Source organism: Halomonas qinghailakensis (assembly GCF_025820815.1).
Taxonomy (GTDB): Bacteria; Pseudomonadota; Gammaproteobacteria; order Pseudomonadales; family Halomonadaceae; genus Vreelandella; species Vreelandella qaidamensis.
In genome coordinates this window covers 3,280,114-3,395,456 of sequence record NZ_CP096973.1, presented here as the reverse complement: position 1 = coordinate 3,395,456, position 115,343 = coordinate 3,280,114, and the positions used below count along the sequence as shown (strand labels likewise).

Genomic DNA, 115,343 nt, shown 5'->3' with positions numbered 1-115,343 from the left:
TTGGCGATCTCAACAATCAACACGGTGAACTGGCGGAAGTAATGACGCAGGCACTCACCCAGGCAAATTTTGCCGCAACAGCGGTGAGTGATATACGCCAACGCTTGTGGCAAAAATTGGCGGTGAATGCAGCGATTAACCCACTGGTAGCGCTCAACGGGGTGCGTAATGGGGAACTGCGCAGCGACGCGTATGCGGTTCGTGTAGAAGCGGTGATAGCGGAGGCCGCGGCGATTTTAGAGCAGGAAAGCATTGCACCACCGGCTGGTGGCAAAGGCGAAGACGCGTGGTTGGCGTTGGTATGGCAGGTCGTAGAAAACACTGCTAACAATAAGGCGTCGATGCTGCAGGACGTTGAAGCTAAACGCCCCACCGAACGTGGGGCGATTTTAGGGCCGTTGATTGAAAGCGCCGAGCGGCATGGGTTGGCGTGTAGGGAGTTGACGAAGCTTAATAGTGAGTTAGCTAAATTGGAGGCGGCGTTTTAGGAAAACTTAGTGGCTGAAGCATCGCGCGCTAAAGCGCCCTCCCACACTATTCAGTTGCCCGCTGCGCTGCCAGGGGTGTGCCGTACCCACCAACCCCGGCAGCACTGCACGCTGCTTTGCGGGTGCGCTTCGCTTACCACGCCCTACAAAACCACAACTATTTCACACTCCTCACGCCAACTCCTTACTTCTCACGCCTTATCTTGATAGAACGTCAGCAGGCTGGAGAAGTCGAGTTTGCCGTTGCCACCTGCTTTATGCAGGGTGAATAGCGAACGTGCCGCCGAACCCATGGGCACCGGTGAGGCGCTTTGTTGGCTAACATCCATGGCGAGGCCCAGGTCTTTAATCATCAGATCTACCTGGAAGCCGCCTTGATAGCCTTTCGAGGCAGGGGCATTTTCCATCACGCCGGGATAAGGGTTGTAAACGTTAAGCGCCCAGTTCCCCCCAGAGCTTTGTTTCATAATTTCGGACAATACTGCAGGGTCCAGGCCGTTTTTAACGCCCATATTGATCGCTTCGCAGGTGCCCGCCATCAGGATGGAAAGCAGCATGTTGTTGCATACTTTCGCCACCTGCCCTGCGCCATGGTCGCCAGCGTGGAAGATATTCTTACCCATCACCTCAAGCACGGGCTTGGCCTGTTCAAATTGTGCGGTGCTACCGCCAACAATAAAGGTCAGCGTGCCCGCTTGTGCTCCGCCTACCCCGCCGGATACAGGCGCGTCGACAAAGCCAACGCCTTTTTCAGCGCCAGCGGCAGCAACGCTGCGGGCGGTATCTGCATCAATGGTCGAGCAGTCAATCACCAAAGCGCTCTTTTTAATGACATCAAACAGCGGTTGGTCACCGTCTACATACAGCCCACGTACGTGCTTGCCTGCGGGCAGCATGGAAATAATAAAATCTGCGTCGGTGGCCGCTGCCTGAGCAGAAGCCGCCACTTCACAGCCTTGAGATTTCGCTGTTTCCAGCGCTTGTTCAGAAAGGTCGAATGCGCGAACGTTAAAGCCCGCTTTCGCCAAGTTGGCCGCCATGGGGCCGCCCATATTGCCTAAACCGATAAACGCGACAGTGGTCATCTTTGTTGTCCTTATTCGAAAATTGACTAGGAAACGGATTAGTGAAGATCCGCCAGAGGACTCTTTTCCCACGGCGAAGCCAGCAGCTCTTCAATAAAGGTCTGTTCTACTGACGCGACATCTGGGTATTTCCAGGCAGGCTGGCCATCTTTATCGACTAACAGCGCACGCACGCCTTCGGGGAATTCCTGATGACGGCAACACTGCACTGAAAGCGCCAGCTCAAACTGAAACACCTCAGCCAACGACATGTGCTTGGCGCGCTTTAGCTGCTCATCAATTAGCTTCACTGATACGGGGCTACCGTGGGAAAGCGTTTTCTGCGCTTTACTGAACCATTTGTCGTCGCTGTTGACCGCCAGCACAGCATCTACAACTTGCTCAACCGTGTCATGATCCATTAGCTCACGAATCAAGGCTGCAGATTTGTGAACCGGCGACTCCAGCTCGGCAAATACCTCTTGAGACGCTTGTTCAAATTCGCGCAATACACTGTTTACCACACCATGAGCATCGGTTTGCTTTCCTTCTCCCCAGGCGGCATCCATCAATTTTTGAGCCAGATCTGCGCGGTAATGGCTAGCAATCGCGCGGTCCGCAAGGCCAAGATGGACGGCATCCGGTGCGTTAATTTGGCTACCGGTCATGGCTAGAAAGCGTCCGGTGCCATTCGGCAGGCGGTTTAAAAACCAGCTTGCGCCAACGTCTGGGTATAGGCCAATGGTCACTTCTGGCATCGCCAGTCGAGACGTTTCTGTCACAATTCGGTGGCTGCTACCGCTAAGCAGCCCCATTCCACCGCCCATCACAATGCCGCTGCCCCAGCAAATAACCGGCTTGGGATAGGTGTGAAGCAGATAATCCAGGCGGTACTCGTGTTCAAAAAAGCGCTCAGGGAAATCTGGCTCTCCGTCTCCTTTGATCGCTTTATACAAATTGACAACGTCGCCCCCTGCGCAAAACGCTTTTTCACCGGCGCTATCCAACAGAACAGCGACAACGCGCTCGTCGGTTTGCCACGCTTTCAAACGCGGCAGAATCTCTTCAATCATCTCTAACGTCAGGGCATTCAGCGAACGCTCGGCGTTAAGCGTGATCTCGCCAATAACATGGCCATCTTGGGTGGCGTGTTCAGCAAACAGTACGCTACTCATTCCATTGTCCTTGTGGTTGGCTACAGCTCAGAAGCGCCATCAGATAGCACGCGGCGAGAAATAATCAGTCGCATGATTTCGTTAGTGCCTTCCAGAATACGGTGTACACGGGTGTCACGCACATAGCGCTCCATCGGGTACTCCTTAATGTAGCCGTTGCCACCATAGAGCTGAAGCGCCTCATCACACACCTTGAAGCCGACATCAGTTGCAAAGCGCTTAGCCATGGCGCAATAGGTAGTCGCATCGGGATGGCCAGCATCCAGCTTTGTGGCTGCCATACGCACTAACTGACGAGCCGCCACAAGCTCAGTAACCATATCCGCCATACGGAACTGAAGCGCTTGGAAGTCTGCCAGGCGCTTACCAAACTGCTTGCGCTCCAGCATATAGTCACGGGCTTTATTGATCGCCTGCTGGGCGGTGCCGATTGAGCAGGTGGCGATGTTGATACGTCCGCCATCCAAACCCTTCATAGCAATCTTGAAGCCGTCGCCTTCGTTACCTAGCAGGTGGTTGGCAGGCACGCGTACATCTTCAAAAGTAATCATACGGGTTGGCTGGCTGTTCCAACCCATTTTGTCTTCTTTACGGCCGTAACTAATGCCGCTTGCTTTAGCATCAACCGCGAAGGCAGAAACACCGCTGGGGCCTTCGCCCCCAGTGCGCGCCATCACCACTAAAAAGTCGGTGCTACCAGCGCCAGAGATAAACATCTTGCTGCCGTTGAGTACGTAGTCATCGCCATCACGCTTGGCCGTGGTTTTAAGCGAGGCCGCATCCGAGCCTGAGTTAGGTTCAGTTAAGCAGTAAGAGCCCAGCAACTCGCCTGTGGCGAGCTTTTCGCCCCACTGCTCCACTGCTTCCGGCGTACCGAAGTCGGCCAGCATCCACGTCACCATGTTATGAATAGTGAGATAGGCAGTGGTTGAGGTACAACCCATGGAAAGCTGCTCAAAAATAATGCTGGCATCCAAACGGGAAAGACCAAGCCCGCCAACGCTCTCTGGTGCATACAGTGAACAAAAACCTAATTCACCGGCTTTGCGGATGACATCCACAGGAAAGAAGGATTCAGCGTCCCACTGCGCAGCGTGGGGCTCTAACTCATTCTGGGCGAATGCCCGGGCCATATCGGAAAAAGCAACCTGGTCTTCACTTAACTCAAAATTCATGGCGAATCTCCGCAGCATGCTTAGCTGGACAGCCTGCGATCAGGCTGAGTAGCTTAGCGTTTGCTATTATCTTTGTTAGTCATTGACGTTATTGGCGATTGTCTTTAATGGTGATGTTGACGTTTACGTTAACTTATATTCTTACCCTAACAGGTGCAACCGCTTACCCCACTACCTTTGGCGTAGAGCCGTGATTTGAGCAGAAAAAAGGGTGCCCTGAGGCACCCAAACAACGGACAGAACCGGTTATTTAAAGTTTTTGCGGTACATCTTAGCGAGTTCCCCCACAATGCCACTGCGAAAGCTAAGTACGCAGACAACAAAGATAATACCCAGAATGACGCTCACCCAGTTACCCAACGGCGACTGTGCCAAGATGTGTTGTAGACTAACAACTATACCTGCACCCATAAGGGGGCCAAGCAGTGTGCCTACCCCACCCAGCAGCGTCATTAAGATAACTTCACCTGACATATGCCAGTGCGCATCGGTTAACGACGCCAGCTGGAACACAACGGTTTTAGTAGAACCAGCCAACCCGGCCAACGCCGCAGAAAGCACAAACGCCAGCAGCTTGTAGGCATCTACGTTGTAGCCCAGTGAAATAGCGCGCGGTTCATTTTCACGAATCGCTTTGAGCACCTGCCCAAAGGGCGAATGCACGGTACGCTGAATCACTGCGAAGCCAAATATAAATATCGCAAACACAAAGTAATACATCGCCAAGTTACTGTTCAGGCTGATCATCCCAAACAGGTCACCGCGTGGCACACCGTGCAAGCCATCTTCACCACCAGTGAACGACGACTGGACAAAGACGAAGAACATTAGCTGAGCAAGGGCGAGCGTCACCATGGCAAAGTAAATGCCCTGACGTCGGATCGAAAGTACCCCAAACAGCCCTCCCAACAGGGTTGCCATTAAAGTACCTGCGATAATCCCCATTTCCGGCGTTAAGCCTGGATAGCTTGCCAATAAATAGCCGGTAACATAACCGCCGGTGGCTAAAAATGCTGCGTGACCGAACGAGAGCAACCCCGCGTAGCCCAACAACAGATTAAAGGCGCAGGCAAAGAGCGCGAAGCAAAGAATTTTCATCAGGAAGACGGGGTAAGCCAAAAAAGGAGCGACTAACCCAACGGCCAAGAGCGCAAGATAGAACATATTGCGACGCATTCTGGCCCGTTTCTGTCGTTCTTGTACGGCTGATGGTGCATTGAGTGCTTGAGAGTCTGCCATGGTTATGCCTCCTTACCGAACAGCCCAGCGGGGCGTAACATGAGCACCAATATCATCACCAGGAAGATCACGGTATTGGAGGCTTCGGGGTAATACACTTTGGTTAAGCCTTCGATGATGCCCATACCCAGACCGGTGAGTATCGCTCCCAGAATAGATCCCATACCACCGATGACGACCACCGCAAACACCACTATCAGCAGGCTTGACCCCATCGTAGGTGAAACAGGATACAGCGGTGCTGCCAACACGCCTGCAAAGGCGGCTAGCGCTACGCCAAACCCGTAGGTAAGGGTAATCAACAGCGGTACGTTTACCCCAAACGCCTGCATCAGCTGGGAGTTCTCAGTTCCCGCCCGCAGATAAGCGCCCAACCGTGTACGCTCGATCATAAACCACGTAAATAGACACATGGCCAATGCCGCTACCAACACCCAAGCGCGGTAGGTAGGCAGGAACATGAAGCCTAAGTTCAGGCCGCCTTGAAGTGCTTCTGGGGTCGAGTATCGCGCGCCAGAAACACCAAAGAAATTAACCAGCGTGCCTTCAAAAATTAGCGCCAACCCAAAGGTAAGCAGCAACCCATAGAGATGGTCTAAATGGGCAATGCGTCGTAGCAAAAAACGCTCCATTAGCATGCCGAAACCACCGACGACTAGCGGCACCAGAAATAGCGCCAGCCAATAGTTGATACCTAAATAGCGAAAGCCCAGCAGTGCGGCGAAGGCTCCCAGCATGTATTGCGCCCCATGGGCAAAGTTGACGATCTTCAGTAGGCCGAAGATGACCGCCAGGCCCAAACTAAGCAGTGCATAAAAGGCTCCATTCACAAGCCCAAGCGTTAGCTGGCCCATGAAAACGGCCAATGGCACGCCGAATATCATCGTCATTTTATGACTCTCCTCGCCGCCAAGCGGACAGTAACGCTCGCTACTATCCCTGCGTGTTGCTTATTTTTAGAAGCGCTTACAAAAACGCTTTTTCAATAATATCCAGCGGGTTACATGAATCGCCGAGTTATCCGACAGTGCCTGAACAACTCGACGATTTAACCGCCTGGTTTCTAAGATCGTATGTTTATAAACGCTTATGTTTATAAACTCTTAGCTTCATAAGCTCTTAGTTTTGAACCAGCTTGCACTGGCTATCAGAGAGCGGACGGTAGGCTTCATCGGCAGGAATGGTGCTAAGGATTTCATAAAGATCCCACTCACCGGTAGACTCTTCCGGCGTCTTCACTTGGGCAAGATACATGTCGTGAATCATGCGGCCATCTTCACGAATGGAGCCGTTACGCGCAAAGAAGTCTTCAATGGGCATATCAGCCATTTGGGCGCGTACAGCTTCAGGGTCATCTGTTCCCGCTGCTTCTACGGCTTTCAGGTAGTGCATGGTGCTTGAGTAGATACCCGCTTGAACCATAGTAGGCATACGGCCAACTTCTTCAAAGTAGCGCTCTGACCACTCACGAGAATCTTCATCCATGTCCCAATACCAGCCAGTGGTTAACAGCAGACCTTGGGTGGATTCCAAACCTAGCGCGTGCACGTCGTTCAGGAAAATCAACAGACCTGCTAACTGCTGGCCGCTCTGAGTGAGCCCAAATTGGCTAGCGGTGGTGATCGCATTGACGGTGTCAGCACCGGCGTTCGCTAAGCCTACAATCTTCGCACCAGACCCTTGAGCCTGAAGGATATAAGAGGAGAAATCGCTCGTTGGGAACGGATGACGCACACCACCAACAATCTCACCGCCATTGGCTTCAACCACATTGGTCACATCAGCTTCCAGTGCATGACCAAACGCATAGTCAGCGGTTAACAGGAACCAGCTGTCGCCGCCCTGCTCTACAACCGCTTTTGCAGTGCCGTTCGCTAGCGGGTAGGTGTCGTATACCCAGTGGATGTGGTTGGGCGTGCAGTGTTCGTTGGTAATGCTTGATGCTGCAGAACCCGACACAATGCCCAGGCCGTTGTTTTCTTCGAGTACTTTAGTCACTGCGATAGACACCGAGGACGCCACCAGGCCACCCACCATGTCAACGTTACGCTGGTCGATCCACTCACGTACCGTGTTAGCACCGACGTCAGCACTGTTACGATCGTCAGCGCTAAAAATCACGATAGGCGAACCATTAACGCTACCGCCAAAATCAGCAACCGCCATTTCCATGGCTGTTTGACCGCCTGGGCCAGCTAAGTCACGGTAAGTACCTGACATATCGGCCAAATAACCAATGCGAACTTCGCCATCGCTGATTTCAGCATGAGCGGTAGAGATTGCCATCGTAGAGGCGGCAGCAACAGCGATACTGGCGGTCAGCGTTTTTTTCATGAAGGTCATGTTCGTCTCCTGGCCCTCGGGGCCTTTGTTGTTGTGTTACGACGTACCAATGAAGTGCTTATAGAGCGTTTAGTGTTGTTAAAACTGAGTTGTCAAAACTGAGTTGTTAAAGCTGGATTATTAAAGCTCGTTTTATTGATTCAGGTTAGCGTTATACCCCTAGCATGGTATTGAGATGATCTCGACGTGATGGAAGCTGTGCTGCACTAATCTCTTCGACAATCTGACCGTGATCCATGACAAAATGACGATCTGCCAGCGGCGCTGCAAAACGGAAGTTCTGCTCCACCAGAACAATGGTCATACCGCGTTCTTTTAACTGGATAAGTACTTCGCCAAGTTTTTGCACAATAACGGGGGCTAAACCTTCGGTAATTTCATCAAGTAGCAAAAGCCTCGCACCAGTGCGCAGAATGCGTGCCATTGCTAGCATCTGCTGCTCACCACCAGAAAGCCGCGTCCCCTGGCTTTTGCGACGCTCGTAAAGGTTAGGAAACATGCCGTAGATTTCATCTAGGCTCATTCCGCCAGAGCGAACCGTGGGCGGAAGCAATAAATTTTCGTGTACATCCAGGCTTGCAAAAATACCGCGCTCTTCGGGGCAGTAACCAATGCCAAGCCTTGGAATATGGTGTGCCTTCATATTCAGCGTTTCGTTGCCATTAATCACAATCGAGCCAGTACGACGCCCTACCATATTCATAATGGATTTCAAGGTAGTACTGCGGCCCGCACCGTTGCGTCCCAGCAGCGTAACTAACTCTCCACGCTTAACATCAAAGTTCACGCCGTGAAGAATGTGTGATTCACCATAGAAAGCGTGTAGGTCTTGCACTCTCAGCATTTCTAGCGTTTGGGAATCAGCTAACTCGTTGGCTTCATAGGCTTCAGCGGTATTCATACGGCAGCCTCCTCTTCTGCAGCTTCACTGCCCATATAAGCCTCACGCACTAATGGATTGCGGGACACCTCTTCATAGTTACCTTCGGCCAACACCGCGCCGCGGGCTAGTACCGTAATACGGTCACAAAGGCGGCTAACCACACTCAAGTTGTGCTCCACCATTAAGACGGTGCGCCCTTTCGAGACACGCTTAATCAGCGCAACGATACGGTCAACATCCTCTGCTCCCATACCCTGAGTCGGCTCATCCAACAGCATCATCGTAGGGTCAAGCGCCAACGTAGTAGCAACTTCAAGTGCGCGCTTTCGCCCATAGGGCATCTCTACCGTTAACGTATCGGCGTATTCACGCAGGCCAACCTCGTCAAGCAGCTCTAACGCACGCTCATTGAGGTGATCCAGCGACTTCTCGGATTTCCAGAAGTGGAACGATGTGCCTAATTGGCGCTGTAGCGCTACCCGAACGTTTTCCAGCGCCGTCATATGGGCAAACACTGCCGAAATTTGAAACGAACGGACGAGACCTAGCTGTGCGATCTCATTAGATTTTTTGCTGGTAATTGGCTTACCGCGATAAAGGATCTCTCCACGAGTAGGCGGCAAGAACTTGGTGAGCAGGTTAAACACGGTGGTCTTTCCGGCACCATTGGGACCAATCAGGGCGTGAATATGCCCTTCCTGCACTTGAAGATTAACGTTATCCACGGCGGTAAAACCGCGGAACTCTTTGGTCAGCCCTCTTGTTTCGAGTACTGGCCCGCTAAGAACATCGTCTGCACGCATGGAGTGGTAAGCCTCTTTTTGTTCTTGTGTTCGGGTGTTCTTGCATCCGGGTGTTTGGTGCTGACGTTTCACCAACCGCTTCACCTTGTGAAACTCGTTAGCCGGCAACACACCCTTACCTGAACGTAAGGTGTAGGTGCAAACTAGCAATCACTTGAGGGGTATTACAATTACAACTTTGGTCTACGCTTCTTTAACGTTTCTTCATTTTTGCAATATAAATTATTATTTTTCAAATAGTTATTAAAAAATATTGGAAATCACAAATGCACAACTACTGCTTTACGTTAACGTAAACTTGTTTTAGCCTCATGGTCAGTGTTCCATAGGGACATCCCCTATCGACGAGAACAACGATCATGAGCAAAACCTACACGATTAGTGAACTGGCCAGTGAGTTCGACGTTACTACTCGAAGCATTCGGTTTTATGAAGACCAGGAGCTACTTCATCCTACCCGCCGTGGTCAAACGCGTGTTTACAGCAGCAAAGATCGCGTGCGCTTGAAATTAACGCTTCGTGGTAAGCGGCTGGGGTTTTCCTTAGCAGAAATTCGCGAGCTATTTGAGCTATGGGACGAAACCCGCAGCGGTAGTGAAAAACAGCTACATCTGATGCTAAGCAAAATTGGTGAGCGACGCGCCGCTTTAGAACAGCAAATGAAAGACATCACAATGGTTCAGCTCGAGCTTGAGAGCGCCGAAATTCGTTGCCGCCAAGCGCTTGAAGAACTCAATGAAAAACCTCCTTTAACAATGACAAGGTGATTGACCATGTTTTCACACTATTCAGAACTCAATTTCGGCCTCGACGACGAACTGAACATGCTGCGCGAGCAGGTCAACGCCTTTGCCGCTAGCGAAATTGCTCCCCGCGCCGCTGAAATCGACCGCACCAACGAATTTCCTAACGATCTATGGAAGAAGTTTGGCGACATGGGTCTGTTAGGAATTACCGTTTCTGAAGAAGATGGCGGTAGCGGCATGGGCTACTTAGCTCACTGTATTGCTATGGAAGAAATTTCCCGGGCAAGCGCCTCGGTCGCGCTCTCCTATGGCGCACACTCAAACCTGTGCGTTAACCAGTTAAAGATTAACGCCACCGCCGCACAAAAAGAGAAATATCTGCCCAAGCTGATTAGCGGCGACCACGTAGGTGCATTAGCAATGTCAGAGCCCGGCGCTGGCTCTGACGTTGTTTCCATGCAGCTGCGTGCCAAGCTAGATGGTGATCATTACATCCTTAACGGCAACAAGATGTGGATCACTAATGGCCCCGACGCCGATGTCCTGGTGGTGTACGCCAAAACCGACCCCGACGCCGGCTCTAAAGGCATCACCGCCTTTATTATCGAAAAAGGCATGCCTGGCTTCTCTACTGCCCAAAAGCTCGACAAGCTAGGCATGCGCGGCTCCAACACCTGCGAACTGGTCTTCCAGGACTGCAAAGTCCCTGCCGAAAACGTGCTTGGCGAGGTTGGTAAAGGGGTTCGCGTTCTTATGAGCGGGTTGGATTACGAGCGCGCCGTACTGGCGGCTGGTCCTATTGGCATTATGCAGGCCGCCATGGACGTTGTGCTGCCCTACATTCATGAGCGTAAGCAGTTCAACCAGTCGATTGGTGAGTTCCAGCTGGTGCAAGGCAAGGTGGCAGATATGTACACCACGCTGAACGCTTGTCGCGCTTACCTGTACGCCGTTGCCGGTGCCTGCGACCGCGGCCAGACCTCGCGTAAAGACGCGGCTGGCGTGATTCTTTACTGCGCAGAGAAAGCCACCCAAGTTGCGCTAGATGCCATTCAGCTACTGGGCGGCAACGGCTATATCAACGAGTACCCCACCGGTCGCCTTCTGCGCGATGCCAAACTGTATGAAATTGGCGCGGGCACCAGCGAAATTCGCCGGATGCTGATTGGCCGCGAACTCTTCACCGAAACAAAGTAAGGGCCGCGCCATGAGCACACTCTCTACACAGATCAATCCCCGCAGCGACGTCTTTCAAACCAACGCCGCCTCCATGCTGGGAGAAGTTTCCAAGCTCCGAGAATTAACCGCTGCCGTCGCTCAGGGCGGCGGTTCAAAGGCGCGTGAGCGTCACGAAAGCCGCGGCAAGCTATTTGTGCGTGACCGTATCGATCACTTAATTGACGAAGGCTCGCCGTTTTTAGAGTTTTCCGCCTTGGCAGCCCATCACGTTTACGATAGTGACGTACCTGCAGCAGGCGTGGTAACGGGCATTGGCCGAGTATCTGGCGTTGAGTGCGTGATTGTGGCAAACGATGCCACGGTAAAAGGCGGTACGTATTTTCCGCTCACGGTGAAAAAGCACCTGCGTGCCCAAGAAATCGCCCGCAAACACCGTTTACCGTGTATCTATTTAGTGGATTCTGGCGGCGCTTTCTTGCCCCGCCAGGATGAAGTATTCCCCGATCGCGACCACTTCGGGCGCATTTTCTATAACCAAGCCACCATGTCGGCAGAAGGCATCCCTCAAATAGCCGTGGTGATGGGTTCCTGCACGGCTGGCGGTGCTTATGTACCCGCCATGGCGGATGAATCCATCATCGTTAAAGAACAGGGCACGATTTTCCTGGGCGGCCCGCCGTTAGTAAAAGCGGCCACCGGCGAAAACATCAGTGCAGAAGACCTTGGCGGTGCGGATGTTCACGCTAAAGTGAGCGGCGTGGCCGACCACTACGCTGAAAACGACGCTCACGCCCTGCAGCTGGCACGCGCCTGTGTGTCGCGCCTGAACTGGCAAAAGCGCGGCAAATTAGCCATGCAAGCGCCCAAGCCACCCAAACTCGATCCTAGCGAATTGTACGGCATTGTCGGCACTGACCTTAAAAAGCCTTACGACGTTCGCGAAGTGATCGGGCGGATTGTCGATAGCTCTGATTTTGACGAGTTCAAACGCTACTACGGCGACACGCTAGTCACCGGTTTTGCGCATATCCACGGCTACCCAGTTGGCATCGTCGCGAACAATGGCGTGCTGTTCTCAGAGAGTGCGGTTAAAGGTGCGCACTTTATTGAGCTATGTGCCCAGCGCAAAATTCCGCTGGTATTCCTGCAAAACATTACTGGCTTCATGGTTGGCTCGAAGTACGAGCATGAAGGCATCGCTAAGCACGGCGCGAAGTTAGTCACCGCCGTGGCATGTGCCAAAGTGCCTAAGTTCACCGTTTTGATTGGCGGCAGCTTCGGCGCGGGCAACTACGGTATGTGTGGCCGCGCCTACGACCCTAATCTGCTGTTTATGTGGCCCAATGCGCGCATTTCGGTCATGGGTGGCGAGCAGGCAGCAGGCGTGCTTTCCCAGGTCAAACGTGAGCAGTACGAGCGCGATGGCCGCGAGTGGACTAAAGAGGAAGAAGAAGCCTTCAAACAGCCTACCCGCGATCAGTATGAGCACCAGGGCCACCCTTACTATGCCAGTGCCCGCTTATGGGACGATGGCGTGATTGACCCACTTCAGACCCGGGATGTACTAGGGCTTTCGCTAGCCGCCGCCATGAATGCTGAAGTAGAAGAGACACGCTTCGGCGTGTTCCGGATGTAAGGGCAAACACGATGGCTTACTCAACACTACTGATCGAAAAGGGCGTGGCACGCCTGACCTTAAACCGCCCAGAGGTGCATAACGCCTTTGACGACAGCTTAATCGCTGAATTAAATGCGCATCTAGACGAATTGCATGCGCTAGCCAACGCCGGTGACGTTCGGGTGGTGGTGCTTGGCTCTGAAGGTAAAAGCTTCTCTGCGGGCGCTGACCTTAACTGGATGAAGCGCATGGTCGATTATGACCTGGAAAACAATCTAGCGGACTCACGCAAACTCTCAGCGCTGATGCATGGGCTAGATACCCTGCCTTGCCCCACGGTTTGCCGTGTGCAGGGGGCAGCCTTTGGCGGTGCAGTGGGCCTCGCTGCCTGTTGCGATGTGGTGGTTGCCTCAGATAAAGCTAAGTTCTGCCTGTCGGAAGTAAAAATTGGCCTATCGCCTGCGGTGATTAGCCCCTATGTGCAGCGCGCCCTTGGCGAACGCCAAATGCGCCGCTACGCACTCACCGCTGAAGTGATGGATGCGCCCACGGCGCTGGCGCTAGGCTTGGCACACCACGTGGTTGAACACGATGCCTTGGATAGCGCCGTAGATGCCATGCTCGATACCCTTCTGGGCGGCTCTCCCCAAGCTCAGCGGGCGACCAAAGCGTTGTTGGCAAATGTGGCCCAAGCACCCGACAGCGATACCACTCGAGAGCACACCTGCCAAGTGATCGCCAAGCTGCGAGTGAGCCAAGAGGGTCAAGAGGGCTTAGCTAGCTTTTTTGAAAAGCGCCGCCCTTTCTGGACACAACCGTCAGGCCTTCAAGAAAACAATACTGCTGCGGAGCCACGCTCATGACGCTTGACCTTACTAAATTCGACACGTTGCTAGTGGCCAACCGCGGTGAAATTGCCTGCCGCGTGATGCGCACCGCCCGCCGCATGGGGCTAAAAACCGTTGCCGTTTATTCAGACGCCGATGCCACCGCCCGCCATGTTCGTGAAGCTGATGAAGCCGTTCGCTTAGGCCCCGCCGCCGCCCGCGAAAGCTACCTTAATGTTGATGCAGTTATCGACGCGGCCAAGCGCACCGGTACCGGCGCTATTCACCCCGGCTACGGCTTTCTTTCAGAAAATGGTGGGTTCGTTAAAGCGCTTGAGCAGGCAGGCATTATCTTTGTTGGCCCCCCTGCGTCGGCGATTGCCGCCATGGGCGACAAATCTGCTGCAAAAGCGCGTATGGCCAATGCAGGCGTGCCGCTGGTACCTGGCTACCATGGCGATGACCAAGATGATGCTCTGCTGCGCAGCGAAGCCGACAAAATCGGTTACCCAGTGATGCTGAAAGCCAGCGCTGGTGGCGGTGGTAAAGGCATGCGCGTGGTTGAAAGCGGTGAAGGCTTTCAAGCAGCGCTTGATGGCTGTCGGCGCGAATCCAAAGCCGCTTTCGGCGACGACCGCATGTTGATTGAGAAGTACCTTGTGCAGCCCCGCCACGTCGAAGTACAGGTATTCTGCGACCGCTATGGCAATGGCGTGTACTTATTCGAGCGGGATTGCAGCGTTCAGCGCCGCCATCAAAAAGTCATTGAAGAAGCGCCAGCCCCCGGCATGACGCCAGAACTGCGCAGTGCGATGGGCGACGCCGCCGTTCGCGCCGCAAAAGAAATTGGCTATGTGGGTGCAGGTACCGTGGAGTTCCTGCTCGACGCCGACGGCTCGTTCTACTTTATGGAGATGAACACTCGCCTGCAGGTTGAGCATCCTGTTACCGAGATGATTACCGGCCAAGATTTAGTCGAGTGGCAGCTGCGCGTTGCCATGGGCGAACCGCTCCCCTGCACCCAAGACGAGCTGACCATCACCGGCCATAGCTTTGAAGCACGCCTGTATGCCGAAGACCCAGAGCAAGACTTCCTGCCGGCTACCGGCTTATTAACTCGCTTCGCCCTAGATTTAGAAGGTGCTGACTTAGATAGCGATCGGGTGCGGTTAGATAGCGGTGTGGAAAGCGGTGATGTGGTTTCCATGCACTACGACCCCATGCTGGCCAAACTGATTGTTCACGGCGCTGACCGAGATGCGGCACTCGCTACCCTCAACCGCGCTTTGGCAGCACTGGATGTGCAGGGCGTGGTGACCAACCGTGCCTTCCTACAGCGCTTGGCAAATCACCCTGGCTTTAAAAACGTTGAGCTTGACACGCGTTTTATTGAACGCAATGAAGCCACGCTGTTTGCCCCGCGCAGCTACTCTACCGAAGCTTATGCCAGCGCCGCACTTATCGGCCTGAACCAACTAGCCCAAGAGTGCGAAAGCGACTCCCCCTGGGATCGTCACGACGGCTTCCGCCTAAATGCCCCCCATACCATTCGTATTGCACTGTGTGACCCGGCAAGTGCCCAGGCAGCCGACAGCGACGAAGCGGTGGTGGTTGTTGAAGGTAAGCGTGAAAGCGGCGAATCGCTTTGGAATCTGACCATCGGTGATCAAACGCTGACCGCTAGCCTACAATCGCTGACAGGCGATGCGGTAGCCGTCACGCTAAACGGCCACCGCCGCCGTCTACAGGCACGACGCGATGGCCATATTGTAGTGATGGCTGAACCCAGTGGCGAAACACGCCTCTTCTGGCGGCGTATTGATGCCATTGACCACGGTCATCATGAAGCCGAATCGACGCTCACCGCCCCCATGAATGGCACCGTTGTCGCGCTACTGGTAGAACCTGGCGCGGCGGTCGAGAAAGGCATGCCATTGATGGTGATGGAAGCGATGAAGATGGAGCACACGATGACTGCGCCTACCGATGGTAGCGTGGAGACGTTCCACTTCCAGTCGGGCGATACCGTGAGTCAAGGTGACGTGCTACTCGACTTTGCCCCCAGCGAATAGGAGCTAACCGATGGCACTGCCTACGTCTATTAAACTGTTTGAAATGGCCCCCCGCGATGGCCTACAAAACGAACCGGGCACCCTGGTGCCCACCGCCACTAAGATAGAACTGATCGAACGGCTGGCTAATGCTGGCCTCACCCATATTGAGGCCGCCAGCTTTGTCTCGCCTAAATGGGTACCGCAAATGGGCGATGCCAGTGAGGTAATACGCGGTATTGCTCGCAAACCCGGCGTAGTTTACTCAGCGTTAACCCCTAACCTGAAGGGGCTAGAAGGCGCATTGGCAGCTGGCGTTGAAGAAGTGGCGGTATTTGGCGCCGCCTCTGAAGCGTTCTCTCAGAAAAATATCAACTGCTCGATTGCGGAGTCGCTGACGCGCTTTGAACCAGTGCTTGCGCGAGCCAATGAAGCAGGCGTACGTGTGCGTGGCTATGTGTCCTGCGTGTTGGGCTGCCCCTATGAAGGTGAGATTTCGCCGCAAAAAGTCGCCGAGGTAGCCAACGCACTTTATGAAATGGGCTGCTATGAAATCTCCCTGGGTGACACCATCGGTGTAGGCACGCCGCTAGCCGCTAAGCGGATGATTGAAGCTACCCGCCAGCAGGTACCCATCGAGTATTTGGCCGCCCATTTCCACGATACTTACGGCATGGCGCTAGCTAACCTGTATGCCGTAATGGAAGAAGGCGTGGGCGTGATTGACGCAGCGACAGCAGGGCTTGGTGGCTGCCCCTATGCCAAAGGTGCCTCCGGCAATGTGGCCACTGAAGACGTACTTTATCTTCTTGAGGGGCTGGGCATTAACACCGGCATCGACCTCCAGGCAGTGATTGATACCGGCGTCTGGATCACTCAACAGCTTGGCCGCAAGCCCAGTTCTAAAGTCGCGTTGGCCAAAGGCACTGGCACACAATAATAATTAGACGCCACCTGCTTTCCCGTTTAGACAAAAAAAAGACTTCGGAGAGATACTCATGGCATCACCTGCACACACCCTACCCAGCTATACCAGCAGCACTGCAGACAAACCGCTGCTAGGCATGACCATTGGCGATAAATTTGACCAAATCGCCGCACAATATCCTGATAACGACGCGCTGATCGCTCTTCATCAGAACATCCATTGGAGCTACCGCCAGCTTCAGGAAGAGGTGAACCGCTGCGCCCGCGCGTTGCTGGCTATTGGCGTGCAAAAAGGCGACCGAGTTGCTATCTGGGCACCCAACTGCAGCGAGTGGACCCTGACCCAGTTTGCCACCGCCAAGATTGGCGCCATTTTGGTGAATATTAACCCTTCTTACCGCACCCATGAGCTGGACTACGCGCTCAATCAATCTGGGGCGCGTTTTCTGATTACTGCTAATCAATTCAAAAGCTCTGATTACACCGCCATGCTGTTTGAGCTTGCACCTGAGCTAAACAGTAGCGCAGAAGGTCAGCTAAAAGCACAAAAGCTGCCCAAGCTTGAGTGCATCATCAACCTGAGCAGTGACAAGCATCGTGGCATGTGGCGCTGGGAAGATTTTATTCAGGAAGCCAACAAGGTCAGCCAGACAGATGTTGATGACCTACAGGCCACGCTGCAGTTTGATGACCCGATCAATATTCAGTACACCTCGGGCACCACGGGCTTTCCAAAAGGCGCGACGCTCTCCCACCACAACATTCTTAACAATGGCTTCTTTGTTGCCGAAAGCATGGGCTTTACCAGCGAAGACCGCTTGGTCATCCCCGTGCCACTCTACCACTGCTTCGGCATGGTGATGGGTAACCTGGGCTGCATGACCCATGGCGCAGCGATGATTTACCCGGATGAAGGCTTTGACCCCGGTAAAGTGCTAAAAGCAGTACACGAGCAAAAAGCCACCGCGCTGTATGGCGTACCCACCATGTTTATCGCCGAACTAGAGCACCCCGACTTTGCCACTACTGATTTTTCCTCGCTGCGCACCGGCATTATGGCGGGCTCTATCTGCCCTGCAGAAATCATGAGGCAGGTCATCGAAAAGATGAACATGAAGGGCGTACAGATCGCCTATGGCATGACCGAAACTAGCCCAGTGTCTACCCAAACCGGCGCGAATGACACGATTGAAAAGCGCGTTTCGACCGTTGGCCGCACCCAGCCCCACCTGGAGAGCAAGATTGTCGACCCCGGTAATGGCGGCATTCTGCCCCGTGGTGAAATTGGCGAGCTGTGCACCCGTGGCTACAGCGTGATGCTCAAGTATTGGAACAATGAGAAAGCCACGGTTGAAGCCATTGACGAAGCTGGCTGGATGCACACGGGCGACCTTGCCACTATGGACGAGGAAGGCTATATCCAGATCGTTGGCCGCATTAAAGATATGGTGATCCGCGGCGGTGAGAATGTATACCCCAAAGAGATCGAGGAGTTTTTATACGCCCACCCAGCGATTTCAGAGGTACAGGTCACCGGCGTGCCAGACAAGAAGTATGGAGAAGAGTTAATTGCCTGGGTGAAGCTCAACAGCAGCGCAGGAGACGTTACAGGAGAAGACCTGCGCGAGTATTGCAAAGGCAAAATCACGCACTTCAAGATTCCCCGCTACTTTAAATTTGTTGATGAGTTCCCAATGACGGTGACGGGTAAAATTCAGAAATTTAAAATGCGCGAAATTTCTATCCAAGAGCTTGGGCTTGAAGATCAGAAATAACCCTTTAATTAACGCCGGCCCATGGTCGTAATGCCAGTCAGCTAAGGCTACTGGCATTACTCCCTAGCCCCATATAGCAAAGCGGCCTCCTCAAGCGTGCATCGCACGTTATTCCCGAGTCACCGCACTGTCATTCCCGAGTCACCGCATTGTCATTCCCAAATCACCGCACTGTCATTCCCGAGTCACCGCACTGTCATTCCCGAGTGGGGTTATCGGGAATCTACCTTGACCTTGACCTGCAGCAGCCCGCAACCCCAGGTCAACATGGATTCCCGCTAAGGGCCTGCGGGAATGACGAAGTGGCAGAGCCTGCGGGAATGACGAAGTGGCAGAGCCTGCGGGAATGACGAGGGCGGCTCGGAGGGCTGGTGTGGAGTCATCGTCAAGCACTTATTAAACAAAAAAACCAGCCCACCAGCTAATGGTCGGCGTTAATTTTTGTAAGGTATTGAGACACCAATATGTCCACTCAACAGCAGCTAGCCGAGCACTACCACCAAGGGTTACGCGATGACGATATTGTTAGCCAAATTCGCACCCACTACCCTGATGGTCCGACGCTTCACCAACTTGCCCCGCTAGACCAGCTACACATCGGTGGCATTGCCGCTTCTAAAAAGCTGCTTAACCTGCTTGATCCTTCGCAGCATACAAATGTGCTTGATATAGGGTCGGGATTGGGCGGATTAATGCGCCAAGGGGCAGCGCTAGGTTTTCAACTTACCGGTTTAGATATTACCCACCGCTTTAACGTCCTTAACCAGGCGCTGACTGACTTATCAGCCTCTCCTGCCAACGCACCACTTTGCTGGGTGACGGGGGATGCCTGCTCGCTACCCTTTCCAGAGAACACCTTTGATGCAGTGCTGTTTCAGCATAGCCTGATGAATATGCCTGACCCAGCCCGCGTTATTGCCGAAAGCCGACGTGTGATTCGCCCAGGCGGCCAGCTTGTCATGCATGAAGTGGTCAGCGGTGAAAACCTTGCCAATCTACGCTATCCCGTGCCTTGGGCAGCATCACCAGAGCACTCACACTTGCTTACGTTGACCGAACTAACGGGCTTATTGGAAGCAAACGGCTTTCAGCTTGAGCACAGTGAAGATTGGAGCAGCACAGCGCTTGAGTGGCGTCAGCGGCAACGCCAAAAAGAGCAGACCAATACTGACGCTGTGCTCTCTCCACAATGGGTATTTGGCGAGCGTTTTTTAAAAATGGGCAAAAATCTGCTAGATAATTTATCGAATAATGCAATTAACGTGGTAGAAATCAGCGCCTGTTGCTAGGCTGGTTAAGATAACTTCCTTAGCAAGGGACACGAGGAACGCCAATGAAACGCTTGGCAAGCACCCTATTTTGTAGCTTTGCTGGCTCCATGCTGCCATTTATGAGCTGTTTAGCCAACGGCGGAGATACCGATCTCGCCTATGCGTCTCCTAACAGCGAGTTTATGTCCCTGCGCAACGGTGTCGTTTTAGAAGGCAGTGACTTAAGCAGCCTTGATAGTTACACCACTGGCTTTCGCTTTACGGCAGGTTTTAGCCCATGGCAGCTACCACAGTTGGATATTGGCGCTGAAATTGCCTACCGCGAAAGTGAAGAAGTTCCCATCTCTTCCAGTGTTGACCCTCTTATCATGGATACTCTCAGCTTGGGCGGAGCGATCGTAGCTGGCGTGAGAATGGGCGCTTTTAGTATTTACGCTAAGTCTGGCCTCACCGAGTGGCGTGGCGAAACCGATCAACCACTAGCCGATGATGGCGGCACCGCCTTTCTTCAGGGCTTTGGTGCCACAATGACCATCAATCGCTTAGTCAGCCGGGTAGAGTACGAACGCATCGATGCCCCCACCCTCAGCCACCTCAATATGTTAAGCGCTTCCCTGCACCTGCCGTTTTGACAAACGCATATTTTAGCGTTTTTCTTCGGGTGCCTGTTCAGGTGGTGTCCATACGGGTTCTTCTGCCTGATCTGGCTCACTCCAGCCATGTTGCATGGATTGGCCTAGCGCCTCTTCCAGCTTCATAAACAGTTCGCCGTATCGCGGACTAAAGCTAATCCCCTCTTCAATTTCTTTCCAGGCTTCAAACAGCTCATCTTCATGAGCATTTTCATGTTGTTCAAACGTATCTGTCATCTGCTTGGCACGCATAGGGTGAATCCCCATTGCCGTTAACGTATGACCACCAAGCGTCAGTGCAGAGTGATAAACCTCTCTGGTCACATCGTCAGCCCCCGCTTCGCGAAGCTGATACCCATGGCCGCGATCAAATGCACGCGCTAATACCCAAACGTTGGGATAGTAATGCTTGACGTGCTTAACCATATCAACAGCACGCTCGCGATCATCAATCGCCACCACCATCACTCGCGCGTTGGCGATACCCGCAGTTTCAAGTAAATCTGAACGACTGGCATCGCCAAAATAGCTTTTAATTCGAATATGGCGGAGCAGTTCAATTTGCTCCATTTCAAGATCTAAGGCCACGATGGGAATGTTATTGGCGCGCAACAAGCGACATACAATCTGCCCAAAACGACCGACACCGGCGATGATCACCGGCGCTTGCTCTTCGATCCTATCGGCATCGCGAGTACTGTTTTCAGCTGTTTGATAGCGCGGCAGTACTAAGCGGTCATAGGCAATAAACAAAAGCGGCGTTGCAAACATGGAAAACGCGACAACTAATGACAGTAATTGCGACACATCCAGCGGAATAACATTGCTCTGCACGCTGTAAGTTAACAGCACAAACCCAAATTCCCCTGCCTGGGCAAGGCTTAACGTAAACAGCCAACCATTGCTGCTTCGAACCCGGAACAGTAATGCTAAACCAAATAAAACGATGCCCTTTACAAGGATAACGACAAGCACGAGCACTACTACCATTGCCCACTGCTCGGCAAATACTTGGAAATTTATACCCGCCCCGACGGTGATAAAAAACAGTCCTAGTAAAAGCCCTTTGAACGGCTCGATATTGGCCTCTATCTCGTGCTTGAATTCGCTGTTAGCGAGTACGATACCTGCTAGAAACGCACCAAGTGCTGGAGACAAATTGACAATTCCCATCAGCGCAGCAATGCCAATAACCAGCATTAAAGCGGCAGCCGTAAATACTTCTCTCAAGCCGGAAGAAACTACGTAGCGAAACAGTATTGGGCCAAGATAATGTCCACCCATAATAACAACGCCTATGGCTCCCACTACTACCAGGCCATGGAGCCATGCCGACATACCCTCTACAAGACTAAGGCTGCCGTGTTCAATATTATTTCCGCTTTCTCCCGTTAGCTCGGGTAGCGCCAATAACGGAATCAGCGCCAGCATCAAAATCACCGCGAGATCCTGAAACAACAGCACTGAAAAAGCGCTACGCCCACCTTCGGTTTTTGTGAGCCCTTTTTCATTTAAGGTTTGCAGCACAATCGCTGTTGAGGAAAGTGCGAAAATCAGCCCAATAGCAAGAGACGTTTGCCAAGCAAGTCCCAGCCACCAGGCAATGGCCGCGCCTGCAGCAGCAGTAATCACTACCTGCAAACCGCCTAGCCCTACTAGCCGTATCCGCATGACCCACAGACCTTTTGGGTCAAGCTCCATACCGACTAAAAACAGCATCATCACAACGCCGAACTCAGCAAAATGCTGAATAGTAGTGGTTTCTTGCCCTACTAGCCCCAACACAGGGCCAATCACTACCCCTGCTACCAAATAACCAAGCACCGAACCCAGCCCTAAACGCTTGGCCAGGGGAACAGCAATCACCGCTGCAATAAGATAGATAAACGCTTGAATAAAGTAACCAGTCATTGGGTTTCCTCAAATTGCCGCGAACGGCTTGACTTCGCTGAGCAATAAGTTACTGTACTAGTACGCTAGTACAGTAACTTATTACTTAATTGTTGTGGCTACACAGTGAGCTCGCTCTATGTCATTTGATGATGACCTTCAGGCGGATTTAATACGCTACCTGCTTGCCATTGATTCGCCGGAGGCGATGCACGAGGCACTGGCTAGTTTATTAACGCCCGCAGAGTACCAAGAAATCAGTAAGCGCCTACAGATTTTTAAGCTTCTACGTGACGGTGTCCCCCATCGCAAAATTGCTGAAACGCTGGGCGTTGGTATTGCCACGGTTTCCCGGGGTTCACGCGCTTTAACAGCGCAACCCTCTTCATCGTTACCCTCATTAATACCGTCACCCACTTCACGGACCGATTAATCATGACGACGACTACGCCTGCTTCATCAGGCCCGCAGCCTTTCACGTTGCCGCGCAAACCTCACTACGTTACCTTGGCAGCAGACTGTGATTTTTTTGCACTGTTTCAAAAAATTGAGCGTCAATTTGATACCTGTTACATGCTGGAATCACTCGGCGAAGATAGCCATATGGCGCGCCACTCTATTATTGGCTTTGACCCGGAATACACGCTCTACGCCAATGGCAGCACGCTGACGATTGAAGATCGTGACGGCCATGCAAACCACTATCCAAGCGATAACCCTTATGAACTGCTGCGCAGCCTGATTCCCCAGAATATTATTTCCCGTAAGTATGCAGGTGGGCTAAGCGGTTATCTCGGTTATGACGCCATGCAATACTTTGAGCCTTCGCTAACGTTGAAAGCTAGTGACGATTTCGACACGTTTCGGTTTGGCCTTTATAAAGATGGCTTGATCCTCGACAAAATGACCGGGGAAGTCACCTATTTTTATTACGACAATAGCCGCTATGAGTTTTTGCAAACCTTGATCGACGCTGATGATTTACCTGCTGGCGCGTTGCACATCACTGCGTTGGGCGACACCATGAGCCGCGAAGAGCATGCTGAAGCAGTGGCCAAAGTGAAACAGGATATTATCGACGGTAAGGTGTTTCAGTGCGAAGTCGGCTTTAAAAAACGCTTTAGCATTAAAGGCGACACATTAGCGCTCTACGATCAGTTGCGCACGATCAACCCATCGCCACAGATGTACTACGTAAAATTCGGCGAGCAGAAGCTAATTGGTGCAAGCCCGGAACTTCTGTTCAGGCTCCGCCAGGGCGAAATGGAGACCTTCCCGCTGGCAGGAACCACCACGCGTGGCAAAACCCCGCAAGAAGACACTCAGTTAGCTCGTGCACTACTCAACGACCCTAAAGAGATTGCCGAACACAATATGATTGTGGATCTACACCGCAATGATATTGGTCGAGTGGCGCAGTTTGGCACGGTAAAAGTGCGTAGCCTGATGGATATCAAACGCTTTAGCCACGTGCAGCATATCTCCAGTGAAATTGTCGGTATTATTGCTGAAGGCGAGGATATGTTTACCTCACTTGCCAGTAACTTCCCCGCGGGTACGCTGACAGGCGCGCCTAAAATTGAAGCAATGAAAATTATCGATGATTTGGAAATCGATGGGCGTGGCCCTTACGGCGGCGCAGTTGGCCAGTTCTCTTTCAACGGCGACTGCACCTTCGCGATTCCGATTCGTACGGTGTTTGTAAACGGTGAAAGCGCTTACGTACAAACCTGTGGCGGCAACGTGTTTGATAGCAACGCCGAAGACGAGTACGAGGAAATTCGCCGTAAATTTGCCGGCACACGCAAAGCCCTTGCCCCTTTTATGAGCGCAGGTACGGACATGGAGAGCCAAGCATGAAAGTGCTAATTATCGATAACTATGACTCCTTCACCTATAACCTGTATCAGTTTATTGGTGAGATTTTGACCACGGAGAAGAATCGCGGCGAGCTGCCCCATTTCGAGATACTTGTTAAACGCAACAACCAGATCGACTTCAAAGCCATTGAAGCCATGGCACCTGATCGCATTATCATCTCTCCTGGCCCAGGCTCGCCGGATGACCCGCGTTACTTTGGGGTCTGTGCTGAAGTCATCGAAAAACTAGGTAAAACTACGCCACTGTTGGGCGTTTGCTTAGGCATGCAAGGCATTGTGCATGTCTTTGGCGGCAAGGTAGTGAAAGCACCGCTGCCGATGCACGGCAAAATCAGCCCGATCAACCACAACAACCGCTCGGTGTTTAATGGCGTACCCGACCAGCTTGAGGTAATGCGCTATCACTCATTGATTGCCGATGCGTTCACTCTGCCCGACTGTTTGGAAGTAACCGCAGCGGTAGGCGCTTTAGGCGCTGATAAGTTTGAACAACGTAGCCACTGGCAAACGATAGACGAATTTGAATTAATGGGCGTAAAGCACCGCGACTACCCCATTCATGGCATTCAGTTTCACCCTGAATCGTTTGCTACTGAAGGAGGCAAAGAGTTAATTGCTAACTTCCTTTTTGCACCTAACCCAGCGGCATAACGGCTAACAGCCCCGATAACGCAGCCACATTGAGCACCACGGTGACCCAAAAGAGACGCCGAAAGCGGGTCTTTTGGGTCTTATGCCGTAGACGTTGTTGCGCCAGCCACGCTCCCGGCCAACCACCCGCAAGTGCCATCAGGTGGAGCGTTTTCTCGCTCACTCGGCGGCGGCGTTTAACTGCCGCCCTTTTATCCACGGCATAAACCCCATATGTGATCACGCTGACCAACACATAGGACGCTGCAACAAGACTTATCATTTGTTAGTCATCTTAATCTGCTCGGCGCACGCATTATTTGCGCCGCTGTAGCGGCTTGCTCGTAGCAAGCTTGCTACGCCCAGCGCGATTTTTATTGACCGGCTTTCCTTTGCCTTTAGCAGCCGGCTTTCCAGATGGTTTGCCCCTACCGCTGGGCTTACCGGAAGCAGCCGTTTTGGCTTTAGGGTCTTGGTGCTTTTTATTGGCTGCTTTAGCGTCAGGTGGTGCTCGTTTAGCTGCTGGTTTCTTTGCTTTTTTCGCACTGGAGCGTGCACTGTAGTTAGGCCTTTCGGTCGCATCGAATTTTTTGGGTTTGTTTTTTTCGGGCGCAGCCCCAGAGCGTTCGGTTAACGCAATGATAGTGTCGATCTCTTTGGGAGTTAAATCCCGCCAGTCGCCCAGAGCCAATCCTTGCAGAGAGACATTCATAATTCGCGTGCGAACCAGCTGGGTGACCTCGTAGCCAAAGTACTCGCACATACGGCGGATCTGGCGGTTCAGCCCTTGCACCAGCGTAATAGTGAACACAAACGTCGACTCTTTGGTCACTTTACACTTTTTAGTCACTTGCCCCAGGATAGGCACACCCTTTTGCATGCCTGCCACAAATTCATCGGTAATCGGCTTATTGACGGTTACCACATACTCTTTTTCGTGATTGTTATTGGCGCGCAGGATTTTATTAACCAAGTCGCCGTTATTGGTCAAAAAGATAAGCCCTTGTGAATCTTTATCCAGCCGCCCGATCGGGAAAATTCGTGTACCGTGCTTAACGAATTCAACAATATTGTCTTTTTCGCTGGACTCAGTGGTGCTGACAATTCCCACCGGCTTATTTAGCGCAATAAGCACTAAATCCTCTTCTTCCTGAGGCTCTATGTCCTGACCGTTGACCTTAACCCGATCACCCGGCACCACTTGGTCGCCTGTCGTTGCCCGACGCCCATTAATCCAAACGTTGCCTTGCTCAACATAGCGGTCAGCCTCTCGGCGGGAACATAAACCACTTTCGCTGATGTATTTATTGATACGGGTAGATTTTCGTAACGACATAAAGCGTCAACCAACGGTAGTCGATTAAAAAAGCGCTGCCGCCAAATGGCAGCAGCGCTGATTGAGCAAAACAGTGGGCTTAACCCGTATTGCGTAAACCTGCCGCAATACCGGCCATGGTCACCATAAGCGCACGAGAGAGATCTGCACTAATAGCACCATCGGCGTCCCGATTACGCTGTAGAAGTTCCGCTTGCAAGCCATGAAGCGGGTCGATGTAAGGGTTGCGCACATCAATTGCTTGGCGAATAAGCGGGGTGTTTTCAAGCAGCTTCTCTTGCTGGAGAATATCCAACACCACGTTTTCAAGCCGCTCAAAACGCTCCCGTAGTTTCTTACCCAGCGCTTTCAGCGAAGGCTCATCGACCAAACGATGCTCATAGTAAGCGGCAATCGCGACATCTGCTTTGGCCAATAGCATCTCTAACATATCAAGATAGGTGCCAAAAAAGGGCCACTGACTGCGCATTTCTTGCAACACTTCCCGACCACCTGGCTGCTCTATACGCCGCGAGAATGCTTCTCCGCTGCCCAACCAAGCGGGTAGCATCAGGCGAATCTGTGTCCAGGCAAAAATCCACGGAATGGCTCGTAACGTCTCCACGCCGCCATCTTGACGGCGTTTAGTCGGCCGAGAACCAAGCGGCAGTCTGCCCAGTGCGCCTTCCGGCGTAACCGCTCGGAAGTAGGGAACAAAGTCAGGATCTTCACGCACCACGCCCACGTAGGCGGCATGGGCCACTTTCGCCAGCTGGTCCATCTCTTCACGCCAGTGAGGTTCAGGTGCAGGCGGTGGCAATAATGTCGCCTCCATGACCGCACAGGCGTAAATTTCCATAGAGCGCAGCGCGATATCTGGCTGACCAAACTTAAAGCGGATCATTTCGCCTTGCTCTGTTACCCGTAGGCTGCCATTCACTGAGCCCGGCGGCTGGGAAAGGATCGCCGCATGCGCGGGGCCGCCGCCACGACCAACGGTGCCACCACGACCATGAAAGAGCGTCAAATCCACGCCATGTTTTTCACATACGTTCACTAACGATTCTTGGGCACGGTACTGTGCCCAGGCAGCAGCAAGCTGTCCGGCGTCTTTAGCAGAGTCTGAATAGCCAATCATGACCTCTTGGCGGTCTTTCGCCAGGGCCCGGTAACCGGGAAGCGCCAGCAATTGGTCAACCACATCGCCCGCATGATCAAGGTCGTTGAGGGTTTCAAACAGTGGTGCAATAGGCAGCGTGACTTGGCCGCCCACCTCCTTCATCAATAACGCAACGGTTAATACGTCAGAAGGCTCGGCAGCCATCGAGATAATATAGGTACCCAACGCTTCAGCATGCTCTTGGGCAATCACTTTGAAGGTATCGAGCACTTCACGGGATTCTGCCGAACACTCCCAACGGCGTGGGATCAGCGGCCGCCGTGATTCAAGCTCAGCGAGCAGAAACTCTTGGCGCTGAGCTTCGTTCCAGTCCTGGTAATGGCCCAAGCCCAATGCACTGGTGAGTTCTTCCATTACCTGGGCATGGCGACTGGCCTCTTGGCGCAAGTCAAGTTTGGTCAGCGTGACACCGAACACTGCTACCCGACGCAAGGTATCCAGCAGCGCACCGTTTGCGATGGTGTCCAGCCCGACATCACACAACGAGCGGTAGCATGCCAGCAGCGGCGCGTAGAGCTGGTCTCGGGTTTCAATAATTGGTCCACCGTCATAGTTACGGCCGTCCAACTCTGCTTTAGCCCAGTCGCGTGTGGCTTCCATTTTATTCAGCAGACGCTTAAGCAGCTCGCGGTAAGGCTCGGCAACTTCTCCCACCTCTGCCTTCAAGGCGCTGTTGGCTTTCCACATTGAAAGCTCGGTTTTCAGCTGTTCAAGATCACGTAAATAGAGATCAGCGGCCATCCATCGGCCCAACAACAGCACCTCTCGCGTTACCCGCGCGGTGACATTTGGATTGCCATCTCGGTCACCGCCCATCCAGGAGGCGTAGCGAATGGGCGCGGCATCCAACGGCAAACGTTCGCCGGCAGTATCGAGTAATAAATTATCCAAATCGCGATGGAAGTCTGGCACTGCCTGCCATAAGGAGTTTTCGATAACCGCAAAGCCCCATTTGGCCTCATCCACGGGGGTTGGCCGTTCATGACGAATCTCATCGGTATGCCACGCCTGACTGATCAACTCTTCCAAGCGGCCCTGGGCACGAGTGCCACGCTCTGGGTAGTCTTCAGAGCTTTCAATGGCGGTTAGGCATTCGTCGATAGCGTCGTATTTTTGAATCAACGTGCGGCGAATAACTTCTGTAGGGTGGGCAGTCAGCACTAGCTCAACGCGCATACTGGCCAGGGTTTCTACTAATTTACGGGGTGAATTACCCGCCTGCTGTGCACGGCTTAGCAGCTCACCAAGTACGGGCTGGGAGCCAGGCTTGTAGTCTTCCACCCGGCGAAAGCGCGCCCGGTAGTGCTGCTCAGCAATATTGGCAAGGTTCAAAAATTGGTTAAACGCACGCGTCACTGGCAGCAGATCGCGTTCAGGCAACTGACGTAGATACTCTATAAGCTCACGCTGCTGCAGTGAATCGCCCTGGCGTCCCCGCTTGGCATGGGCACGAATCGTTTCAATTTTATCAACAAATGACTGGCCTAAATCATCGGCAATCGTACGGCCCAGGCTATCACCGAGAATACGCACGTTATCACGTAGCGATTCGTGTAGGTCGTGACTCATTGGCATGGCCTCCTTACGGGGTCGCATTAGTTGTTAAAAGTCAGTTGTTAAGGGGTAAGCGTTTTTCTTGTGCTTTAGCGGCTTGCCAATGGGTTTCCATTTCATCAAGCGAGGCGTCGGCTAGCGGACGCGCAGCGGCGGCAAGCTCGCGCTCTACGTAGCGAAAGCGGCGCTCAAATTTTGTATTTGTGGTACGCAAGCATTGCTCAGGATCAGCGCCCAAGGTGCGAGCTAAATTGGTCACTGCAAACAACAGGTCGCCAACTTCTTCTTGAGCGTGCTGTTGGTTGCCCTCGGCTAGGGCTTCTTCAACTTCAGCCAGCTCTTCACGTATTTTGTCCAACACACCGCTGGCATCCGGCCAGTCGAACCCGACCCTAGCGGCGCGCTTTGAAAGCTTAGCGGCACGACTAAGCGCAGGCAGCGTCCGTGGAACATCGTCAAGTACAGAGGGTGCGCTCTGCGGTGCACGCTCGGCACGCTCATCGGCTTTAAGCGCTTCCCAGCGTGAATTGACCTGCTGGGTTTGTACGTACTCGGCACTCACTCCAGGTGGGCGCCGTGACGCTAGCGTGCCATCAGGAAATACATGCGGATGACGTCGCAACATCTTTGCGGTCAATGTATCGACGATGTCGTGAAAGTCGAAGCGCTGCTCTTCGGCACCAAACTGGGCGTAGTAAACCACTTGAAACAGCAGGTCACCCAGTTCGCCGGGCAATTCATCAAAAGCGCGCCGCTCGATAGCGTCAGCAACTTCGTAAGCCTCTTCAAGCGTATGGGGCACGATGCTGTCCCAATCTTGCTTAATATCCCAAGGACACCCCTGGTCCGCATTACGAAGTACCGACATCAATGTCAGCAGATCCTCTACGCTATAACGCATCAGGCGCCTCCTTTACGGACATTTTTCTCTGGGTCTGCATTGCGCAAACGACGCACTTCGGTGACATTGGGCAACTGCTGGATACGGGAAAACAAACGGCCTAACGCTTCTAGACCATCGACTTCCAGAGTGATGCGTAAACGAGCGATCCCCTCGTCGGTATCGGTCAGTGTGTTCACTGCTAATACATTAACCTTCTCGTTGCCTAGTAGCCCGGTCACGTCACGCAGCAGGCCAGAGCGATCCCAGGCTTGAATTTCAATAGTGACGGGGTAACGGGTCTGGGCGCGCTCGCCCCACTCAACTTCGATAATGCGTTGGGGCTCTTCCATACGCAATTGAAGGATGTTGCTGCAATCCTGGCGATGTACAGTGACGCCGCGACCTTGGGTAATAAAGCCAACGATCGGTTCGCCTGGCACTGGCCGACAGCAATTCGCCATGCTGGTTTTTAAGTTACCAACACCTAGCACAGTGATATCACTTTGGGTCGCTTTACTTGTCTGGCGGCGCGGCTTCGCCAGCAACCGATCTAATTGCTCTTGATCGTCCGTTTCACCAAACAACTGCTGGGCTTGATGAAGTACTTGGCCGATGCGCAGGTCGCCTGCCCCAAGCGCCGCATACATATCGTCGGCGTTTTGGTAGTTAACTGCACCGGCAAGCTTAGTAAGGTCAAGCCCTTCAACATCTAAACGGCGCATTTCACGCTCGAACAGCGACCGCCCTTCCTCTAAATTTTGGTCTCGCGCTTGGTACTTAAACCATGCCTGAATTTTGGCCCGCGCGCGCGAGGTGCGCACATAGCCCAAACTGGGGTTTAACCAGTCGCGGCTGGGGCCGCCTTTGGTGGCCGTTAAAATCTCGACTTGCTGGCCAGTTTTTAGCTTATATGTCAGCGGTACTATCCGGCCATTGATCTTTGCGCCACGGCAGCGGTGACCAATTTCAGTGTGCACGCGGTAAGCGAAATCAATAGGCGTGGCAATACGCGGCAGGTCTATGACATGACCATCAGGGGTGAAGACATAGATGCGGTCTGGCGCTACATCGCTAGAGAGCCCTTCTCGCAGATCGCCAAACCCACCCACTTCATCTTGCCACTCAAGCACTTGGCGTAACCAGGCAATTTTCTCTTCATAACTGCGGCTTTTAGCATTGGTATCGTGGCCTTTATATCGCCAGTGCGCGCATACGCCTAACTCTGCTTCGTCGTGCATAGCAAAGGTGCGAATCTGGATTTCCAGCACCTTATTTTCTGGTCCCATCACTGCAGTATGCAGCGACTGATAACCATTTTTCTTCGGGTTGGCGATATAGTCATCAAATTCATTGGGAACATGGTGCCAACGGGAGTGAACGATCCCTAACACCGTGTAGCAATCGGCCACATCAGGAACCAGAATGCGCACCGCACGCACGTCGTGCACCTGGGAAAAATCAATCCGTTTACGCTTCATTTTGCGCCAGATTGAGTAAATATGCTTGGCTCGCCCATCTACATCGTAATGATGAATATTTTGGGCTTCCATCAAGCTCTTGATGGTTTCTACCACGTCATGAATATAGCGATCACGGTCTAAGCGCTTTTCAGCCAGCAGCTTAGCAATCGCTTTGTACTCTTCTTCATGCAAATAGCGGAACGACAGGTCTTCAAGTTCCCACTTGATTTGGCCTATCCCTAGTCGATGAGCAAGCGGCGCATAAATATCGGCAACTTCACGTGCTACCTGCAGACACTTTTCACGGGGGGCGTCTTTCACTTGGCGCAAAGCACAGGTGCGTTCTGCAATTTTAATCAGCGCAACACGCACATCCCCCACCATATTAACCAGCATTTTGCGTAGATTTTCCTGCTGGTTATGCTGTCCCATACTATGGTTAGGCGCTAGCGGGTAGCTAATAGCTGCCATTTGCAAAACGCCGTCAATCAGCTTCGCAACTTCTTCACCAAAACGTTTGGTAACGGCATCTAGACTTAGCAGCCCCTCGCGAACAGCACGGTACAATACGGCAGCTTCAAGGGTTGTTTGATCAAGTTTAAGCTCGGCCAGTATGTCGGCCATTTCCAGTCCCATACGAAAACTTGATCCTGGTGAGAGCCACACGCGATGGGTCTGCGGTGCCTCTCGCTCTAACTGTTCGGCAAGTTCACACGCCTGCAATAATCGCTCAGGCTCGCGTAAGCGCACATCCTCTTGAAGGCGCGCTAACCACTGCTGTATGTCCACTTTTCCGCTTTCAGTAAGCGGCTGGTCTTCACGCACTTTCACCATGACAATGATTCATCCTTTCAGGGTGACGGCTATCCATGTTCCGTCACCGAGGCTTGATGCAATAGGCAGGCTAGCCCTCGTATTCGAATAGCATCAGCGTTTCCAGATGCGCAGTGTGGAGAAACATATCTGCCACTGCGACTTGCTTGACGCGATAACCTGCATGCACAAGATGTGCCGCATCACGAGCAAGCGTTGCCGGGTCACAAGAAATATAGGCCACCCGCGGTATGTTGTAACGGCCAATTACTTGGCAAACTGCTTCTGCACCACTGCGGGGAGGGTCAAGCACAATCGCATCAACGTGTTGATGCTCGCTTAACAGCATTTGCACTGTGCTAGCGTCACTTAAGTCTGCTTGCCGCGCATGCACTTCCAGTTGATTAGCGTCAGCATTGGCAGTTATCCGTTCCACCATCGCTGGGTTGCCTTCTATGGCCGCCACTTGTGCGCCAGCGGCTGCTAAAGGCAGGCTAAAATTTCCAACCCCAGCAAAAAGATCCACTAGCTGTTGTCCTGGCGCTGGTTTCAACCATGCTAACACCTGAGCGACCATTTTTTGGTTAACCTCTGCATTAACCTGTAAAAAATCACCAGGGAAAAAACGTAACGTTAATTGTTTTGATGCCTCATCATTTGAAGAAGGAGGATCGTTTATTAACGATTTAACGCGTTGAATACCGAGCTCTTCAAGGTTAAGCACATCTTGCAGAGCGGGCCCAGTGTTATTACGCGCACCATTCCAGTGCAAAACAGGCGTTTCCCGCCCTAACCAGGTGCCTAGCGAGATCTTTTGCTGCTCCGCAAAACGCTGCCAGCGAGCCATATCCTGGTCATGGGCTTTTAACTGACGCACCAGTACTACCGTCGCTTCATTGGTTGCCAGCAACTCAACATGGCCAACGAGACGAGGAGCCTCTAGTGTTGCCAATAGCTGCCGTAGAGGAAGCATTAATTCATTCAGTGCGGGTACCAGCACGTAGCATTGTTCAATATCAACCAATCGGTGGCTATTGGGTGCTCGAAACCCAAGGAGAACATTCCCCTGACCATCAACTCTAACCCCAAGACGGGCACGACGTCGGTAGTGCTCGCTACTACCATCTAACGCGGCAATAGAACCTAGCGTAAGGCCCTGGCGTGCCATTAACTCAGTCACCACATCGCGCTTATGCTGGCGTTGTGCAGCAAGGTTTAAATGCTGTAAGTCACAGCCTCCACAGTAGCCAAAGTAAACACAAGGAGGCTCGACCCGCTGCTCTGACGTCGTAAAGCGCGCTTTAATATGCGCTTCGTCATACCGCTTGCGGGTCACGTGTACCGCCACATCAACGTGCTCACCGGGTAACGCTTGATCAATAAAGACTGTTTTACCGGCAGTAGTATGCGCTACACCACGGCCATCATGGGCTAGACGCTCCACCACTAGCGTGGTCGAGTCGCCCTCTTTTTGCTCAGCTTTACTGCTTGGCTTGCGTACTAGCCCCGAGTGTCCTGACGCGGGCCGAGATGGCCGCCGCTTACCCAACATGGCCATTTATAACTCCGGGGCAAATAAGCCTGTAGAAAGGTAGCGATCACCTCGGTCACAAACAATAAAGACAATGACCGCATTTTCGGTTTGTTCCGCGATCCTCAGCGCTCCAGCTAAGCCACCACCTGAGGAGACACCTGCAAAAATACCTTCTTCACGAGCCAAGCGGCGCATGTGGGCTTCTGCTTCTTGCTGGCCAATATCAAGAGTAATATCAACCCTCGGTGCTTCAAAAATCGATGGTAGGTACTCTTTCGGCCAACGACGAATCCCAGGTATGCTTGCGCCGTCCGCAGGCTGTAGACCAACAATTTGGATCGCTGGGTTTTGCTCTTTCAGATACCGGGAAACACCCATAATCGTGCCGGTTGTGCCCATTGAGCTAACAAAATGCGTCACTTCACCGCCTGTTTGCTGCCATACTTCGGGGCCTGTTGTACGGTAGTGCGCTAGCGGGTTATCTGGGTTGGCAAATTGGTTTAGCGGCTTACCCTCGCCTCTTGCAATCATTGCTTCGGCAATATCTCGCGCCTCTTCCATTCCACCTTCTTTGCTAGCTGAAATCAGGGTAGCACCGTAAGCGGCCATCGCCTGTTTACGCTCTTCCGAAGCGTTTTCAGGCATGATTAACGTCATTTTATAGCCTTTAATAGCCGCAGCCATGGCTAACGCTATACCCGTATTACCTGAAGTTGCCTCCACCAGCGTATCGCCCGGAACGATATCCCCCCGTGCTTCTGCTTCACTTAACATAGACAGTGCCGGACGGTCTTTAACTGAACCCGCGGGATTATTACCCTCTAGCTTGGCAAGCAAGGTATTGTTGCGACCGGCAGTTATGCGCTTTAAGCGAACCAGCGGTGTATTGCCAACCACATCTTCGAGCGTGGGATAATTCATCGTACATTCCTTATCAGCACTATTATGCTGCATTATATCGGTGCTGCCGTAAGCTTGACAGGCAACCTCATTGAATCAACGAGCTTCTTTCATGTCTCTAAACACGCGTTTGCTATTTGCGTTACTCGGATTTCCGCTACTTGTTTATGCCATTATGGCGTTGTTATTAGTGGTGCAAAACGAGACCACCAGCCGCGATATGCTTAAAGAACGGTTAGTTAGCGCTGGCGAATTATTGGCACCAAGCCTTGGAAACGCGATGGCAGATGGCGATTTATCTCGTTTGGAAGTTATTGCTAGGCAGCTCCTAGAACACAAAGAGTTACGCGCAGTGACACTTTTTGATGAGCAGGGTAGCCGTTTATTAGTGCTTGGTCGTTCGATGCCTTTTCCTCCCCGCCTAAATGCTCCCAATACCACTACGCTGACTATCGATGACGCCATTTGGCGATTACAGGTCCCCTTGCGCACCTTCCCCGACCAGCAATTTGAACTCGCTAATACCGGCTGGCTTGAAGCTGAATTAGATATTCGCACCCTTACGCTAGAAAGATACAAGCTTATTGCCAGCCTTAGCTTAGGTGGCATGCTACTTGGCCTACTACTTTTTTTAGCTGCATTCGCCATTAGCCGATACGCCACACGTCCCATTGAAGAAGCAAATCAAGCACTTTATCGCCTATCGAGGGGAGATTATCGGCTTTTTATTGCTGCTGCACGGCCCGCAGAGTTTCGGCAACTCGCAGAACATATCAATAGCTTAGCAAAGCATTTCCAACAGGCTCAGCATGATTTGCAGAGCCAAATCGAGCAAGCAACATCTGAATTACAGGAGTCCATGGAGACAATCGAGGAGCAAAATATCAAACTCGACCTTGCTCACCGAAGTGCTCTTCGCGCGAACGCAGTAAAGTCCGAATTTCTGGCCAATATGAGTCATGAAATTCGCACCCCTTTAAACGGCATTATCGGATTTTGTCGCTTATTAGGTCGCTCCCCTCTCGACGCTCGACAAAAAGAGTGGTTGGAGCATGTGCATCGTGCCTGCAATAACCTACTAATGCTTGTTAATGATGTGCTGGACTTCTCTAAACTTGAAGCAGATAGGCTCACACTGGAAGAGGTCGACATCGATATTATATCGCTAGTGGACGAAGTGATCGGCCTTCATGCGCCAGAAGCACAACGCAAGCGGCTACATTTAGTAGCGATGGTATATGAGGATGTACCACCCATATTATGCGGGGACCCGCTACGCATTCACCAAGTCCTTAGCAATTTAATCAGCAATGCCTTGAAGTTTACCTCTAAGGGAGACGTCATCATTCGCGTCATGCTGGATAGCCAAGAAGGCCAGCATCTGGTGTTACGTATTAGCGTAAGCGATACAGGGATTGGTTTGAGTGAAGAGCAACAAAAGCAGCTATTTAGTGCCTTCACTCAGGCAGAACCTAGCCATTCTAGACATTTCGGTGGTAGCGGCCTGGGACTCACTATTTGTAGGCAACTTATTCAACGCATGGGTGGGGAAATTTCGGTTAACAGTGCGCTGAAAGAAGGCACGACTTTTTCATTCACTTTGCCATTACTGGCAAGTTTAGCAAGTGAACGGCCGCCAGAACTTTCCCTCGATGGCGCGATTATTCGCATGCATGAACCCCATCTACCTACTCGCAATGTAGTAGAACATCTATTGAAACGCTGGGACGCAACTGTCATTCCGCTTAATAAACCAGGTAATGAAAAGTTGCTTATTTTAGGCCTTGAGCAAGATGATTTTATTAGTGAAAAAAAAGCCTATTGGCAAAAAATAATTTCTCAAGCGCCCTGCCCTACTCTGATACTTGCAAATACTACTAGCTTCGAACTACCTCTCTGGGAGCTTCCCAATGGGGGTGATATGTTATGTAAACCATTTACTCGAGCACAGCTTGCTGCCACGTTTAAACAGCTAATAGAACCCATTAAAACTGCGTCTTCTTCCGTCAATACTCAACCGGAAAAAGCACTTCCTTCTCCAACATTCACGATTTTAATTGTTGACGATAACGCGCCTAACCGTGAACTATTAAAAGCCATGCTCGAAAATGAGCACATCAACATTGTGTTAGCCGCTAGCGGTCAGGAAGCACTGGACTATGCACGCCAGCATGAAGCCGACATGGTACTGATGGATATTCGTATGCCTGATATGGACGGTGTTCAAACCACTCAGGCATTACGGCGCATTAATAATAGCTGGGCACGCTGCCCCATTATTGCAGTGACTGCCCATGTACTCAGCGCTGAACGCCAACAGTGGCTCTCAGAGGGTTTAGACGATGTACTCGTAAAACCTATCAATGAAGCTCAATTACAGCAGCAATTACTGCGCTTTTTAGGGATTGCACTGCCTACTGACGCGCTTGATGAAACACCTAATGCAGTCTCCACTACTCCTTATTCACCGCTTTCATTACCTGCGATTGACCTTGAACTAGGCGCCAGACTAGCCGGTGGAAAAACTGAGTTTGCGAAAGAGCAGTTGAAGCGGCTAATCGATAGCTTAGATGAATACGAGCAAGCAATACGCGGCGCATTTGCAAAAAACAACCTTACAGCACTGCTTGACCATGTGCATTCGCTCAATGGCATCTGTCGTTACTGTGGCGCACCTGAACTAGCCTTAACGGTTGAGACACTGGAAACACGTTTGCGTACCGGGGGACTGGATCAAGCTGAGAATTTACTTGATGAGTTATATACCGCCATCAAGCGCCTACAGGAGCAGCGGAGCACGTTATATGAGCGCTAAACAAACGTTAGCGCTCAAGCACTACAAATGCCACCGCGTACTCGGCTTCATCACTGAGCGTTATATGGGCAGCAGAGGCACCGCTGGCTTGAAAAAGACGAAGCGCCTCGCCATTTAATTGTAGGCTTGGTTTACCCAGAGGATCATTGAGAATCTGAATATCACTCCATTGCATACCACTTCTTAAACCAAGCCCAAGCGCTTTAACATACGCTTCTTTTGCTGCAAATCGCTTTGCCAAATAGCTAATAGGCTGACCTTTCACCTGCCAAACAGCCTGCTCTTCAGGTCCTAAGATTCGCTGGGCAAAGCGTGGACCATGACGCTTTACTGCCTTAGTAAAGCGTTCGACACGGGCGATATCCGACCCAATTCCAACAATCATCTTAGTGGCTGCAACAGCCATTGTGGTTGTGCTCGTGCTCGTGCTCGTGAGCATCTAAGGCCGCCATTAACCCGGCTTCCTGACCAGCAATGATCAAACGCTTCATCTCTTGAACAGCTTCCTTCAACCCAACAAAAAGCGAACGAGCAATAATGGCGTGACCAATATTGAGCTCATTAACACCTGGTAGCGCTGCAATCGCTTCAACATTGTGGTAGTGCAAGCCATGACCGGCATTAACCACTAATCCTGCAGAAACAGCATGAATGGCTGCCGTACTCAAGCGTTCATATTCAGCAGTTGCTGCATCGCTACCAGGCTTTGCTTCTGCATAAGCTCCTGTATGCAGTTCAATCGTTGGTGCCCCAGCACGAATGGCCGCATCAATTTGCGCTTCTTCAGGATCGATAAATAGCGATACATCACAGCCGATTGCACTTAAACGTCGGCAAGCATCAGCAATAAGATCAAAACCACCGACAACGTCTAAGCCTCCTTCCGTAGTTAGCTCTTCACGCTTTTCTGGCACTAAACACACGTGCGCCGGGCGTACTTCCTCAGCCAACGCTAGCATATCTTCAGTAACGGCCATCTCTAAATTCATGCGCGTGTTGAGCACTTCTGCTAGCAGCCGAACGTCTCTGGGCTGAATATGACGGCGATCTTCACGCAGGTGAACAGTAATACCATCAGCGCCCGCTTCTTCTGCTAACAGTGCCGCTTGAACGGGATCGGGATAGCGAGTACCACGCGCTTGGCGTAGCGTCGCAATATGATCGATATTAACGCCTAATAAAATCCGAGGAGGATGCATCGCGTGTCTCCAATAAGTGATATTGAGATGCCCGCTTAACGCTGTCGGCGGCGGGCCAAGTCGAGCATTAATTCTCGAGAGCGTAAAACAGTCGTTCCTAAATGGGGTGCAAGCGCTGCCCGCATTACCGCTTTCAATGCACTTGCTAAACCAGCGGGCTGCCAATCACCTTGATCTATATAACGTAATGAGCGGCCTTCTATGCCCTGCTCTGAAGGCACAAAAGCACGGCTTGCTGCATCAAACCGATAACGCATCTGAGGATCAAGTGCACCGCCATCGCAGGTGCAGAAGCGTGGCGTTGCTTCTAGCGTTTCGAGCAGCGCCCACTCGAAACGTCGCAGTGCCAAGGCCCGGCTCGCTGGCGTGGGCAGCGCTTCTAGCAGCGCGCCATAAAATGCAAAAACCTCTGGCGCAGCTAGCTCCAAAGGCAGTAAACGTGTCGCTATTTCATTGGCATATAAGCCGCAGAGCAACCCTTCTCCAGCAAGCAAAGCAGTATGTCCACGCGATTCCATCAGCATTAATCGCTTCAGCTCACGCTCCCCCCGCCACGACACAAACAAAGGAGTGAACGGTTGCAGCCGCTGGCGGGATTTAGAGCCTGGCCGTTGCCCACCGTGGGCAACGGCGCGTACACGACCATGATTAAGGGTTAATAAATCCACCAGCGCACTGGTTTCACGGTATGGCCTGCGGTGCAGTAAAAACGCTGGCTCTGCCGACATCGAAGCACTCAATCGAGATCGTAACCCAAACTTTTCAAAGCCCGCTCGTCATCTGACCAGCCGCGTTTCACTTTCACCCATAAATTTAGCATGACTTTGGTACCCAAGGCGCGCTCCATGTCTAGGCGTGCTTCACGACCAATGCTTTTAATACGATCCCCATTCTCACCAATTAAGATAACCTTTTGGCCCTGGCGTTCAACAAGAATCAAGGCACTGATATGGGTTACACGCTCAGTTTCGCGAAACTCTTCGATTTCTACGGTCATTTGATACGGCAGCTCATCACCCAGCTGGCGCATGACTTTTTCTCGCACTAGCTCGGCCGCCATAAAGCGCAAACTCTTGTCAGTCACTTGATCTTCTGGAAAAAAGTGAACGCTCTCTGGCAAGTATTTGGCAACTTCCTGTTCTAACGTTTCTACCTGAGTGCCATGCTTTGCAGAAATGGGCACTACTGCAGCAAACTCACGACGCGCGCCTACTTCCGCTAGCCAAGGTAACAAATCACCTTTTTCGTTTAAGCGATCTACTTTATTGACTGCTAAAATTACTGGCGCTTTAACATGCTCAAGCCGTTTTAAAACGGCTTGGTCTTCATCCGTCCAGCGGGTACGGTCGATGATGAACACCACACAGTCAACATCACGCAGTGCCTGAGTTGCTGCTTGGTTCATAAAGCGATTAATTGCTTTATTACGATCTTTTGACATGATGTGCATGCCAGGCGTATCAACGTAGATGAACTGCGTTTCTTCGACCGTTTTAATACCCATCACCTGATGCCGCGTGGTTTGGGGCCGACGCGAAGTGATGGATATCTTTTGCCCCAGAATCCGATTCATGAGGGTTGATTTGCCTACGTTGGGCCGTCCAACGATGGCCACGAAGCCGCAGGTTTGACTCATGACTTGTCTCCAGGTGTTTTTTCAAGATGGGATAGCGCTTCTTCAGCCGCTTGCTGCTCAGCATGGCGGCGGCTGGGACCTTTACCCGTAGTATGCTCGGTTAGCAAATCAATGTAGCACTCCACGGTAAAGGTCTGGGCATGTGCTTCCCCCTTTACAGAGACTACTTCATAGCGTGGCAATGCCGCCTGGCGCGATTGCAAAAATTCTTGTAGGCGTGTTTTGGGATCTTTCTGAGTATCTTGTAGCGAAATATTCTCAAGTCGTTCGGCGTACCATGCCAACACGCGTTGACGAACAACATCCATCCCCGCGTCTAAATAGATAGCACCAATCACAGCCTCTACTGCGTCCGCTAGAATAGATTCACGGCGATGACCACCGCTCTTCATTTCTCCCGAGCCCAGCCGCAAGCATTCACCAAATTCCATTTCCCGCGCTAGCTCAGCCAGCGTTTGGCCTTTTACCAAACGCGCCCTCAGTCGCGACAACTGACCTTCTCTAGCTTGCGGAAAGCGTTGGAAAAGCGCCTCAGCAATTACAAAATTGACGATAGAGTCACCCAGAAATTCCAGGCGCTCATTGTTACGACCACCGTAGCTACGGTGGGTCATAGCCAGCTCCATCAGCATAGGATCACCGAAGGTGTGGCCGATTCGTCGGCAAAAAGCGGTTAGGGAATTACTCACAGTGCTCCTACGTCGTTGACGTTAACTAATATGACAGCATTAACAATTTGCAAACTATATTTCATTCAATACGCCGCACGCTTGTAAAACTGGGCAAACCACCGTCCCAATGCATCCAAACAGCAAACGCTCTTCCAACAATATTATCTTCAGGGACAAACCCCCAATAACGGCTATCGTTAGAGTGGTCACGGTTATCGCCCATAGTGAAATAGTGCCCATCTGGAACAACCACTTCACGCATCTGGGGGCCGGGATCTCGGGGGTTATTGTAGATATAGTGACTAACGCTACCTAGTTGCTCTTCTAATAATAACTGCTGCGGTGAAAGCTCGGGGCCTTCTTCTATCAATGTTTTTGTAATCGGCTCACCGTTAACATACAGCTGTTTCCCTTCATAACGAATACTGTCCCCAGGTAAGCCCACCACCCGCTTAATAAAGTTAACTGCTGGCTCTTCTGGAAAACGGAAGACCATTACATCGCCTCGTTCTGGATCATCTACTTCCAGGAAGCGATGATGCACCACAGGCAGACGCAACCCGTAGGCAAATTTATTCACTAGGATAAAATCGCCCACTTCAAGCGTTGGTTTCATTGATCCTGATGGAATCTGAAACGGTTCAACAATAAAGCTACGTACAACCAACACTACTAGCAAAACTGGGAAAAATGAGCGCGAATAATCAATTGGCCACGGCTCTTTTAACAGTTTCTCGCGGGTGGGTGCATCTAAGCCTTCCGTGGTCGCTGCTTCAGCAGTCGCTAATCGCTCACGGCGCTTAGGCCTCAGCCAAAGCACATCCAGTAAATAAATAGCCCCAGACAGCGCAACGGCAATTACCAGTAATAGTGAAAAATCCATGTGGGGTAAGTATCCCTAGTCGTTTACCTTGAGCACAGCAAGGAAGGCATCCTGGGGAATTTCAACACGCCCCACCTGTTTCATCCGTTTCTTACCGGCCTTCTGTTTTTCCAGTAGTTTCTTTTTACGGCTGACATCGCCGCCGTAACATTTTGCCGTCACGTTTTTACGCAGTGCTTTGACCGTTGAGCGCGCAACCACTTGGCCCCCAATAGCCGCTTGAATAGCCACGTCAAACATTTGCCGAGGAATCAGTTCTTTCATTTTTTCCACTAGCAAACGGCCGCGGTTATGCGCATGATCGCGGTGGATAATGACGGCCAACGCATCAACTTTATCGCCGTTAATCAACACGTCCAGACGAACCAACTTAGCGGCTTCAAAACGCTCGAAGTTATACTCCAGTGATGCATAACCACGCGAAATTGACTTCAAGCGATCAAAGAAATCCATGACAACTTCTGACATAGGCAATTCATAGGTTAACTGGATCTGATTACCCAGGAATTGCATATCTAGTTGGGTACCACGGCGCTGTTCACACTCAGCAATCACGTTACCAACATACTCTTGCGGGACCAGGATGCTGGCACGCACGATGGGTTCTCGCATCTCGTCAACATCGGCCATATCAGGCAGTTTTGATGGATTCGATACGTACTGAATATCGCCATTCTTCATGGCAAGTTCATACACAACCGTTGGCGCTGTGGTGAGTAGATCAAGATCATATTCACGCTCTAAGCGCTCTTGGATGATCTCCATGTGCAGCGTGCCTAGGAAACCAACGCGGAAACCAAATCCAAGCGCATCGGAGTTTTCCGGCTCATACTCAAGGGAAGCATCATTGAGCGCGAGCTTTTCAAGTGCATCACGGAAGTCTTCGTAATCATCGGCACTTACAGGGAACATGCCCGCATACACCTGAGGCTTCACCTTTTGGAAGCCAGGTAAGCGAGGCACATCGGGCGTTTTAGTGTGGGTGATGGTATCGCCCACCGGTGCACCGTGGATTTCTTTGATGCCAGCGACAATAAAACCTACTTCACCCGCACGCAGAATATTGGTCTCTTTACGCAGCGGGGTAAAAATCCCTACCTCGGTGGCTCCCCAATCACGCCCTGTGGACTTGATGCGGATTTTGTCGCCTTTGCGCAATGTTCCGTCAAACAATCGCACTAGCGAGACAACACCTAGATAATTATCAAACCAGGAATCGATAATCAACGCCTGAAGCGGTGCATCAGGATCACCCTTGGGAGGCGGAATATCCCGCACGAGTCTCTCTAATAAAGCGTCGATACCAATGCCGCTTTTTGCTGACACTTGGCAAGCATCGGTAGCGTCTAGCCCGATAATTTCCTCGACTTCTTGCGCAACCCGGTCAGGGTCAGCCTGGGGCAAATCAATTTTATTAAGAACTGGCAATACTTCCAGGCCCTGCTCAATCGCGGTATAGCAATTAGCAACCGACTGGGCCTCTACCCCTTGAGCCGCATCGACAACCAAAAGCGCCCCTTCACAAGCGTATAGAGAGCGTGACACCTCGTAAGAGAAATCCACGTGCCCAGGCGTATCGATGAAATTGAGCTGATAAACTTCACCGTCTGCCGCCGTGTAATCCAACGTAACGGACTGCGCTTTGATAGTGATACCACGCTCGCGCTCAATATCCATGGAATCGAGCACTTGCTCCTTAAGCTCTCGCTCGGTCAGACCGCCACAGGTCTGAATCAAACGATCTGATAGGGTCGATTTACCATGATCGATGTGGGCGATTATCGAGAAATTACGTATATGCTTGAGCTTTCCGCTGGAAACGTCTTGAGACATCGAGTGTGTTCTGCCTTATGGGTATGCAAGGTGCTGTTGGCGGTATTAAACCAGCATGTACGGGCAATAAAGGTTGCCGCACCACCACTTTGCCAATGTTCGTCAAAAAGATAAGCGCTATTGTAGCGATATGCGCGGGATAGGAACAGCAGTCCGGCGAGAACCGCCGGACTGGAGAGACAATCAGCGGGTTACTTTAGACGTAATGCCACAAATAGCGAGCGACCATCTCGGTACAAACGCAAGGGTATAGCGCGATCATCTGGCAAATCTTCAACAATTCTCACCAGCTCATCTGCTGAAGAAACGCTGCGGTGATCAATGCTGACCAATATATCGCCTACACGTAGACCCGCTTGTGCAGCAACACTGTCGGGGTCTACTTGGCGTACCTCGACACCACCACTAATGTTCAGGCGCTCGCGCAGTGCTTCGTCAATTTCTACCACGGCCACGCCTAGGCGAACCTGATTATTACTGCTCGAACTATCGCTATGATCAGCTTCTGAATCAGGCCAGCTGCCCAGTTCAACCGTTTCGGTTACCTCTTCGCCATCACGCATCAGCGTTAATTCCACATCACTGCCTGGAGCAACGCGACCAATCAAGCGCGGTAACGTACTGGAACGATCAACCTCTTCTCCGTTCACTTCGATAATCACATCACCTGCCTGAAGACCACCTTGCGCCGCGGGGCCCTCCGGGTCTAGATCAGCGATCAGCGCGCCAATCGCCTCCTCCATGCCAAACGACTCGGCTAGATCACGAGACACCGGCTGAATCATTACGCCCAACCATCCACGATTAACATGCCCGTCTTCACGTAGCTGGTCAGCTACATCCATTGCTACATTAATGGGAATAGCAAAAGAGAGCCCCATAAAGCCGCCGCTACGCGTCAGTATTTGTGAGTTAATGCCGACAACTTCCCCCTCTAGGTTAAATAAGGGACCACCAGAATTACCTGGATTAATGGCAACGTCGGTTTGAATAAATGGCACATAGACATCACGAGGCAATGTGCGGTTAATAGCACTCACAATTCCTGCTGATACAGAGTGATCGAAACCAAAAGGCGATCCTATGGCAGCCACCCACTCACCGACTTTTAATTCATCAGAGTCGCCGAGATTAAGCACTGGCAAATTATTGGCATCAACTTTCAGTAGCGCTACATCTGTCTGCGTATCGCTACCCACTAGTTCTGCAGTTAGTTCTCGGCGATCATTTAACCGCACAAGAATTTCATCAGCATCTTGAACCACATGAGCATTTGTTAGCACATAGCCATCGGCACTAATAACAAAGCCAGAGCCAAGTGACTGACGTTCTTCGCTACGCCCTGGTCCCCGGCTAGGGGGTGGAGAGGGAAAGCTGTCACCAAAAAAGTGCCGGAAAATTTCGGGGATATCTTGGCCACCAAAACCTTGGATAGATGGCCCAGAGCCACGTTGAATCGTCCTACTGGTAGAGATATTGACCACACCAGGGGCTGCATCTTCAACCAACTTGGTAAAGTCAGGAAGGGTTTGCGCGTGGGCATTTTGCCCCACAGCCAAAAGTGCCATAAAGCACAGCCAAAGTACGGAAGGAAGAACCAAGCGCTTCATGCAACAGCTCCTAATCAAGCAAGTACTGACCACGTACTAAACGTAAGGAAGTGCAACTCTCAGCGAGTTACAGGAGTATCAACTGACCAAGCGTGGACGGAAGCGTTCCACTCGCCCACGCAGAAGGTATTTTAGGATGACCATAGAAACGATTAACGTACTAAAAAATAGCAGCGCGCAAAACCAATCACTCACTCCCCTACCCGCCGCAGCCCCAGAGATGATAATAGAAAACAGAAGGGGCAACGCATAAACAAGCAGAGCCAGCACGCTGACGTCACTTTTCTCGACAGTGAACGAAACTAAGCTACCTAGTGGATAACGGTTTGCATAGTGTGAGGGCAAACCACCTGGATCAATAACAGTGTGCGGCTGACGACGAGCTAACAGCCCCACGCCACAACCACGTCCTTCAGCACATCTCTGACAAGCAACATTGCTCGACACATCAACCACGAGTCCTGTTGTCGAGTGAGCAATGACAGTGCCTGAACGTACAATAGCTTTGCAATTTGTAGTGTTCACAACGAGATACCCAATTACTCAAATTGCACTGACTGAACAATTCGTTGCAGCAACTCAGCAGGTAGCTCACCGATGCCGATTAATTGCCAGGTCTGGTCTCCAGCATCTATCAATGACACAGCAGCGGTAGACACACCTATGCGGTGAACACCCTCTTGCAACATTGATTGACTAACGGGCGATACAAACACACTCACGGCCGCTAAGCCATCGCTGTACACACGCTGATTACTTTGCAGCCCCGGCTCTACAGGTTGCTCAACAAACCCTTCTGGCAGCCAAGTTGCCTGCCAAGACTGGTCAAGCACGCGTGAATCTTTAACGCGAAGCACTTCACGACCAATATCACCCCTAACATCCCCTTTATACGCTGAGGGAGAGTGAAGCTGGGTGATCTGGAAAGTTTCGAGTACCCGACCTTGAGCATCACTAAGTACGTGCTTAAGCAATAACCCTGTCGCTTGATCGACCCACCAAGCGTGATGGTACCGCTGGCTATCACTTGGTGAAAAGCGAAGTTCTACGGCATCTCTCTCGGCTACCCGTGTTTGATCTTTAAGCTCAATGTCATAGTGCTCAGCAACATGATCTGCCCATGCTTCTGGAGAGAGCGGATCGGCATCGCTGGAGGGAAACCACGCCAAATGACCCGCGATAGATCGGCGTTCGACGCTCACCGAGGGACCATCCAGATGCTGAACAACTTGTTGACGAACGCCATCTCGGATGCGGTGGGAGAGTGCCAACGTTCTTACCCCGATAGCATCTATAGACACCGCCCGCGCTTGAAACTCAAAGCAGTGCCCTGCATATACGCTGGCTACAAGCCATTCATGGGCAGTGTTAGAAGGGAACTGGTCAAGTGCGTCTACACAAGAAAGCGATGGATAGCTATCAGCTTTCAGCTGGAGAGGCATTAAGCTGGCACCCAATACGCATAGGCTGACCACGAGCTTGCCTCTCCAGCATGGATATTTTCCAATCACGTTACCAGCCACGTAGGCCCTCGCTTAGTGAAAAAAAGGTAGGCCAATGTGCCTGTCAACGTTGCCCTAAAGGTTCTGTTACTGACGAAGAGCGCATTAATGGCATCCAGCTATCACCGCTCCCACCTGCCGCACCTTGCGCATGCTGTTCAAGATATGATTTGAGCAAACGGATCTGGTCAGCATCAATGGCCATTGTCTGTTGAGACATATCTCCTTGAGGCGCAGTCGGTGTAGAGAAGCCAGCATCGCTAACATTCATAAAACCGCTTTGGCCAGATTGACCACTAATCCGAAATGGCGTTTGTTCAAACATCGGCATTTCGGACGATGTCATTGAGGCCGGCTGAGGAGCTGATAAATTAACAGGCTGAACCTGCAAGCCACCACCTGACTGCGCTGCAATGCTATCGCCGGCACCCTGTGAACTACCTGGCGACGTATTGCCGTTGCTAAAAAACTGCACGCCGGTTATTACCATGAGCGAGACAGCCGCCGCTACCCCTGCACCACGAGCAAAAGAAAGCCCACCAGAACGAGCAGGAGTAACCACAGTGTCGTTTTCAAGGACCGGTGCCGGCTCATCACGCAATCGATCCATGATGCCAGCCGAAAGATCAATGCTTACATCTACGTTTCGTTCACGCTGCATCATGCTGCGCGCCAAATGATAGCGCCGCCACGTCTCTGCTGCATCAGAATCATCAGGCAGAGACTTCAACACTCGGCGCAATTCAAGCTCGTCACTTTCGCTATCCATCAACGCTGAAAGCGACTCCCGTGTGTTATGACTCATACTTCACACCCTCACACTGTGTTAAAAGAAGCGCTGCGATGACACTGCTAACGAGTGTTTATCAACCCAGCAACTCCACAGGCCAAGACCTTGTTTCAAATCGCCAATTTTTAAACGCTTAATAATCAGTAGCTTTAACTATTCGCTACCGAAACTTCCTCACTAAGCGTGGCACGTTCACTTGGCGCTTAATCGACCTAACTAAGATCGTCAGGTTCTATGACGCTTCGCTTTCCAGACAGTTCACAAAAAATGTAAAAACGTAATCAAATGTGAATGTGAAGCAATGTTTTGCCACTAGCACCCGTTGCTCATCCAGCAGCTCCTCATCTGGGAACTGCTTTCCATAGGGTTTAAAACAGCGCTTAAGGGTTCAAAACAGAGCTTAAAAACACGATTTAAAAGCAGCACTATCTATTAACAAGCTTGCCACCACACTTCAGACCCTTACTCTTCGCGGCTGTTCCGTGCCGTTGTTACTAATGGACGAATATGCTCATCAACTGCTTCACGGGCGCGGAAAATGCGCGAGCGCACTGTTCCCACAGGGCACTGCATTACCTGGGCAATATCTTCATAAGCCAAGCCGTCTAGTTCACGCAGCGTAATCGCGGTACGTAGGTCATCCGGCAGGTTCTCAATGGCTTCGTAAACGGCAGCTTCTAATTGATCACGGGCAATCGATGCTTCTGGCGACTCAGCGTCAGCCAGCCGCCCACTCTGGTCTACCAGTTCAGCATCAACGATATCAAGGTCGCTCCCTGGAGGCCGACGGCCCCGTGACACTAAATGGTTTTTAGCCGTATTGATCGCAATGCGGTACATCCAGGTATAAAAAGCGCTTTCAGCGCGAAATTTACCAAGCGCTCGGTACGCTTTAATAAACGCTTCTTGCGCTACATCTTGTACTTCAGAGTGGTCGTGAACATAACGGCCAATCAACCCAATAATTTTGTGCTGATATTTTTTTACCAGTAGATCGAAAGCACGTGTATCACCTTTTTGGGCACGTTCAACCAACTGCTGGTCTGTTTCACGGGTGCCCATTCACACCCCCCTCCCGCTCGTGCGACGCACGCCGAGCGCTATCTCTCTTCGCCCTTTCATGTGGGCCTTCACAGCAAGCAGCATAGTGTCCCTTGGGCATTGGTTAATCTTAATAATGACAGATGGTAGAAAATGATTCGTCTACCACATTGAGTGTTAAAAATGTCCAATGGTACTTAGTGTTACGCGTTCTTAGCGAGGCATCAAGCGCTTACACTCTCTGCTTCCCTTTTTTACTCTCAACTGGAACCTTAGATTGATCCAAAGGTCCTTAGAATCTTGACCATGACACTTTTCGATTAGAACAAGTTCCGCAACAATTGATTTTTACCCGCCTGACACGCCATAGTAGAGCCACTTTTAGTCCATAGCGCACGCACAGGTAGCATGATGTCAGATCAGCAGGTTAGTAACCTTAACGTCCTTGCACAGGATGTTCTTACCACCCCCGCAGCCCTCAAGCAGACCATTCCGTTGACGGAAACTGCAGAACGCTCTGTTATAGAGGGCCGTCGTACCATTCAAAACATCCTCGATGGCAAAGATCACCGGCTTCTCGTTGTCGTTGGCCCATGCTCTATCCATGATGTGGATGCCGCACTGGACTACGCACGACGTCTACGTAAATTAGCAGATCAAGTAAATGACAGCCTTTTTATTGTCATGCGCGTTTATTTCGAAAAACCCCGTACTACCGTCGGTTGGAAAGGGCTGATTAACGACCCGCATCTTAACGACTCTTTCGAAATTGATGAAGGCCTGCATATCGCGCGCAAGTTACTGGTGGACCTAGCTGAAATTGGCCTACCGCTTGCAACGGAAGCGCTAGACCCGATTTCACCGCAGTATATGCAAGACTGCATCAGTTGGTCAGCGATTGGTGCACGCACTACAGAATCGCAAACCCACCGGGAAATGGCCTCTGGACTCTCTTGCCCGGTAGGTTTCAAAAATGGTACCGACGGCAGCCTAGACGTTGCCATTAACGCCCTACAGTCTGTTGCTAGTCCTCACAATTTCCTGGGCATCAACAATGAAGGTCAAGTCGCTATTATTCGTACCCGAGGTAACGCTTATGGCCACGTCGTCCTTCGCGGCGGCAATGGCAAACCCAATTATGACAGCGTCAGCGTTGCCCTAGCAGAAAAAGAGCTGAAAAAAGCCGACCTTTCCGCCAACATTATGATCGATTGCTCGCACGCCAATTCTAATAAAGATGCTGGCCTACAGCCGCTGGTGCTCGAAAATGTCACCAACCAAATATTGGAAGGCAACACCTCCATTATCGGTCTGATGGTTGAGTCAAACATTGGCTGGGGCAATCAGAAAGTGCCTGCCGATCTTAGTCAGCTAACATACGGCGTTTCTATCACTGATGCCTGTATTGACTGGGACACAACGGTCGACACCTTTACCCGCATGAACGAGAAACTTGCTCCGGTGCTCGCCAAGCGCATCGCCCAGTAAGAACACGGCTAGCAAGCAAGCGACCCCTCAAGGCAATTAGCCTTAGCGGGGCGTTTGTTTGCTAGATGATATGACGACATTTTGTTACTACATGATTTCTCGCTTGAACGGCGGCAATGCATCTAACAACGCCTGACCATACCGACGCGTAATGACCCGACGATCTAGCAACGTAATGACACCTCTGTCGCTCTCCTTGCGTATCAAACGCCCACAGGCTTGTACTAGCTTGATTGACGCATCCGGAACGCTAATCCGCATAAACGGGTTTCCGCCCTGGCTTTCAATCCACTCAGCTAGCGTAGCTCCCACTGGATCATCCGGCACCGCAAATGGTAGCCGTGTAATCACCACATGGGTGAGATAGTCGCCAGGCAAGTCGATACCTTCAGCAAAACTGGCCAGGCCAAAAATAATACTCCCTTTGTTATCATCAACTGCCGCACGATGGCGCTCAAGCAATTCGCGCTTGGGAAGCGCATCCTGCGCCAACACCCGCTCCTTAGCTGACGCAGGTAAGGCTTTTTCCACCGCTCGCAGCTGCGCCCGAGAAGAAAACAGCACCAGCACCGCTTCGTCAGCTCCCAACTGGGTCACGAAATTAACGATGGCGCTTTCATGGGCATCGCGATCACTAGGATCAGTTGCCTCTCTAGGCACACGCAAAATAGCATTGGCGTAATCAAAGGGACTCGGCAACGCCTGATAGCGATAGCGGTTTGCTAACCCAGCGCGCTCCTGAATACGTTCAAACCGCCCTAATGCAGTCAGCGTCGCCGATGTTACTACCGCACCATGGCAGCGCCCCCACAAATGTTTTGCAAGCGTATGTGCCGCGGATACCGGACTTGCCGAAAACTCTATTTCTGGCTCCCCCGCCACACGACTAAGGGTAATCCAGCGAGCGCTCGGCGGCGCATTGGCAGCATCTAGTTCGCTGAATGCTTGCCAAAGTGCATGGGCTTCCAGCGAACGCCCATGAAGCAGTGCAATCAGCGGCAACCATGCCTCAGCTTGCTCTCTATCCAAGCCAGTTTGCTTATCCGGGTCGAGGCTTTCGCGCAGGATGTCACTAATGCTTTCCAGACTGCGTGACAGCGTGGCAAACATGACTAACAGCTGCTGGGCTTGTTCGCGAAGTGCTTCAGGCACTTGGCCTTTCTCAAAACGCAGCTGATGGTTGGCCTCTTCATCCGACAGGCCGTTTTCTCGCCCGGCCAGCTGGTGGCCCATACTAAATACATCGCCCAAAGCAGGCTCTAAGCTATGCAGCAGCTCAGGCAATCCAGCGAGCAAGCGCGCAATTGTCGGTTGAACCGCTAACCCCTGATGCAGATCCGTCAAACTGCTCTTCAGAGTTTTAAGCCAACGCAAACAACCGTGTACCGCAAAGCGGTGAGCAAAATGAGAGAGCGCCTTATCAGGCAGATGATGGCCTTCATCAAAAATGAAAATGCAGTCGGCAGGGTCCGGTAAAATAGCACCGCCACCCAGCGCCAGGTCAGCAAGCACCAGATCATGGTTAGCGACGATAACATCGGCATTTTCCAGCTCACGGCGGGAACGAAAAAAGGCGCAAGCACCAAAATGACCACAGCGACGGCCTGTGCATTGACGATGATCCACCGTTAGCTGCCGCCAATGGCCATCGTCGATCGACGCCGACCATGTATCGCGATCGCCTTCCCATTCGCCTTTACCGTAAGCCTCCGCCATATCGGTGGCTAATAGCGAAAAGTCACTGCTGTGGGATTGAAGTGACTGCTCAAATAGCGACAGCGTCGGGTTTGGCTCAACGCCTTCTTCTAACGCCTGGTCAAGACGTGCAACACACACGTACCTGCCACGCCCTTTTGCCAAGGCATAACGAAAAGCAATACCGCTATGACTGGCAAGCGAAGGCAAATCTTGATTAAGCACCTGCTCCTGCAGTGCCACCGTGGCAGTGGAAACAATCAGTCGCTTTCCCTGCGCTTTGGCTATTGGCAAGGCAGCGATCAGGTACGCCAGCGTTTTACCGGTTCCGGTTCCCGCCTCCAGCACGCACACATGATTATCGTTTGTGCGCTTGCCTTCGCCGTCCTGCTCAATGCCACCTAGCGTACGAGCAATTTCTGCGATCATCAGACGCTGGCCGTAGCGTGGCGTCAGCTCAAGCCTCTCCACCACGCGACGATAGGCGTCTTGAATATCGCTTTTCAGCGCATTATCGAGCATGCGCGTTACAGCATGCCTTCCGGCGGATGTTCGCAGGGCAGTTTACCGTTAATGTAGCGCTCAATTTCTGGTAGCGAGAAAGCATCTTCTTCGCCAACAAAACTAATTGAAACGCCCTTAGCACCTGCACGCCCAGTCCGCCCAATACGGTGAACGTAATCTTCAGGATCTTCCGGCAAGGTGTAGTTAATCACGTGGCTGACATCTTCAATATGAATACCACGACCGGCTACATCGGTTGCCACCAGCACTTGGATTTCTCCCTCACGGAAGCTTTCCAAGGTTTTGATGCGCTGATTTTGCGGTACATCGCCAGATAGCATAGCGACGCTCACGCCTGCTTTTTTCAGCAAATCATCAAGCTTGCGCACAAGGTCACGACGATTACCAAACACCATCACACGCTCGAAGCTTTCCTGCGTTAGCAGGTTAATCAGCAACCGCTGTTTATCCTCATCCGACACAAGATAAACGCGCTGATCGATATCGGCCTGATTTTCAACAGTGACTTCGATCTCTACGTGGGCAGGATCAAGCGTCCACTGGCTTGCCAGGTTCAAGATATCGTCAGTAAAGGTTGCCGAGAACAGGAACGTTTGACGCTCCTCTTTCTTAGGCGTGTAGCGAATAATGCGCTTCACATCGGGAATAAAGCCCATAGAAAGCATGCGATCCGCTTCATCCAATACCAATACTTCAACTTCAGAGAGATCGATATCTCGCTTCTGATGAAAATCCAGCAGGCGCCCTGGTGTTGCCACCAAAATATCAATCTTCTTGCCCAGGCTCTCGCGCTGCTTTTGGTAATCCATGCCACCAACAACACTCGCCACATTAAGCTGTGTAAAGCGGGCAAGCGCTTTAGCATCTTTTTCAATTTGCAGCGCCAGCTCCCGAGTAGGCGCAATAATCAACGCACGGGGTGCCCCTGGCTTTTGGCCATCCGGGGTTGGCTCTTCCAGAAAATAAGCCATTACTGAAATCAAAAAAGCAGCGGTTTTTCCGGTGCCTGTCTGCGCCTTGCCGACAATATCGCCACCCAGCAAGGTGTGACGCAGAGCCTCTGACTGTATAGGCGTGCAGTATTCAAATCCTTGGGCATGAATAGCGCGCATTAAAGGCAGCGGCAAATCAAAGTCATGAAAGCGCCACTTGCCGGCAACGGCGGGCACCTGAAACTGACGAAGATCCCAGTTCGATTGACGACGACGCGGTTTCCGACGGCGACGTTTAGGCTTGCGGTTCTGGGCCGATGCTGTGGTCTGTTCCGACTCGCTCATAGGCTGTGTATCTGTCCATTGCTGTGGATGTTAGGCATCACGAAGTGCGCATTGTACCAGGGCTTGGCGATAAGAGCGCGTCCTGCTGTCGAAGGAGTGCGCTTGCCTGTTAGAATGAAGCATAAATTAACCCAAGGAGCGCGACATGACGCGTAAGAAAAAAACCCGTTCACTCGCGGATAAGGTCACTATCCGTACTGGTCGCCGCAAAGATTACAAAAAGTGGCGCCATGATAATCCTGATCAGGTGGCCCCCTCACGCCGCTTTGTGGCTAAAAAGCAGCAACAACGCAAGCTTCAAGCAGTGCGTAAACTGGCACGCCAGCAAGATGGACAACATATTGCCATCCATCCGGACAAAGAAGGAGACAAGCCTTCTGGGGATCGTTCGTAATGCGTTTGGTTTCATTTAATATCAATGGCATTCGGGCACGGCTTCATCAGCTTCAAGCGCTGATCGACACGCAGCAGCCAGATGTTATTGGCCTGCAGGAAACCAAAGTGCAAGACAGCGAGTTTCCTCTGGCTGACGTTGAAGCCATGGGCTACCACGTTTTTTACTACGGTCAAAAAGGCCATTACGGGGTTGCCTTAATGTGTCGGCAAAAACCCCAAGAGGTATTTTATGGCTTCCCTGATGATGAGGAAGATGCCCAGCGCCGGATGATTGGCGTGCGGTTACTAGCCGAAAATGGCGAAACAGTCACCGTGTGGAATGGCTACTTCCCCCAGGGTGAAAATGTTGAACACCCAACTAAATTCCCTCATAAAGCGCGCTTTTATCAGCAGTTGGCAAGTCTGCTACAAAACCAGCACCATCCTGAAGAACAGCTGGCGATTATGGGGGATTTCAACATATCGCCAGAAGATCAGGATATTGGCATTGGTGAGCCAAGCCGCAAACGCTGGCTACGCGAGGGCAAAACCAGCTTTCAGCCCATCGAGCGAGAATGGCTTGACGGCATAAAAGCGTGGGGCCTGAGCGACAGCTATCGGCTGTGTCACCCAGATAACAGTGAATGGTTCAGCTGGTTTGACTATCGTTCAAAGGGTTTTGACCGCGAGCCAAAACGCGGCCTGCGCATTGACTATATTCTGGTGTCTAAACCGCTTGCCGACTGCGTCACCGGTGCAGGCATTGATTATGAATTGCGCGGTATGGAGCGGCCTTCCGATCACGCTCCCACCTGGAGTGATTTTGCGCTGACGCTTTCCCAGTCAGGCTAAGCACAAACACGCCAAACACACGTACGCCCCTTACGTCACTCTAGGGGCGTCTACTGCGAGCTTTTCACTTCACTTTTCAAAATTCGACAACCACTGCCCTGCCTGATCATCGCCAAGGTTCGCCGCTTTGATAAGGGCTTCCTCGGCCTGGCCATCTTGCCCCCAGCGGTAAGCAAGCTGCCCGTACTGCCGCCAGTCTTCAGCTTTTTGCGTGCTTTCAGCAAGCGCTCTCCAAGCACTTAACGCCTTCTCAACATGCCTAGCCTGTTGCCACGCCCCCGCTAACAGCCGTAACGTTTCCTCATCACGAGCCACTACGCCTTCTTCAATAGCCGCATCCAGGTGCTCGCCTGCTCTGGCTGGCGTTCCCCCCGCTAGGTGCAGCCGAATTAACGTTAAGCGATCTTCAGCCGACGTAAATTTACCTAGCTGCCAGGCCATCTCCCACACGCCAGCCGCCACGCCAGCCTGGCCCATCTGCTGGGCAAGCCCTGCCGCCTGACGCCAAGCATCAGGCTCACTCTGGGCAGTTAAGCCATCCACTAGCCAACCGAGAGTTTGCTCGTTTTGCTCCGTGTTGCGTATTACTACGGTGGTTAGTGTTTGCTGGGTGTCCGTCAATCCACCTTTTTGCAGGAGCGGCGAGAGCCATTCAATTGCCTCATCCCAGCGCTCTTCCTCTGCTAATAAGCGAATCAGCCGCCATGCTGATTCGTCATAGTGTGGACTGCCTTGAGATTGCGTTAGCCACTGCTCATACAACGTAATGGCCTCAGGGCGCTGGTTACCTGCGCGACGAAGCGATGCTTCATCACGCAGCCAGCGTAGAATTTGACTGTTAGGCACGCTCGGGCGCTGCTGGGCGCTGGCTAACTCATCAGCAGCGGCAAGGTGATCACCTTGTCGCACCAACGCACTCGCGGCGAGCTGGTGATAGAGCGCACTCGCCCATTGGTCGGCGCGATTACCACTGGCAAGACGCGACGACTGGGAGCGTGCATGGCTGATAATACGATTAAGGACATCGTCATCAACCTCGCCACTGGGTTGCTCAGCTAATTGACTTTGAAGCCCGTTAAGATCGCGAACAATGTCACCCGGCAGCGGTTCGTTCGCGTGCGCCACAACGCTTAGCGCGCTTAATACGACGATTACCACCCAACGCTGCATACTTTTTCCTCAACTGGCATTTTCAACAGGCTGTCTCTACTGGCCACCTCTACTGGCTATCGTAACTAGCCAACTTAACGGGCTATCTCAGCTGAAATTCTATGCGCTGAGTAGCACGACGAAGCTGCTGACCAGGCTCAAACTGCCAGCGTGCAATCGCTTCACGGGCAGCGTCTTCAAACACTCGTCTTGGCTGCGCCCGCGTGACGCGAATCGTGCTGTTATCGACGCTGCCATCTCGACGAATAACAAACTCCACCTCAACAAAGCCCTCCATGCCACGCCGCTGGGCACGTGGTGGATAAGAAGGATTCACACGACTAGTTGGGGTGACCTGCCCGACACTTACGGGCTCATTCGATGGCGCAGGCTCTGGCTCTGAGGGCGCAGCCTGACTCTGTGCTGTTGAAGGCGCAGGAGAGGGCGCTGCCGTTTCTGCAGGCTGTGGTGCAGGGTCAGGTTGCGGCGCTGGTCTTGGAGACGGCTTCGGCGCGGGCTGCGGAGCTGGCTCGGGCGTAATTTCGGTCAGCTCTGGTAGCTCACTCTCTAACTCAACCGGTTCCACTGGCTCGTCAGGAAGCTCTACTTCAGGTAACGCAATCGCACTTTCAGCCACTGGCGCTGGTGCCGGCATGGGCATTGGCGGCGGCGCTGGGGCCGCTTCAGAAGGCGCAGGCGGCGGTGCTTCTTGCTCTGGCGCCACCTCTGGAGCTTCTACCATGGTCATCGACATGGCCATGATAGGCGTTTCTGGGGAGCGCTCTGGGGGTGTTACCAGTAGCGCTAACATCCAAAATAAACCAACGGCTAAGCCAATACCGCCCAGTAGCGAGAGGAAATGGCGAATCATGGCGCACTCCGGCTCGCTGCCACGGCGATCTGGTCAACACCTGCCTGTTTGAGGCGATCCATCACTTCAATCAACAGTCCCGTGGTGGATTCTCGATCCGCCTGAATAACCACAGAGCCATCACCACTCAACATACCGGCAACCTGCTGACCAATACGATGAACATCAACTGGCTTACCATCGACCCAAACCGCCCCTTCTGGTGTCACGGCAATTAGTACCTGTGCGTCTGGACGCGGGCTTGCCGCTGCCGCTTCTGGGCGATCAATCTCCACACCACTCTCTTTAATGAAGCTGGTCGTTACAATAAAGAAGATCAGCATGATAAAGACAACATCAAGCATTGGCGTCAGATTCACTTCATTGCTATCAGCCGTGGTGTCTATGGAACGGCGTCTACGCATCATTCTCCTCCAAGGCACGGGCTAAACGGTCGTGTAACCGCTGATCTTCGCGACGAATTACGTGCTCTAAACGACTAATAAACAACAATCCCACCACTGCAATCGCCATGCCGGTTAGCGTGGGCAGCGTGGCACGAGCTACACCGTCGGCCATTGCCCGCGCCTGATGGGTATCACTCAGTGACAGGCTATCGAATACGGTAATCATGCCGGTAACGGTACCCAGCAAGCCTAACAGTGGGCATAGCGCCACCAGCAATTTGATCCATGGCAACGGGCGGCGTAGCTTAGCAACCAACGCCTCTGTCCATACATCGCGTAACGTACGCGCACTCCAGCTACGGTGATCACTGCGTGCTGCCCAACGCCGAATCAGTTGGCGACGAGCACGCCGCCAGCTAAAGCGGTAATACCACCAGCGCTCAATAGCCATCCCAAATACCAGCACGGCAACAAAGGCTAGCACCACTAAAACGGCACCACCGGCATCAAGCAGCCGCTCAACGGGCTCAAGCCAAAGAGGTAACGTGGGCATATTAGGTCACCGCTTGCGCATTAGCCGTCGACTGCGCTTCGAGATGGTCAGCCAAAGTGGCGCTTGCTTCGCCTTCGATTACCTGAGTAATCAAACGGCTGCGGCTCGCCAAGGCTGTCTGAGCAAACAGCAGCGGCACAGCTGTTACAAGCCCCAGCACCGTTGTTACCAGTGCCTGACTGATCCCCCCCGCCATCAACTGTGGATCACCAGTGCCAAACACAGTAATCGCCTGAAAGGTGACAATCATACCGGTCACGGTACCTAGAAGACCCAGCAAAGGCGCAATGGCAGCCAGCAGCTTTACAATCGGCTGGCCACGCTCAATTCGTGGCAGTTCCGCTAACACCGCCTCATCTAGCCGTGCCTCTAAGGCCTCCGGTGCTTGGTGTTTATCCAACTCTTTAAAACGGGCCAGCACACGCCCCAGCGGGTTGTTGGCATTTGGCTGATCCAGCGCCTTACGCTGGCGACGCACTCGCGCACTAACGACTACGAGGTAGAGGTATTGAGCCAATGCCACCAATAGGCCAAATCCACCTAGCGCCACCACCACGTAACCAACATAGCCGCCCTGCTGGAAGCGTTCCCAGAGGTTTGGCTGTTGAGCAAGGGCTTGCAGCACACTCCCCTGAGTAGGGTCAATGGCAAACACACGGCCTTCACCTTGGTGATAGGACGCCAGTACGTCGCTGATGTCTGCGGGAGTCCGCGGCACTTCGGCCAAGCTACTATCGTCCTGACCTTTTCTAAGCAGCGCTGTGTCAGTAAACGCGGCAAAATCACCCAAGCGCACGACGCTTCTTGTTTCAATTTCGCCACTGGCATCAGCCACCGGCAATTCAAGACGCTCAGCACGCCCAGTGTTCAGCGTAAGTGTTGCCAAGCTATCCACAGTGGTTTCGATCTGCTGGCGCTCCAGCACCTCGACCTCGTTGAGGCGCGGCGGTAATGCATCAGCAGTTAGTGTTAACCAGCTGTCGCCACCTAGCTCGTTGCGCACCTCTTCGCTGTGTCGCGCCAGATCCGCCAGCAGCGAGGTAAGCGCTTCACCCTGCTCTTCTTGGCGCGCGGTCAACGCTTGAGCCTGCTGCGCTTGTTCCTGCTGTTGCGCGGCTAATGCTACCTGCTGCTGTTCTGCGGCTTGATGCTCAGCCCGCGCCTCGTCTAGCGCAGCTTCTAATGCTTGCTGATCCTTCAGAAATGTTTGTAACCGAGCTTGATCACGCGCTTCGGCGGCTTCGCGAGCTTCACGTAATGAGCTAACGCCGTCAGTTTGCGCCATCAACACACTGCTGCTCAGAAGGCTTGCTAGTAGCGCTAAGCAGATAACGCTTCTGTGCGCACTTCGCTTTAGTGTCAACAAACTCATTGCTGGCCCCCTGTATGCTCGTCAGCAGTAATCGACAGCGGTAAACGCAGTAATTCTGGCGTGCGCTGATCGTCAGCAATACGCAGACCGTTACGCACCTGACGTCGAGCCCGCTCATCAAGCGGCTGCCACTCACCGCTGGCTTTATCCCACACACCCCCTTCTCGACCGTCAGGCGTTAGGTAATAAAAGCCTATTCGGCCAATGCGCAAATATTCCACTTCACGTGGATTTCCTGCTGCTAATTGTAAACGACCACGCCAGCTATCTACTTCACGGCCATATGCAAGCTCGGCACGCCACGCTTCCAACAAATTAGCAATACGTGCCGCGCTTTCTAAAGACTGCTGTTCAGTAGGCCGAACACGCGCCAAACGCTCGTCTTTCAGAAACGGCAGGTCAGATTCGATCCAGCTAATTAGCTGTTCCGTCATATCCTGCTCAACCGCAGGCAGTGAGGCACGCGTATCGCTTAATGTATCGAGTGCTTCACCAAGGCGCAGCTGGCGTTCGGCCTCACTGGCTAAACGGCCGCTTAAAGCAGCATTAGACGCTTTCATCTGGCGGGTTTCCCGCTCTAGGCGGCGCAGCTCTTCAATTGCTGAACGCGTGGCGTCATCAGCCTCATCGATTTGCTGCTGAAGTGCGGATTGCGCTTGCTGGGCCTCGACACTCTGAGCCGCTTGATCCATTGTCTCATCGCTTGCCATTAGCGTACCGCTGACCAGCAAACCGGCAAGCCAGCCTCCATGCAAGGCGAAGAAAGGCCTTTTCAGCACGTGATATCTCCGTTACTTATTAGCACGCTAACGTTAACCGCGCACTAAAACTCATTAGGTATAAGAACGATTTGCGTTTCGTTTAAGCAGTGCATAGCCTAACACTAATAGAATAAATGACAATATTTATCATTAGCATTTGATGGTGTTTCGATCCAGACCGCTACACCACCATAAAAAAGGGCGCCGAGTGGCGCCCTGAAGTAAAGATATCGGGAAAAAGTTTATAAGCAGCCAATAATTAACTTAAAACGCCCAGTCGTCGTCTTCAGTGGCAACGGCCTTGCCGATGACGTAGGAAGAACCAGAACCGGAGAAGAAGTCGTGGTTTTCATCCGCACTTGGGGAAAGTGCCGCCATAATGGTTGGGTCGACGTCGGTAACGCTGCTCGGGAACAACGGCTCGAAGCCCAGGTTCATCAGCGCTTTGTTGGCGTTGTAGTGAAGGAATTTCTTCACGTCTTCCGTCAAGCCCACTTCATCATAAAGCGATTCGGTGTAGCGCACTTCGTTGTCGTAAAGCTCTAGCAGCAGTTCGTAGGCGTAGTCTTTCACTTCTTGCTGGCGCTCGGGCGTTGCTTCCGCCAGCGCCTGCTGGAATTTGTAGCCTACATAGTAGCCGTGTACTGCCTCATCACGAATGATCAAACGAATCAGATCGGCGGTATTGGTCAACTTGGCATGGCTTGACCAGTACATGGGCAGGTAGAACCCTGAGTAGAACAAAAATGACTCAAGGAAAACGCTGGCTACCTTTCGCATCAAGGGATCATCAGCACGGTAGCGCTTGAGGATCAGCTCAGACTTCATCTGCAGCGTCGGGTTCTCTTCGCTCCAGCGGAAGGCATCATCTACATCACGGGTAGTGCACAGTGTCGAGAAGATCGAGCTGTAGGAGCGCGCATGCACCGACTCCATAAAGGCGATATTGGTATAAACCGCCTCTTCATGGGGTGTGCGCGCGTCATCCATTAATACTGGCGCACCCACGCTGCTCTGGATCGTATCGAGCAACGTCAGGCCTGTGAACACACGAATCGTCAGCTGTTTTTCCTGCTGGGTCAGCGTATTCCACGACTGGATATCGTTGGAGAGTGGCACTTTTTCCGGCAGCCAGAAGTTACTGGTCAGCCGGTTCCACACTTCTAGGTCTTTATCGTCCTGAAGGCGGTTCCAGTTGATCGCATTAACCCGCGATAAGCGTTGCATAATGGTCATCAGAGTTCTCTCACAAACATAATCTTATGGAAGCAATACACGATTACAACGAGCAGGAGACGCAGCCCTCTACTTCCGTGCCTTCTAGCGCGCTTTGGCGCAAACGGATGTAGTAAAGCGTCTTGATACCCTTACGCCACGCGTAAATTTGCGCTTTGTTGATATCCCGCGTGGAGGCGGTATCGGGGAAAAACAGCGTCAACGAAAGCCCCTGATCAACGTGCTTAGATGCCTCTGCATAAGTATCAATAATTTTTTCAGGACCAATTTCGTAAGCATCCTGGAAATAATCGAAGTTCGCCTCGTTCAAGAATGGCGCGGGGTAGTAAACACGCCCGAGCTTGCCTTCTTTGCGAATCTCAATTTTCGCAGCCACCGGATGAATACTCGAGGTGGAGTGGTTAATGTACGAAATAGAGCCTGTCGGCGGCACCGCCTGCAGGTTACGGTTATATAGCCCGTGGGCCATTACCGACGCCTTCAGAGCCTGCCACGCTTCTTGGGTAGGCAGCGCGATACCACTACGCTCGAACAAATGACGTACTTTCTCGGTACGCGGCAGCCACGCTTGGTCAGTGTACTTATCAAAGAACGTGCCCGATGCATAGGTGGAGTCTTCAAACCCAGCAAAGGCTTCACCATGCTCAATGGCTAGCTGGTTAGAGGCACGAATGGCGTGGAACGCAACGCAATAGAAGTAGAGGTTGGTGAAGTCCAAGCCCTCTTCTGACCCGTAATAAATGTGTTCGCGAGCTAAGAAACCATGCAGGTTCATTTGCCCAAGGCCAATGGCTCGAGACTTGGCGTTACCTTCAGCGATGGACGGCACGCTGCGCAGGTTGCTCATCTCAGAAACCGCGGTTAAGCCACGAATGGCAATCTCAACGCTGGTGCCGATATCGCCTGAGTCCATCACCTTAGCAATGTTCATGGAGCCAAGGTTGCAGGAGATATCCTGACCGATCTGACGATAGCCAAGATCATCGTCGTATTCGGTAGGCGTATTCACCTGAAGAATCTCAGAGCACAGGTTGCTCATATTGATACGCCCGGCAATCGGGTTGGCACGATTAACCGTATCTTCAAACATAATGTACGGGTAGCCCGATTCGAACTGCAGTTCGGCCAGAGTCTGGAAGAACGCACGCGCATTGATTTTATGCTTACGGATACGCGCATCAGCGACCATTTCATGGTACTTCTCGGTCACACTGATATCGCCAAACGGCACGCCATACACCCGCTCTACATCGTAAGGAGAGAACAGGTACATGTCGTCGTTGCGTTTAGCAAGTTCAAACGTGATGTCAGGAATCGTCACGCCCAGCGACAGCGTTTTAATGCGAATTTTTTCATCGGCATTTTCGCGCTTAGTATCGAGAAAGCGCAGAATATCCGGGTGGTGAGCGTTCAGATAGACCGCACCGGCACCCTGGCGCGCGCCCAGCTGGTTAGCGTAAGAGAAAGCATCTTCCAACAGCTTCATAATCGGGATAATGCCCGACGACTGATTCTCGATACGCTTAATCGGTGCGCCTGACTCACGAATATTCGTCAGCAAGAAAGCAACGCCACCGCCGCGTTTAGAGAGCTGGAGCGCCGAATTAATTGAGCGGCCAATTGACTCCATATTGTCTTCGATACGCAGCAAGAAACACGACACCAGTTCGCCGCGCTGACGCTTACCACAGTTTAAGAAGGTCGGCGTAGCCGGCTGAAAACGGCCGCTAATGATTTCATCAACCAGTGACTTGGCCAATGCTTCATCACCACGCGCCAGCGCTAACGCTACCATGCAAACGCGGTCTTCAAAGCGCTCCAGGTAGCGCCGCCCGTCGAACGTCTTAAGCGTGTAGCTGGTGTAGTACTTGAACGCGCCGAGGAAACTCGGGAAACGAAATTTATAGGCGTACGCCTGCTCAAACAGCCCTTTAATAAAGGCAAAGCTGTACTGAGCAAGCATTTCTGGCTCGTAATACTGTTCTTCCACCAAGTAATCGAGTTTTTCTTCTAACGAGTGGAAAAACACCGTGTTTTGGTTAACGTGCTGCAAGAAATATTGACGGGCGGCTTCGCGGTCTTTATCAAGCTGCAATTCACCGTTGGCACCATATAGATTCAACATCGCGTTCAGCGCATGGTAATCCAGGGTACGCGCCTCGGATGCCGCTGCAGTAGGCCGCTTTGTTTCTGTCGAGTTTTTTGTAGCAACATTTTTAGTCGCCTCGTTTTCAGAGACTTCAGGGTGAGAGGCTACATTGTTAGAGACTGAGCTTGACGTTTCCAAAACTCTTCTACTCCTTTGCGGACCTTGGCGACATCGTCGTCAGTGCCAAACAGTTCAAATCGATAAAGCAGCGGCACTTGGCACTTTTGAGCGATGATTCGCCCCGCCAACCCGTACGCTTCACCAAAATTCGTATTCCCAGCGGCAATGACACCCCTCAGAAGGTGCCGATTGTGCTCATCGTTTAAAAATCGGATCACCTGCCTCGGCACTGCCCCTTCGGCATAGCCGCCACCATAGGTAGGTGTCACTAATATGTAGGGCTGCTCTACGCGTGGCGTTGGTTCTTCACGGTTTAGCGGCAGCCGCTGGGCGCTTAAGCCAAGCTTTTGTATAAAACGGTGGGTATTGCCTGACTTAGTGGAAAAATAAACCAGCGAACCAGCACGCTCAGCTTCCACATTAGCGGTTTGCATAGCGGTTTTTTACGCCAGTGCTTGAATGCGATCAGGGCGGAAGCCGGACCAATGATCTTCACCTACGACGACGACCGGTAACTGACGGTAACCCAGTGCTTCCACTTCCTCCTGAGCACCGCTTTTAGCAGTAATATCGATAACGGTATATTCTAGACCCTGCTTATCCAGTGCACGATAAGTAGCAGTGCACTGAACACAAGCGGGCTTGCTATAAATTTGGATATCCATGGCTATTTTTCCTTTTCATAGCGGCGTTTTTCGGGTAGAGCACATCTTGTGCTCGCTCTCTCTGGAAGACACAACGCATACTATATATAGACCATGAGAAAATCAATTCAAGCATATATGGTATTTTTCATCCACAGGTTATTGACAGCTCGTACCCAATATCATACCCAACAACAGCTTAATCACCTGCACAACCGGCTTATTGATCAACGGTTCCTAAACCTTTCCAGCAACAAAAAACCGCCTCCAAATGGAAGCGGTTTTTTCACAAGGCGCCAAGTCACTTGGCGCCTGTTATTAGCGATGCAAGCTTAAGCAGTAGCCGCCTGGTAACGACGCTCAACATCTTCCCAGTTGATGACGTTGAAGAAGGCTTCTACGTAATCAGGGCGTTTGTTTTGGAACTTCAGGTAGTAAGCGTGCTCCCAAACATCCAAACCCAGCACCGGCGTATTGCCGTGCATTAGCGGGCTGTCTTGGTTCAGGGTATTTTCTACGACCAATTTGTTGTCAGGCGTCACGGAGAGCCATGCCCAACCGCTACCAAAACGACCCAACGCTGCTTTCTTGAACGCTTCTTTGAATGCATCAAGGCCGCCTAGCTCTGCATCAATGGCGCTTGCCACATCGCCCTGGGGCTGACCACCACCGTTGGGTGACATCATTTGCCAGAACATAGAGTGGTTGGCATGGCCGCCACCGTTATTAATAACGGCTTGACGCTTCTCTTCAGGTACACGGTCAAGATTAGCAACCAGCTCTTCTACCGGCACGTCTTCAAGACCCGTGCCCTCAAGCGCAGCATTCAGGTTAGTAACATATGTATTGTGGTGACGAGAGTGGTGAATTTCCATCGTCATCGCATCAATGTGTGGCTCGAGCGCGTCGTAGGCATACGGTAATTCTGGAAGTGTATGTGCCATGCTAACTTCTCCTTAAGTGGCTTTTGTTACGTTCACTTAGTTAAGTGTGGTCTTTCCCCACCTTTTTCAACCACCCCGGCCATTTTTATTACCGTGAGCAGCAAATAAGGATACATCGGTACGCTATATACCCCAGTACCTTAGTCAACTATTGGCAGTTTATCGAATTCATCGCCAATAAAAAAGCCGACTTCTGGCGAAGTCGGCTTTTAGCTAGTTTAGATTCAGTGGCTTATAGCTTACTTTCAAGCTCTGGCAGAATCTCGAAAAGATCACCTACCAAGCCGTAATCGGCCACTTGGAAGATCGGCGCTTCTTCGTCTTTGTTGATGGCAACAATGACTTTCGAGTCCTTCATGCCTGCCAAATGCTGAATCGCGCCGGAAATACCCACCGCAATATACAGCTCAGGCGCAACGATCTTACCGGTTTGACCAACCTGCATATCGTTGGGTACAAAACCAGCGTCAACGGCCGCTCGTGATGCGCCAATGGCAGCACCCAGCTTGTCGGCAATGCCGTCCAACAGTTTGAAGTTTTCGCCATTGCCCATGCCGCGCCCGCCAGATACCACCACTTTGGCTCCACCAAGCTCTGGGCGGTCGGACTGCGCCAGCTCTTGCTTAACAAAGCTCGACTGACTGTTTTCAACCACCACCTCTACTGCTTCTACAGCAGCGCTGCCCGAGCTCTCGACCGCATCAAATGCGGTAGTACGCACGGTCATAACTTTCAGAGCGTCATCGCTTTTTACCGTGGCGATGGCATTGCCCGCATAAATAGGGCGCAGGAAAGTATCCGCGCTCTCAACGCCAATGACGTCGGAAAGCTGGCTAACATCTTTTAACGCTGCCAAGCGGGGCAGTACGTTTTTACCCGTCGTAGAGGCGCTCGCCAAAACATGGCTGTAGTCGCCAGCCAGCTCTACCAGCAGCGCGCCCATGGGCTCAGCCAGCTGATGGGCGTAAACAGCGTTATCGGCAACGCGAACTTTACTGACGCCTTCAAGCTTAGCAGCCGCTTCAGCAGCCGCTTGAACGCCTTCACCAGCTACCAACACGTCAATGTCACCACCAATCGCTTTGGCCGCCGCAACCACATGGGCGGTTGCGCCCGCCAACTGACCTTCATGAAGGTCGGCAAGTACCAGAATGCTCATGAGATCAGCTCCTATTAAAGCACTTTGGCTTCGTTTTTCAGTTTGTCGATCAATTCATCTACCGAGGCAACTTTGACACCGCCTTTGCGTTCAGCCGGCGACTCTACCTTGAGCAGACTAACCTTAGAGGCCACCTCAACACCGTAATCAGCGGGGGTTTTGACATCCAGCGGCTTCTTCTTAGCCTTCATAATGTCTGGCAACTTAGCGTAGCGCGGCTCGTTCAAACGCAGATCGGTAGTGACGATTGCCGGCAGGGAAAGCGCCACAGTTTGCAAGCCACCGTCGATTTCCCGGGTGACGTTAACTTTGTCACCATCCACGGCCACTTCAGACGCAAAGGTACCTTGGGGAAGGTTAGTTAGCGCGGCCAGCATCTGCCCCGTTTGGTTATTGTCGGTATCGATTGCCTGCTTACCGAGAATCACTAAACCGGGCTGCTCTTCGTCAACGACTTTAGCAAGCAGTTTGGCTACCGCAAGCGACTCAACCCGCTCGTCGGTTTCAATATGAATGGCGCGGTCTGCACCCAACGCTAAAGAGGTACGAAGCTGCTCTTGAGCCGCTTTTGGGCCAACCGTCACGGCCACAACTTCGGTCGCTACACCCTTCTCTTTAAGACGTACCGCTTCTTCTACGGCAATTTCGCAGAAGGGGTTCATCGCCATTTTGACGTTGGTAAGGTCAACGTCAGAGTTGTCCGCTTTCACGCGGATTTTGACGTTATAGTCGATGACGCGTTTAACCGCGACGAGTACTTTCATAGATTCCTCGCTTGGCTTGTGATGAAAGCCGTTAGCTTGTCACTGCATCGTACCAACTGATGCCGCTTAAAATAGGGGGCGACGCAACTCTAAAACGACGCCTTCAAAAATTCATGCAAGCGTTTGATAGGTCTGTAAATGAAAAACCCTATCAATTTGCCACAACCTAGTGACTGACAACAACACCCTTTAACTACGGCCTTGGTCGTAGCTTCCCCCTATATTGCGCGGATAAATGGTGCTTTTGCCATCGTAGGGGTGACCTGACAAGGGTATTATGCCTATCATGGAGCATAACCAGAAGCAAACGACCGTTTTAAATTAAGGCCATCTGTTTATAAGCTAGTTCCCACCCGGTAAGCATGAACTAGTCTTTGCAAAAGATGGCACTTATAAGCGTAAGGAGAAACCAGGTGGAAAATGTTGAACGCGACGTCATGGACTTCGATGTAGTCATTGTCGGGGCAGGCCCCTCTGGTCTAGCTGCTGCTTGTCGCTTGATGCAACAGGCAACCCAAGCGGAACAAGAGCTAACGGTTTGTGTGGTCGAAAAAGGCTCCGAAGTCGGTGCCCATATTCTTTCCGGTGCTGTGTTTGAGCCCCGCGCACTGACTGAGCTGTTTCCCGACTGGGAAGAGCGCGGCGCACCGCTCAATACGCCTGCCGTTCGTGACGATGTTTATCTGTTAAAAGATGCCCAAAAAGCGCAGAAAATTCCCAATGCGCTGGTGCCCAAAAGCATGCATAACACCGGCGGCGACCTGACCCGCTATGTGATTAGTGCGGGCAACCTGTGCCGCTGGCTGGCTGAGCAGGCAGAAGCCCTGGGGGTGGAAATCTTCCCTGGCTTTGCAGCCCAGGAAGTAATTATTGAAGATGACGCAGTGCGCGGCATCCTGATTGGCGACATGGGCGTTGGCGCAGACGGCACCCCCAAAGATGGTCACATGCCAGGCATGGAGCTTCGCGCCAAATACACGCTGTTTGCCGAAGGCGCCCGTGGCCACCTGGGCAAACGGCTAATCAAAGAGTTCTCGCTAGATGCTGGCCGCGACCCGCAGCACTGCGGAATTGGCTTAAAAGAGCTATGGGATGTGCCCGCTGACAAGCATGAACCAGGGCTTGTACTGCACGGCTCGGGCTGGCCGCTTGAAAAAGACACTCACGGCGGTTGGTTCCTTTATCACGCGGAGAATCAGCAGATCGTCGTTGGCCTCATTATGGATCTTGGTTATAAGAATCCCTGGCTGTCACCTTTTGATGAATTCCAGCGCATGAAGCATCACCCGGTGCTTAGCCAGTATTTAGAAGGCGGCAAACGGGTTGCTTATGGTGCACGCGCAATTGTTAAAGGTGGCTTTAACTGCCTACCGAAAATGACCTTCCCTGGTGGCCTGCTGATTGGCTGCGATGCGGGCACGCTGAACTTTGCCAAAATCAAGGGCCTGCATACCGCGATGAAGTCCGGCATGGTAGCAGCTGAGAGCGTCTTTGAGGCCATTAAGAGTGGTGATGAAGGCGCTCAGGAGCTTGCCAGCTTCACTGAGAAGTGGGAAAACAGTTGGGCATATGAAGAGCTGAAAGAGAGCGCAAGCTTTGGCCCTGCGATTCACAAATATGGCACGGTGGGTGGTGGTGCTTATAACTTCGCCAATCAACTACTGGGTAATAAGCTACCCAATGTTCACGACACCACCACCGATCACGGCGCGCTAAAACCTGCGGCCGAGTTCGAAAAAATCAATTATCCGAAGCCCGATGGCAAGCTGTCGTTTGATAAGTCGACCTCTGTCTTCTTGTCTAACACCAACCATGAAGAGGACCAGCCTTGCCACCTGCGCTTAGCAGACCCAGAGCTACCGATTCGTGACAATCTGCCAGTCTATGCAGAACCAGCTCAGCGCTACTGCCCTGCAGGCGTTTATGAAGTGGTTGAGGATGACCAAGGCAAGCCGCGCTTCCAGATCAACTTCCAGAACTGCGTACACTGTAAAACCTGCGATATTAAAGACCCAGCACAAAACATTACCTGGGTGGCGCCAGAAGGCGGCGGCGGTCCTAACTATCCCAATATGTAAGCAGTACCGCTAAATAGCCATACTGCGCGGCCAGTTACGCTGGCTGCGCTGGTGGCTCTAAGCGTTCAATGGGTGCGCGCCGAGCAATCAACCTGCGCCGCCCGGCCTGTGCAAACCTCACATCGATGACCGGATCGGAGGGGTTACCTTCCACTGAAGCCACCTCCCCTTCTCCAAACACAGCATGTAACAAGCGCTGGCCAGGGTAAAAGTGTGCATCAGCCTGATAAGTTGCCGCTGCCTCATTGACCCGCGGCGCTTCAAGTTCAATATCTGTGCGCCCTAACCGTTCAAGATAGCGCTTCATTAAACTTGGTGATGTGACCTGTACAGCTGTTGCTGGGGGTTCTTGACGCGCCAGACATGAGGCCATACGCAAACTGTCCTGCCAGGCGCTTTCGGCAATAAAGCGGCTAGGCCGATGAGCCCCGCCATCATGCAATACCAGCAACTGCTCTTGGGCACGAGTGATCGCCACGTAAAACAACCGCCGTTCTTCTTCTAGCCGCTCGTCGTTAATCGGGTTGTCACGACTGTAATGCGGAAAGTCCTCTTCATTCACGCCAGCAACGGCAACAAGCGGCCATTCTAGACCTTTGGCTCCGTGAACCGTGCTAATCAGCACACCGCCAGCTTGGTTTTCTACTGGACGCTCGAGCAGTTCGATAAACGCATCAGGGTCTTTTACGCTATCGGCCTGCTCAATCAGCACATCCAATAGACGAACGTCTTCTTCACCTTTGTCACGCCTTGCGGCTGCACGTTTTAGGGTTTTTTCCGCGTCAATCGTCTCCACCACATGGCTCAGTAATTTTGCAGGTGGCCAGGCGCTCAGTTTGGGTAGCTCGCATAGCAGTGCCCAGCGTTTTTTAAGTGTCCGCCGCTGCAGTGGCTTTAAAGTGGTGAGTACCGGCTCGTGGCGCTCTGGCCAACGCTGGGTGCTGGCTAATTGATACGCCAACCGCTGAAGCCCCTCGCGGGCGACAAATGGGGTTGGCTGCGATAGAAGCAGCATCAGTTGCTCGGGATCGCGCAATAGCTCTGGGCGGCGAGACAGTTTCAAATAGCCTGCTAATGCCTGCACTAGTGGGAGCCGGAAAACAAAACGATCTTCTCGCTGAAGACGAAACGGAATACCCGCCTGTAACAGCGCCAGCTGAAAAGGCACCGAAAGCGCCCAACTGCGAACCAGCAAGCTGGCATCGCTCAGTGCGCGCCCCTTAGCTTGCCAATCGACTAAAGCATCAAGTAGCAGACGGCTGCCTTGGCCAACAGAGATATGGGTTTCAGGATTATTGGAATCCGCTAAACAGAGCTGATCCGGCCGACGCTGGTTAGCCATGATGGCATGATTAGCGGTTAGCGCCAGCGCGTGGCCATGGCGAAACGTAATGGAAAGCGGATAGTCCGTAGCGCTGCCAAACATCGCCGTAAAGTTTTCCAACATGGTGTCAGGGCGTGCGCCCCGCCATTCGTAGATGCACTGATTAGCATCGCCAACCGCCATCACATTGGCACTGGTGCCCGCTAGCACCCCCAGTAAGCGCTGCTGTGCGGTATTAATATCCTGATATTCGTCAATAATCACATGATCAAGAAAACCTTCTACACGACTACGTAATGCTTGGTCGGCTTCAAGCACCTGCAAAGGACGATAGAGCAAATCGGCGTAGGTCATGACGCCTTCAGCGTGCAACAGACGCTCGGCCTCATCAAACGCTCTGGGAAAGTAGTCCGTATCCGGCTCGTAATTCAACCGTTTGTAGAGCGTATCGGCAGACAGCATTTCTGCTTTTACCAACCCGCAGAAATGCGCAAGCGCTTCCAGCCGATCACCTTCCAATGCGGCATCGCGACGCTCAACCGCACCGCTAAGGACATTCAGGCTGGCTTGGCGTAAAAGGCGCTCTAGCTGCCAGTCAGCAGATAGTAAACGTCTTGGCGCAAGCGCGCCCCATCGACACAGGCTCTGGGTCAACCGGTGGCCAAGGGAGTGAAAGGTGCGCACATCGGGCAACGGCTGGCCTTTGGGCGCCATACTCACCAAGCGGCGCTGAAAATCGTCCCTAGCTGAGCGGTTGAACATCAGCACCAACATCCGTTTCGGAGCGACACCAGACGCCAGCAAGTGAAGCACTCTCGCGGCCATCGTCGTAGTTTTACCTGCCCCCGCGACAGCAGCTACGCGGGCATGCCCCTCTTGATGATGGACAACGGCTTGCTGTTCAGCGGTTAACTTCACGTCTCCTCGCCTAGCATTACATCATTGGCATTAAACTGACCTAAGACATACCAAGATCCTGCGCTGTAGAGACGGCATTGGCATTCGCCATCGTCTGCTTCGCTCAGCGTGGCCTGCTCTACTAACCGGTAATAGACATTGCGGTGCAAACGCGCGGATAGCCCAAAACGCACAGCGCACTCAGGTGCAAGGTCACCCTCTGGCGTTTTGGAGAGACGGAGTGGATGCTCTTCATCCACACGAACAACGTCATCGAATTGGGTTGTCAGCCACCAGGCATCGTCGTGAAAGTCTGCTTCTACCGCTACGAATGGGCAATCAGCCACGGTGACACGCCAGCGCTCAACCGGCGTTACCAAACAATACCCATCAGTATCGCGTCGTAATAAACTTGCTAGCAACCGTGGTATGGCTAGGCGCACAAACGGCTTTCCTTCATGCAGCCATGTGCCATCAGCCTGGATAACGATATCAATATCGCCACTCAGGGCTGGCTGCCACTGCTCAACGGGGGGAATCATCGCAGAGCCGTCAAATTGCTGCATAAGCCGATCAATATTCATCGCTTACCTCCCAGGTTGTGCGCTCAGTCAGCACTTATACCACTAAACCAGACTGTGCCAGCGCTTCCTTTACGTGATCAGGAGCATCGGGCACCGCCGCGCGGAATAGGTGATAAAAGTTGGCGGTGGTTTGCATCGCCACTTCATCAACGCTGATACCCCGCTCCTTAGCGATACACTCTGCCACCTCAACCACCCAGGCAGGTTCGTTGGGTTTTCCACGATGGGGAACAGGCGCCAAATAAGGGCTATCGGTTTCAATCAGCAGTCGATCAAGCGGCAGTTTGCTTGCCAACTCTCTAAGCGAGGCAGCATTACGGAAGGTAATAATACCCGATAACGAAATATAGAACCCAAGGCGCACGGCTTCACGAGCCATGTCTAAATCTTCGGTAAAGCAGTGTAATACGCCGCCTACATCGGGATTAGTGTGCTCGCGCAGCAGTGCTAATGTGTCCTCTTTCGCCTCACGGGTATGAATAATTACCGGCAGTTCAAGCTCAGTAGCCGCCATTAAGTGACGCTTAAATCGCTCGTGCTGGACCGCCACAGGTACACTGTCCTGGTAGTGATAATCTAGACCTGTTTCACCGATGGCGACTGCACCGTACTGCTCAGCCGCCTCAACAATGTCACTTACGCTAGGCTCTTTTGGAGCTTGATGAAGCGGATGCAATCCAGCAGAAATCACCACGTCGTGGTGCTCACGGGCAATTGCCGCCAACCCTGGCATCTCTTCAAGCGTCACCGCAATAGCCAAGAACTGGTTCACATTGGCAGCACGAGCAGCCGCCAGCGTTGCGGCAATATCGCCACCGTGGGTTTGTTCTGATAAACGGTCTAAATGGCAGTGGGAATCGACAAACATGCAGCTCTCTTAAATTCTTGTAAATGGGTAAAGGGGCAGGTCTTGTACACTGTAACTGCGGTACTAGCTCGGTACTTGCTAACTTAGTGCTTGCTAACTTGGTTTTGTTAACTTGGTTTTGTTAACTCAGTTCTATCAAAGCGTAAAAGAGGGAGGTGCTTTATCTAACTGACCGGCCAGCAATGTTTCAATACGATCACGGACTGAGTAGTCCTGCTGACTAAAATGCAATCCGATCCCTGGCATTCGCCGTCCACTCACGCCTTCGGGAGATACCCAAACAACATGACCAGTAATCGAGAGGCGCTCACTCTCCCCTGGCAGCGTCAGCAACAAGTAGACCTGTTGACCAAGACTATAGGGCGCTTTGGTCGGTACAAAAATGCCACCTCTATCCAGAAAAGGCATATACGCGGAAAGCAACGTCGGTATATCTGGTATCGTCAAAGAAAGTGCTTTTTGAACCGTCATAACAGCCTCGTTGGCAACAACTCTATTGGCAACAACCCTATGTACAACAACCCTATGTACAAAAACCTTAAGAACGCAGTAACGCTGACCAGCGTACCAGCCACGCTTCTAGCACTAGCTGAGGGTTTGGGTTAGCGCCCACGGCGAATAGGCGGCGCTGTTCTCGTGCATAATCCAGCAATCGGAACCAATCCTGAACCCGCCCATTTTTCATCGCTTGACGGTATAACGACTCTAAATCAGGGTTATGTAGTACTGAGGTTTCCCCAGACAAGCCCAATCTAATCAAGTCTTCAAGCCAAGCAATACCGTACCACAAGATGGCATCAATAGCCTGGCGGTCTAGCCTGGCAGCTTCTGAAACAGGCTCAGCACCACGCACTAACTGCTCGAAACTATCATGAATTTGATGGCGAAGAGCGCGCTCTTCCGGCGTTGCCAATTCCACAGCAAGCAGCGGCAAACCACCCGACACTCGCCACCAAAAATGTGCTTCGTCGCTACCAAGTTGCTCAGTCAACCAACCTCGGCAATCATTAAAGGGAACACTGGCTAACGGCCACTGTTGGCAGCGGGAGCGAATCGTAGGTAGCGTGCGCGAAGGGACGTCTGACAGCAAAATAAACAGCGTTTTGTCACCAGGTTCTTCAAGACTTTTGAGTAATGCGTTTGCCGCTGCAATGTTCATTGCTTCTGCGGGAGAAATAACAATCACACGGTAGCCCCCTTGCTGCGCGGTTTGCGAAACAAAGCGGTTTACTTCACGTATGGGGTCAATGCGAATCTGGCGCTTACCCTCTTCTGGAGAAATGCGCATCAAGTCGGGGTGGTAGCCTGAAGCCAACATGGCACAGCTATGACAATGACCACAGGCTAGCTCGCCAGGCTGTGCGCATAACGTTCGAGCAATCAACGCTTCCGCCAACTGCTGTTTGCCAACTCCATGTGCGCCGCTGATTAACAGTGCGTGCGGCAATCGCCCTTCATTGATGAGACGAATCAACTGCTGCCACGTGGACTGGTGCCAGGGCAACACGCCCGTTATTGCCATAACGCCACTCGCTCTTCTAGCGCTTGAGCTAGCGACGCCTGTACGTGATCAAGCGCTCGCCCCGCATCAATAATTGCAAAGCGCTGAGGGGCAGCGGCAGCACGCTCGAGGTAAGCCCGTCGCACAGCTTCGAAAAAGGCTATTTGCTCTTGCTCAAAGCGGTCACGCTGAGTTTGCTGGTCTCTTAAACGCCCTTCAAGACGCTCTTTCGCAGCCTCAGGTGACATGTCTAACAACAGGGTTAGATCCGGGGAGAGACCCTTTTGCACGAACTGCTCCAGCTGAGCAATCCGAGCTGTCTCAATTCCGCGGCCGCCACCTTGGTAGGCAAAGGTCGCATCGGTAAAACGATCACAAATCACCCAGGCACCGCGTTCAAGCGCTGGCACTATTTTTTGCGCTAGATGCTGGGCGCGCGCGGCAAACATTAATAGCAACTCGGCATCACTGTGCAAGGGTTCATCGAAAGAGGGATCAAGCAGCAATCCTCGAATCGCTTCAGCGCGCGGCGTCCCTCCGGGCTCACGGGTTCGCACAACCTCTATCCCGCGTTCTTGTAGCCATGTCTCTACAAACGCTACGTTAGTAGATTTTCCGACTCCCTCACCACCCTCAAGGGTGATGAAGCGTCCGCGCTTGCTCATTGAAGCCCCTTACTGAGTAAATTCGAAAAAAACACATCACACCTAAACCATGACTTAAGCTAATTAGCGATTGCGAATATAGCGATTAACCGCATTATTGTGTTCACGTAATGTACGTGAAAAATGGTGGGTACCGTCGCCGCGCGAGACGAAGTAAAGCGTTTCTCCGGGTAGCGGATTCACAGCCGCTTCAAGGGAGGCCCGCCCAGGTAAGGCGATCGGCGTTGGCGGCATGCCATCAATCACATAGGTGTTATAGGGTGTCGCCTCACGTAAATCCGCACGGGTGATTCGCCCTTCATAGCGTTCGCCCATGCCATAAATGACAGTGGGATCTGTTTGCAAACGCATTCCCTGTTCCATGCGACGTTTAAAAACACCTGCAATCTCCCGGCGCTCTTCCGGCGCTCCCGTTTCACGCTCAATGAGCGATGCCATAATGAGCGCTTCGTAAGGCGTATCAATCGTCAAATCATCATTACGAGCGGCCCAGACTTCTTCTAGAATCCGCTCCATGCGAGACAGTGCCTGACGCAAAATATCAACATCACTCATACCCAGGTGATAGCGATACGTGTCGGGGAAAAACCAGCCTTCAGGAAAAGTATCTTCACGTCCTAGCAACGACATAATTTCGTCGTCACCTAACTCTGCCGTTCGATTCTCAAGTTTTGGCGCATTGTCTAGCAGCTCGCGCATTTGGCGGAAGGTCCATCCTTCGGGAATCGTCAATGGATAAGTGACAACATTATTGCTCCCCAAGAGGGCAATCAGCTCAAGACCGCTCATCCCTGGGGTTAGCTGATACTCACCCACCCGTAAGCGTGGTACTCGCTCAGGCTCGACACGCGCTAATAATTGAAACGCCCAAGCATCTTCAATAAAGCCCTGGCTTTCCAGCTCTCGAACGACCTGATTGAACCCAGCACCTGCAGGAACCTGATAAAGCGCGGGTTCTTCAAGAGAGATCGGTGCTGATAAGCGGTGCTGCCAGTAAGCATAGCCGCCCACAACTGCTGCGAACCCACCCACGACCACGACACCGATGGCAGCTAAAAACCGTTTCACCATGACACCTCAATAATGTTGATAAAATTCTGCCTAACGGGAGGTCGGCGAATAGCCAAGTAATTCATGGCCTACTACTTGCAGCCTATCGTGACCTGCAGGATTCCAGGACTGCAAAACCACGCCTGTTTCACTTAACAGCTTATTCACTGGCCACACACCTTGTACCGAGTTAGCTACCCATAGACGATCAACTTGATGGATAGCAGTCAGCGCAATAGCAGCTTCCTGTACCACGCCATGATCCAATAAGGCGGCTCGCAGGGTGCCCGCCACGCCACATTGCGATAATGGAGGAGTGAAAAGCGCTCCCGCTTGCTGCCAAAAGACATTCATACTGGTGGCTTCCACTAGCCACCCATCAGCATCTCCAAGCAAACCTTCGGCGATGGCTGGGTCATTCCACTCCTGACGCGCTAGCACATTTTCCAATCGGTTTAGGTGCTTAATGCCAGCTAGTAACGGCTGGTGCCCCAAACGCAACTGGCAAATCCGTATATTAACCCCCTCATGCCAACGGTCAGCATTTACCACAAAAGGTGTTCTACGGCTAAGCAAGCGTGGTTGAGAGTTGTCTGGCGTCGCATACCCTCTACCACCACTCCCGCGGGTCAGGATTAGTTTGAGTATTTCAAGTTCGGCGTTAGGTGGAGATTGCCAAGTGGCGACCAACTGTTCCCTAGAGGGCAACGGAATATTCAAACGCTGACAGCCCAGCAGTAAGCGCGCGTAATGATAATCCCATAACACAGGAACACCAGCGCGCAGCAGCACCGTCTCAAATACTCCGTCACCATATGCAAGCCCTCGGTCGTCAAACGGCACCTGGGGCATTGGCATTGCGAGTTATACCTTTTTAAACAGCAGTGAGCCGTTGGTGCCGCCAAATCCAAACGAGTTTGAGAGGGCTACATCAATAGTCATCTCTCTCGCGGTATGTGGTACATAATCAAGATTACAACCTTCCTGCGGGTTATCCAGGTTAATGGTAGGCGGTGCAATCTGGTCTCGAATAGCCAAAATACTAAACACCGCTTCAACCGCGCCTGCAGCACCTAATAGATGACCAATCATCGATTTGGTAGAACTCACTGCAACCTGCTGAGCTGCGCTGCCAAGCACTTTTTCAATCGCCCGACTTTCTGCTAAGTCACCCGCTGCAGTAGACGTGCCATGTGCATTAATATAATGCACATCCGCCGGATCCATACGCGCGTCTTTAATGGCATTGCTCATGGAAAGTGCAGCACCACGCCCGTCTTCCGGCGGCGCCGTCATATGGTAGGCATCATCGCTCATCCCAAAGCCGGCAAGCTCTGCATAGATGTTGGCACCACGGGCTTTCGCATGCTCATACTCTTCCAAAACAAGCACACCCGCACCGTCTGACAATACGAAGCCATCACGATCAGTATCCCATGGGCGACTCGCCGCCTGAGGGTCTTCATTGCGAGTAGAGAGCGCTCGTGCTGCCGAAAAGCCGCCCAATCCTAATGGGGTAGTAGCCATTTCTGCACCACCACAGATCATTACATCGGCATCGCCATAAGCAATCGTACGGGCGCTGTAGCCAATGTTATGGGTACCCGTTGTACACGCTGTAGTGATCGCGATGTTCGGACCTTTGAAGCCGTGCTGAATCGCCATGTTGCCGGAAATCATATTGATGATTGAACCGGGAACAAAAAACGGCGAAACGCGGCGTGCGCCACCCTTATTTAGTGCATTATGGTTATGCTCAATCATTGGCAAGCCGCCAATGCCTGAACCGATCGCCACCCCAATTCGTTCAGCATTCTCTTCGGTGCACTCAAGCCCCGAGTCTTGAACAGCTTGGGCTCCCGCCGCCATGCCATACTGGATGAACAAATCCATCTTGCGTGCGTCTTTAGGATTCAGGTAGGGGCTAATATCGAAATTTTTAACCGATCCCCCAAAACGCGTGTTGAAACCACTTGTGTCAAAGTGCTCAATCGGCGCTATGCCACTTTTACCGGCGACAATATTTGCCCACGACTCATTAACACTGTTGCCCACTGGGGTCACCAGGCCTAACCCAGTTACCACTACCCTTCTTCGCGCCATCAGCTTTCCTCCAGGCATCCATGGTGACACGACCCATCTGGGTCATTTGCTGCAGAAATTTGGTGACTAGTATAACGGAGATTGAACGTTAACTTCATTGTGATAACAAAGCAAAAAAGCCGCCCCTACTCAGGACGGCTTTTTATACGGGTGGGTAAGCACCCCACCCTGGCTCATTGCTTCAACTTAGCCCTTACTGATGGGCATTCACGTAGTCGATAGCTTCTTGAACCGTAGTGATTTTTTCGGCTTCTTCATCAGGAATTTCAGTATCAAATTCCTCTTCAAGTGCCATCACCAGTTCAACGGTGTCAAGAGAATCAGCACCCAGGTCTTCAGTAAAAGAAGAGCTGTTCTGGATGTCTTCTTCTTTAACGTTCAGGCGCTCTGCCACAACTTTCTTCACGCGCTCTTCAATAGTACTCATCAACGTACTCCAGTCGTTCACATTAGCCGTTTTTGATAACCAGCCATTTGGAAACCGCAAGCCAAAAGCTGCGGGGTAGTTTATAGACGCCCTTAAGCTGACGCAACCGCCAAACCTAAGGCCATCAACGCATATTCATGCCGCCGTTAACGTGCAGCGTTTCACCAGTGATATAACCTGCAGCGTCACTTGTCAAAAAACCAACAGCAGCCGCAATTTCCTCAGGCCCACCTAGACGCGAAAGAGGAATTTGCTTAAGCAGCATTTCATGCTGCGCTTCAGGCAACGCTTCAGTCATGTCCGTTGCAATAAACCCAGGTGCTACTGCGTTAACCGTGATGGCACGTGAAGCAACCTCGCGGGCCAACGCACGACTAAAGCCTTCCATCCCCGCTTTAGCGGCAGCGTAATTAGTTTGGCCTAGGTTGCCCATCGTTGCCACTACTGAACTTATCGACACGATACGCCCAAAGCGTGCTTTTGTCATACCACGCAAACACGCCTTGCTAACGCGATAAACCGATTTGAGGTTGGTATCCATTACGGAGTCCCACTCATCTTCTTTCATGCGCATTAGCAAATTATCGCGGGTAATACCGGCATTATTTACCAAAATGGTTGGGGCACCAAAACGCTCACCTATGGTTTTGAGCACCTGGTCGATACTTTGCTGATCAGTCACATTCAGGCAAATACCTGCGCCTTCAATGCCCTTTTCTTTTAGATCGGCATCAATTTTTTCAGCGCCCGATTCGCTAGTGGCTGTACCCACCACGATACGCCCTTGACGCCCAAGCTCATGGGCAATGGCTCGCCCAATACCTCGACTAGCACCAGTAACTAGTGCAACTCTTCGTTCTTGAGTCATAACGTTCTTCCTTCAACCTAACTAAGCAAGGGTAGCGGAAAATAGCGACTTAACACGCACCATTTTTCACGCACCACCCGCCGATGCATCACGTGCTAACTCAAGGGCTGAATCCAAGCTATCAGGATCATTTACCGCCAACCCTTTGGCACTACGTATAATGCGCTTGTTCAAGCCAGTAAGCACTTTGCCAGGCCCGCACTCAATAAACACATTAGCACCTTGTTCGACCATCGCTTCAACGCAAGATGACCAACGGACAGGCTGATAAAGCTGTTCGATTAGGCGCGTACGCAATGTCTCAATATCAGCATGGGCTTGCGCATCGACGTTTTGAATCACCGCATAACGAGGCGCGCGTAATTCAATAGCCTGCATAGCAGCGGCAAGACGCTCGGCGGCAGGCCGCATCAGCGCACAGTGTGAGGGTACTGACACCGGTAGAGGAAGCGCTCGCTTGGCTCCAGCTTCTTGACAAGCCGCAATAGCTCTATCAACAGCATTTTTGCTGCCTGCAATAACCACCTGACCAGGCGAATTATAGTTAACAGCAGACACTACTTCATTTTGTGCCGCTCGGGCACAAGCCGCTTCTACGGCGCTGTCATCAAGACCAAGAATCGCTGCCATGCCACCCTCTCCTGCAGGCACAGCTTCCTGCATGGCTTCACCACGCAGGCGAACAAGGCGTACACCTTCAGCGAAACCCATCACTCCAGCGCAGACCATAGCACTATATTCACCAAGACTATGACCTGCCATAACGCCTGGGCGGGGTCCTTCCAGCTCTTGCCAAATACGCCAAATAGCAACGCTGGAGGCAAGTAGTGCCGGCTGAGTGCATGCCGTGGCATTCAACGCTTCTTCTGGACCTTCCTGGACGACTTTCCACAAATCGTAGCCCAGAGCGTCTGAGGCTTCCTCAAATGTAGTTCCCACCACACTATAGCGCTCGGCTAGCTCTCGCAGCATTCCAAGCTGCTGAGAGCCTTGCCCGGGAAAAATGAGGGCAAGGGGTTGAGACATGTCGTTCACCTTTGCTCTTGTAGGCATTTGCTCATCTGAGCGATAAGCGGGTTATTGGAACCACTACTAGAATGATGATTGGCGCATCCTGCCACCACCAATAGCCCGCAAAAAATATATAACGTCTTATTATCTACTGCGTTGACAACGCTCAAGAACGCGACCAGCGTGCTGCAATTCGTACCGGCAAATCATGCTCCACTTCTTGCAATGCACGCTGAATAGCGTAGTAAAAGCCATCCGCTTGGGTACTGCCGTGACTCTTCACCACAATACCCTGTAGCCCTAAGAGGCTGGCCCCATTATAGCGTACCGGGTCTAGCTCCCGCTTAAGCCTCTTCAGTGCAGGCCTGGCCAGTATACTTGCCAAACGTCCACTCAGGCGTGACTCAAACGCCATTTGTACACGCTCCACCAACATACGAGTCAGCCCTTCACTGGCTTTTAACGTGACATTACCAACGAAGCCATCGCACACAACGACATCAAGATCACCTTGAAAAATATCCCCACCCTCGGCGTAGCCCAGGTAGTCAAAGCTTAAATTGGCAGCACTTTCACGCAGCAAACGATCCGCCTCGCGTACATTAGCACTACCTTTTGTAGCTTCTGAACCCACATTCAGCAAGGCAACGCGGGGTCGCTTGACACGATCCATACACTGAGCCATAGCGGCGCCCATCATGGCAAAGTCAAATAGCCTAGATGCAGGCGAATCTACATTTGCTCCTAAATCAAGCAAATAACAGCGACGTCCACCGCGCGCAGGGATGGCAGTACTTATTGCGGGTCTTGAGATGCCAGGCAACATACCAAGCTCACGCCTCGCTAAAGCGACCAAGGCTCCGGTATTTCCCGCACTTACTCCTGCCACCGCTTCACCTGAAGATAGGCTGCGCAGCATACACGCCATACTAGTAGCGCCTCCGCGTCGCATTGCCCAAGCAGCCGTTGCTGACTGAGACACGCTTTCTGAAGCATCAGCTACCACCAAACGTGACGTTGCCGCAGCCAAAGGCTGCGGCAAACGCGAAAGTTCAGCATTAATCTGCTGACGCGGACCAAACAAAGTTAACGCTAGGTCGGGGCGTTCAATTACTGCCCTGGCGGAGCCTTCGATAATGGCACGGGGGCCTTGGTCACCCCCCATTACATCAATCGCTAGGCGCACACAGCACCCACCCTGTTTTGCCGCTCATAAAGGTGCTAAGGCTTAAACCTCAACCACTTTACGACCACGGTAGAAACCGTCTGGAGAAACATGGTGACGCAGGTGAGTAGTACCGGTTTCTTTGTCCTGGGACAGAGTCGGTGCGCTCAGCGCATCGTGGCTACGACGCATGCCGCGCTTGGAACGAGTTTTACGGTTCTGTTGAACTGCCATGGGTGTTTACTCCAAGGTAATTAAGGTAAGTGATGCTTACTTTTTGCCTTTCAAAGCGCCACTGCTTTTCAAAGCACTAAGCACTGCGAAAGGGTTCTTGGCCGGAGCGGACTCATCCGCTGTGCCTTCGGTCTTGCTGACCAGCTGCTCCGCCGAGACATGGCATTCGGTCTCATCGTGATAGACCACCTGCGGCAAGCTGAGGATAAGCTCATCCTCTATTACCGTCAGCAAGTCCAGCTGTTCATTTTCCACCAGCACCGGCTCATGACTGGCAGGCAGCTCGGCAGCCAAAGCTTCGTCTGCAATCATTCCTAATAAGAAATCACTGGAAACGTCTTGGCTTAGCGGCACCAGACAGCGACGACAAGGCAGCGCCAGAGTCGCTTGTAAGTGGCCATGAATTTCGCGACGGCCTTGGGCATCAACGCCAAACTCGAGCACGACATGACAGTCGCCGGTTTGGTCACCTGCTTCTTCAGCTAGGCGTGGCAGCTTATTCAGCGCCACAATGCCTTCTAATCGTTCGCGGCGGGCTGCAAGCTTATAAGGCTCGACCCGGCTGGGGATTTGTGAGGTCAACATAGGCGCGCAATGATAGGCACTCGCCCCTCCGCTGTCAAAGCTGTCGGTGCAATTCTTATGAGATTATCTCCCACAACCACGTAAATAGGCAGGTTGCTACGCTTTCGTTACACTCGTATAAACGGCAAATAACGCCTCAACAGGCTAATTAAGGAGACAACCGTGCCTCAAACGGACAATGCCACACTTGTTCTCGCTTCTAGCTCACGCTTCCGCCAAGCATTACTGGATAGGTTACTCGTGCCCTATCAGTGTTGCTCACCGGACATTGATGAAACGCCCTATTCTAATGAAACGCCCAGCGCACTAGTACACCGTTTGGCACTTAGCAAGGCCAACGCCGTCGCTGAGCGCTTCCCCAACCACTGCATCATTGGTTCTGATCAAGTAGCCCTGTTTGAAGGCGACATTCTCGGCAAACCTCATACCGAAGAGCGCGCACGGGAGAACCTAACGCGCTTTTCTGGCCAGAAAGTGACTTTCCTAACAGGCTTGGCGTTAGTTGACACTCGCCACCAGCGGCATCACGTCCATATCGAGCCATTTGAGGTGTTTTTTCGCTCACTAAGCCAGCAAGAAATTGCGCGGTATGTTGCCCTTGAGCAGCCGCTGGACAGCTCAGGCAGCTTCCGCATGGAAGGGTTGGGCATCAGTTTGTTTGAAAAGCTCGAGGGTCGAGACCCAAACGCACTGATTGGACTCCCTCTCATAGCCCTGTGCGACATGCTTCGCCAAGCAGGCATGAACCCGCTTGGCGACGCCTAGCGTATAGCTCTTTTACGCGCCAAGCATTACTGGGCCTGAAAGCGCAAAGGAGCATGCGTATGCTGTAGCCCAAGCACCTCAGCGGCGGTTTGGGTAAAGCGGCGCGTCAATCGCTCGAAGGGGTCTAAGCTAGGCGTATAGTTTTCCCACTCAGCATCGCCTACTTGATCACGGGCCACTTGTTCGAGACTGGCTAGCTCATCTACCAGCCCCAGTGCTAACGCCTGCTCTCCACTCCAGATAAGCCCTGAGAAAACCTCAGGGCTATCGCTCAAACGCTCACCACGCCCTGCCTTCACATCGTCTATAAATTGCTCATGGGTTTGAGTCAGAACGCTTTGCCAGAAGTCAGCCACGCCGTCGTCAAGCGGCTGAAAAGGATCCAAGAAAGCTTTATTTTCACCGGCAGTCATTACGCGACGCTCTATACCAATCTGGTTAATCGCCTCTTGGAAGCCAAAGCCAGAATAAATAACGCCGATAGAGCCAACTAGACTAGCCCGTGACGCCACGATGCTATCGGCAGCGGAAGCAATGTAGTAAGCGCCACTCGCACCAATATCTTCTATCACAGCAATAATAGGCTTATCGCCCTGATCACGCAGACGCATAATTTCTGCATAGATACGCTGCGATTGAACAGGGCTTCCACCGGGGCTATCAATATGCAACACAACAGCCGTCGCACCACTTGATGACCATGCACGATTCAACCCTTTAATAATGCGCTCCGCATTTGCTGGCGCATCACTGGTTATCACACCATGCACTTCAACTAACGCCAAATGGCGCTGCGTAGGCAAGGAGGCAGTCGGTTCAGCCAAAAATACGCGGTATAACATTGTTGTTAGCGATATAAGTACAATCGCCAGCAACATCAAACGAAAGAACAGTTTCCAACGCCGGGTTCTGCGCTGCTCTGTTAAAACACCACCAACCCAGCGGTCCATCATTTCCATTTGTGTTAAACGCTGCCGCTCACGGAGCGTTTCAGCATCATCATTTTTTTCACCCGAGCAATGCGCTCCCGAACCTTCAGCACCTGACTGCGGACGCTGTTTGGCTTGCTGGGAAACGTCTGGCCCTTGCGTCCAGCGGTCACTCACTTGATCTGATGAAGGCACTTTATCGGACTGGGATCGGTCATCAGAGCTGCCGCGATGCTGCTCATCACTCATAAACAATTCCTAGTGTTAACTGGGGCATAGCGCTAATAATCGTCGCTCTTCAACACAATCTAAGAGCTCTGCGTAACCTGAAGGCCGGCCAGGGTAATTCAACTAGTCATACAACCAATCGAACAGGCTTTCTACGTCATCCGCCACCCACACAGGCTGACTGGCTGCCAACCGCGCGGGAGTATGCACGCCGTAAGTAACGCCCACACGATCCATATTAATAGACCTAGCCATTTCAAGGTCATACTCGGTATCGCCCACCATTACAGCGCGCTCGACGGGCACCTTCAGCTCGTCAAGCAGCTCAAGAATCATCTGAGGGTGGGGCTTCGAACGCGTTTCATCTGCCGTTCGACTGGCATGAAACCAGCCGCCACTCTTTGTTTCGGAGAAAATTCGGTCTAGACCACGGCGACTTTTCCCTGTCGCCACCGCCAGACGCTGATGAGAACGTTCACGCAGCCGGGCAATCTGCTCTTCTACGCCATCAAAAAAAGGCATGGGCGTCGAGTCACCATCTACGAAATGATAGGCATAGCGCTGGCGCAAGCGCTCGGCCTGAGCCGCTTCAATACCAGGACATAATTTAGCTATCGCCTCAGGCAGGCCCAAACCAATAATATCTTCAATAGCATTGACGTTTAACTCACCCCACTCAGCATCAAGAGCAGCGGCCTGCATGCAGGCAACAATTTTTGGCACAGAGTTCATCAGTGTGCCATCCCAATCAAAGATAATTAGCTCATAGCGCATGTTGTTTCCTTTATTTCCGAGCGCGTTTTAACGCTTCTTCCAATGCCTCAGGCAGCGGTGCTTTCACCGTAACGGGACGGCCATTGCCAGGTTCAGGAAACGTTAATGCACGGGCATGAAGAAACAGCCGCCCCAAGCCAAGGCGCTGCGCCATGTGATTACTTTCGCGGGTTCCATATTTATCATCACCCAATAGTGCATGCCCCGCGTGAGCTGCATGGACACGAATCTGATGGGTGCGGCCTGTCACAGGCTCTGCCTCTATCAGCGTGACTTTTTCAAAGGTTTCCACTACCGAAAAGTGAGTCCGCGACACCTTGCCATTAGGATCTACTCGCACCCGCCGCTCACCATTACCCGCATCAAAGCGATCTAAGCGAGCACTCACATAGGTTTTCCGTGCAGGCCAGCGTCCGCTAACCAACGCTAAGTAGCGCTTGTCCATAGCGTGCTTTTTCAGCGATTCGTTGAGTGTGACTAACGCATCACGAGATTTTGCCAACAGCAAACACCCCGATGTATCACGATCTAAGCGGTGAACAAGCTCTAAAAAAGTCAGGTCATCGCGCACTTGGCGCAGTGCTTCGATTAAGCCAATTTTTACGCCACTTCCCCCATGGACAGCTAAACCAGACGGCTTATTAATCACCATCCAATCCGGCCCTTCCATAATTACACTGCCAATTAACAAATCACGTAAATTATCACTAACCTCTTTAACGGCTTCTCTCGGCGCTAAACGTAGTGGCGGCACACGCACCAAATCGCCAGCTTGAAGTCGATAATCCACTTTGACGCGTTTCTTATTAACCCTTACCTCGCCTTTACGCACAATGCGATAAATCAATGCACGAGGAGCACCTTTTAAACGCGTCATTAAAAAATTGTCGATCCGTTGACCTGCTTGTTCCGGGGCGATATCCACCCACTGTACTTCCCGCCCTTCGGACATTAACGCTCACTCCTGGTGTGATCTTATAGCAACAGGCTAAAAACGGCATTCTAGCGTAGACCAATGCGCATTGCGTCAATTGCTGGTAGTTGTCTTTACTGTTATATTCCAAAACGTTCAGCGGCCAAGTGTGGCTTACCCGTAAAAAGACACGTCGTAACGGGTGCGTTACCACGCTTCGCCTAGCGCCTGCCCGACAAACACGCAGGCCAGAGCATAGGCAAAATGGCGTAGTGTACGCATTACCCAAACGCCTAACGCATTGAAGCGACTACTGAAATAACGTATTGGATAGACAGTTACTTTGTCGTATGTTTTTTGGCGGCAAATACACATTTGCTTTGCCCGCAATGGCAAGCAATTTGAATTAACAAACGTCACGCCCCAAGCGGCTTCTCCTGTTCGTCACAAGGTGCTGCTCGACTTGGGGCGCCAAGTTCAACGCTGTGCCGATAACCGGCGTTGACGAATCGATGAATGCCAGGTGTTGGCGGTGTCAGCAGAGCCGGATGGACGTGACAGCCACCGAAACATGTTCTGCCTCCGCCACGTACTCAACGCCCTTTCGGCCGGGATGGCATAATTGCCTTCCCGGTTTAATGCGTCAGCATAGCAATGCGCCGAGCACAAGCACGCAGCACCCAACGATTCGTCTACTCCACGGCTCGTCGGCACGCAATGCTATGTGAGAAAACATGAAACGGATGCTAATTAACGCAACCCAGCCAGAAGAGCTTCGGGTTGCACTGGTAGACGGGCAACGCCTTTACGATTTAGACATCGAATCTGGCGCCCGAGAGCAGAAAAAAGCCAATATTTACCGGGGTAAGATCACCCGAGTAGAACCCTCCCTTGAAGCCGCTTTTGTTGATTTCGGTGCCGAGCGTCATGGCTTTCTGCCGTTAAAAGAAATTTCCCGCGAATATTTTATTAAAGATGTTTCTGGCCGCCCCAGCATCAAAGAAGTGCTGAAAGAAGGACAGGAAGTTATTGTCCAAGTTGATAAAGAAGAGCGCGGCAATAAAGGTGCTGCACTCACTACTTTTATTAGCTTAGCGGGTCGCTTTCTTGTACTGATGCCTAACAACCCTCGCGCGGGTGGCATTTCACGCCGCATTGAAGGTGATGACCGCAGCCAACTGAAAGACGCCATGGGCCAACTGACAGTGCCGGACAAAATGGGCCTGATCGTTCGCACCGCTGGTATCGGCCGCAGCCCGGAAGAGCTTCAGTGGGATCTGGATTACCTCGTCCAAGTGTGGGAATCCATCACCACTGAGGCAGGCAAGCGTTCGGCCCCTTTCCTGATCTATCGCGAATCTAATGTCATTATTCGCGCCATGCGTGATTACCTGCGCCAAGACATTGGCGAAGTGTTAATTGACAGCCCTGAGATTCATGCAGAAGCGCTGGGCTTTATTCGTCAGGTAATGCCTTCTTACCAGCAGAAAATTAAACTTTACGCAGATGAAGTCCCTCTTTTCTCGCGCTTTCAAATTGAGTCGCAAATCGAAACTGCTTACCAGCGCGAAGTAAAACTTCCTTCTGGTGGCTCTATTGTTATCGATCACACCGAAGCACTGGTCTCTATTGATATCAACTCTGCCCGGGCTACACGTGGCAGCGATATTGAAGAAACCGCACTGCAAACTAACTCTGAAGCAGCTGACGAGATTGCTCGACAGTTGCGCTTGCGTGATATCGGTGGCCTTGTAGTTATCGACTTTATCGATATGGGCCCTGCGCGAAATCAGCGCGAGGTTGAAAACCGCATGCGCGATGCGCTGAAGCTTGATCGTGCACGCGTTCAGATTGGTCGGATTTCACGCTTTGGCTTAATGGAGATGTCGCGCCAGCGCTTACGTCCTTCGCTTGGTGAGACCAGCGGTGTGGTTTGCCCACGTTGTAACGGCCAGGGCACGATTCGTGACGTACGCTCATTGTCGCTCTCCATTATGCGCCTGATTGAAGAAGAGGCGATGAAAGAGCGCAGCGCTCAAATTCGCGCTATTCTGCCGGTACCAGTGGCTACCTACCTGCTGAACGAAAAGCGTAGCGTTCTAGCAGACATCGAATCACGCCAAGGCGTGCGGGTAGTTCTTTTGCCGAATCCCGAAATGGATACGCCGCATTATGACGTTCAGCGGCTGCGTGATGACCACTTAGACGATGACGAGAGCCTAACGCTATCCAGCTTCGAGCTATCGACTGATACTGAAGTGGGCAAAGAACCAGACCCAAGCTTTACTCCGCCCGCCATGCGCGCTGAAGCCGCGGTTAAAAGTGTTGTGCATAACGCACCAGCGCCCGCCTCTCTTCAGACAGAAGAGAAGGCAGAGAAGGTTACAAAAGCAGACAAAGTCGTTGCTGCGACCACCCCTGTTGCTGAAGAGCAGCCTAGTGTGATTGGCCGCTTTATCAGAGGCTTTGCCAAACTGCTAGGGGGGGAAGATAGCAGCACGAGCGAGCCTAAACAGGAAGCTCCTGTTGCCCGTAAGCAGCCTGAAAAAACAGGCAGCAACCGCACGCAGCGCAGCGAAAGCAAGCCAAAGCCGGCTCGTGAACGTGGCGAAAGCACTAGCAAAAACGAGCAACGCAGCCAGCAGCAGCCGAGTAATCAGCAACCTAGCCAACCGCGTAATACTGATAATAACGACGACGCTAACGACAAACGCAGCGGTCCTAGCCGTACTCGTAATCGTCGACGCCACCCTCAGCAAGACGATGCCAAGACCCTAGACAACGACCAGAAGAGCAGTCGTCAAAAAGAACAGCAGACAAATCAAGCGGCCAAAGAATCGCCTAAAGATGAGCCAGCTAAACCTACTGCTCAACCAGAAAGCCGTCGTGATAAACCGCGTGATGCAAAGCAGAAAAACGAAACTACCCGTGAGCCTGCATCACAAACGGACGACAAACAAGATGACGGCAAACCGAAGCGCACGCGTAATAATCCGCGTAACCGCACGCGTAAACAGGCCGTTAACCCTCAAGCCGAAGCGGAACAGCTGAAACTGCAAGCCGAAGCGGCTGAAGCCACCTCTGCGGAAGCCCCTTCTGCTGAATCACCCGCTGTTGAAGTACCCAGCAGCGAAGCAGCGTCTGCAAGCCCCTCTTCACATGATGAGGCCAGCACAACAGCGGTGCCAAGCGATGAAGTAGCGACTGAAGCGCCTGACCAAGCTGTAGAAGAAACAACAGTTGCCGATGGAACAACGGCTGAGCGCCCTGCTGAAAAGGCAGATAAAGCACGTAAAGCTACTCGCCAGCGTCGTCAACCGCAGAAAACGGAAGATAACGCTGAAACTGCCGCAACAGAAGCGAGCGTAGAGAAAAGCTCTGAGGATAAACCTCAACAGCCGACTGATGACCAAACCACTGTTCAAGAAGCGCCTCAAGAGGCTAACAGCCGCTCGTCTGAGGTCGAGAATATTGAACCTTCGTCAGTTAATACGGAAGTAGAGCCACAGGAAGAGCCTGCTGCAAACGTGAAGGAGTTTGATACCGCCCATAGCGAATCAACAAGCTCACGTGATGAAGAAACTACACAAGAGACTGATAAGCCCCAGCAGCCGACACCTCAAGAACTTGTGCGCCAGGAACCGGTGTTGCCTCAAGTGACTCAAGAGACAGCACAAGAAACATCAGCACCCGCTAGCACACAGGCAGAAGTGCCAAAAGTTGCTGAGGACGAGACTGTCGATAGCACTGATAACCGTCAGGTGCCCTCGCACGACGTAGCGGCTAGCACTGAGGCCAGCTCACCAGAGACAGCTGAGCAACCGGAAGCTTCTTCAGACAATAACGCGGAGAGCAATACGAACGCTTCAGACACTAAAACCGCGCCAGAAGCCGCTGACATTACTGCTACTGATCAAGAAAGCGATCTTCAGCCTACGTTAGCGAACAATGAAGAAGAGGCTCAAACGCCTTCACCAGAAGCTCCCGAAACAGTAACACCTGAAGAAGCACAGCAAGTGACTACCGTTTCTACACAAGACGAAGTACCCAAGCCACGTCGCCGTCGTCGCGCTCATAACGATCCTCGTGAACTGCGTAAACAAGCACAGAACACGACGAATGAGTGATCGCTAGCACTTAAGACACGTGCTGCACTAAAAACCCCGCTAAGCGGGGTTTTTTTATGCTTGTATTAAGCGTGGTTCGGGCTCTAACTCAACACCAAATTGGCCATAGACCTTGCGGACAATATACTCAGCAAACTGCAGTAGCTCAGGGCGATCACCGCCGCCAAAATGCACAAGCACCAATGCTTGCTGTGTGTGAACACCGAAAGCTCCTTGCCGAGCTCCTTTCAACCCGCACTGGTCAATTAACCACCCCGCTGCCAGTTTGCTTTTCCCATCAACCTGGGGAAAATATGGCATGTTAGGATGCGCTTGTAACAAGCGCGATAGCTGTTCGCTACTAACCAGCGGGTTTTTAAAAAAGCTTCCCGCATTCGCGAGCATATTAGGATCCGGCAATTTTTCTCGACGAATAGCGCACACCGCTTGAGCTACCGCCAAGCAACTTGATGAGGCCGATACACGGGCAGCTAAATCCCCATAACCTAGTCTTGGTTGCGGTTTTTTTGATAATCGAAGCGCCAACTGAGTAATGACAACTTTATCTGCTAGCGCTTTTTTGAAAATGCTATCACGGTAACCAAACTGGCAATCATCGGTGCTTAACCAACGGACCTTGCCTGAGGCTAGTTCTACTATTTGCACTCCCTCTATGACGTCTTTAAGCTCAACACCATAAGCACCGATATTTTGCACTGGTGCTGCACCGCAATCACCTGGTATTAACGCTAAGTTTTCAATACCCCACAGGCCACGAGCCGCTAGCGTCATTACTAACGAGTGCCAATTAACACCAGCCCCCACATAGGCAACAACCGACTCTCCGCGACTTTCTAGCCACCACTGCTGTATACCTGGCCGAATCGCAATGCCTTTCAATGCCGTAGGAAGCAGCACGTTACTGCCACCTCCCAAGAGGGTAATGCGCCACCGTTTATCAACGGCTTCACGCACGACATACTGGAGCGCATTTAGTGTTTTAGGAACCACATACCGTTCCGCCTGACAGGGTAAACGCAGCGTATTTAAAGAGGTTAAATCGACCGATTGGCAACAACTGAGCAAGTCACTAACACTTCTTTCACACCCTGTGTTTTCACAACCTGTCATTTCTCAGCCCGTCGTTTCTCAGATGGGCAATTAGCCCTACAGAAGCCGCCTCAATTAAATCCAGGACATGTTCAAAACCCTCGTCTCCACCATAATAAGGGTCGGGCACTTCTGCCTCAGGCAGATCAGCAAACTCTAAAAAAAGCCCCACATGGGCACGACTATTGCTCGGCTGAAGCGCTTGCATCGCCTTGAGGTTGTCGCGATCCATGCCTAATACGTAGTCAAATTCAAGAAAGTCACCAGCACTGAGCTGACGAGCGCGCAAATGACCAATATCGATACCACGCCTTGATGCGGCTACTTGCGCGCGGGTGTCTGGCGCTTTTCCAACATGCCAGTTACCTACACCACAAGAGTCAACGATAATATGACGATTTAACCCAGCCTCTTCAACAGCGTGCCAAAAGACGCCTTCGGCCGTTGGCGAACGGCAAATATTACCTAGGCAGACAAACAGTACACGCTTCATTCGCTGTCACCTCCACTCGCTAGTAGCGCTCTCACCCGGACTAAGTCTTCCGGCGTATCCACACCCGGCGGGTTAATAGTGCTGGCAAGCGCAACTTGAATGGCATAGCCATGCTGAAGCGCACGCAACTGCTCCAATTGCTCCAACTGCTCAAGACTCGATGGTGCCAGCTCACGATAAGCAGCAAGAAAACTGGCACGGTAGGCGTATATACCGATATGACGCAACCAAGCATCGGTAGCTAACAGCTCGGGCTGTGTTTTAAATTGCTCTCGATCCCACGGAATGGGCGCACGAGAAAAGTACAGGGCTCGGCCCTGTAAGGAGCGAACCACTTTGACGACGTTAGCGTTAAATAACGTTTCAACATCGGCAATGGGCTCAGCAAGTGTCGCAATGGCTGCTTCTGGGTCTTCGGCTAACCGCATGGCCACTTGGTCAATTAAAACCGGCGGAATAAGCGGCTCGTCTCCTTGCACGTTCACTAACAAAGCGTCATCGCTTAGCCCAAGGCATTCTGCCACCTCAGCCAATCGATCGGTGCCAGAAGGATGATCCGAGCGCGTCATCACGACCTCTGCACCGTAGGGCAACATCGCCTCACGGATGCGTGAATCATCAGTGGCCACCACAACACGGCTTGCTTGGCTTTGACAAGCCCGGCGCCAGACATGGGCAACCATAGGCTCGCCCGCTATATCCAGCAGCGGCTTACCCGGTAAGCGGGTTGAGCCAAATCGTGCGGGAACCACAGCAATAAATTCGGTTTGAGCGACTGACATTACGCCTCTCCGGTACGACCTGGCGAGATAGGCAATTTTTCATCGGCATCCATCGTGCGCGCCTCTTCAGGAAGCATCACAGGAATGCCTTCTTGAATAGGATACCCCAAACCGTCGTAGTGGCAGCAAAGCTCTTGGGCTTCACGGTTATACTTGAGCTTGCCGTTGCAAAGTGGGCAAACCAGCATTGCCAATAGTTCTTTATCCATCGGTGTATCCCTTTTTAGAAAGCGCTGACAATTTAGCTGCCAGCCAGTGTTCAAACTCTGGCGGAAGCAAGGCTTCTACCTCTAGCACCCAGCTATCGGGTGGCGCAAACGCTTGGCACTTCACTGCATCTTTGGCAGTCATTACAACTGGGCGCTGATGACTAAAACGGAAAGTCTGGTCATCAAACCGCTGATGATCTGCTAGCGGACGCATCTCGCCGTCCACACCCAAACTGCGCAGCGTATTAAAAAAACGCTCAGGATGGCCAATACCCGCCACAGCATTCACAGGTGGCACAAATGGTAGCGGAGTGATCGGCACACGCTGACCATCCCGCATTCGACGCCAACTTAGCGGCGCTAATTGCATCGCTATTCCTTCAACTGGCAAGGGGCAACACTGCTCACCATTAATAATCACAGCATCAACTTGAGCTAATCTACTAGGCGATTCTCTCAGCGGCCCAGCGGGTAAACACCAACCATTACCCAGTCCCCGCGCCCCATCAATGACGACTAATTCAATATCACGTCCTAACGCCAAATGCTGTAATCCATCGTCACTAACAATAATATCGCACCCTTTATCAACCAAGGTTTTAACACCTCGTGCACGGTGCGGGTCAGCCACTACCGGACAGCTCGTTTGCTGCACCAGCATTAATGGCTCATCACCACTTTGGGCCGGATCGGTTAGTGCGGTTACTTCTAATGGATAGTGCGATGCTTTACCACCGTACCCACGAGTAATGATGCCTGGGGACCACCCCTGCGTCCTCAGCCAGTTGACCAGCCACGCAACTAAAGGCGATTTACCGGTTCCACCAAGGGTAATATTACCCACCACAATAACGGGCACACCTGCTTTAAAAACTGGTTTTTTACCAGTGTGGTAGCGGGTGTTTCTCCACATCATAAGATAACGGTATAAAAAACCCAATGGATATAACGGTGTTAGCCAACGGCTTCCATGATAGGCCGCTTTGAGCCAGCGTTGCTCAACACTCATTCATTATCCTGGAACTGAAGTTGATGCAGTGCCGCGTAAGCGCCTCCGGCTTCTAATAGCGCTTGGTGGGTCCCCTGCTCAATAATACGCCCTTGGTCCATGACCAAAATACGGTCAGCTCGTTCAATCGTGGATAGGCGGTGGGCAATGACCAGCGTTGTTCGGCCTTTACACACATGCTCTAGCGCTTTTTGTATATAGCGCTCGGATTCGGTATCCAGTGCTGATGTCGCCTCGTCCAAAATAAGAATAGGCGCATCTTTAAAAATCGCCCGCGCGATGGCCAAGCGCTGACGCTGGCCACCCGAAAGCATCACGCCATTTTCACCCACTACCGTGGCATAGCCCTGGGGCAGCTTCTCAATAAACTCACTGGCATAAGCCGCCTGAGCAGCGGCTTCAATAGCGGCTGGATCTGGGTTGGTTACGCCATAGCCAATGTTATCTGCAATGGTGGCATTGAATAGCGTGACTTGTTGCGATACCAATGCAATATGCTGACGCAATGGACCCAGCGCATATTCATCAACATTTACCCCATCAATCAAAATACGTCCTTCGCTAGGCCGATAAAAACGCGGCAACAGGCTGACCAATGTCGACTTACCGCTGCCTGAGCGGCCAACAATTGCCACTAACTCGCCTGGGGCGACGCTAATGTTAATATCACGTAGTACGTTAGGCTGATCGTCAGCGTAGCGAAAACTAACATTATCGACCACTACGCTACCCGTTAGCTGTTGAGGAATTTTTTTACCTTCATCCTGTTCAGGGGTCATATCAAGTAGGCCAAATAGCTCAGCCGCCGCCGCGATGCCTTTTTGAATCTCACTGTTCACTTCAGTGAGCTGACGCACGGGTTTGATCATTAGTGCAGCCGCTGTAATAAAGGCTACAAACTCACCCGGCGTCATGTTTTCCATCAGTGCAGGTGCCATCGCTAACCAAACCAAAATCGCCATCGAAATCGCGACCAGCATTAAAATTACTGGTGAGCTTACGGCACGCGTCATCGCCTCTTTCATACTTTGGCGACGATTTTCTTCACTTACTCGCTCAAAACGCTGTTTTTCATACGCTTCAGCCCCATGCGTGCGCACGACACGGTAGCCAGAGAGCGCTTCAGAAGCGACATGGGTAACATCTCCCATGGAGTGTTGAATACGCTTAGAGATTCGTCTAAACCGTTTGCTGACATAGCCCACTACTCCAGCGATCACCGGCGTTACGCCTAAAAATAACAGCGTTAGCATCCAGTTTGTCCAGAAGAGATAACCAATCAACCCAATAACGAATAAGCCTTCACGCAAAATAATAGTGACTGCTTTCGTGGCAGCGCCTGCCACCTGTTCTACATGATAGGTAACCCGAGATACCAAATGACCGCTAGAGTGATGATCAAAAAATCGCCCTGGCAAATGCAGTAAGTGCGCAAAAACATCACAGCGTAAAGTATGAATCACATAGCGTCCGACATAAGACATAAAATAAGTGCTTAAAAATGTCCCTACCCCGCGCGATGCAAACATAATCACCACAAATAGTGGGAGCAGTAGCCGAAAAGTAGCATCAGGATTTTGAATACCATCAATCAGTCGTTTCATCATTTCAGCTAATGCCGTACTGGAAGCGGCATAAATGACGAAGCCCACTATCGCTAACGCAAATGCGCGCCAGTGGGGCTTTACGTAAGTTAACAATCGTTTATAGAGAACCCAACCTGAATCAGTCACACGCGCTCCTGGCCATAGTGTGCAGTTGCCAGGATTCTACCTTATGGTGACGCGCATCAACACCGCTTACGAGCACCCGGTAGTTTTCGCATGGGAATGACCTGAATGGGCTGGGTAGCCATAAGGCTAAATTCAAGCGCCCCATCCTGGGCAGTGCTCCATAAACAGCTCTGCTGTTGGCGAAAGCGGCGGACTACCGCATCAACTGGATGATTAAAGGGGTTGTCTTTTCCAGCACTAAAAATAACATGTTGAGGACGGCTGACCTGCAAAAATTGGATTCCCGAACTTGTATTGCTTCCATGATGCCCAGCCACTAACACGTTAATCGGCGTAATAACTTTTGCTAATACTCTTCTTTCAACGTCCTTGCCTACATCTCCCGTGATAAGCAAACGTTGTTCTCCCGCGCTTACCTGCAGCACACAAGATCGATCATTTGAGGAGAGCGCGTTATCACCCGCTGGGGGCCATAATATCTGATAGTGAATGCCATCGCGTCGCCACTGCTGCCCTTGAACACATTGTGTACTGGCAACGGGCAGTGACTCGCCTCGTGGAGTCGACCATAGCGTCACTTGATGGTCTTTTAAAAGCGCACTGACACCCCCAGCATGATCGGTATCGGCATGACTTACGATAACACGATCAAACGATTGCCCTGGGGGCCACAAGGTTTGCAGTGGCATAAAACCACTGCGAAAACGTGGCCCGGTGTCATAAAGCAAGCGATAGTTAGTACTACGCAACTCGATCAGTTGACCTTGGCCAACGTCATAAATCACGACACGTACCTCGCCCGGATTAAGCTGTGCATCTGCTGGCCACCAAGGGAAACTTAGCAGTAGCAATGGTACGCTGAATCGCAGCCAACCTGGGACAGTGGGAAATGCCCAGCATAGCGACATCAGTACCAATATACCTACCAGCGGGTACACCATCATTGACGGCGGCTGCAAAAGCGGCGCCCAATGCACGGTAACAACTAATAAATAGTGAAAAACTTGTAACGCCTGCTCAAAACACCACCACATAAATAACCCTATCCCGGGCAGTGGTGACAATACCCATCCCAATAATGCACTGGGCACCATAACGGAACTGACCCAAGGGACAGCAAAAAGATTAATCAAAGGGGCCGCAGGGGCAACTCTCTCAAACGCCACTAACACTGCTGCCGCCATTAGCGGTGCAATGAGTAGTTGGGAACGAAGTAGCGCCCAGCACCAGCCTTTCACCCCTTGGGGGCGGGGACGGCCTTGCCAAATTACAATCAACCAGGCTACCGCAATAAACGATAGCCACAGTCCAGGTCGCCATAATGCAAGTGGGTCAACGACGATTACGATGCCAAGCGCAAGCCACCAAGCTTGCCATGGGCCAGGTGCATGACGACCGCTTAGCACCCACAAGCCTAACAGCGTCATAATCATGGCCCGCATGGCAGGAGGGGCCAGCCCAGCTAATATGGCGTAACCCACCGCCGCCACTCCTGCTAACCACCATGGCCAAGCTCGTAGACGCCAATGGGTTGGCGTTACCAACCTGGCAATAAAGCGAGCTAATAGCAGCACAAACGAAGCAACAAGTCCGACGTGTAAACCAGAGATAACCACTAAATGCGTCGTACCCGTTGCATTGAGCAAGGTCCAATCATCCTGGGTCAACTGCTCACTATCACCCAGCGTTAGCGCCGCAAGCCAGCGCCGAGTTTGCTCTTGCAACGGTTGACTAGCCAGCCTTTCAATAGCCGATTGGCGAATTGTCGGCGCAGCCTCCGACAAACGTTCAGGCTTCGGCTCTTGGCGCACATAGCCCGTTGCGTGTATCCCTTCTCGCCATAGCCACTGTTGAAAATTAAACGTATTGGGATTAGAAAAGCCACTGGGAGGGCGAAGCCGCAGCGTCATCTGCCAGCGCTCTCCCAAGAGGTAGCGTTGATCATCGTAAGCACTTACTCTCACACTGCGTAGAGCGCTACAGCTAGGAAGATGCTCAGGAGAGTGACAGGATTCAATAGATAGGCGTAATCGCGACGACCCGCTTTCCGCTTGAACGTTTACTATCTGGGCCTGAATAATGACATCTTCACCACTGAGCCCGCTTGGCAACCGACGCCCCCACTCATGCTGCACACTGATAAAAACCCAGCTCAAAATAACCAAAAAAATCAGTAGATTACGCCTATACACCACCAAGAAAAGCACGGCCACAAATATACCTGCCAGCAGTGCTTGTAAGCGTGCATCTGGGCCGCTTATCCATGCCAATAGCGCACCCATGAAACCTGCCAACGCAGCGGGTAGTGCAACGCCTATGTGCATATTCCCTCCTTGGAACAAGTTCATTCAAAGCCACGCGTAGCCGAAGCACACTGCTATATGGATAATAGGAGGCACCTATTAAAAGAGTACCTGACATGCCGCGCCGTTTCCTGCAGCGCTACATGCCAAAACCCGATACATTAAGGCGTCAGCGTTCTCTACGCTTTATCGCGCCATTAATTGCAGATCCTGGGCTATGGCTTTTAACACGTCGAAGCGTTGCAAATGCGTTTAGCGTGGGGCTTTTTTGCGCCATGCTGCCTATACCGTTTCAAATGGTAGTTGCAGCATTGGGGGCTAGGTTTACCCGTTGCAATTTAGCTCTATCGGTAGGTCTAGTGTGGATCACGAACCCACTCACCATGCCGGTTATTTTTTATTTTAATTACCGTATTGGCACATTTCTTTTAGAAGCCCCCGTTAGAGAGGCCCCATCGCGCATCTCAACGCGCTGGATTGCAGAGCAAATGCACGACATTATGCCGCCGCTGATGCTTGGCTCGCTAATTTCTGCCGTTTTACTAGCGATTATCGCCAATATTGTCATACGGCTAATTTGGCGCTGGCATGTTTCTCATCACTGGAAGCGCCGCCGCCTAAAAAGGCGGCAGCGCCGAGCGCGCATTGAGTCAGAATTCGATGACTAACCTCACAAGCTATTAGGCATTTTGCTGCTCAATTAACTGCCCGCCATCCAATTTCAACACTCGATCTTGATGAGCAGCCAAGCTGACATCATGGGTAACAATAACAAACGCGCAAGCGCTCTCTTTAGCCAGTTCATCCATAAGTGCTAATATAGTTGCTGCGGTAGTTTGATCTAGGTTCCCGGTTGGCTCGTCCATCAGCACAAGACTGGGGTCGGTCACTAGCGCACGAGCAATAGCCACTCGCTGACGCTCCCCACCCGAAAGCTCGCCAGGTTTGTGATCCGCCCGCGTCTTCATGCCCACCCGTTCAAGCAACTGCATTGCGCGCTGCTCCGCCACTTTTTTAGATTGGCCGCGAATAATGAGCGGCAGCGCAGCATTCTCAACTGCGGTGAACTCAGCTAGCAAGTGATGAAATTGATAAACAAAGCCAATATAGCGATTCCGAAAACGACCGAGCGCCGCGTCATTAAGACCCGAAAGCGGCTCGCCAGCAATCACTACGCTACCTGCGCTAGGACGATCAAGACCTCCCAACAGGTTTAACAGCGTTGTTTTACCCGAACCAGAGCTGCCCACAATGGCAACACGCTCTCCTGCATGCACCTTAAGCTCAAGCTGATCTAATACGGTAAGATCTTGAGGACCTTCGTCGTAAATCCTTGTCAGGCTGTTACATTCCAGCATAATCGCTGCTGTGTGCGGTGTACTTGAGGTCATCATTGCGTCCTTATTCATAACGCAGTACGTCGGCAGGCTGAACCCGAGCGGCCCGCCAAGCGGGATAAAGCGTCGAGAGGAAGGTCAGACCAAAGGCAGCGATAACGATATCGCGTACATCGCCCCACTGCAGCTTAGAGGGCAGGTCGCTAATAAAGTAAACCCCAGCATCTAAAAATTGAATACCGAAAGCTGTTTCAAACCAGCCAATTAAATCTGAGATAGTAAGCGCTAAGATAACCCCTGCCGTAACGCCGATCGCAATACCAATCAGTCCGATAGTCAGCCCCTGAACAATGAAAATCCCCATAATTGAACGCGGGGTAGCACCTATGGTTCGTAAAATGGCGATATCCGCTCGCTTATCGGTAACCACCATTACTAACGTAGACACAATATTAAACGCAGCGACAGCAATAATGACGGTAAGTAGCAGTGCTATCATGCGCTTTTCCATTTGAATTGCTTGGAAAAGACTGCCGTGGGAAAAGGTCCAATCCGTACCGCGGTAACCTGAGCCCAGTTCGTTAACAATCGCTTGAGTTTCACTGCCAGATACAAACAGGTCATCCAGCTCCAGCCTCAGACCACCCACCGCATCGCCCAGACGCGCTAAGGTTTGCATATCCTCAATATTGGCATAAGCCAAATTGGCATCTAAATCAGCGCCTACGCTAAAGATACCGCTAACGGTAAACCGTTTTAGCCTTGGAAAAACCCCAGCGGGGGTAATCGATGCCTCCGGAACAAGTAGCGTAACTCGGTCTCCTACCCCTACGCCCAAGCGACGTGCCAACATAGATCCCAAAACTACGTTCCACTCGCCAGGCACTAGATCGGAAAGCTCACCTTCGCGCATATGCTTTCCAATAATCGACACTTGGTCTTCCCAGTCCGGATGGATGCCATTCACCATAGCCCCCTGGTTTCTACCGCCCGCTGAAAACATACCTTGCTGTTCAACATAAGGTGCTGCGCCAATGACCCGCTCTCGCTCAACGAGCCTTTCTGCTAACGCTTGCCACTCGACTAATCCTTCTTGCGACTCAATTTTAGTGTGAGGCACCATCCCCAAGATACGGGTACGGAGTTCATGATCAAAACCATTCATGACCGACAGCACAAGGATTAGCACAGCCACGCCAAGCATTAATCCCAACATTGAAGTTAGCGAAATAAACGAAATAAAGTGGTTCCGGCGTTTAGCGCGCACGTAGCGCAGCCCCACCAGAAAAGGCAAACGATCAAGCATGGCATCATTCCTTAGTAATAAGCGTCCATGGTACGGTTTTTTTAGCATGGGTGCATGTAAGAACGCAGGGTTAGAGTAACAGGACCACTTGCCGTTCCCTCAAGTACGGTAACGCTTGCATGTTAGTAAACAAGCCCCTAAATTGCGCCCGTTCTCCTTGTCTTCGGAGATAACCTCTAGGGCAAGCATTTTTTCGACTATTAAGAGCATCTGTGACGTTGGCTAACAAAACTTACCGTTTATTGCCTGAGTGGTATCCCCAAGACGGCTTGCAACTGACTTGGCCGCGCCCAGATGGCGACTGGGCATCGTTGTTATCGCGTATCGAGGCAACACTTGAGCGTATCGTGATAGCCACGACACGCTATCAGCGCGTGCTGATCAGCGTTCCTGATGTTGCCACCCAGCGCCGCTTGGCTGCGACGTTTGACGCCTATGGCATTCCTCAATCACAACTGATGCTCATTGTCGCGCCCACAGATGACACTTGGGCTAGGGACCATGGGCCGATCACCGTGGTAGACGAAGCTCTGCAGCCGCTCATACTGGATTACACGTTCACTGGCTGGGGCGGTAAATTCCCTGCCGAGCATGACAATCGGCTTACTCAATGGCTGGACGATATAGGCGTGTGGGCCTGCCCTGTCGCTACACGGAATATGGTACTAGAAGGCGGTGCAATTGAAACCGACGGTGAGGGCACGCTGCTAACCACCGAGGCCTGCCTGCTGAACCCAAATCGCAATTCGTCACTATCACGCACAGATGTTGAAGCTCAATTAGCGAAAGATTTCGGTGTCGACCGATTCCTATGGCTAGCAAACGGGCATCTTGAAGGTGACGATACCGACAGCCATGTTGATACGCTCGCACGCTTTTGCAACGCCTCGACCATTGCTTATGTCCGCTGCGACGACCCCACCGACCCTCACTACCCAGCATTAAATGCGATGGAGCAAGAACTGATGGCGTTTCGCCAGCGCAACGGCGAACCCTACCAATTAATTGCTTTGCCATGGCCTCAGGCCTGCTTTGATCCTGACGATGGTCATCGCCTTCCTGCTACCTACGCAAATTTTTTAATTATCAATCATGCCGTACTGGTGCCCACTTACGGCGATCCTGCCGATCTGATCGCACTGCAAGCATTGAGTGTTGCCTTCCCAGAACACACGATGATTCCAATTGAGTGTGTTAGCGTCATTCGCCAGCATGGCAGCCTCCACTGTTTAACCATGCAGCTACCAAGAGGCACTCTTGTCCCTGCACTTAGTCACTCCTAAGGAGCCATCATGCCTAACAGCTTAACCGTCGGTGTTGTTCAACAGTCAGCGTGGCCAGATAAAGCACGTAGTCTTGCTGCCAGCGAAGCTGGCATACGCTCAGCCGTTAGCCAAGGGGCACAATTAGTGTTGCTTCAGGAGTTGCATGCCACTCATTACTTTTGCCAGTACGAAGACCCTGCACTGTTTGATTTAGCTGAACCACTAGACGGCCCTACTGGGCAACGCCTAGCCGAACTGGCTAAAGAGTTGGATATCGTGCTGGTAGGGTCACTATTTGAAAAGCGTGCAGCGGGGCTTTACCACAATACAGCCGTCGTTTATGACCGCGCAAAAGGACGTGTTGGGCAGTACCGTAAAATGCACATTCCTGATGATCCAGCCTTTTACGAAAAGTTTTACTTTACCCCTGGCGATGCTGATGACGATCGCGGCCAAGGCTTCACGCCCATTGACACCTCTGTTGGGCGTCTAGGGGTCTTGGTTTGCTGGGATCAATGGTATCCAGAAGCAGCACGGTTAATGGCACTAAGTGGTGCAGAGCTACTTCTCTACCCCACCGCCATTGGCTGGGACCCAAATGATGATGACGCTGAAAAAGCGCGTCAGAAAGATGCCTGGACTATTATACAGCGCTCCCATGGCGTTGCTAACGGGTTACCCGTAATGGTCGCTAACCGTGTGGGCTTTGAACCCGACCACTCTGGTGCTGGTGACGGCATTACGTTCTGGGGTGGAAGCTTCGTATGCGGCCCACAAGGTGAAATGCTAGCGCATGCAGGAGAGGAGTCGCAGCAATTAGTAGTCAAGATAGACATGGCTCGTAGCGAGAACACTCGGCGCATTTGGCCATATTTACGCGACCGCCGCATTGATGCTTACGGTGATTTAACCCGCCGCTATCGCGATTGATAACCAGCCAGTTGGCTAATAAACCTAACCTGATAAAAACCTAACCTGATAAACCCCTCGCCTGATAAAAACCTCAGATGATAATAACATGGACGCCTGCTCTCATAGAGAGCAGGCGCAGTCATTAAAACACCTGCATGTGGCAGTTGGCTTTATTTCCAAAAATCACGAATAGACGCAATTCCCTGGGCGCCAACGGCGCGTGCATGGCTAGCATCAAAGCGTGTCATACCCCCCAATGCATATACCGGCATACCCGCACGTTCCACTAGCTGTTGAAAGTCATGCCAGCCTAGCGGCGCTACTTCTGGATGAGAAGGCGTGGTGCGTAATGGCGAAAGCGTCACAAAGTCACAACCTAAAACTGCTGCCTGGGAAAGCTGCGTTTGATCATGAGTTGATGCTGATAGCCATTTATTTTCAGCGATCGGGCGACGCTCAAGGCTCATTAACCGCGCGCTCGTCAAATGGATACCGTCAGCATCAATCCTATCAAGCAACGCAGGCTCACCGTTCAATAGAAGCCTTGCATCGTACTGACGACAAAGGCGCAGAGCACGCTCAGCACGGGCGACATAAGCCGCTTCATTAAGATTTTTCGCCCGCAGCTGTACTAACCTTACGCCGTCTTCATCTAATGCTCTTTCTAGCAGGCTATCAAAACGCTCTTCATCGGATTCTTCACCGGTAATCAGGTAGTCAGTGGGCAACATCACTGCACGCAAAATAGGCAAGTTAGCGGCAGGGAAAGGATAATTTGCCAACTCTTCCATGGGCACCCAACGTACAGCCTGCCCTTCACGGCCAAACGGCTCACCTGCAAACTCTTGCACTTGCCAAACATCCAGAAGAATATGCTTATCAGGATACTCATGATGGACGCGGATAAGCGGCCGGGCACGTACAATCTCAACGCCTAGCTCTTCGTGCAGTTCGCGTTTGAGACCTTCAAGCCCTGTTTCATAAGGTGCCAGCTTGCCACCGGGAAACTCCCAGAGGCCGCCTTGATCGACATTAGAGGGCCGACGTGCAATCAGCACTCGCTTTTGATCGGCGCTGATCATTGCAGCCGCCGCAACATGAACCCGTCGTTTTACCATTACACTCATTACGTCTTTACCCACTTTGTGCGCGCCGCCTTAAACGAAGACGGCGCTATCTCGCTGCGTTAGCACGTCACTGCAACTGTTTTCAGCTACTTTCGAGCGCTTTTCAGCTACTTTCCAGCGCTTTCAGCTACGGTAATCCGCGTTGATAGTCACATAGCCATGAGATAGATCCGAGGTCCACACAGTGGCGCACTCTTCCCCACGACCCAAGTTAATGCGAATGATGATCTCTTCTTTCGCCATGACCGCACTGCCCGCGGCTTCGGTATAACTGGCTGCTCGGCCACCTTTCTCAACCAAGCGCACGTCACCCAAGTCAATGACCACCTTATTGACATCGAACGCTTCCACTGGCGCGCGTCCTACGGCAGCTAGAATACGCCCCCAGTTAGCATCAGAGGCGTAGAGAGCAGTTTTCACCAATGGCGAATGGGCCACGGTAAAGGCAACATCCAACGCTTCTTGCCGAGTAGACGCTTCATTCACCTGGAGCGTCACAAACTTAGTCGCTCCTTCACCATCACGAATAATCGCTTGAGCGAGTTCAGTCATGACACGCTGGAGCGCATTACGGAAAACGGCTATCTGCTCTTCACTTTCAACACGAGCGCCAGTGCCGGTCGCTGCTAGCATGCATGCATCGTTAGTTGATGTATCGCTATCAACAGTGATGCAATTAAAAGAGCGATCCACCGTTTCACGTAGCAAGCTCGCTAATAACGTCTGCTCAATCGCTGCATCCGTCACCACGAAACCCAACATGGTAGCCATATTGGGCTTAATCATGCCAGACCCCTTGGTTATGCCGTTGATCGTCACCTGCTGGTCACCGATTGAAACAGTTACGGTAGCCCCTTTGGCCCGAGTGTCAGTCGTCAGAATTCCTTCGCCTGCCTGTTGCCAAGCGAGGCTATCATCTGCCATGGAGCTCAGCGCATTCGGTATACCTGCAAGCAGCCGCGCCATAGGCAGAGACTCGCCAATCACACCCGTTGAAAACGGTATAACCTGACTTTTATCAACATTCGTTTGCTCAGCAAGCGCTTCACAGCTGGCATAAGCATCCTGCAGGCCTGATGCGCCAGTACCTGCATTAGCATTGCCTGTGTTAATTAACCAGTAACGAGGCGCATGCCCTGCGTTTGCGCACGCTTCCAGATGCGCTTTCGCTACGACTACAGGAGCAGCACAAAATGCGTTCTGTGTAAAAACTCCAGCTACTGTTGCCGTTTTAGGCAGTTCAATCACCACGACATCACGGCGATCTGGCTTCTTAATCCCTGCCATTGCACTGCCCAGACGCACCCCCTTAAGGGGTGGCAAGTCTGGAAAGGGAACATTACCCACCGCCATGTTTTTCTCCTTTATATTCGCTTTAGCCACGCGTGATTAGCTCAGTTTCCCACAGCACTGCTTATATTTTTTACCCGACCCACATGAGCACGGATCATTGCGCCCTACTTTTGGCCCTTCACGACGCAACGGACGGCCATCAGCCCCTGGCGCTTCTTGTGACACTTCTTCCTGCTGGGCATTAGGGTCATCATGACGGCTAGCAGCCATCGAGCGCTCACGCACTGACTCTTCACGACGCTTCTGCTCTAGTGCATCAACCTCTTCTGGCTGGCGAACCTGCACGTGACTTAGAATACGCGTAACGTCAGCTTTGATGTTGGTTAGCAAGTGCTGGAATAGCTCGAAGGACTCACGCTTGTATTCTTGCTTAGGATTCTTCTGGGCGTAGCCACGTAAATGAATGCCACGACGCAGGTGGTCCATCGACTGCAGATGCTCTTTCCAGCGAGTATCCAAAACTTGTAGCATTACCTGTTTCTCAAAACGACGAATTAACGCAGCTCCAGCAGCTTCAACTTTAGCTTGGTAAGCATCGCGGTGCATCGCTTGTAGACGTTCACGCAACTTCTCTTCACTAAAACGCTCATCCTCTGCCGCCCACTGTGTAACAGGAGCCTCAAGATTAAATTCAGTTTTAAGATGCGCTTCTAATCCTGGTAGATCCCACTGCTCAGCAAGGCTCTGAGGCGGCACGAAATCGCTAATGGTATCTTCCATAACTTCTTCACGAATACCAATAACAGCCTCGGAAACCTCATCAGCAGAAAGAATTTCATTTCGTTGCTCATAGATAACACGACGCTGATCGTTAGCGACATCGTCGTATTCCAGCAGCTGTTTACGGATATCAAAGTTGCGCCCCTCTACTTTTTTCTGGGCACGCTCAACCGCATTAGAAACCATCTTGTGCTCAATCGCCTCGCCTCGCTCTAGACCGAGAGCCAACATCAAGCGTTTCACCCGATCAGAACCAAACAGGCGCATCAAGCTATCTTCTAACGAGAGGAAGAAACGTGTAGAGCCTGGGTCACCTTGACGGCCTGCGCGGCCACGCAGCTGATTGTCAATACGACGCGACTCATGGCGCTCAGAACCAACAACATGCAAGCCACCCGCTTCTAAAACACCATCATGACGCTTCTGCCATTCTGCTTTTAGTGCATCAATCTGCTCTTGAGTGGGATTTTGCAGTTTAGCCGCTTCCGCTTCCCAGTTGCCCCCCAGAACAATATCGGTACCACGACCTGCCATATTCGTTGCGATAGTAATGGCACCAGGACGACCTGCTTGAGCGATAATTTCCGCTTCGCTCTGGTGCTGTTTTGCATTCAACACATTAAATGTCAGGCCAGCCTCGCGCATAAGGCGAGCTAGGTATTCTGACGTTTCAATTGACGCCGTACCCACCAAAACAGGACGCCCTGCTTCAGTTTCAGTTTTCACATCTTTAATAATCGCTTCGTACTTTTCTTCCGCACTGAGATAGACCAAATCATTCAGGTCTTTACGAGCAAGCGGACGGTTCGTTGGAATAACGACCACATCCAGGCCATAAATTTGCCGGAATTCGAATGCTTCAGTATCGGCAGTGCCGGTCATACCAGCGAGTTTTTCATACAGACGGAAGTAGTTTTGGAATGTAGTGGATGCCAGCGTCTGACTTTCTCGCTGAACAGTGACGCCCTCTTTCGCCTCAACCGCTTGGTGCAAGCCTTCTGACCAACGACGCCCCGGCATAGTACGACCAGTATGTTCATCAACGATAACCACCTGGCCTTCAGACACGATGTAGTCAACGTCTAAATGATAAAGGTGCCGTGCACGCAGCGCGGAGTGCATATGCTGAAGCAAGTTTAGATTTTGTGCAGCATAAAGCGATTCGCCTTCACCCAATAGGCCTTCGGCACGCATCAGCTCTTCAACTTTGTTATGCCCCTGCTCGGTAAGCTCTACCTGCTTTTGTTTTTCATCAAGCAGAAAGTCTCCCGTGACGGGTGCATCACTGTCCTCAGAAGCCTCGCCCTCTTCTAACTGCTGAGCTAGACGATTCACAATGCCGTATAAATCAGTATTTTCATCTACTGCGCCCGAGATAATTAGCGGCGTACGGGCCTCATCAATTAAGATAGAGTCGACTTCATCGACGATGGCATAATGCAGGCCACGCTGCACTTTATCCTCAAGCGAGAACGCCATATTGTCACGCAAATAATCAAAACCAAACTCGTTATTGGTGCCGTACGTGATATCACACTGATAGGCATGACGCTTCTCTTCGCCAGTTTGTCCAGCAAAAATAACGCCTACCGATAATCCAAGAAACTCATATAAAGGCCGCATCCACTCGGCATCGCGGCGAGCAAGATAGTCGTTAACGGTGACAACATGCACGCCTTTACCTGGCAACGCATTTAAATATACGGCAAGTGTTGCCACCAGGGTTTTACCTTCCCCCGTTTTCATTTCAGCAATGCGTCCACGATGCAGCGTCATTCCACCGACCATCTGAACATCAAAGTGGCGCATGTTCATTATCCGCTTACTGGCCTCGCGCACCACGGCAAATGCTTCAGGCAACAAGCTATCAATCGACGCGCCTTCTGCTAATTTCTCTCGCAGTAGCCCAGTCTTTGCCTGTAACTCAGCATCGTTTAGTCCTTCAAGCGCTTGTTCTAAAACGTTAATGCTGAGTACGCTTTTTTGCATGCGTTTAACATCGCGATCATTTTTAGAGCCAACGACTTTACGTAACAAATTATTAATCATGAAAGTTCCAAATCTTTACGAGCGGCCCCTAGAGGGGCGCCCTTTTATATAAGGCAAATAAAGGTAAATTAGCGAACAGAAAGAAAAACTGGCGGGCCACGTGGAGTCAACACATCAATTGCAGCAACCAATCGATGTGGAAGATGAGAAAAACAGTAAGCAGAGTGCTTGATGACAGAGGAATAAAAATACCTTTGCTTGCCTATCCAACGGCACAGCGCACACCGTTTTTTAGCTATCCATTTTGATTGGGCGCGCAGCATCGCCGGCACCCAAAAACAGATAATCACACCACGCTCACCGCTACGCAATGTCTCGGAAGGATGTAAACTAGCAGGTAATAAACAGCTCACTAAGAGGCCTGCCAGCCACCAACGCGCTAAGCCGTTTCGGCGTTGCCGCCGCGGCGAAGCAGACAAAACATCTGGCGTTGATGACATACTGTGGGCTGGCTCCTGAGCGTGTTAGGCTCTACCAATGAAAAGACAATATAAGACGCTAGTGGCAACCGTCAGTGTGACGCAACCAATAACGTTCTAGGAATCAAGTTGATGAGTATAAAGGTTAAGCGATCTCGCGCACAGCCCATTACCCAACTGCTGACCAAGTCTGGCAGCATGGGCCAGCTTATGCGACAGTCCCGCTTAATTGATCAGGCCCAACGTCATTTACGCGCCCACCTTCCTGATTCAATGCGAGAGCATATCTTCGTCGGCGGCTTTCAAAACGGACGCTTGACGCTAATTAGCGGCCAAGCAAGCTGGTTGACATGGTTACGCTATGAACAACCTCGTCTGCTGGTTCTATTGCACCAGTTACCAGGATTTGAAAGTGTCACTGGCTTTACCCTTAAGGTGCGTCCTATCCGACCGATTGAGAGGCCCAAACGCTACAACCGCACACTCTCTGAAAGCGCAGGCAAAGCAGTATCAGACTGTGCGAAAGATACCGACAACCCCTCTCTAAAAAGGGCATTAGAGCGTCTAGCTGCTCATGCACCTAAACATCCAGACCACAACTAGAGAAAAAACACCCAAGCTAAGCCTCAAAAAGCACAAAACACCGCCAAGGCGGTGTTTTGTAACGGCGGAAACAGGGGCATACAATCAATTTGTTTGGTGCTTTTCTTATGCCATTGCTGGTGCCGAGTATGAAATAGGCGCCACGGCTTTTTCTTCTTCAAATGTGACTATTTCGTATGCATCTGGTTGTGCCAGTAGCTCGCGACATAGTTGATTATTCAGCGCGTGACCGGATTTAACGCCACGAAACTCACCAATTAGGCTAAAGCCTAGCTGGTAGAGATCACCGATAGCATCCAGCACTTTATGCTTAACGAACTCATCGTCATAGCGTAAGCCGCCTTCGTTTACGATACGGTAATCGTCCACAACAATAGCGTTATCTAAACTACCACCAAGCGCCAGGTTATTAGACCGTAAAAATTCTAGATCGCGCATAAACCCAAAGGTACGTGCACGAGAAACCTCTTTAACAAACGACGTCGTTGAAAAGTCTATCAGCGCAGTCTGTTTTTGCTGTTCAAATACCGGATGGTCAAAATCAATAACAAACGAAACTTTAAATCCTTGATGCGGTAAAAAAACAGCTTCTTTATCACCATCACTGACGCTAATACGGCGCTTGATGCGAATAAATTTCTTAGGTGCTTCTTGTTCTAAAATGCCCGCTGACTGAATTAAGAATACAAAAGGGCTAGCACTGCCGTCCATAATAGGCACTTCAGGCGCACTTACATCAACGTAGGCATTATCAATTCCCAGCCCAGCAAATGCCGACATCAAGTGTTCTACCGTCGCCACCTTCACGCCATTGTAAGAAAGCGCGGTGCATAATGTCGTATCTTCGACCAATTCAGCACGTGCAGGCACTTGTACAACAGGCTCTAAATCGGTTCGAACAAACACGATTCCAGTGTTAACCGGCGCAGGGCGCAAAGCTAAATGAATTTTTTTGCCAGAGTGCAGACCCACTCCGGTAGCGCGAATGACGTTTTGTAATGTGCGTTGTCTGATCATGGGCAGCGGTCGAACTCTAATGACGGCGGTTACCGGCAACGTTGCCAACAAATACCGCCAGGGGAAGAAAATTAAGAAACAGTGTTCACTTTAACAGCAAACAAGCGTTTTAACCATTAAAACTCTTGTTTGCTGTTTCACTGAACCCAATGATGCGATTAATCTGCTTGACGGCGCAAAAACGCGGGGATATCCAAATAATCATCCGCATCCGGCGTGCGGCGTTTTTCTGGACGGGGTTTAGCAGCTGGATCAGATGCTTCAGCTCGCGCCGAGGCTTGCTGACGCATGACAGTGGGCTGCTGCAACTTACGATAATCAGCAGATGCATCAGCAGCGGATCTGCGCGCCGGCTCACGGGAGGCAACTTTCGCTTTATTGCCATCTAAACCAGCAGCAACTACCGTCACACGCAGCTCATCAGACATTTCCATGTCGATTGAGGTACCCACCACAATAGTTGCTTCCTGAGAGGCAAACTCTTGAACAGTGGCACCTACATCATTAAATTCACCAATCGACAAATCAGGACCCGCTGTAATATTGACCAAAATACCGCGAGCGCCGTGTAGATCAATATCTTCAAGCAACGGGCTTCGAATGGCTTTCTCCGCGGCTTCACGCGCACGATTTTCGCCAGTTGCCCCACCAGTCCCCATCATCGCCATGCCCATTTCTGACATAACGGTGCGAACATCAGCAAAGTCAACGTTGATAATGCCCGGGCTAGTAATAAGCTCTGCGATGCCTTGAACCGCGCCAAGCAACACGTCGTTGGCAGCACTAAATGCCGTTAGCAACGTTGCGTTTTTACCTAGCACAGAGAGCAGTTTTTCGTTTGGAATAGTAATTAACGAATCCACATGCTCAGAAAGCTCTTTCATGCCTTCTTCAGCGGCACGCATTCGTTTCGGCCCTTCAAATGGGAAGGGACGGGTAACAACAGCAACCGTCAAAATACCTAGTTCTTTGGCAACTTGAGCAACCACTGGCGCACCACCAGTGCCTGTCCCCCCCCCCATACCGGCCGTAATGAACACCATGTCCGCACCATTCAATAGCTCAGCGATGCGGTCCCGATCTTCCATGGCAGCTTGACGACCCACCTCAGGGTTTGCTCCCGCCCCAAGACCTTTAGTGATTTCTCCACCAAGCTGCAGAACTGTTTTTGCAGACACCCGTTTAAGTGCTTGAGCATCGGTATTGGCGCAAATAAATTCAACGCCTTCAATATTACTTTCAACCATGTGGTTAACAGCATTGCCGCCACCACCGCCAACACCGACCACTTTGATGACCGCACTGCTCGAGGGTGCGTTATCTACCAATTCGAACATAAGCCCCGTCTCCTGAACCGCGCTTGCGGCCCTGTCAGAAATTTCCTTTGAACCAGCCTTTAATTCTTGCCAGCGCCGATTGACCTTCCTTGATATCACGCCGGGTTAACTCATTGCGTCCTTTGTGAACAGCAACAACTCCCCCGTGGCTTTCTAGGCCTTGCCCATGTCGCGCTTCTTGTAAGGCATAATGCAATAACCCCACACCTGTCGCATAGATTGGGTTACGTACCACGTCTGCCAAACCTTTAACATTTTGCGGACAAGCAATACGAACTGGCATATGAAAAATCTCTTCTGCCAATTCACTGACGCCCTCCATGCGTGAGGTGCCCCCTGTGAGCACAACACCAGCAGCCACCATATCCTCATAGCCGCTACGACGTAATTCGTCTCTTACCAACGTAAATAGTTCCTCGTACCGAGGCTCAACCACTTCGGCAAGCGCCTGACGCGATAAATCGCGTGCTGGACGATCTCCTACGCTGGGTACTTTGATCATTTCATCACTTGCAGCTAGCTGTGTTAGCGCACAAGCATATTTAACTTTAATTTCTTCAGCATGTTGCGTTGGTGTTCGTAACGCCATCGCTATATCGTTCGTTACCTGGTCACCCGCAATAGGAATAACAGCGGTGTGGCGAATGGCACCTTCGCTGAATATGGCCATATCGGTGGTACCACCTCCGATATCCACCATACAAACGCCTAATTCCCGCTCATCTTCAGTAAGCACTGCCATACTTGAAGCTAGCTGTTCAAGAATAATAGCATCTACCTCTAGGCCACAGCGGCGTACACACTTTTCGATATTTTGAACAGCGTTTAACGCCGCTGTTACTAGATGCACCTGTGCTTCTAGACGCACACCTGACATTCCCAGAGGCTCACGGATACCACCTTGTGCATCAATTGAGAACTCTTGGGGCAACACATGTAAAACACGTTGTCCTTCTGAAACTGCACGGGCACGAGCAGAATCAATGACTCGCTCGATATCAGACGGCGTGACCTCCCTCTCTTTAATCGCGACAACCCCGTCAGAATTCATTGAGCTGATATGACTACCGGCAACGCCAACATAAACAGAATGAATATCACAACCAGCCATTAACTCAGCTTCTTCAACAGCACGCTGTATAGACTGCACTGTTGATTCGATGTTGATAACCACACCTCGCTTCATACCACGCGATGGATGAGAACCAATGCCTGCTATTTCAATCCCGCCATCATCGGTAGGTTGACCGACTATCGCGACAACTTTGGACGTTCCAATGTCCAGCCCGACAACCATATTGGATGCGTTGGGTGAGCCTGCCATGAGTCGGATAATCTCCCTTGAAAATTTTTTAAACGATATTTTTGCCTAGCAACTGCGCCAAACTGTTAAAATAATGGTGCTAGAATTCAAAGCAGCATTAATGCTTGTTAAAAAAGCAAGCCACATTTTGATGGGGCCAATTAAGGAAACCCACAAAGAAGCATCTGCCATAGCCATCTTTCATAACATAGTATAGAAACAATACTCGCAATACGACTAGCGACATCTTACGATAATGATCTTCTTAGCCAATTTAAACCCTATTCACGGCTTTTCACTGTTGGCAACCACTTACATTTACCTACTTTTTGCACATTTTAAGCCGTTAACTACTCATCTTCCTCCAAAAAGTCACTCTCTCCGTGCCAAGCAACAGCAACACCGTTAGGGTAACGCAAATCGATATAGCGGATATGCTCACCGAGACGAGCAAGTTCACGCTGCCATGATGCTGAAAGCCTAGCCAACCGGATGTCATGCTGACGTCTTCCCAACATAACCCAAGCTCCGTTACTTAACTGAAGTCGCCATGCACCACGAGGCTCTAAGCGCAACTGGGAAAGTGACAGCGATAACCCCTGGAAGTGGGGTGTTAGGCGTCGATAGTAGGTAAGCACTTCTTCACCGCTTCCGGTCGGCCCCGCCAGATCGGGCAACCCCTGAGGAACCTGCAAGGGCGCAAACGCAAATGCCTCTCCTTCGGGGTTAAGCAAAAAATCATCATTCCAGCGGGCCACGGGCGTTTGCTCTACCAGTTCAAACACTAGTGCGTTTGGCCACTCTCTGGAAATTCTTACTTCATGCAGCCAACCAATTCTCAACGCACGCTGGCGCAGCTCACCTAAGTCTGCCGAAAGCCATGTAACCTCTTGAACGAGCGGCGCCAGCTGAGTCTGCAGATAATCGGCACTTACATACTCCCATTCGCCACGTATGGACACACGCTCAATAGGCTTATCTAGCCATAGCCACAATGCTCGGCCACCAGCACCCAGTAACAGTGCTAGCAATATGAGGCCTAACCACGCATTTCGCTTTTTCATGAGTAGCTGCGTTGAGCCGCAGTGTTCAATATGCGCAATACCAGCTGATCAAAATCTATTCCCGCATGCGCTGCTGCTTGCGGCACTAAGCTATGATCTGTCATTCCTGGCACTGTATTAACTTCAATCAGCCAAAACTTGCCCATTGCATCGCGCATCACATCGACGCGCCCCCACCCTTCGCCACCTACCGCATCAAATGCTTTTTCACATAATTCTGCCAAGGCCTGCTCATCAATAGATGGTAAGCCGCTAGGTAGGTGGTACTGGGTGGTGTTAGCAATGTATTTCGCTTCGTAATCATAAAAGCCACCAGGAACTTCAACACGGATGGCCGGCAATACCTCATTATCAAGCAGAGCAACGGTGTACTCTTCACCGACAACGAAACGCTCAGCCATAACACGGGCATCATAGCTCGCCGCTTCATAATAGGCGGCTTCCAATGCTTCCTGGCTCTTAACAATACTAATACCCAGCGTGGAACCTTCATGAACAGGCTTCACCATCATTGGCAAGCCAAGCTGTGCTACCACCGATGCCCAGTCAGACGTGTCGCTCAGCATTACGCTTTCGGGAGTAGGCAACCCAACGGCTTGCCAAACCTGCTTCGTGCGCTGCTTATCCATGCCTAGTGCTGACGCCAGCACCCCACTGCCGGTGTAAGGAAGTCCTAGAAGCTCTAGCGCACCCTGTAATGTGCCATCTTCTCCACCACGACCATGTAAGGCAACAAACACTGCCGTTGGTGCCAGCCGCTCTAGCCCCACCAAACCGCCTTCTTTTGGATCGTAGCCAAGGGCATCAATACCTTGGCGCTTGAGCGCAGCAAGCACCGCGGCACCACTTTTAAGAGACACCTCGCGTTCCGCCGATGTGCCCCCATAAACAACAACGACACGCGCTAAGGGGTCGTTCAGTGACATTGTTTCACTCATAGCTCTACCTTATCCAGCGCCAACTTAGCTTGGGCGAAACGAAGCGAAATACCACCCACATCACCAGCGCCTTGAGTAATGAAAATATCCCCAGGACGCAAAAGTTTGTTTAATAGTGCAGGTAACTCCTGCTTATGCTCAACGAATAAGGGATCAACTTCGCCCCGCTGGCGAATAGACCCCGCAAGCGTACGCCCTTCTGCCCCGGGAATCACAGCCTCCCCAGCGCTGTAAACATCTAATAGAACAAGCGTGTCCACTTGTGAGAGTACTCGAACGAAGTCTTCATAAAGATCGCGGGTGCGACTATAGCGATGTGGCTGATAAAGCATCACTAAACGGCGATCTGGCCAACCTGCCCGTATCGCCTGGATAACCATGTCAACCTCACGGGGATGGTGCCCGTAATCGTCTACTAACATGACCTCGCCATCGCCATTAGGGGCTTTGAAATGGCCATGCACCTGGAAGCGGCGTCCCACGCCAGCAAAGCCTGCCAGACCACGTAAAATGGCTTCGTCGCCCACCCCTGCGTCCGTTGCCACCACAATAGCAGCCATCGCATTTAGTGCGTTGTGACGTCCTGGCATCGCTAATCGAATAGCAAGCGGAGCAGCCTCACCAGGGCGTATTGCGGTAAACGATACTTCACCCGCCTGTTGAGTAAAATCCACAATGCGGTAGTCAGCATCTTCATCGAAACCATAGGTCACAAACTGTCGTTTCACCTGATCACGCAACGATCGGATATTTGCATCGTCAATACACAACACAGCCAGCCCGTAAAACGGCAAATTGTGAAGAAACTCAATGAATGTGCTTTTTAGCCGCTCAAAATCACCACCATAGGTGGCCATATGGTCTGCATCTATATTCGTTACAATAGAGACCATCGGCTGAAGATGAAGGAATGATGCATCAGACTCATCAGCCTCAGCGACTAGATAATCGCCCTCTCCCAAGCGCGCATTAGCGCCCGCGCTGGTAAGCTTTCCACCAATCACGAAGGTAGGGTCTAGCCCGCCTTCCGCCAGCAGCGTTGCTGTCAAACTAGTGGTGGTTGTCTTACCGTGTGTTCCAGCAACAGCAATGCCATGGCGGAAACGCATTAGCTCGGCCAGCATTTCAGCACGCCTTACTACTGGCACACGATGCTCATGGGCCCAGCGAATTTCAGGATTCGTTACATCAATAGCGCTGGAGACAACGACGACATCAGCCCCCGCCACATTCTCTTCAGAATGACCGATAGCAACGTTAACACCACACTGACGAAGGCGTTCAATGACATTTGATTCCTTCATATCGCTGCCGCTGACGCTGTAGCCCTGATTAGCAAGCACC

General features: G+C 51.8%; 103 protein-coding genes (2 of these 103 only partly in view). 24 read left to right on the top strand and 79 right to left on the bottom strand.

Annotated elements, in window-relative coordinates:
- Positions 1-488 carry the 3' portion of a ketopantoate reductase family protein gene (locus M0220_RS15430; RefSeq protein WP_264018144.1) on the top strand. The gene continues 433 nt to the left of window position 1, outside the view, so only the last 488 of its 921 coding nucleotides appear in the window; the start codon falls outside the window, past its left edge; the stop codon is at positions 486-488.
- Between the two features lie 191 nt (positions 489-679).
- On the opposite strand, the gene mmsB is transcribed toward M0220_RS15430, so the two are convergent.
- The 8 genes from mmsB to M0220_RS15390 form a co-directional block, all read right to left on the bottom strand.
- Positions 680-1,573, bottom strand: coding sequence for a 3-hydroxyisobutyrate dehydrogenase (gene mmsB, locus M0220_RS15425; protein ID WP_264018142.1), 894 nt, complete (start codon positions 1,571-1,573; stop codon positions 680-682).
- Positions 1,574-1,611: 38 nt separating this feature from the next.
- Complete coding sequence (locus tag M0220_RS15420; RefSeq protein ID WP_264018141.1) at positions 1,612-2,727, bottom strand: enoyl-CoA hydratase/isomerase family protein; 1,116 nt, start codon at positions 2,725-2,727, stop codon at positions 1,612-1,614.
- A 20-nt stretch (positions 2,728-2,747) separates the two neighbouring features.
- Positions 2,748-3,902, bottom strand: a complete 1,155-nt coding sequence (locus M0220_RS15415) for an acyl-CoA dehydrogenase family protein (RefSeq protein WP_264018140.1) — start codon at positions 3,900-3,902, stop codon at positions 2,748-2,750.
- Positions 3,903-4,148: 246 nt separating this feature from the next.
- The gene (locus M0220_RS15410) at positions 4,149-5,141 is read right to left on the bottom strand and encodes a branched-chain amino acid ABC transporter permease (RefSeq protein WP_030072550.1); all 993 of its coding nucleotides are present in this window, start codon (positions 5,139-5,141) and stop codon (positions 4,149-4,151) included.
- A 2-nt stretch (positions 5,142-5,143) separates the two neighbouring features.
- Positions 5,144-6,031, bottom strand: coding sequence for a branched-chain amino acid ABC transporter permease (locus M0220_RS15405; RefSeq protein WP_009724569.1), 888 nt, complete (start codon positions 6,029-6,031; stop codon positions 5,144-5,146).
- 229 nt (positions 6,032-6,260) lie between these two features.
- Positions 6,261-7,484, bottom strand: coding sequence for an ABC transporter substrate-binding protein (locus M0220_RS15400; RefSeq protein ID WP_030072547.1), 1,224 nt, complete (start codon positions 7,482-7,484; stop codon positions 6,261-6,263).
- Between the two features lie 151 nt (positions 7,485-7,635).
- Entirely contained in the window at positions 7,636-8,385 is a 750-nt protein-coding gene (locus tag M0220_RS15395; RefSeq protein ID WP_030072546.1) for an ABC transporter ATP-binding protein, read from the bottom strand.
- Positions 8,382-9,170 carry an ABC transporter ATP-binding protein gene (locus M0220_RS15390; protein WP_030072544.1) on the bottom strand — a complete coding sequence of 263 codons (789 nt, stop codon included), beginning with the start codon at positions 9,168-9,170 and terminating at the stop codon, positions 8,382-8,384. Before M0220_RS15390 ends, M0220_RS15395 begins: the two co-directional genes overlap by 4 nt.
- Positions 9,171-9,529: 359 nt before the next feature.
- Between M0220_RS15390 and M0220_RS15385 the strand changes: the two genes are divergently transcribed.
- The 9 genes from M0220_RS15385 (at position 9,530) to M0220_RS15345 (ending at position 20,196) form a co-directional block, all read left to right on the top strand.
- A complete protein-coding gene (locus M0220_RS15385) occupies positions 9,530-9,937 on the top strand; it encodes a MerR family transcriptional regulator (RefSeq protein ID WP_030072541.1) in 408 nt (135 codons plus the stop codon).
- Positions 9,938-9,943: 6 nt separating this feature from the next.
- On the top strand, positions 9,944-11,113 hold the full coding sequence (locus M0220_RS15380) for an isovaleryl-CoA dehydrogenase (protein ID WP_030072539.1): 1,170 nt from the start codon (positions 9,944-9,946) through the stop codon (positions 11,111-11,113).
- Between the two features lie 10 nt (positions 11,114-11,123).
- Positions 11,124-12,731 (top strand): carboxyl transferase domain-containing protein, encoded by a 1,608-nt coding sequence (locus M0220_RS15375; protein WP_030072537.1) that lies wholly within the window; start codon positions 11,124-11,126, stop codon positions 12,729-12,731.
- An 11-nt stretch (positions 12,732-12,742) separates the two neighbouring features.
- A complete protein-coding gene (locus tag M0220_RS15370) occupies positions 12,743-13,576 on the top strand; it encodes an enoyl-CoA hydratase/isomerase family protein (protein ID WP_264018139.1) in 834 nt (277 codons plus the stop codon).
- A complete protein-coding gene (locus tag M0220_RS15365) occupies positions 13,573-15,612 on the top strand; it encodes an acetyl/propionyl/methylcrotonyl-CoA carboxylase subunit alpha (protein WP_264018138.1) in 2,040 nt (679 codons plus the stop codon). Before M0220_RS15370 ends, M0220_RS15365 begins: the two co-directional genes overlap by 4 nt.
- A 10-nt stretch (positions 15,613-15,622) precedes the next feature.
- On the top strand, positions 15,623-16,531 hold the full coding sequence (locus M0220_RS15360; RefSeq protein ID WP_264018137.1) for a hydroxymethylglutaryl-CoA lyase: 909 nt from the start codon (positions 15,623-15,625) through the stop codon (positions 16,529-16,531).
- A 58-nt stretch (positions 16,532-16,589) separates the two neighbouring features.
- Positions 16,590-18,293, top strand: a complete 1,704-nt coding sequence (locus tag M0220_RS15355; protein WP_030072532.1) for an AMP-binding protein — start codon at positions 16,590-16,592, stop codon at positions 18,291-18,293.
- A gap of 464 nt (positions 18,294-18,757) precedes the next feature.
- Positions 18,758-19,582: a class I SAM-dependent methyltransferase gene (locus M0220_RS15350; RefSeq protein WP_264018136.1), complete on the top strand. Its 825-nt coding sequence runs from the start codon at positions 18,758-18,760 to the stop codon at positions 19,580-19,582.
- 44 nt (positions 19,583-19,626) lie between these two features.
- Positions 19,627-20,196, top strand: a complete 570-nt coding sequence (locus M0220_RS15345) for a hypothetical protein (protein WP_030072530.1) — start codon at positions 19,627-19,629, stop codon at positions 20,194-20,196.
- 12 nt (positions 20,197-20,208) lie between these two features.
- Here M0220_RS15345 and M0220_RS15340 read toward each other — a convergent pair whose 3' ends face one another.
- A complete protein-coding gene (locus M0220_RS15340; protein WP_264018135.1) occupies positions 20,209-22,107 on the bottom strand; it encodes a monovalent cation:proton antiporter-2 (CPA2) family protein in 1,899 nt (632 codons plus the stop codon).
- A 118-nt stretch (positions 22,108-22,225) separates the two neighbouring features.
- Between M0220_RS15340 and M0220_RS15335 the strand changes: the two genes are divergently transcribed.
- The 3 genes from M0220_RS15335 to M0220_RS15325 are packed head-to-tail and all read left to right on the top strand — an operon-like array spanning position 22,226 to position 24,617.
- Positions 22,226-22,519, top strand: coding sequence for a trp operon repressor (locus tag M0220_RS15335; RefSeq protein ID WP_264018134.1), 294 nt, complete (start codon positions 22,226-22,228; stop codon positions 22,517-22,519).
- A gap of 2 nt (positions 22,520-22,521) precedes the next feature.
- The gene (locus tag M0220_RS15330; RefSeq protein WP_264018133.1) at positions 22,522-23,946 is read left to right on the top strand and encodes an anthranilate synthase component I family protein; all 1,425 of its coding nucleotides are present in this window, start codon (positions 22,522-22,524) and stop codon (positions 23,944-23,946) included.
- Positions 23,943-24,617 (top strand): anthranilate synthase component II, encoded by a 675-nt coding sequence (locus M0220_RS15325; RefSeq protein ID WP_264018132.1) that lies wholly within the window; start codon positions 23,943-23,945, stop codon positions 24,615-24,617. The genes M0220_RS15330 and M0220_RS15325 overlap by 4 nt, the downstream gene beginning before the upstream one ends.
- On the opposite strand, the gene M0220_RS15320 is transcribed toward M0220_RS15325, so the two are convergent.
- The 7 genes from M0220_RS15320 to cysM all read right to left on the bottom strand — a co-directional run bounded on the left by M0220_RS15320 (position 24,601) and on the right by cysM (position 34,256).
- Entirely contained in the window at positions 24,601-24,816 is a 216-nt protein-coding gene (locus tag M0220_RS15320) for a DUF1294 domain-containing protein (protein ID WP_264018131.1), read from the bottom strand. The two genes, M0220_RS15325 and M0220_RS15320, sit on opposite strands and share 17 nt — an antisense overlap.
- A 96-nt stretch (positions 24,817-24,912) precedes the next feature.
- Positions 24,913-25,932 carry a 23S rRNA pseudouridine(2604) synthase RluF gene (rluF, locus tag M0220_RS15315; protein WP_264018130.1) on the bottom strand — a complete coding sequence of 340 codons (1,020 nt, stop codon included), beginning with the start codon at positions 25,930-25,932 and terminating at the stop codon, positions 24,913-24,915.
- A 79-nt stretch (positions 25,933-26,011) separates the two neighbouring features.
- Positions 26,012-28,660, bottom strand: a complete 2,649-nt coding sequence (gene ppc, locus M0220_RS15310; RefSeq protein ID WP_264018129.1) for a phosphoenolpyruvate carboxylase — start codon at positions 28,658-28,660, stop codon at positions 26,012-26,014.
- A gap of 40 nt (positions 28,661-28,700) precedes the next feature.
- Complete coding sequence (gene mazG / locus M0220_RS15305) at positions 28,701-29,546, bottom strand: nucleoside triphosphate pyrophosphohydrolase (RefSeq protein WP_030072510.1); 846 nt, start codon at positions 29,544-29,546, stop codon at positions 28,701-28,703.
- Entirely contained in the window at positions 29,546-31,822 is a 2,277-nt protein-coding gene (gene relA / locus M0220_RS15300) for a GTP diphosphokinase (protein ID WP_030072508.1), read from the bottom strand. The genes mazG and relA overlap by 1 nt, the downstream gene beginning before the upstream one ends.
- Positions 31,823-31,892: 70 nt before the next feature.
- Entirely contained in the window at positions 31,893-33,359 is a 1,467-nt protein-coding gene (gene rlmD / locus M0220_RS15295; RefSeq protein ID WP_264018128.1) for a 23S rRNA (uracil(1939)-C(5))-methyltransferase RlmD, read from the bottom strand.
- Entirely contained in the window at positions 33,360-34,256 is an 897-nt protein-coding gene (gene cysM, locus M0220_RS15290; protein WP_030072505.1) for a cysteine synthase CysM, read from the bottom strand.
- A gap of 91 nt (positions 34,257-34,347) precedes the next feature.
- On the opposite strand from cysM, the gene M0220_RS15285 reads away from it, so the two are divergent.
- Positions 34,348-37,050 (top strand): ATP-binding protein, encoded by a 2,703-nt coding sequence (locus tag M0220_RS15285; protein WP_264018127.1) that lies wholly within the window; start codon positions 34,348-34,350, stop codon positions 37,048-37,050.
- 7 nt (positions 37,051-37,057) lie between these two features.
- Here M0220_RS15285 and acpS read toward each other — a convergent pair whose 3' ends face one another.
- From acpS to rpoE, 12 genes are all read right to left on the bottom strand, one after another.
- Positions 37,058-37,435, bottom strand: coding sequence for a holo-ACP synthase (gene acpS / locus M0220_RS15280; protein WP_264018126.1), 378 nt, complete (start codon positions 37,433-37,435; stop codon positions 37,058-37,060).
- Between the two features lies 1 nt (position 37,436).
- The gene (gene pdxJ / locus M0220_RS15275; protein ID WP_264018125.1) at positions 37,437-38,249 is read right to left on the bottom strand and encodes a pyridoxine 5'-phosphate synthase; all 813 of its coding nucleotides are present in this window, start codon (positions 38,247-38,249) and stop codon (positions 37,437-37,439) included.
- A gap of 35 nt (positions 38,250-38,284) precedes the next feature.
- Positions 38,285-38,977, bottom strand: coding sequence for a DNA repair protein RecO (gene recO, locus M0220_RS15270; protein ID WP_264018124.1), 693 nt, complete (start codon positions 38,975-38,977; stop codon positions 38,285-38,287).
- A gap of 8 nt (positions 38,978-38,985) precedes the next feature.
- Positions 38,986-39,885, bottom strand: a complete 900-nt coding sequence (gene era, locus M0220_RS15265; RefSeq protein ID WP_030072495.1) for a GTPase Era — start codon at positions 39,883-39,885, stop codon at positions 38,986-38,988.
- A complete protein-coding gene (rnc, locus tag M0220_RS15260; RefSeq protein ID WP_030072493.1) occupies positions 39,882-40,574 on the bottom strand; it encodes a ribonuclease III in 693 nt (230 codons plus the stop codon). The genes era and rnc overlap by 4 nt, the downstream gene beginning before the upstream one ends.
- Before the next feature lie 61 nt (positions 40,575-40,635).
- Positions 40,636-41,439: a signal peptidase I gene (lepB, locus tag M0220_RS15255; protein WP_264018123.1), complete on the bottom strand. Its 804-nt coding sequence runs from the start codon at positions 41,437-41,439 to the stop codon at positions 40,636-40,638.
- A gap of 15 nt (positions 41,440-41,454) precedes the next feature.
- The gene (gene lepA / locus M0220_RS15250) at positions 41,455-43,272 is read right to left on the bottom strand and encodes a translation elongation factor 4 (protein ID WP_030072489.1); all 1,818 of its coding nucleotides are present in this window, start codon (positions 43,270-43,272) and stop codon (positions 41,455-41,457) included.
- 191 nt (positions 43,273-43,463) lie between these two features.
- Entirely contained in the window at positions 43,464-44,882 is a 1,419-nt protein-coding gene (locus M0220_RS15245) for a DegQ family serine endoprotease (RefSeq protein ID WP_030072486.1), read from the bottom strand.
- A gap of 78 nt (positions 44,883-44,960) precedes the next feature.
- Positions 44,961-45,407 (bottom strand): SoxR reducing system RseC family protein, encoded by a 447-nt coding sequence (locus M0220_RS15240; protein ID WP_264018122.1) that lies wholly within the window; start codon positions 45,405-45,407, stop codon positions 44,961-44,963.
- A 14-nt stretch (positions 45,408-45,421) separates the two neighbouring features.
- The gene (locus M0220_RS15235) at positions 45,422-46,324 is read right to left on the bottom strand and encodes a MucB/RseB C-terminal domain-containing protein (RefSeq protein WP_264018121.1); all 903 of its coding nucleotides are present in this window, start codon (positions 46,322-46,324) and stop codon (positions 45,422-45,424) included.
- 124 nt (positions 46,325-46,448) lie between these two features.
- Complete coding sequence (locus M0220_RS15230; RefSeq protein ID WP_264018120.1) at positions 46,449-47,189, bottom strand: sigma-E factor negative regulatory protein; 741 nt, start codon at positions 47,187-47,189, stop codon at positions 46,449-46,451.
- Between the two features lie 447 nt (positions 47,190-47,636).
- Complete coding sequence (gene rpoE / locus M0220_RS15225; RefSeq protein WP_030072479.1) at positions 47,637-48,236, bottom strand: RNA polymerase sigma factor RpoE; 600 nt, start codon at positions 48,234-48,236, stop codon at positions 47,637-47,639.
- Between the two features lie 390 nt (positions 48,237-48,626).
- Between rpoE and M0220_RS15220 the strand changes: the two genes are divergently transcribed.
- The gene (locus M0220_RS15220) at positions 48,627-49,703 is read left to right on the top strand and encodes a 3-deoxy-7-phosphoheptulonate synthase (protein WP_030072478.1); all 1,077 of its coding nucleotides are present in this window, start codon (positions 48,627-48,629) and stop codon (positions 49,701-49,703) included.
- Between the two features lie 87 nt (positions 49,704-49,790).
- On the opposite strand, the gene dinG is transcribed toward M0220_RS15220, so the two are convergent.
- Complete coding sequence (gene dinG / locus M0220_RS15215) at positions 49,791-51,920, bottom strand: ATP-dependent DNA helicase DinG (protein ID WP_264018119.1); 2,130 nt, start codon at positions 51,918-51,920, stop codon at positions 49,791-49,793.
- 5 nt (positions 51,921-51,925) lie between these two features.
- Entirely contained in the window at positions 51,926-53,200 is a 1,275-nt protein-coding gene (gene rhlB, locus M0220_RS15210) for an ATP-dependent RNA helicase RhlB (protein ID WP_030072476.1), read from the bottom strand.
- A 145-nt stretch (positions 53,201-53,345) separates the two neighbouring features.
- Here rhlB and M0220_RS15205 point away from each other — a divergent pair, with 145 nt between their 5' ends.
- Positions 53,346-53,594: a hypothetical protein gene (locus M0220_RS15205; RefSeq protein WP_030072474.1), complete on the top strand. Its 249-nt coding sequence runs from the start codon at positions 53,346-53,348 to the stop codon at positions 53,592-53,594.
- Entirely contained in the window at positions 53,594-54,427 is an 834-nt protein-coding gene (gene xthA / locus M0220_RS15200; protein ID WP_264018118.1) for an exodeoxyribonuclease III, read from the top strand. The genes M0220_RS15205 and xthA overlap by 1 nt, the downstream gene beginning before the upstream one ends.
- A 69-nt stretch (positions 54,428-54,496) precedes the next feature.
- Here the strand turns inward: xthA and M0220_RS15195 are convergent, their stop codons facing one another.
- The 13 genes from M0220_RS15195 to M0220_RS15135 form a co-directional block, all read right to left on the bottom strand.
- Positions 54,497-55,597: a tetratricopeptide repeat protein gene (locus M0220_RS15195; RefSeq protein ID WP_264018117.1), complete on the bottom strand. Its 1,101-nt coding sequence runs from the start codon at positions 55,595-55,597 to the stop codon at positions 54,497-54,499.
- Between the two features lie 82 nt (positions 55,598-55,679).
- Positions 55,680-56,447, bottom strand: a complete 768-nt coding sequence (locus M0220_RS15190; RefSeq protein WP_030072468.1) for a TonB family protein — start codon at positions 56,445-56,447, stop codon at positions 55,680-55,682.
- Positions 56,444-56,851, bottom strand: coding sequence for an ExbD/TolR family protein (locus tag M0220_RS15185; RefSeq protein WP_030072466.1), 408 nt, complete (start codon positions 56,849-56,851; stop codon positions 56,444-56,446). Before M0220_RS15185 ends, M0220_RS15190 begins: the two co-directional genes overlap by 4 nt.
- Entirely contained in the window at positions 56,844-57,386 is a 543-nt protein-coding gene (locus M0220_RS15180) for a MotA/TolQ/ExbB proton channel family protein (RefSeq protein WP_030072464.1), read from the bottom strand. Before M0220_RS15180 ends, M0220_RS15185 begins: the two co-directional genes overlap by 8 nt.
- Before the next feature lies 1 nt (position 57,387).
- Positions 57,388-58,758 (bottom strand): MotA/TolQ/ExbB proton channel family protein, encoded by a 1,371-nt coding sequence (locus M0220_RS15175; RefSeq protein ID WP_264018116.1) that lies wholly within the window; start codon positions 58,756-58,758, stop codon positions 57,388-57,390.
- On the bottom strand, positions 58,755-59,537 hold the full coding sequence (locus M0220_RS15170) for a DUF3450 domain-containing protein (protein WP_264018115.1): 783 nt from the start codon (positions 59,535-59,537) through the stop codon (positions 58,755-58,757). Before M0220_RS15170 ends, M0220_RS15175 begins: the two co-directional genes overlap by 4 nt.
- A 246-nt stretch (positions 59,538-59,783) precedes the next feature.
- Positions 59,784-60,755, bottom strand: a complete 972-nt coding sequence (gene nrdF / locus M0220_RS15165; RefSeq protein ID WP_030072458.1) for a class 1b ribonucleoside-diphosphate reductase subunit beta — start codon at positions 60,753-60,755, stop codon at positions 59,784-59,786.
- A 43-nt stretch (positions 60,756-60,798) separates the two neighbouring features.
- On the bottom strand, positions 60,799-62,904 hold the full coding sequence (nrdE, locus tag M0220_RS15160; protein WP_232222380.1) for a class 1b ribonucleoside-diphosphate reductase subunit alpha: 2,106 nt from the start codon (positions 62,902-62,904) through the stop codon (positions 60,799-60,801).
- Between the two features lie 104 nt (positions 62,905-63,008).
- Positions 63,009-63,458, bottom strand: coding sequence for a class Ib ribonucleoside-diphosphate reductase assembly flavoprotein NrdI (nrdI, locus tag M0220_RS15155; protein WP_051690158.1), 450 nt, complete (start codon positions 63,456-63,458; stop codon positions 63,009-63,011).
- Between the two features lie 9 nt (positions 63,459-63,467).
- Positions 63,468-63,689: a glutaredoxin-like protein NrdH gene (gene nrdH / locus M0220_RS15150; RefSeq protein ID WP_030072446.1), complete on the bottom strand. Its 222-nt coding sequence runs from the start codon at positions 63,687-63,689 to the stop codon at positions 63,468-63,470.
- Positions 63,690-64,000: 311 nt separating this feature from the next.
- Complete coding sequence (locus tag M0220_RS15145) at positions 64,001-64,612, bottom strand: superoxide dismutase (RefSeq protein ID WP_030072444.1); 612 nt, start codon at positions 64,610-64,612, stop codon at positions 64,001-64,003.
- A 232-nt stretch (positions 64,613-64,844) separates the two neighbouring features.
- The gene (locus tag M0220_RS15140; protein ID WP_030072443.1) at positions 64,845-65,771 is read right to left on the bottom strand and encodes an electron transfer flavoprotein subunit alpha/FixB family protein; all 927 of its coding nucleotides are present in this window, start codon (positions 65,769-65,771) and stop codon (positions 64,845-64,847) included.
- Positions 65,772-65,785: 14 nt separating this feature from the next.
- On the bottom strand, positions 65,786-66,535 hold the full coding sequence (locus tag M0220_RS15135) for an electron transfer flavoprotein subunit beta/FixA family protein (RefSeq protein ID WP_030072442.1): 750 nt from the start codon (positions 66,533-66,535) through the stop codon (positions 65,786-65,788).
- Between the two features lie 413 nt (positions 66,536-66,948).
- Between M0220_RS15135 and M0220_RS15130 the strand changes: the two genes are divergently transcribed.
- The gene (locus tag M0220_RS15130; RefSeq protein ID WP_264018114.1) at positions 66,949-68,613 is read left to right on the top strand and encodes an electron transfer flavoprotein-ubiquinone oxidoreductase; all 1,665 of its coding nucleotides are present in this window, start codon (positions 66,949-66,951) and stop codon (positions 68,611-68,613) included.
- A gap of 34 nt (positions 68,614-68,647) precedes the next feature.
- Here the strand turns inward: M0220_RS15130 and M0220_RS15125 are convergent, their stop codons facing one another.
- From M0220_RS15125 to M0220_RS15055, 15 genes are all read right to left on the bottom strand, one after another.
- Entirely contained in the window at positions 68,648-70,855 is a 2,208-nt protein-coding gene (locus tag M0220_RS15125; protein WP_264018113.1) for an ATP-dependent helicase, read from the bottom strand.
- Positions 70,852-71,418, bottom strand: a complete 567-nt coding sequence (locus M0220_RS15120) for a DUF1285 domain-containing protein (protein WP_264018112.1) — start codon at positions 71,416-71,418, stop codon at positions 70,852-70,854. Before M0220_RS15120 ends, M0220_RS15125 begins: the two co-directional genes overlap by 4 nt.
- 34 nt (positions 71,419-71,452) lie before the next feature.
- Positions 71,453-72,286: a TatD family hydrolase gene (locus M0220_RS15115; RefSeq protein WP_030072437.1), complete on the bottom strand. Its 834-nt coding sequence runs from the start codon at positions 72,284-72,286 to the stop codon at positions 71,453-71,455.
- Positions 72,287-72,421: 135 nt separating this feature from the next.
- Complete coding sequence (locus M0220_RS15110) at positions 72,422-72,757, bottom strand: PilZ domain-containing protein (protein ID WP_030072435.1); 336 nt, start codon at positions 72,755-72,757, stop codon at positions 72,422-72,424.
- Positions 72,758-72,824: 67 nt separating this feature from the next.
- On the bottom strand, positions 72,825-73,808 hold the full coding sequence (locus tag M0220_RS15105) for a DNA polymerase III subunit delta' (RefSeq protein WP_264018111.1): 984 nt from the start codon (positions 73,806-73,808) through the stop codon (positions 72,825-72,827).
- Positions 73,799-74,452 (bottom strand): dTMP kinase, encoded by a 654-nt coding sequence (gene tmk, locus M0220_RS15100; protein ID WP_264018110.1) that lies wholly within the window; start codon positions 74,450-74,452, stop codon positions 73,799-73,801. Before tmk ends, M0220_RS15105 begins: the two co-directional genes overlap by 10 nt.
- Positions 74,453-74,515: 63 nt before the next feature.
- Positions 74,516-75,523: an endolytic transglycosylase MltG gene (gene mltG, locus M0220_RS15095; protein WP_030072429.1), complete on the bottom strand. Its 1,008-nt coding sequence runs from the start codon at positions 75,521-75,523 to the stop codon at positions 74,516-74,518.
- Positions 75,524-75,553: 30 nt separating this feature from the next.
- The gene (gene pabC / locus M0220_RS15090; protein WP_264018109.1) at positions 75,554-76,360 is read right to left on the bottom strand and encodes an aminodeoxychorismate lyase; all 807 of its coding nucleotides are present in this window, start codon (positions 76,358-76,360) and stop codon (positions 75,554-75,556) included.
- A 6-nt stretch (positions 76,361-76,366) separates the two neighbouring features.
- Positions 76,367-77,605 (bottom strand): beta-ketoacyl-ACP synthase II, encoded by a 1,239-nt coding sequence (gene fabF / locus M0220_RS15085; protein WP_030072425.1) that lies wholly within the window; start codon positions 77,603-77,605, stop codon positions 76,367-76,369.
- Positions 77,606-77,798: 193 nt separating this feature from the next.
- Positions 77,799-78,032, bottom strand: a complete 234-nt coding sequence (acpP, locus tag M0220_RS15080) for an acyl carrier protein (protein WP_008956801.1) — start codon at positions 78,030-78,032, stop codon at positions 77,799-77,801.
- A gap of 124 nt (positions 78,033-78,156) precedes the next feature.
- Positions 78,157-78,900, bottom strand: coding sequence for a 3-oxoacyl-ACP reductase FabG (gene fabG / locus M0220_RS15075; protein WP_030072417.1), 744 nt, complete (start codon positions 78,898-78,900; stop codon positions 78,157-78,159).
- A 66-nt stretch (positions 78,901-78,966) separates the two neighbouring features.
- A complete protein-coding gene (fabD, locus tag M0220_RS15070) occupies positions 78,967-79,926 on the bottom strand; it encodes an ACP S-malonyltransferase (protein WP_264018108.1) in 960 nt (319 codons plus the stop codon).
- Between the two features lie 151 nt (positions 79,927-80,077).
- On the bottom strand, positions 80,078-81,097 hold the full coding sequence (gene plsX / locus M0220_RS15065; protein WP_030072413.1) for a phosphate acyltransferase PlsX: 1,020 nt from the start codon (positions 81,095-81,097) through the stop codon (positions 80,078-80,080).
- Between the two features lie 42 nt (positions 81,098-81,139).
- Positions 81,140-81,310 carry a 50S ribosomal protein L32 gene (rpmF, locus tag M0220_RS15060; RefSeq protein WP_009099300.1) on the bottom strand — a complete coding sequence of 57 codons (171 nt, stop codon included), beginning with the start codon at positions 81,308-81,310 and terminating at the stop codon, positions 81,140-81,142.
- 36 nt (positions 81,311-81,346) lie between these two features.
- Positions 81,347-81,895 (bottom strand): YceD family protein, encoded by a 549-nt coding sequence (locus M0220_RS15055; protein WP_030072409.1) that lies wholly within the window; start codon positions 81,893-81,895, stop codon positions 81,347-81,349.
- Between the two features lie 162 nt (positions 81,896-82,057).
- On the opposite strand from M0220_RS15055, the gene M0220_RS15050 reads away from it, so the two are divergent.
- A complete protein-coding gene (locus M0220_RS15050) occupies positions 82,058-82,660 on the top strand; it encodes a Maf family protein (RefSeq protein ID WP_264018106.1) in 603 nt (200 codons plus the stop codon).
- A 26-nt stretch (positions 82,661-82,686) separates the two neighbouring features.
- Here the strand turns inward: M0220_RS15050 and sppA are convergent, their stop codons facing one another.
- From sppA to M0220_RS15035, 3 genes are all read right to left on the bottom strand, one after another.
- Complete coding sequence (sppA, locus tag M0220_RS15045) at positions 82,687-83,838, bottom strand: signal peptide peptidase SppA (protein ID WP_264018105.1); 1,152 nt, start codon at positions 83,836-83,838, stop codon at positions 82,687-82,689.
- Between the two features lie 102 nt (positions 83,839-83,940).
- On the bottom strand, positions 83,941-84,591 hold the full coding sequence (locus tag M0220_RS15040; protein ID WP_264018104.1) for an HAD family hydrolase: 651 nt from the start codon (positions 84,589-84,591) through the stop codon (positions 83,941-83,943).
- Positions 84,592-84,601: 10 nt separating this feature from the next.
- Positions 84,602-85,543, bottom strand: a complete 942-nt coding sequence (locus M0220_RS15035; RefSeq protein ID WP_009722038.1) for an RluA family pseudouridine synthase — start codon at positions 85,541-85,543, stop codon at positions 84,602-84,604.
- 695 nt (positions 85,544-86,238) lie between these two features.
- On the opposite strand from M0220_RS15035, the gene rne reads away from it, so the two are divergent.
- A complete protein-coding gene (gene rne, locus M0220_RS15030; RefSeq protein WP_264018102.1) occupies positions 86,239-89,631 on the top strand; it encodes a ribonuclease E in 3,393 nt (1,130 codons plus the stop codon).
- Positions 89,632-89,685: 54 nt separating this feature from the next.
- Here rne and murB read toward each other — a convergent pair whose 3' ends face one another.
- The 7 genes from murB to M0220_RS14995 are packed head-to-tail and all read right to left on the bottom strand — an operon-like array spanning position 89,686 to position 97,270.
- Complete coding sequence (gene murB / locus M0220_RS15025) at positions 89,686-90,741, bottom strand: UDP-N-acetylmuramate dehydrogenase (protein ID WP_264018101.1); 1,056 nt, start codon at positions 90,739-90,741, stop codon at positions 89,686-89,688.
- Complete coding sequence (locus tag M0220_RS15020; RefSeq protein ID WP_030072398.1) at positions 90,728-91,213, bottom strand: low molecular weight protein-tyrosine-phosphatase; 486 nt, start codon at positions 91,211-91,213, stop codon at positions 90,728-90,730. Before M0220_RS15020 ends, murB begins: the two co-directional genes overlap by 14 nt.
- Positions 91,210-91,995, bottom strand: a complete 786-nt coding sequence (kdsB, locus tag M0220_RS15015) for a 3-deoxy-manno-octulosonate cytidylyltransferase (protein WP_264018100.1) — start codon at positions 91,993-91,995, stop codon at positions 91,210-91,212. The genes M0220_RS15020 and kdsB overlap by 4 nt, the downstream gene beginning before the upstream one ends.
- Complete coding sequence (locus tag M0220_RS15010; RefSeq protein ID WP_264018099.1) at positions 91,995-92,204, bottom strand: Trm112 family protein; 210 nt, start codon at positions 92,202-92,204, stop codon at positions 91,995-91,997. The genes kdsB and M0220_RS15010 overlap by 1 nt, the downstream gene beginning before the upstream one ends.
- On the bottom strand, positions 92,197-93,213 hold the full coding sequence (lpxK, locus tag M0220_RS15005) for a tetraacyldisaccharide 4'-kinase (RefSeq protein WP_264018098.1): 1,017 nt from the start codon (positions 93,211-93,213) through the stop codon (positions 92,197-92,199). Before lpxK ends, M0220_RS15010 begins: the two co-directional genes overlap by 8 nt.
- Complete coding sequence (gene msbA / locus M0220_RS15000; RefSeq protein ID WP_264018097.1) at positions 93,210-94,946, bottom strand: lipid A export permease/ATP-binding protein MsbA; 1,737 nt, start codon at positions 94,944-94,946, stop codon at positions 93,210-93,212. The genes lpxK and msbA overlap by 4 nt, the downstream gene beginning before the upstream one ends.
- Positions 94,947-95,002: 56 nt before the next feature.
- Positions 95,003-97,270 (bottom strand): DNA internalization-related competence protein ComEC/Rec2, encoded by a 2,268-nt coding sequence (locus M0220_RS14995; RefSeq protein ID WP_264018096.1) that lies wholly within the window; start codon positions 97,268-97,270, stop codon positions 95,003-95,005.
- 95 nt (positions 97,271-97,365) lie between these two features.
- Between M0220_RS14995 and M0220_RS14990 the strand changes: the two genes are divergently transcribed.
- Positions 97,366-97,917: a DUF2062 domain-containing protein gene (locus M0220_RS14990; RefSeq protein WP_030072386.1), complete on the top strand. Its 552-nt coding sequence runs from the start codon at positions 97,366-97,368 to the stop codon at positions 97,915-97,917.
- Positions 97,918-97,929: 12 nt separating this feature from the next.
- On the opposite strand, the gene M0220_RS14985 is transcribed toward M0220_RS14990, so the two are convergent.
- Entirely contained in the window at positions 97,930-98,640 is a 711-nt protein-coding gene (locus tag M0220_RS14985) for an ABC transporter ATP-binding protein (RefSeq protein ID WP_030072384.1), read from the bottom strand.
- Positions 98,641-98,650: 10 nt separating this feature from the next.
- Positions 98,651-99,892: a lipoprotein-releasing ABC transporter permease subunit gene (locus M0220_RS14980; RefSeq protein WP_030072382.1), complete on the bottom strand. Its 1,242-nt coding sequence runs from the start codon at positions 99,890-99,892 to the stop codon at positions 98,651-98,653.
- Between the two features lie 212 nt (positions 99,893-100,104).
- Here M0220_RS14980 and M0220_RS14975 point away from each other — a divergent pair, with 212 nt between their 5' ends.
- On the top strand, positions 100,105-101,175 hold the full coding sequence (locus M0220_RS14975; RefSeq protein WP_264018095.1) for an agmatine deiminase family protein: 1,071 nt from the start codon (positions 100,105-100,107) through the stop codon (positions 101,173-101,175).
- A 9-nt stretch (positions 101,176-101,184) separates the two neighbouring features.
- Positions 101,185-102,087, top strand: coding sequence for a carbon-nitrogen hydrolase (locus M0220_RS14970; RefSeq protein ID WP_264018094.1), 903 nt, complete (start codon positions 101,185-101,187; stop codon positions 102,085-102,087).
- Positions 102,088-102,239: 152 nt separating this feature from the next.
- Here the strand turns inward: M0220_RS14970 and M0220_RS14965 are convergent, their stop codons facing one another.
- The 3 genes from M0220_RS14965 to secA form a co-directional block, all read right to left on the bottom strand.
- Positions 102,240-103,187, bottom strand: coding sequence for a Nudix family hydrolase (locus tag M0220_RS14965; RefSeq protein ID WP_264019236.1), 948 nt, complete (start codon positions 103,185-103,187; stop codon positions 102,240-102,242).
- Positions 103,188-103,319: 132 nt separating this feature from the next.
- Positions 103,320-104,549 carry a bifunctional glutamate N-acetyltransferase/amino-acid acetyltransferase ArgJ gene (gene argJ, locus M0220_RS14960; protein WP_030072374.1) on the bottom strand — a complete coding sequence of 410 codons (1,230 nt, stop codon included), beginning with the start codon at positions 104,547-104,549 and terminating at the stop codon, positions 103,320-103,322.
- Positions 104,550-104,585: 36 nt separating this feature from the next.
- Positions 104,586-107,318: a preprotein translocase subunit SecA gene (gene secA / locus M0220_RS14955; protein WP_030072372.1), complete on the bottom strand. Its 2,733-nt coding sequence runs from the start codon at positions 107,316-107,318 to the stop codon at positions 104,586-104,588.
- 551 nt (positions 107,319-107,869) lie between these two features.
- Between secA and M0220_RS14950 the strand changes: the two genes are divergently transcribed.
- Complete coding sequence (locus M0220_RS14950; protein WP_030072367.1) at positions 107,870-108,340, top strand: DUF721 domain-containing protein; 471 nt, start codon at positions 107,870-107,872, stop codon at positions 108,338-108,340.
- A 105-nt stretch (positions 108,341-108,445) separates the two neighbouring features.
- On the opposite strand, the gene lpxC is transcribed toward M0220_RS14950, so the two are convergent.
- The 6 genes from lpxC to murC form a co-directional block, all read right to left on the bottom strand.
- Positions 108,446-109,357, bottom strand: a complete 912-nt coding sequence (gene lpxC, locus M0220_RS14945; protein ID WP_264018093.1) for a UDP-3-O-acyl-N-acetylglucosamine deacetylase — start codon at positions 109,355-109,357, stop codon at positions 108,446-108,448.
- 158 nt (positions 109,358-109,515) lie between these two features.
- Positions 109,516-110,694 (bottom strand): cell division protein FtsZ, encoded by a 1,179-nt coding sequence (gene ftsZ / locus M0220_RS14940; RefSeq protein WP_030072363.1) that lies wholly within the window; start codon positions 110,692-110,694, stop codon positions 109,516-109,518.
- A gap of 34 nt (positions 110,695-110,728) precedes the next feature.
- Entirely contained in the window at positions 110,729-112,018 is a 1,290-nt protein-coding gene (gene ftsA, locus M0220_RS14935; RefSeq protein ID WP_030072361.1) for a cell division protein FtsA, read from the bottom strand.
- A gap of 329 nt (positions 112,019-112,347) precedes the next feature.
- Complete coding sequence (locus tag M0220_RS14930; RefSeq protein ID WP_030072358.1) at positions 112,348-113,061, bottom strand: cell division protein FtsQ/DivIB; 714 nt, start codon at positions 113,059-113,061, stop codon at positions 112,348-112,350.
- Positions 113,058-113,999 (bottom strand): D-alanine--D-alanine ligase, encoded by a 942-nt coding sequence (locus tag M0220_RS14925; protein WP_264018092.1) that lies wholly within the window; start codon positions 113,997-113,999, stop codon positions 113,058-113,060. Before M0220_RS14925 ends, M0220_RS14930 begins: the two co-directional genes overlap by 4 nt.
- Positions 113,996-115,343 carry the 3' portion of a UDP-N-acetylmuramate--L-alanine ligase gene (murC, locus tag M0220_RS14920; protein ID WP_264019235.1) on the bottom strand. It continues 65 nt past the right edge of the window, so 1,348 of the gene's 1,413 nt are visible here — the last part of the coding sequence; its start codon lies beyond the right edge, outside the window — the gene reads right to left on this strand; the stop codon is at positions 113,996-113,998. The genes M0220_RS14925 and murC overlap by 4 nt, the downstream gene beginning before the upstream one ends.

Bases quoted from the DNA above. Each gene is read 5' to 3' on its own strand.
- mmsB (WP_264018142.1), bottom strand. From the start codon at position 1,573: ATGACCACTGTCGCGTTTATCGGTTTAGGCAATATGGGCGGCCCCATG.
- M0220_RS15420 (WP_264018141.1), bottom strand. From the start codon at position 2,727: ATGAGTAGCGTACTGTTTGCTGAACACGCCACCCAAGATGGCCATGTT.
- M0220_RS15415 (WP_264018140.1), bottom strand. From the start codon at position 3,902: ATGAATTTTGAGTTAAGTGAAGACCAGGTTGCTTTTTCCGATATGGCC.
- M0220_RS15410 (WP_030072550.1), bottom strand. From the start codon at position 5,141: ATGGCAGACTCTCAAGCACTCAATGCACCATCAGCCGTACAAGAACGA.
- M0220_RS15405 (WP_009724569.1), bottom strand. From the start codon at position 6,031: ATGACGATGATATTCGGCGTGCCATTGGCCGTTTTCATGGGCCAGCTA.
- M0220_RS15400 (WP_030072547.1), bottom strand. From the start codon at position 7,484: ATGACCTTCATGAAAAAAACGCTGACCGCCAGTATCGCTGTTGCTGCC.
- M0220_RS15395 (WP_030072546.1), bottom strand. From the start codon at position 8,385: ATGAATACCGCTGAAGCCTATGAAGCCAACGAGTTAGCTGATTCCCAA.
- M0220_RS15390 (WP_030072544.1), bottom strand. From the start codon at position 9,170: ATGCGTGCAGACGATGTTCTTAGCGGGCCAGTACTCGAAACAAGAGGG.
- M0220_RS15385 (WP_030072541.1), top strand. From the start codon at position 9,530: ATGAGCAAAACCTACACGATTAGTGAACTGGCCAGTGAGTTCGACGTT.
- M0220_RS15380 (WP_030072539.1), top strand. From the start codon at position 9,944: ATGTTTTCACACTATTCAGAACTCAATTTCGGCCTCGACGACGAACTG.
- M0220_RS15375 (WP_030072537.1), top strand. From the start codon at position 11,124: ATGAGCACACTCTCTACACAGATCAATCCCCGCAGCGACGTCTTTCAA.
- M0220_RS15370 (WP_264018139.1), top strand. From the start codon at position 12,743: ATGGCTTACTCAACACTACTGATCGAAAAGGGCGTGGCACGCCTGACC.
- M0220_RS15365 (WP_264018138.1), top strand. From the start codon at position 13,573: ATGACGCTTGACCTTACTAAATTCGACACGTTGCTAGTGGCCAACCGC.
- M0220_RS15360 (WP_264018137.1), top strand. From the start codon at position 15,623: ATGGCACTGCCTACGTCTATTAAACTGTTTGAAATGGCCCCCCGCGAT.
- M0220_RS15355 (WP_030072532.1), top strand. From the start codon at position 16,590: ATGGCATCACCTGCACACACCCTACCCAGCTATACCAGCAGCACTGCA.
- M0220_RS15350 (WP_264018136.1), top strand. From the start codon at position 18,758: ATGTCCACTCAACAGCAGCTAGCCGAGCACTACCACCAAGGGTTACGC.
- M0220_RS15345 (WP_030072530.1), top strand. From the start codon at position 19,627: ATGAAACGCTTGGCAAGCACCCTATTTTGTAGCTTTGCTGGCTCCATG.
- M0220_RS15340 (WP_264018135.1), bottom strand. From the start codon at position 22,107: ATGACTGGTTACTTTATTCAAGCGTTTATCTATCTTATTGCAGCGGTG.
- M0220_RS15335 (WP_264018134.1), top strand. From the start codon at position 22,226: ATGTCATTTGATGATGACCTTCAGGCGGATTTAATACGCTACCTGCTT.
- M0220_RS15330 (WP_264018133.1), top strand. From the start codon at position 22,522: ATGACGACGACTACGCCTGCTTCATCAGGCCCGCAGCCTTTCACGTTG.
- M0220_RS15325 (WP_264018132.1), top strand. From the start codon at position 23,943: ATGAAAGTGCTAATTATCGATAACTATGACTCCTTCACCTATAACCTG.
- rluF (WP_264018130.1), bottom strand. From the start codon at position 25,932: ATGTCGTTACGAAAATCTACCCGTATCAATAAATACATCAGCGAAAGT.
- ppc (WP_264018129.1), bottom strand. From the start codon at position 28,660: ATGAGTCACGACCTACACGAATCGCTACGTGATAACGTGCGTATTCTC.
- mazG (WP_030072510.1), bottom strand. From the start codon at position 29,546: ATGCGTTATAGCGTAGAGGATCTGCTGACATTGATGTCGGTACTTCGT.
- relA (WP_030072508.1), bottom strand. From the start codon at position 31,822: ATGGTGAAAGTGCGTGAAGACCAGCCGCTTACTGAAAGCGGAAAAGTG.
- rlmD (WP_264018128.1), bottom strand. From the start codon at position 33,359: ATGGCCATGTTGGGTAAGCGGCGGCCATCTCGGCCCGCGTCAGGACAC.
- cysM (WP_030072505.1), bottom strand. From the start codon at position 34,256: ATGAATTATCCCACGCTCGAAGATGTGGTTGGCAATACACCGCTGGTT.
- M0220_RS15285 (WP_264018127.1), top strand. From the start codon at position 34,348: ATGTCTCTAAACACGCGTTTGCTATTTGCGTTACTCGGATTTCCGCTA.
- acpS (WP_264018126.1), bottom strand. From the start codon at position 37,435: ATGATTGTTGGAATTGGGTCGGATATCGCCCGTGTCGAACGCTTTACT.
- pdxJ (WP_264018125.1), bottom strand. From the start codon at position 38,249: ATGCATCCTCCTCGGATTTTATTAGGCGTTAATATCGATCATATTGCG.
- recO (WP_264018124.1), bottom strand. From the start codon at position 38,977: ATGTCGGCAGAGCCAGCGTTTTTACTGCACCGCAGGCCATACCGTGAA.
- era (WP_030072495.1), bottom strand. From the start codon at position 39,885: ATGAGTCAAACCTGCGGCTTCGTGGCCATCGTTGGACGGCCCAACGTA.
- lepB (WP_264018123.1), bottom strand. From the start codon at position 41,439: ATGGATTTTTCACTATTACTGGTAATTGCCGTTGCGCTGTCTGGGGCT.
- lepA (WP_030072489.1), bottom strand. From the start codon at position 43,272: ATGTCTCAAGACGTTTCCAGCGGAAAGCTCAAGCATATACGTAATTTC.
- M0220_RS15245 (WP_030072486.1), bottom strand. From the start codon at position 44,882: ATGAAGCGCTTGGTTCTTCCTTCCGTACTTTGGCTGTGCTTTATGGCA.
- M0220_RS15235 (WP_264018121.1), bottom strand. From the start codon at position 46,324: ATGCCTCTCCAGCTGAAAGCTGATAGCTATCCATCGCTTTCTTGTGTA.
- M0220_RS15230 (WP_264018120.1), bottom strand. From the start codon at position 47,189: ATGAGTCATAACACACGGGAGTCGCTTTCAGCGTTGATGGATAGCGAA.
- rpoE (WP_030072479.1), bottom strand. From the start codon at position 48,236: ATGGGCACCCGTGAAACAGACCAGCAGTTGGTTGAACGTGCCCAAAAA.
- M0220_RS15220 (WP_030072478.1), top strand. From the start codon at position 48,627: ATGTCAGATCAGCAGGTTAGTAACCTTAACGTCCTTGCACAGGATGTT.
- dinG (WP_264018119.1), bottom strand. From the start codon at position 51,920: ATGCTCGATAATGCGCTGAAAAGCGATATTCAAGACGCCTATCGTCGC.
- rhlB (WP_030072476.1), bottom strand. From the start codon at position 53,200: ATGAGCGAGTCGGAACAGACCACAGCATCGGCCCAGAACCGCAAGCCT.
- M0220_RS15205 (WP_030072474.1), top strand. From the start codon at position 53,346: ATGACGCGTAAGAAAAAAACCCGTTCACTCGCGGATAAGGTCACTATC.
- xthA (WP_264018118.1), top strand. From the start codon at position 53,594: ATGCGTTTGGTTTCATTTAATATCAATGGCATTCGGGCACGGCTTCAT.
- M0220_RS15195 (WP_264018117.1), bottom strand. From the start codon at position 55,597: ATGCAGCGTTGGGTGGTAATCGTCGTATTAAGCGCGCTAAGCGTTGTG.
- M0220_RS15190 (WP_030072468.1), bottom strand. From the start codon at position 56,447: ATGATTCGCCATTTCCTCTCGCTACTGGGCGGTATTGGCTTAGCCGTT.
- M0220_RS15185 (WP_030072466.1), bottom strand. From the start codon at position 56,851: ATGCGTAGACGCCGTTCCATAGACACCACGGCTGATAGCAATGAAGTG.
- M0220_RS15180 (WP_030072464.1), bottom strand. From the start codon at position 57,386: ATGCCCACGTTACCTCTTTGGCTTGAGCCCGTTGAGCGGCTGCTTGAT.
- M0220_RS15175 (WP_264018116.1), bottom strand. From the start codon at position 58,758: ATGAGTTTGTTGACACTAAAGCGAAGTGCGCACAGAAGCGTTATCTGC.
- nrdF (WP_030072458.1), bottom strand. From the start codon at position 60,755: ATGACCATTATGCAACGCTTATCGCGGGTTAATGCGATCAACTGGAAC.
- nrdI (WP_051690158.1), bottom strand. From the start codon at position 63,458: ATGCAAACCGCTAATGTGGAAGCTGAGCGTGCTGGTTCGCTGGTTTAT.
- nrdH (WP_030072446.1), bottom strand. From the start codon at position 63,689: ATGGATATCCAAATTTATAGCAAGCCCGCTTGTGTTCAGTGCACTGCT.
- M0220_RS15145 (WP_030072444.1), bottom strand. From the start codon at position 64,612: ATGGCACATACACTTCCAGAATTACCGTATGCCTACGACGCGCTCGAG.
- M0220_RS15140 (WP_030072443.1), bottom strand. From the start codon at position 65,771: ATGAGCATTCTGGTACTTGCCGACCTTCATGAAGGTCAGTTGGCGGGC.
- M0220_RS15135 (WP_030072442.1), bottom strand. From the start codon at position 66,535: ATGAAAGTACTCGTCGCGGTTAAACGCGTCATCGACTATAACGTCAAA.
- M0220_RS15120 (WP_264018112.1), bottom strand. From the start codon at position 71,418: ATGAATATTGATCGGCTTATGCAGCAATTTGACGGCTCTGCGATGATT.
- M0220_RS15115 (WP_030072437.1), bottom strand. From the start codon at position 72,286: ATGTTTGTCGATTCCCACTGCCATTTAGACCGTTTATCAGAACAAACC.
- M0220_RS15110 (WP_030072435.1), bottom strand. From the start codon at position 72,757: ATGACGGTTCAAAAAGCACTTTCTTTGACGATACCAGATATACCGACG.
- M0220_RS15105 (WP_264018111.1), bottom strand. From the start codon at position 73,808: ATGGCAATAACGGGCGTGTTGCCCTGGCACCAGTCCACGTGGCAGCAG.
- tmk (WP_264018110.1), bottom strand. From the start codon at position 74,452: ATGAGCAAGCGCGGACGCTTCATCACCCTTGAGGGTGGTGAGGGAGTC.
- mltG (WP_030072429.1), bottom strand. From the start codon at position 75,523: ATGGTGAAACGGTTTTTAGCTGCCATCGGTGTCGTGGTCGTGGGTGGG.
- pabC (WP_264018109.1), bottom strand. From the start codon at position 76,360: ATGCCAATGCCCCAGGTGCCGTTTGACGACCGAGGGCTTGCATATGGT.
- fabF (WP_030072425.1), bottom strand. From the start codon at position 77,605: ATGGCGCGAAGAAGGGTAGTGGTAACTGGGTTAGGCCTGGTGACCCCA.
- acpP (WP_008956801.1), bottom strand. From the start codon at position 78,032: ATGAGTACTATTGAAGAGCGCGTGAAGAAAGTTGTGGCAGAGCGCCTG.
- fabG (WP_030072417.1), bottom strand. From the start codon at position 78,900: ATGACTCAAGAACGAAGAGTTGCACTAGTTACTGGTGCTAGTCGAGGT.
- fabD (WP_264018108.1), bottom strand. From the start codon at position 79,926: ATGTCTCAACCCCTTGCCCTCATTTTTCCCGGGCAAGGCTCTCAGCAG.
- rpmF (WP_009099300.1), bottom strand. From the start codon at position 81,310: ATGGCAGTTCAACAGAACCGTAAAACTCGTTCCAAGCGCGGCATGCGT.
- M0220_RS15055 (WP_030072409.1), bottom strand. From the start codon at position 81,895: ATGTTGACCTCACAAATCCCCAGCCGGGTCGAGCCTTATAAGCTTGCA.
- sppA (WP_264018105.1), bottom strand. From the start codon at position 83,838: ATGAGTGATGAGCAGCATCGCGGCAGCTCTGATGACCGATCCCAGTCC.
- M0220_RS15040 (WP_264018104.1), bottom strand. From the start codon at position 84,591: ATGCGCTATGAGCTAATTATCTTTGATTGGGATGGCACACTGATGAAC.
- M0220_RS15035 (WP_009722038.1), bottom strand. From the start codon at position 85,543: ATGTCCGAAGGGCGGGAAGTACAGTGGGTGGATATCGCCCCGGAACAA.
- rne (WP_264018102.1), top strand. From the start codon at position 86,239: ATGAAACGGATGCTAATTAACGCAACCCAGCCAGAAGAGCTTCGGGTT.
- murB (WP_264018101.1), bottom strand. From the start codon at position 90,741: ATGACAGGTTGTGAAAACACAGGGTGTGAAAGAAGTGTTAGTGACTTG.
- M0220_RS15020 (WP_030072398.1), bottom strand. From the start codon at position 91,213: ATGAAGCGTGTACTGTTTGTCTGCCTAGGTAATATTTGCCGTTCGCCA.
- kdsB (WP_264018100.1), bottom strand. From the start codon at position 91,995: ATGTCAGTCGCTCAAACCGAATTTATTGCTGTGGTTCCCGCACGATTT.
- M0220_RS15010 (WP_264018099.1), bottom strand. From the start codon at position 92,204: ATGGATAAAGAACTATTGGCAATGCTGGTTTGCCCACTTTGCAACGGC.
- lpxK (WP_264018098.1), bottom strand. From the start codon at position 93,213: ATGAGTGTTGAGCAACGCTGGCTCAAAGCGGCCTATCATGGAAGCCGT.
- M0220_RS14995 (WP_264018096.1), bottom strand. From the start codon at position 97,270: ATGCACATAGGCGTTGCACTACCCGCTGCGTTGGCAGGTTTCATGGGT.
- M0220_RS14990 (WP_030072386.1), top strand. From the start codon at position 97,366: ATGCCGCGCCGTTTCCTGCAGCGCTACATGCCAAAACCCGATACATTA.
- M0220_RS14985 (WP_030072384.1), bottom strand. From the start codon at position 98,640: ATGACCTCAAGTACACCGCACACAGCAGCGATTATGCTGGAATGTAAC.
- M0220_RS14980 (WP_030072382.1), bottom strand. From the start codon at position 99,892: ATGCTTGATCGTTTGCCTTTTCTGGTGGGGCTGCGCTACGTGCGCGCT.
- M0220_RS14970 (WP_264018094.1), top strand. From the start codon at position 101,185: ATGCCTAACAGCTTAACCGTCGGTGTTGTTCAACAGTCAGCGTGGCCA.
- M0220_RS14965 (WP_264019236.1), bottom strand. From the start codon at position 103,187: ATGGTAAAACGACGGGTTCATGTTGCGGCGGCTGCAATGATCAGCGCC.
- argJ (WP_030072374.1), bottom strand. From the start codon at position 104,549: ATGGCGGTGGGTAATGTTCCCTTTCCAGACTTGCCACCCCTTAAGGGG.
- secA (WP_030072372.1), bottom strand. From the start codon at position 107,318: ATGATTAATAATTTGTTACGTAAAGTCGTTGGCTCTAAAAATGATCGC.
- M0220_RS14950 (WP_030072367.1), top strand. From the start codon at position 107,870: ATGAGTATAAAGGTTAAGCGATCTCGCGCACAGCCCATTACCCAACTG.
- lpxC (WP_264018093.1), bottom strand. From the start codon at position 109,357: ATGATCAGACAACGCACATTACAAAACGTCATTCGCGCTACCGGAGTG.
- ftsZ (WP_030072363.1), bottom strand. From the start codon at position 110,694: ATGTTCGAATTGGTAGATAACGCACCCTCGAGCAGTGCGGTCATCAAA.
- ftsA (WP_030072361.1), bottom strand. From the start codon at position 112,018: ATGGCAGGCTCACCCAACGCATCCAATATGGTTGTCGGGCTGGACATT.
- M0220_RS14930 (WP_030072358.1), bottom strand. From the start codon at position 113,061: ATGAAAAAGCGAAATGCGTGGTTAGGCCTCATATTGCTAGCACTGTTA.
- M0220_RS14925 (WP_264018092.1), bottom strand. From the start codon at position 113,999: ATGAGTGAAACAATGTCACTGAACGACCCCTTAGCGCGTGTCGTTGTT.